Annotated in this window: 88 protein-coding genes and 3 tRNA genes; 37 read left to right on the forward strand and 54 right to left on the reverse strand. The window is 62.4% G+C overall.

Features of this window, described 5'->3' with window-relative positions; all coding sequences use genetic code 11:
* Positions 1-64: 64 nt before the first annotated feature.
* Together MU551_RS20060 and MU551_RS20065 are read right to left on the reverse strand one after the other, a co-directional pair.
* Complete coding sequence (locus MU551_RS20060; protein ID WP_372489904.1) at positions 65-739, reverse strand: TrmH family RNA methyltransferase; 675 nt, start codon at positions 737-739, stop codon at positions 65-67.
* Positions 740-808: 69 nt separating this feature from the next.
* Complete coding sequence (locus tag MU551_RS20065; RefSeq protein WP_247048320.1) at positions 809-1,855, reverse strand: hypothetical protein; 1,047 nt, start codon at positions 1,853-1,855, stop codon at positions 809-811.
* A gap of 270 nt (positions 1,856-2,125) precedes the next feature.
* Between MU551_RS20065 and MU551_RS20070 the strand changes: the two genes are divergently transcribed.
* Positions 2,126-2,956, forward strand: coding sequence for an HAD-IIA family hydrolase (locus MU551_RS20070; RefSeq protein ID WP_247048321.1), 831 nt, complete (start codon positions 2,126-2,128; stop codon positions 2,954-2,956).
* Between the two features lie 27 nt (positions 2,957-2,983).
* On the opposite strand, the gene MU551_RS20075 is transcribed toward MU551_RS20070, so the two are convergent.
* The 4 genes from MU551_RS20075 to pyrE all read right to left on the reverse strand — a co-directional run bounded on the left by MU551_RS20075 (position 2,984) and on the right by pyrE (position 6,175).
* Entirely contained in the window at positions 2,984-4,024 is a 1,041-nt protein-coding gene (locus tag MU551_RS20075) for a thioesterase domain-containing protein (protein ID WP_247048322.1), read from the reverse strand.
* A 77-nt stretch (positions 4,025-4,101) separates the two neighbouring features.
* A complete protein-coding gene (locus MU551_RS20080; protein ID WP_247048323.1) occupies positions 4,102-4,650 on the reverse strand; it encodes a hypothetical protein in 549 nt (182 codons plus the stop codon).
* A gap of 99 nt (positions 4,651-4,749) precedes the next feature.
* Positions 4,750-5,508: a GAF and ANTAR domain-containing protein gene (locus tag MU551_RS20085; RefSeq protein ID WP_247048324.1), complete on the reverse strand. Its 759-nt coding sequence runs from the start codon at positions 5,506-5,508 to the stop codon at positions 4,750-4,752.
* 82 nt (positions 5,509-5,590) lie between these two features.
* Positions 5,591-6,175: an orotate phosphoribosyltransferase gene (gene pyrE / locus MU551_RS20090; RefSeq protein WP_247048325.1), complete on the reverse strand. Its 585-nt coding sequence runs from the start codon at positions 6,173-6,175 to the stop codon at positions 5,591-5,593.
* A 113-nt stretch (positions 6,176-6,288) separates the two neighbouring features.
* Here pyrE and nadE point away from each other — a divergent pair, with 113 nt between their 5' ends.
* Positions 6,289-7,110, forward strand: coding sequence for an NAD(+) synthase (gene nadE / locus MU551_RS20095; RefSeq protein WP_247048326.1), 822 nt, complete (start codon positions 6,289-6,291; stop codon positions 7,108-7,110).
* A gap of 9 nt (positions 7,111-7,119) precedes the next feature.
* Here nadE and MU551_RS20100 read toward each other — a convergent pair whose 3' ends face one another.
* A complete protein-coding gene (locus MU551_RS20100) occupies positions 7,120-7,899 on the reverse strand; it encodes an IclR family transcriptional regulator (protein ID WP_247048327.1) in 780 nt (259 codons plus the stop codon).
* 191 nt (positions 7,900-8,090) lie between these two features.
* Here MU551_RS20100 and MU551_RS20105 point away from each other — a divergent pair, with 191 nt between their 5' ends.
* Genes MU551_RS20105 through MU551_RS20115 form a run of 3 tightly spaced genes read left to right on the forward strand, consistent with a single transcriptional unit; the run spans position 8,091 to position 10,715 of the window.
* A complete protein-coding gene (locus MU551_RS20105) occupies positions 8,091-8,807 on the forward strand; it encodes a CoA transferase subunit A (RefSeq protein WP_247048328.1) in 717 nt (238 codons plus the stop codon).
* A 28-nt stretch (positions 8,808-8,835) separates the two neighbouring features.
* On the forward strand, positions 8,836-9,504 hold the full coding sequence (locus tag MU551_RS20110) for a 3-oxoacid CoA-transferase subunit B (protein ID WP_308198329.1): 669 nt from the start codon (positions 8,836-8,838) through the stop codon (positions 9,502-9,504).
* A complete protein-coding gene (locus MU551_RS20115) occupies positions 9,501-10,715 on the forward strand; it encodes an acetyl-CoA acetyltransferase (protein WP_247048329.1) in 1,215 nt (404 codons plus the stop codon). The genes MU551_RS20110 and MU551_RS20115 overlap by 4 nt, the downstream gene beginning before the upstream one ends.
* Before the next feature lie 92 nt (positions 10,716-10,807).
* On the opposite strand, the gene MU551_RS20120 is transcribed toward MU551_RS20115, so the two are convergent.
* Entirely contained in the window at positions 10,808-11,422 is a 615-nt protein-coding gene (locus tag MU551_RS20120; RefSeq protein WP_247048330.1) for a DnaJ family domain-containing protein, read from the reverse strand.
* A 169-nt stretch (positions 11,423-11,591) separates the two neighbouring features.
* Between MU551_RS20120 and MU551_RS20125 the strand changes: the two genes are divergently transcribed.
* A complete protein-coding gene (locus tag MU551_RS20125; RefSeq protein WP_247048331.1) occupies positions 11,592-13,553 on the forward strand; it encodes an MFS transporter in 1,962 nt (653 codons plus the stop codon).
* 8 nt (positions 13,554-13,561) lie between these two features.
* On the opposite strand, the gene MU551_RS20130 is transcribed toward MU551_RS20125, so the two are convergent.
* Positions 13,562-14,476 (reverse strand): SRPBCC family protein, encoded by a 915-nt coding sequence (locus MU551_RS20130; RefSeq protein WP_247048332.1) that lies wholly within the window; start codon positions 14,474-14,476, stop codon positions 13,562-13,564.
* Positions 14,477-14,735: 259 nt separating this feature from the next.
* Between MU551_RS20130 and MU551_RS20135 the strand changes: the two genes are divergently transcribed.
* From MU551_RS20135 to MU551_RS20150, 4 genes are read left to right on the forward strand one after another with little or no spacing between them, the layout of a single operon-like run.
* Entirely contained in the window at positions 14,736-16,268 is a 1,533-nt protein-coding gene (locus MU551_RS20135; protein ID WP_247048401.1) for an ABC transporter substrate-binding protein, read from the forward strand.
* Between the two features lie 25 nt (positions 16,269-16,293).
* On the forward strand, positions 16,294-17,235 hold the full coding sequence (locus tag MU551_RS20140) for an ABC transporter permease (RefSeq protein ID WP_247048333.1): 942 nt from the start codon (positions 16,294-16,296) through the stop codon (positions 17,233-17,235).
* Positions 17,228-18,064 carry an ABC transporter permease gene (locus tag MU551_RS20145; protein ID WP_247048334.1) on the forward strand — a complete coding sequence of 279 codons (837 nt, stop codon included), beginning with the start codon at positions 17,228-17,230 and terminating at the stop codon, positions 18,062-18,064. Before MU551_RS20140 ends, MU551_RS20145 begins: the two co-directional genes overlap by 8 nt.
* A complete protein-coding gene (locus MU551_RS20150; protein WP_247048335.1) occupies positions 18,057-19,775 on the forward strand; it encodes an ATP-binding cassette domain-containing protein in 1,719 nt (572 codons plus the stop codon). Before MU551_RS20145 ends, MU551_RS20150 begins: the two co-directional genes overlap by 8 nt.
* Before the next feature lie 13 nt (positions 19,776-19,788).
* Here MU551_RS20150 and MU551_RS20155 read toward each other — a convergent pair whose 3' ends face one another.
* A complete protein-coding gene (locus MU551_RS20155) occupies positions 19,789-20,109 on the reverse strand; it encodes a DUF6221 family protein (RefSeq protein WP_247048336.1) in 321 nt (106 codons plus the stop codon).
* Between the two features lie 79 nt (positions 20,110-20,188).
* Positions 20,189-21,322 (reverse strand): acyl-CoA dehydrogenase family protein, encoded by a 1,134-nt coding sequence (locus tag MU551_RS20160; RefSeq protein ID WP_247048402.1) that lies wholly within the window; start codon positions 21,320-21,322, stop codon positions 20,189-20,191.
* Positions 21,323-21,528: 206 nt separating this feature from the next.
* Between MU551_RS20160 and MU551_RS20165 the strand changes: the two genes are divergently transcribed.
* Positions 21,529-22,032 (forward strand): MarR family winged helix-turn-helix transcriptional regulator, encoded by a 504-nt coding sequence (locus MU551_RS20165; protein WP_247048337.1) that lies wholly within the window; start codon positions 21,529-21,531, stop codon positions 22,030-22,032.
* A 61-nt stretch (positions 22,033-22,093) separates the two neighbouring features.
* On the opposite strand, the gene MU551_RS20170 is transcribed toward MU551_RS20165, so the two are convergent.
* Entirely contained in the window at positions 22,094-23,134 is a 1,041-nt protein-coding gene (locus tag MU551_RS20170) for a LacI family DNA-binding transcriptional regulator (protein ID WP_247048338.1), read from the reverse strand.
* A gap of 257 nt (positions 23,135-23,391) precedes the next feature.
* Here MU551_RS20170 and MU551_RS20175 point away from each other — a divergent pair, with 257 nt between their 5' ends.
* A complete protein-coding gene (locus tag MU551_RS20175) occupies positions 23,392-27,654 on the forward strand; it encodes a putative Ig domain-containing protein (protein ID WP_247048339.1) in 4,263 nt (1,420 codons plus the stop codon).
* Between the two features lie 55 nt (positions 27,655-27,709).
* Here MU551_RS20175 and MU551_RS20180 read toward each other — a convergent pair whose 3' ends face one another.
* From MU551_RS20180 to MU551_RS20195, 4 genes are all read right to left on the reverse strand, one after another.
* The gene (locus MU551_RS20180) at positions 27,710-28,816 is read right to left on the reverse strand and encodes an NAD(P)-dependent alcohol dehydrogenase (protein WP_247048340.1); all 1,107 of its coding nucleotides are present in this window, start codon (positions 28,814-28,816) and stop codon (positions 27,710-27,712) included.
* A 9-nt stretch (positions 28,817-28,825) separates the two neighbouring features.
* Positions 28,826-30,334, reverse strand: coding sequence for an aldehyde dehydrogenase family protein (locus MU551_RS20185; protein ID WP_247048341.1), 1,509 nt, complete (start codon positions 30,332-30,334; stop codon positions 28,826-28,828).
* Positions 30,335-30,424: 90 nt separating this feature from the next.
* Entirely contained in the window at positions 30,425-30,913 is a 489-nt protein-coding gene (locus MU551_RS20190) for a MarR family winged helix-turn-helix transcriptional regulator (protein ID WP_247048342.1), read from the reverse strand.
* 378 nt (positions 30,914-31,291) lie between these two features.
* A complete protein-coding gene (locus MU551_RS20195; RefSeq protein ID WP_247048343.1) occupies positions 31,292-32,884 on the reverse strand; it encodes a PucR family transcriptional regulator in 1,593 nt (530 codons plus the stop codon).
* A gap of 108 nt (positions 32,885-32,992) precedes the next feature.
* Between MU551_RS20195 and MU551_RS20200 the strand changes: the two genes are divergently transcribed.
* The 3 genes from MU551_RS20200 (at position 32,993) to MU551_RS20210 (ending at position 36,850) form a co-directional block, all read left to right on the forward strand.
* Positions 32,993-34,495 (forward strand): purine-cytosine permease family protein, encoded by a 1,503-nt coding sequence (locus MU551_RS20200; protein WP_247048344.1) that lies wholly within the window; start codon positions 32,993-32,995, stop codon positions 34,493-34,495.
* Positions 34,492-35,466 (forward strand): polysaccharide deacetylase family protein, encoded by a 975-nt coding sequence (locus tag MU551_RS20205; RefSeq protein WP_247048345.1) that lies wholly within the window; start codon positions 34,492-34,494, stop codon positions 35,464-35,466. Before MU551_RS20200 ends, MU551_RS20205 begins: the two co-directional genes overlap by 4 nt.
* A gap of 127 nt (positions 35,467-35,593) precedes the next feature.
* Positions 35,594-36,850 carry an aminopeptidase P family protein gene (locus MU551_RS20210; protein WP_247048346.1) on the forward strand — a complete coding sequence of 419 codons (1,257 nt, stop codon included), beginning with the start codon at positions 35,594-35,596 and terminating at the stop codon, positions 36,848-36,850.
* Between the two features lie 457 nt (positions 36,851-37,307).
* On the opposite strand, the gene MU551_RS20215 is transcribed toward MU551_RS20210, so the two are convergent.
* The gene (locus MU551_RS20215; protein WP_247048347.1) at positions 37,308-37,724 is read right to left on the reverse strand and encodes an ester cyclase; all 417 of its coding nucleotides are present in this window, start codon (positions 37,722-37,724) and stop codon (positions 37,308-37,310) included.
* Here MU551_RS20215 and MU551_RS23675 point away from each other — a divergent pair.
* From MU551_RS23675 to MU551_RS20225, 3 genes are all read left to right on the forward strand, one after another.
* Positions 37,723-38,106, forward strand: a complete 384-nt coding sequence (locus tag MU551_RS23675) for an ArsR/SmtB family transcription factor (protein ID WP_372489905.1) — start codon at positions 37,723-37,725, stop codon at positions 38,104-38,106. The two genes, MU551_RS20215 and MU551_RS23675, sit on opposite strands and share 2 nt — an antisense overlap.
* Complete coding sequence (locus MU551_RS20220) at positions 37,995-38,417, forward strand: rhodanese-like domain-containing protein (protein WP_247048348.1); 423 nt, start codon at positions 37,995-37,997, stop codon at positions 38,415-38,417. Before MU551_RS23675 ends, MU551_RS20220 begins: the two co-directional genes overlap by 112 nt.
* A 224-nt stretch (positions 38,418-38,641) precedes the next feature.
* The gene (locus MU551_RS20225) at positions 38,642-38,941 is read left to right on the forward strand and encodes an SRPBCC domain-containing protein (RefSeq protein WP_247048349.1); all 300 of its coding nucleotides are present in this window, start codon (positions 38,642-38,644) and stop codon (positions 38,939-38,941) included.
* Positions 38,942-39,201: 260 nt separating this feature from the next.
* Here the strand turns inward: MU551_RS20225 and rox are convergent, their stop codons facing one another.
* The gene (rox, locus tag MU551_RS20230; RefSeq protein WP_247048350.1) at positions 39,202-40,629 is read right to left on the reverse strand and encodes a rifampin monooxygenase; all 1,428 of its coding nucleotides are present in this window, start codon (positions 40,627-40,629) and stop codon (positions 39,202-39,204) included.
* A gap of 682 nt (positions 40,630-41,311) precedes the next feature.
* On the opposite strand from rox, the gene MU551_RS20235 reads away from it, so the two are divergent.
* Positions 41,312-41,929 carry a DinB family protein gene (locus MU551_RS20235; protein WP_247048351.1) on the forward strand — a complete coding sequence of 206 codons (618 nt, stop codon included), beginning with the start codon at positions 41,312-41,314 and terminating at the stop codon, positions 41,927-41,929.
* A gap of 139 nt (positions 41,930-42,068) precedes the next feature.
* On the opposite strand, the gene MU551_RS20240 is transcribed toward MU551_RS20235, so the two are convergent.
* Positions 42,069-42,650 (reverse strand): helix-turn-helix domain-containing protein, encoded by a 582-nt coding sequence (locus MU551_RS20240; RefSeq protein ID WP_247048352.1) that lies wholly within the window; start codon positions 42,648-42,650, stop codon positions 42,069-42,071.
* Between the two features lie 92 nt (positions 42,651-42,742).
* Here MU551_RS20240 and MU551_RS20245 point away from each other — a divergent pair, with 92 nt between their 5' ends.
* Positions 42,743-43,717, forward strand: coding sequence for an NAD(P)/FAD-dependent oxidoreductase (locus MU551_RS20245; protein WP_247048353.1), 975 nt, complete (start codon positions 42,743-42,745; stop codon positions 43,715-43,717).
* A 33-nt stretch (positions 43,718-43,750) separates the two neighbouring features.
* Here the strand turns inward: MU551_RS20245 and MU551_RS20250 are convergent, their stop codons facing one another.
* Genes MU551_RS20250 through MU551_RS20270 form a run of 5 tightly spaced genes read right to left on the reverse strand, consistent with a single transcriptional unit; the run spans position 43,751 to position 49,008 of the window.
* Entirely contained in the window at positions 43,751-44,596 is an 846-nt protein-coding gene (locus MU551_RS20250; RefSeq protein WP_247048354.1) for a CPBP family intramembrane glutamic endopeptidase, read from the reverse strand.
* A 6-nt stretch (positions 44,597-44,602) separates the two neighbouring features.
* A complete protein-coding gene (locus tag MU551_RS20255; protein ID WP_247048355.1) occupies positions 44,603-45,382 on the reverse strand; it encodes an enoyl-CoA hydratase in 780 nt (259 codons plus the stop codon).
* Positions 45,379-46,425, reverse strand: a complete 1,047-nt coding sequence (mmsB, locus tag MU551_RS20260; RefSeq protein ID WP_247048356.1) for a 3-hydroxyisobutyrate dehydrogenase — start codon at positions 46,423-46,425, stop codon at positions 45,379-45,381. Before mmsB ends, MU551_RS20255 begins: the two co-directional genes overlap by 4 nt.
* Positions 46,418-47,509, reverse strand: a complete 1,092-nt coding sequence (locus MU551_RS20265; RefSeq protein ID WP_247048357.1) for an enoyl-CoA hydratase/isomerase family protein — start codon at positions 47,507-47,509, stop codon at positions 46,418-46,420. The genes mmsB and MU551_RS20265 overlap by 8 nt, the downstream gene beginning before the upstream one ends.
* The gene (locus MU551_RS20270; RefSeq protein WP_247048358.1) at positions 47,509-49,008 is read right to left on the reverse strand and encodes a CoA-acylating methylmalonate-semialdehyde dehydrogenase; all 1,500 of its coding nucleotides are present in this window, start codon (positions 49,006-49,008) and stop codon (positions 47,509-47,511) included. Before MU551_RS20270 ends, MU551_RS20265 begins: the two co-directional genes overlap by 1 nt.
* Before the next feature lie 252 nt (positions 49,009-49,260).
* Between MU551_RS20270 and MU551_RS20275 the strand changes: the two genes are divergently transcribed.
* Together MU551_RS20275 and MU551_RS20280 are read left to right on the forward strand one after the other, a co-directional pair.
* Positions 49,261-50,067, forward strand: coding sequence for an exodeoxyribonuclease III (locus tag MU551_RS20275; protein ID WP_247048359.1), 807 nt, complete (start codon positions 49,261-49,263; stop codon positions 50,065-50,067).
* 37 nt (positions 50,068-50,104) lie between these two features.
* A complete protein-coding gene (locus tag MU551_RS20280; protein ID WP_247048360.1) occupies positions 50,105-50,986 on the forward strand; it encodes a DUF8083 family protein in 882 nt (293 codons plus the stop codon).
* On the opposite strand, the gene MU551_RS20285 is transcribed toward MU551_RS20280, so the two are convergent.
* The 13 genes from MU551_RS20285 to MU551_RS20345 form a co-directional block, all read right to left on the reverse strand.
* Positions 50,983-52,077 (reverse strand): LacI family DNA-binding transcriptional regulator, encoded by a 1,095-nt coding sequence (locus MU551_RS20285; RefSeq protein ID WP_247048361.1) that lies wholly within the window; start codon positions 52,075-52,077, stop codon positions 50,983-50,985. The genes MU551_RS20280 and MU551_RS20285 overlap by 4 nt on opposite strands.
* 144 nt (positions 52,078-52,221) lie before the next feature.
* Positions 52,222-53,190: a carbohydrate ABC transporter permease gene (locus MU551_RS20290; protein WP_247048362.1), complete on the reverse strand. Its 969-nt coding sequence runs from the start codon at positions 53,188-53,190 to the stop codon at positions 52,222-52,224.
* Positions 53,187-54,152: a carbohydrate ABC transporter permease gene (locus MU551_RS20295; protein WP_247048363.1), complete on the reverse strand. Its 966-nt coding sequence runs from the start codon at positions 54,150-54,152 to the stop codon at positions 53,187-53,189. The genes MU551_RS20290 and MU551_RS20295 overlap by 4 nt, the downstream gene beginning before the upstream one ends.
* Positions 54,153-54,248: 96 nt before the next feature.
* Positions 54,249-55,583, reverse strand: a complete 1,335-nt coding sequence (locus MU551_RS20300) for an ABC transporter substrate-binding protein (protein WP_247048364.1) — start codon at positions 55,581-55,583, stop codon at positions 54,249-54,251.
* A gap of 154 nt (positions 55,584-55,737) precedes the next feature.
* Positions 55,738-56,349, reverse strand: a complete 612-nt coding sequence (locus MU551_RS20305; RefSeq protein ID WP_247048365.1) for a hypothetical protein — start codon at positions 56,347-56,349, stop codon at positions 55,738-55,740.
* Entirely contained in the window at positions 56,346-56,909 is a 564-nt protein-coding gene (locus tag MU551_RS20310) for a hypothetical protein (protein ID WP_247048403.1), read from the reverse strand. The genes MU551_RS20305 and MU551_RS20310 overlap by 4 nt, the downstream gene beginning before the upstream one ends.
* Positions 56,910-57,037: 128 nt before the next feature.
* A complete protein-coding gene (locus MU551_RS20315; protein ID WP_247048366.1) occupies positions 57,038-57,421 on the reverse strand; it encodes a hypothetical protein in 384 nt (127 codons plus the stop codon).
* Positions 57,418-57,609, reverse strand: a complete 192-nt coding sequence (locus MU551_RS20320) for a hypothetical protein (RefSeq protein ID WP_247048367.1) — start codon at positions 57,607-57,609, stop codon at positions 57,418-57,420. The genes MU551_RS20315 and MU551_RS20320 overlap by 4 nt, the downstream gene beginning before the upstream one ends.
* Positions 57,606-58,100: an Asp23/Gls24 family envelope stress response protein gene (locus MU551_RS20325; protein WP_247048368.1), complete on the reverse strand. Its 495-nt coding sequence runs from the start codon at positions 58,098-58,100 to the stop codon at positions 57,606-57,608. The genes MU551_RS20320 and MU551_RS20325 overlap by 4 nt, the downstream gene beginning before the upstream one ends.
* Before the next feature lie 119 nt (positions 58,101-58,219).
* Positions 58,220-58,666: a hypothetical protein gene (locus MU551_RS20330; protein ID WP_247048369.1), complete on the reverse strand. Its 447-nt coding sequence runs from the start codon at positions 58,664-58,666 to the stop codon at positions 58,220-58,222.
* A gap of 546 nt (positions 58,667-59,212) precedes the next feature.
* Positions 59,213-59,288 (reverse strand) — tRNA-Phe (locus MU551_RS20335).
* A 48-nt stretch (positions 59,289-59,336) separates the two neighbouring features.
* Positions 59,337-59,410 (reverse strand) — tRNA-Asp (locus tag MU551_RS20340).
* A gap of 97 nt (positions 59,411-59,507) precedes the next feature.
* Positions 59,508-59,580, reverse strand: a tRNA-Glu gene (locus MU551_RS20345).
* Positions 59,581-59,819: 239 nt separating this feature from the next.
* Between MU551_RS20345 and MU551_RS20350 the strand changes: the two genes are divergently transcribed.
* The 5 genes from MU551_RS20350 (at position 59,820) to MU551_RS20370 (ending at position 64,849) form a co-directional block, all read left to right on the forward strand.
* Positions 59,820-60,797, forward strand: a complete 978-nt coding sequence (locus MU551_RS20350) for a DMT family transporter (RefSeq protein WP_247048370.1) — start codon at positions 59,820-59,822, stop codon at positions 60,795-60,797.
* Positions 60,798-60,807: 10 nt separating this feature from the next.
* Positions 60,808-61,233 (forward strand): metallopeptidase family protein, encoded by a 426-nt coding sequence (locus MU551_RS20355; protein ID WP_247048371.1) that lies wholly within the window; start codon positions 60,808-60,810, stop codon positions 61,231-61,233.
* Positions 61,234-61,293: 60 nt separating this feature from the next.
* Entirely contained in the window at positions 61,294-62,214 is a 921-nt protein-coding gene (locus MU551_RS20360; RefSeq protein ID WP_247048372.1) for a cation diffusion facilitator family transporter, read from the forward strand.
* Positions 62,215-62,400: 186 nt separating this feature from the next.
* Positions 62,401-63,831 (forward strand): C40 family peptidase, encoded by a 1,431-nt coding sequence (locus MU551_RS20365; protein ID WP_247048373.1) that lies wholly within the window; start codon positions 62,401-62,403, stop codon positions 63,829-63,831.
* A gap of 94 nt (positions 63,832-63,925) precedes the next feature.
* The gene (locus MU551_RS20370) at positions 63,926-64,849 is read left to right on the forward strand and encodes a phosphotransferase family protein (protein ID WP_247048374.1); all 924 of its coding nucleotides are present in this window, start codon (positions 63,926-63,928) and stop codon (positions 64,847-64,849) included.
* Between the two features lie 95 nt (positions 64,850-64,944).
* Here MU551_RS20370 and MU551_RS20375 read toward each other — a convergent pair whose 3' ends face one another.
* The 4 genes from MU551_RS20375 to MU551_RS20390 all read right to left on the reverse strand — a co-directional run bounded on the left by MU551_RS20375 (position 64,945) and on the right by MU551_RS20390 (position 69,133).
* On the reverse strand, positions 64,945-65,805 hold the full coding sequence (locus MU551_RS20375; RefSeq protein ID WP_308198330.1) for an ABC transporter permease: 861 nt from the start codon (positions 65,803-65,805) through the stop codon (positions 64,945-64,947).
* A gap of 31 nt (positions 65,806-65,836) precedes the next feature.
* Positions 65,837-66,829, reverse strand: coding sequence for an ABC transporter ATP-binding protein (locus MU551_RS20380; protein WP_247048375.1), 993 nt, complete (start codon positions 66,827-66,829; stop codon positions 65,837-65,839).
* Positions 66,826-68,028 carry a LolA family protein gene (locus tag MU551_RS20385; RefSeq protein ID WP_247048376.1) on the reverse strand — a complete coding sequence of 401 codons (1,203 nt, stop codon included), beginning with the start codon at positions 68,026-68,028 and terminating at the stop codon, positions 66,826-66,828. Before MU551_RS20385 ends, MU551_RS20380 begins: the two co-directional genes overlap by 4 nt.
* Positions 68,029-68,101: 73 nt before the next feature.
* Positions 68,102-69,133 (reverse strand): universal stress protein, encoded by a 1,032-nt coding sequence (locus MU551_RS20390; RefSeq protein WP_247048377.1) that lies wholly within the window; start codon positions 69,131-69,133, stop codon positions 68,102-68,104.
* 435 nt (positions 69,134-69,568) lie between these two features.
* On the opposite strand from MU551_RS20390, the gene MU551_RS20395 reads away from it, so the two are divergent.
* On the forward strand, positions 69,569-70,201 hold the full coding sequence (locus tag MU551_RS20395) for an FAD-dependent monooxygenase (RefSeq protein ID WP_247048378.1): 633 nt from the start codon (positions 69,569-69,571) through the stop codon (positions 70,199-70,201).
* 35 nt (positions 70,202-70,236) lie between these two features.
* On the opposite strand, the gene MU551_RS20400 is transcribed toward MU551_RS20395, so the two are convergent.
* Positions 70,237-70,902, reverse strand: a complete 666-nt coding sequence (locus MU551_RS20400) for a copper resistance CopC family protein (protein WP_247048379.1) — start codon at positions 70,900-70,902, stop codon at positions 70,237-70,239.
* A gap of 110 nt (positions 70,903-71,012) precedes the next feature.
* Between MU551_RS20400 and MU551_RS20405 the strand changes: the two genes are divergently transcribed.
* Together MU551_RS20405 and hutG are read left to right on the forward strand one after the other, a co-directional pair.
* Complete coding sequence (locus tag MU551_RS20405) at positions 71,013-72,455, forward strand: NCS2 family permease (RefSeq protein ID WP_247048405.1); 1,443 nt, start codon at positions 71,013-71,015, stop codon at positions 72,453-72,455.
* Between the two features lie 97 nt (positions 72,456-72,552).
* Positions 72,553-73,569 (forward strand): formimidoylglutamase, encoded by a 1,017-nt coding sequence (gene hutG / locus MU551_RS20410; protein ID WP_247048380.1) that lies wholly within the window; start codon positions 72,553-72,555, stop codon positions 73,567-73,569.
* Positions 73,570-73,572: 3 nt separating this feature from the next.
* Here the strand turns inward: hutG and MU551_RS20415 are convergent, their stop codons facing one another.
* Positions 73,573-75,441 carry a D-apionate lactonase family protein gene (locus MU551_RS20415; RefSeq protein ID WP_247048381.1) on the reverse strand — a complete coding sequence of 623 codons (1,869 nt, stop codon included), beginning with the start codon at positions 75,439-75,441 and terminating at the stop codon, positions 73,573-73,575.
* A 314-nt stretch (positions 75,442-75,755) separates the two neighbouring features.
* Here MU551_RS20415 and MU551_RS20420 point away from each other — a divergent pair, with 314 nt between their 5' ends.
* From MU551_RS20420 to MU551_RS20430, 3 genes are read left to right on the forward strand one after another with little or no spacing between them, the layout of a single operon-like run.
* The gene (locus MU551_RS20420; RefSeq protein WP_247048382.1) at positions 75,756-77,090 is read left to right on the forward strand and encodes an ABC transporter substrate-binding protein; all 1,335 of its coding nucleotides are present in this window, start codon (positions 75,756-75,758) and stop codon (positions 77,088-77,090) included.
* 45 nt (positions 77,091-77,135) lie between these two features.
* Positions 77,136-78,122, forward strand: coding sequence for a carbohydrate ABC transporter permease (locus MU551_RS20425; RefSeq protein WP_247048383.1), 987 nt, complete (start codon positions 77,136-77,138; stop codon positions 78,120-78,122).
* On the forward strand, positions 78,119-79,087 hold the full coding sequence (locus MU551_RS20430) for a carbohydrate ABC transporter permease (RefSeq protein WP_247048384.1): 969 nt from the start codon (positions 78,119-78,121) through the stop codon (positions 79,085-79,087). The genes MU551_RS20425 and MU551_RS20430 overlap by 4 nt, the downstream gene beginning before the upstream one ends.
* 47 nt (positions 79,088-79,134) lie before the next feature.
* Here MU551_RS20430 and MU551_RS20435 read toward each other — a convergent pair whose 3' ends face one another.
* Positions 79,135-80,439, reverse strand: coding sequence for a cation:proton antiporter (locus tag MU551_RS20435; RefSeq protein WP_247048385.1), 1,305 nt, complete (start codon positions 80,437-80,439; stop codon positions 79,135-79,137).
* A 105-nt stretch (positions 80,440-80,544) separates the two neighbouring features.
* Positions 80,545-81,345 carry a GDSL-type esterase/lipase family protein gene (locus MU551_RS20440; protein WP_247048386.1) on the reverse strand — a complete coding sequence of 267 codons (801 nt, stop codon included), beginning with the start codon at positions 81,343-81,345 and terminating at the stop codon, positions 80,545-80,547.
* Positions 81,346-81,501: 156 nt separating this feature from the next.
* Here MU551_RS20440 and MU551_RS20445 point away from each other — a divergent pair, with 156 nt between their 5' ends.
* From MU551_RS20445 to MU551_RS20455, 3 genes are all read left to right on the forward strand, one after another.
* Positions 81,502-81,987 carry a transporter substrate-binding domain-containing protein gene (locus MU551_RS20445; protein WP_247048387.1) on the forward strand — a complete coding sequence of 162 codons (486 nt, stop codon included), beginning with the start codon at positions 81,502-81,504 and terminating at the stop codon, positions 81,985-81,987.
* A complete protein-coding gene (locus MU551_RS20450; RefSeq protein WP_247048388.1) occupies positions 81,984-83,009 on the forward strand; it encodes a cation efflux transmembrane domain-containing protein in 1,026 nt (341 codons plus the stop codon). The genes MU551_RS20445 and MU551_RS20450 overlap by 4 nt, the downstream gene beginning before the upstream one ends.
* Positions 83,010-83,129: 120 nt before the next feature.
* Positions 83,130-83,363 carry a hypothetical protein gene (locus MU551_RS20455; RefSeq protein WP_247048389.1) on the forward strand — a complete coding sequence of 78 codons (234 nt, stop codon included), beginning with the start codon at positions 83,130-83,132 and terminating at the stop codon, positions 83,361-83,363.
* A 129-nt stretch (positions 83,364-83,492) separates the two neighbouring features.
* Here MU551_RS20455 and MU551_RS20460 read toward each other — a convergent pair whose 3' ends face one another.
* The 7 genes from MU551_RS20460 to MU551_RS20490 all read right to left on the reverse strand — a co-directional run bounded on the left by MU551_RS20460 (position 83,493) and on the right by MU551_RS20490 (position 89,346).
* The gene (locus tag MU551_RS20460; protein ID WP_247048390.1) at positions 83,493-83,729 is read right to left on the reverse strand and encodes a hypothetical protein; all 237 of its coding nucleotides are present in this window, start codon (positions 83,727-83,729) and stop codon (positions 83,493-83,495) included.
* Between the two features lie 161 nt (positions 83,730-83,890).
* Positions 83,891-85,483: a histidine ammonia-lyase gene (gene hutH / locus MU551_RS20465; RefSeq protein WP_247048391.1), complete on the reverse strand. Its 1,593-nt coding sequence runs from the start codon at positions 85,481-85,483 to the stop codon at positions 83,891-83,893.
* Positions 85,484-85,490: 7 nt separating this feature from the next.
* The gene (hutU, locus tag MU551_RS20470) at positions 85,491-87,200 is read right to left on the reverse strand and encodes a urocanate hydratase (protein WP_247048392.1); all 1,710 of its coding nucleotides are present in this window, start codon (positions 87,198-87,200) and stop codon (positions 85,491-85,493) included.
* A gap of 185 nt (positions 87,201-87,385) precedes the next feature.
* Complete coding sequence (locus MU551_RS20475) at positions 87,386-88,219, reverse strand: IclR family transcriptional regulator (protein WP_247048393.1); 834 nt, start codon at positions 88,217-88,219, stop codon at positions 87,386-87,388.
* A gap of 151 nt (positions 88,220-88,370) precedes the next feature.
* Positions 88,371-88,580 carry a hypothetical protein gene (locus MU551_RS20480; RefSeq protein WP_247048394.1) on the reverse strand — a complete coding sequence of 70 codons (210 nt, stop codon included), beginning with the start codon at positions 88,578-88,580 and terminating at the stop codon, positions 88,371-88,373.
* Between the two features lie 227 nt (positions 88,581-88,807).
* Entirely contained in the window at positions 88,808-89,053 is a 246-nt protein-coding gene (locus tag MU551_RS20485) for a hypothetical protein (protein ID WP_247048406.1), read from the reverse strand.
* A complete protein-coding gene (locus MU551_RS20490; RefSeq protein ID WP_247048395.1) occupies positions 89,053-89,346 on the reverse strand; it encodes a hypothetical protein in 294 nt (97 codons plus the stop codon). Before MU551_RS20490 ends, MU551_RS20485 begins: the two co-directional genes overlap by 1 nt.
* A 503-nt stretch (positions 89,347-89,849) precedes the next feature.
* On the opposite strand from MU551_RS20490, the gene MU551_RS20495 reads away from it, so the two are divergent.
* The gene (locus tag MU551_RS20495; RefSeq protein ID WP_247048396.1) at positions 89,850-92,006 is read left to right on the forward strand and encodes an amylo-alpha-1,6-glucosidase; all 2,157 of its coding nucleotides are present in this window, start codon (positions 89,850-89,852) and stop codon (positions 92,004-92,006) included.
* A gap of 19 nt (positions 92,007-92,025) precedes the next feature.
* On the opposite strand, the gene MU551_RS20500 is transcribed toward MU551_RS20495, so the two are convergent.
* A complete protein-coding gene (locus MU551_RS20500) occupies positions 92,026-93,009 on the reverse strand; it encodes a D-2-hydroxyacid dehydrogenase (RefSeq protein ID WP_247048397.1) in 984 nt (327 codons plus the stop codon).
* On the reverse strand, positions 93,006-93,268 hold a 263-nt coding region (locus MU551_RS20505), incomplete at its 5' end, for an isocitrate/isopropylmalate family dehydrogenase (protein ID WP_247048398.1). The genes MU551_RS20505 and MU551_RS20500, both read right to left, overlap by 4 nt.

Here is a 93,268-nt window from a genome sequence, read left to right on the forward strand (position 1 = left end):
GCTATCGGGGTGTGGGGGGGGTGGGGGGGCGTGTGGTGGCGGGGGGGGTTGGGTGTGGGGTGGGCTAGGGGTGCTGGTTGAAGACGTGGCGGCGAATCCACGCATGCATCGCCACAGCTGCTGCCGATCCTGCATTGATGGAACGGGTGGAGCCGAACTGTTCAATGGACAACGTGGCCTCTGCGGCCGCGTGGACCTCAGGAGTGAGGCCTGGCCCTTCCTGGCCGAAGACCAGCACACAGTTCCTGGGCAGCTCATAAGTCTCCAGCGGCACGGAATCGGGGAAGATGTCTATTCCGATGATCGCCAGGCCCTCCGCCTGCGCCCAGGCCACGAAGTCGTCAACTGTGGGGTGATAGCGGACATGCTGGTAGCGGTCGGTGACCATGGCGCCACGGCGGTTCCACCGGCGTCGGCCGATGATGTGGACCTCCTTGGCGAGGAACGCATTGGCCGTGCGCACAACAGTGCCGATGTTGAGGTCATGCTGCCAGTTCTCAATAGCCACATGGAATTCGTGGCGCTTGGAATCCAGGTCAGCAACGATCGCTTCATGTTTCCAGTAGCGGTACTTGTCCACGACATTCCGGCGGTCGCCGTCGGCGAGGAGGTCCGGATCCCAGTGGTCCCCTTCGGGCAGTTCGCCTTCCCAGGGGCCGACGCCGACCTCGGGCTTGGGCTCCGGCTCCTCCTCGGACGGGGGGACGGGCAGCGTAGGGGTCTGGGGGTGGTCAATCACCCCTCAACTCTAGCCGCGTCCGCCCCGCCATCCTGCGCCGTGCCTGCGTCCGGACGGATCCAATGAACGCTAGCCGGCCAGCTTCCAGCGGTTGGCACGGTAGGAGTTGCCGATCTTCTCCAGCAACTCCGGGTTGGCGCTCCAGTAGCTCTCGTGGCCGCTCACGCCCACCATCTGCGGGGTGCCCCACGGAGTCACTGTGAACAGGTTGACCGCCTGGATGGCGTCACCTCCGGCGTTGGTGCAAGTAAATTCCACCACGACGGCCTCAGAGCGGCGGAACTCCCGGATTTCCGGCGTCGACGACACAAAATCCGAGGCGCACTTGTGGCCGACAAGATGTTGCGGCAGGTCCCCCGCGGGGATGGCCTTGAGCTTTGCCTCAATCTCCTTGATGGCTGCCTGGACCTTTGCCGGCTCCTTTCCGAACTTGCCCTCCTCCGCTTCGGCGAAGAAAGCGAAGGCCGTGGAGATGCCGTCACCGTCGCGCTCTTCTGTGCCTTCCGCCTTTTGCTGCATCGGGGTTCCGGAGACGGGGTCCTTGGTGATCCCGAACGTGCCGTCACTGCTCCACGAAGCCAGGTAGGCGAAGGAGGATTCTCCAGTGACAAACCGGGTGAACAGCGTGTCGTCGGCTGCTGGAATGTTGGCGGGGCCCTGCAGTTGATCCCATCCCCCGGGGAGCGGTACAGATCCGGCAGGCATTTGGTCAGCGGAGTTTTCAGACGGTGCGGGGGATCCTTGGGGACTGCTGGTCTCGTCCGCCGGCTCTGGCGACGCCGTTCCGGACGTCGAGGCCAGCGGCACAGGATTGTCCTGCGCTTGCGGCTGGCTGAATCCCGGAATGACCCAAACGAACACAGCGATCAGCGCAACGATCACCGCGGCAGCGACGGCGCCCAGCACAATGATCAGGTTCTTATTGTTGTGCGGCTGCTGCGGCGGCTGTTGCTGCGGCTGCTGTTGGTGCGGCTGCACAGGAAAGTTCTGCGTAGGAAAGTCCTGGGCGGGGAGGTGCTGCGTCGGGAAGTTGGGCGGCGGGTACTGCTGCTGCCCGTACTGCTGCACTGGGTCTGAATCTCCGGGTGGCGGCGGTGCGCCGTGGCTGTTGCTCATTGCGAGCCCTTTCAGGTGCTTGCTGGCATCCTGCGGTTTCCGGATGCCAGGCGATGTCCGGCTGCGGGGACCTCCCGGCGCGGGCCGGACAACAAGCCACCGCAGACATCCCCCGATCCGCGGCCACTGGCACTGATGCCAGCTACGAGCCTAGTCGACTGAGCGGCATGGCCTGCTCCGTCATGATCCGGCGCCGGATGTTCGGCTACCCGAAGAATGAAAGACTGGGTCCGAAAACAGCGTCTCCCCCAACGAGTGCCGGAGGTCCCCATGGCAGAGTCAGACAAAGTGCGTGCATCGGCTGCGGTGTATCGGAACAACCAGGAAATTGAATGCTGGCTGACAGACATGGACGGCGTGCTGGTCCATGAAAACCAACCCATCCCAGGCGCTGCCGAGCTCATCCAGCGCTGGGTGGATACGTCCAAGCGATTCCTTGTCCTCACCAACAACTCCATCTTCACTCCCCGCGACCTCGCGGCCCGGCTCCGGTCCTCAGGGCTCGAGATTCCGGAGGAGAACATCTGGACTTCGGCGCTGGCCACGGCCCAATTCCTGAAGGATCAGGTTCACGGATCGGACTCCGGGAACCGCGCATACACCATCGGTGAGGCAGGACTCACGACGGCGCTGCATGAGGCGGGTTTTATCCTCACCGACCAAAACCCGGACTTTGTGGTGCTCGGCGAAACCCGGACCTACTCGTTCGAAGCCATCACCATGGCGATCCGCCTGATTCTTGCCGGGGCCAGGTTCATTGCGACCAACCCCGACGCCACGGGGCCGTCCAAGGACGGCCCGATGCCTGCCACCGGAGCCATTGCCGCCCTGATTACCAAGGCAACCGGCCGGGAACCCTACATCGTGGGAAAGCCAAACCCGATGATGTTCCGCTCTGCCATGAACCAGATCGACGCCCATTCCGAAACCACCGCGATGATCGGCGACAGGATGGACACCGACATCATTGCCGGCATGGAGGCCGGGTTGCACACCGTGCTGGTGCTGAGCGGAATCACCCAGAGGCAGGACATTGCAGCCTACCCCTTCCGCCCCAACCAGATTCTGGACTCCGTCGCTGACCTGAAAAACCAGATCTGACCGGCGCGTGGCTGGCTGGTGGGAGCGTTAGAACGCCGTGACGCGCCCGCCGCCGCCGGGCAGGGGGAAAAGCTGATCCTCGATGTCTGCCACCACACGGCTGTACAGGGAGGGATTCCATTGCGGGCTGGCGTGGGCCGGCACTGCGCCCTCCGTCAGCAGTTCGTTGGACGTCATGTACCGGGAATACGTGCGTGACCAGGACCTGCGGGCTGTTTCATAGTTGACGGTCTTGTCCCGCGGGTTTCCGATGAAAGCCATGCGCGCCTTACCGAGCTTGTCCACAAAGCGGGTGGCGTCATAGTGGTAGATGTAGGCGGATTCGGACTGGATCAGGATGCTCGACGGCGCCAGCGGTGACAGTTGCTCTAGCGTCTGGTCCATGATCTGGCGCCACGTGCGCTCATCCTTGTGCACGATCCGTTCGCCGAGCTCATATCCTCCGCGCAGCACCGTTGGGACCCGGAAGCCGCTCTCGTACAGCACCACCACTCCTTCGAACCAGCTCTGGTCCAGGACGTCGTATTTGCTGTAAGGGCTCGAGTCCAACAGAATCAGTTCCACCTCGACCCCATGAAGTTCCAGCAGCCTTGCCGCCACCTGGGTGGCCACCATGCCGCCAAAGCTATGGCCGTAGAAGTAGAGCTTTGTCAGCTGCTTTGCCCTGACATGTTCAATGATGGCGATGACCACCTGATCGATGTCCAGGCCTTCGTTGGAATATCCGACGGCGGCGAGCTGGCCTCGTTCGCGCAAGGCACCCCTGAGCGAGTTGAGGATCCACTGCGCCTCCTCCCAGCTGGTTTTGTAGCCCGGGAACAGGATCCAGCTCGAGTTCGGAAAGTACTTCTCGGCAAAGTCGTCGTTTACAGTGAGGATTTTGTTGACTTGGCGTTCCCGTTGCACACGGCGGGTGAACAACATGTCAGCGGCGAGGACCGAGGATGCTCCGGCGCCAATAAAGAAGCTTCGACGCGAGAAGGTTTTGAGTTCGGCGGCGTACCGGAGTAAGCGGACCCCGTCAGGGCTGGGGCCACTATTCGGGTCCACATCCTCCACACGCGGCATACTCCTACCGTATCCACACGTGGCCTGTCTGGTGCAATTCCCCGGGGGCGGGGGCGGCGGAACCCCGGAACCACGAACTACTCGACGACGGATTTACCTCGGGGTTCTCCCTCGGAGGTGGTGCTTTCGCGCCGTTCAAGCTCGATACCGATCGCTTCGTACTGCGCCAGCAGCTCGGATCCGGTCACAGCAGCGGGATCGTCCAGCATGCCGAACAAGGAATCACTGGCAGCGAGCAGTTCGTCATCCGAGTACTTATCGAGCGGATGGGAACCTGAGGGATCGATGGAAGCCAAGAATTCTCCTGTAATTTCGAGCGCCTGCACGTCATCGTTCGTGTCGTGATGGGAACCCGGTCCACGCTGGATCAATTCGAGGGACACACCAGTAGCGCCGCCATCAATGGCGTTGAGGTCGTTGCGGAGGCCTGCGAGCGCGGCGGATTCAACGTGCAGGGCGCGAAAAAGGTCAACACGAATGTGTGACTTGATGCCCATGCGGCGGATTCTACGGATGACGTGCACCAATGCTGGCCGGGAATCCTGTGTGAGGTTACCCCGGACGTCAATCCGGACAACGTCAGAAACGACGTCGAGTTTAACGAAGGCTTGCAGCTTGCGGTCCATAGGTACTCCAAAAATGGATTTCTATGGCCGACGGCTCAACCTTGGTCAGCTTATCCCGGCTGAAGGGTTACGACAAGCCCGGCAGGGTTCAAAGCGCCGTCAGCCCGCCTGGCTTTTTTCGGGCTCCTGGAAGTGGGTTCGCGTTGCCGCGCCGCCTACAGATTCCACGAGCGACTTGGCGATATCCCGTAATTTGACGTTGCTGTTGCTCGAGGCATCGGTAAGGATCCTGGCTGCCGCATCCTGGCTGCAGCGGTTCTGGGCCATGACGATTCCTATGGCGATGTCGATGGTGGTGCGTGACTCCAAAGTGGCGCGAAGGTTGGTGGCACTGTCCGCATGGAGGGAGAAACGCACGGCGAGCCGGAGGGCCTGGGAAATCTCCCGGGTGTAGCCGCGCGCCTTCGCTGCGGCCTTTTCATCGAACTTGTTGGGTGCGTCCGAGTACAAATTCAGGGCCGCCTTGGCATCACCCTGAAGATGGAAGGGGAGGGACAACACGGAGCGCAGACCATGAGCAGCTACGGCGCTCGCGTAGTCAGGGCCCCACCGGTCCTCTTCAAACAGATCCGGAACGTGGACTTCCCGTTCTTCCTCCGCAGCCGTCAGGCACGGCCCTTGGGACAGCGAGTACTGGATCTCGTCCACCTCACGGGCTGAGTCACTGCTCCAGCCTATGGTTGCGGCCTTACGGTCGCGCAGGAGGGTGATTCCGCAGAGTGCGTCGTCGCCGTCGCCCGCCATTTGGTGAGCGGAAAACCGTGCCAGTTCGTTCAGGAAATCCTCGAAGTCAGCGCTCTCCAGAATAAGGTTCTGGATCTGGTCAACGGTGGTCAAGGACTGTTCTGGCGGGAGCATGGCACGGTTCTCCATAGGCAGGTACTGATGTGTGAATAGGCAAATGATAGGTCACTGCCGCAGTGCCGTCCACACGAAAGCGCTAGCTCAGGCCGAGTTCATCCTTACCGAAGGCGAAGAGGTACGGGACTCCTGTTTCGGCTTCAATCTTCTCTTTGGCGCCGGTATCCCGGTCCACGATGACGGCTACGGCCACCACATTGCCGCCGGCTTTCCGGACACCCTCCACCGCGGTCAGGGCTGAGCCTCCGGTAGTGGACGTGTCCTCCAGTACAAGAACCTTGCGGCCTTCAACTGAGGGGCCTTCGACCTGGCGCCCCATTCCGTAGGACTTCTGTGCTTTCCGGACCACAAATGCATCGACCGTACGGCCGGCATCCGAAGCCGCATGCATCACTGCCGTACCTACGGGATCTGCCCCCATCGTGAGCCCACCCGCGCACTCAAAGTCGATTCCGACGTCGTCAACGAGGGAAAGCATGACCTGACCCACCAGCCTGGACGCTTCGTGATGCAATGTGATGCGCCGAAGGTCAATGTAGTAATCCGCCTCGGCACCGCTGGAGAGGATCACCTTGCCGCGGACTACGGCGAGTTCCTTGATCAGTTCCAGCAGGCGGGCGCGGGCAGCGGAAGCGTCAGCTGCAAAGTCAGGGGTGGAAGTCATGGGTTCCAGTTTAGTGGCTGCGCATAGGTGCCCCTGCCCTGGAAAGACCCACCAGTGTTGAACGGCGACGTCGCAGTTGAGGGTAGTTGACACTCCTGACTAGGCTGGGACACATGCGCGAACTCCAGGCCAAGATCATTGAAGAAATGGGCGTGCAGCCCCAGATCGATCCCGCAGGGGAGGTGCGTAAACGCGTCACTTTCCTGAAGGAGTACTTGAAGGCCACCCGCACCAAGGGCTTCGTTCTGGGGATCTCCGGAGGCATCGATTCCTCCCTCGCCGGCAGGCTCACCCAGCTTGCGGTGGAGGAACTCAACGCAGAAGGAGTGGACGCCGACTTTATTGCCGTCCGCCTGCCTTATGGTGTCCAGCATGACGAAGAGGATGCCCAGGCTGCCCTGGAGTTCATCCAGGCCAAGAGCGAAAGAACCTTTAACGTTTCGGCCGCCGTCAACGGCATCGAGGACGAGTTCGAAAAAAGCACCGGCTCCCCCATCTCCGACTTCCACAAGGGCAACACCAAAGCCCGCGCCCGTATGACCGCTCAGTACGCCCTGGCCGGTGAATTCAATTACCTCGTGGTCGGCACGGACCATGGTGCGGAGTCTGTCACCGGGTTCTTTACCAAGTACGGCGACGGCGGCGCTGACGTCCTGCCGCTGTTCGGCCTGAACAAGCGGCAAAACCGTGCCCTGCTCGGCGAGCTTGGCGCCCCCGCCCGGGTCTGGGAGAAGGTGCCTACGGCTGATCTTCTTGACGGCAGGCCCGGCCGCACTGACGAGGATGAACTCGGCGTCACCTATGACCAGATTGACGACTACCTCGAAGGCCGTGAGGTGTCCGAGGGCGTGGCGATGCTGATCGAGGAGAAGTACTTGCGGACCAGGCACAAGCGCACAGTTCCTGTCACCATCTTCGATACCTGGTGGAAATAGGGTTCCGGCCTACCTTTCAGCTGAGCGCAGTGCCATCGTGATCCGGTGCGCCTCCTCCATCAACAACCTGCCCAGGAATTCCTGCCTGTCTTCGCGGAACCGCGGCTCGATACCGGTTAGCGATAAGGCACATGTGGGGCGGCCCTTGGCGTCGAACACTGCCGCCCCCATCCCCCAACTGCCCTCCAGCACAAGCCCGGGATTCACTGCGTAACCGGTCTGGCGCGTCCGCTTGAGGTTCTCCCTCACCACATCTGCCGGATGCCCCTTGGCGAACGTTCCGGCGTGGCTATCCCAGCGAGCCAGCAGCTCCTCTTGTTCCGCTTCGGGCAGGAACGCCATGATGGCCGTGCCGGCTGAGGCGACACCAAGGGGGAAGCGGACGCCCTCATGGAGTACGAATGAACGGATCGGAAAGCTGCCCTCTTCCCGGAGCACACACACCGTTTCCAAACCACGCCGGATCGAGAAAAACGCGCTCTCCCCGGTTTCCTCGGCCAGCCTCCGCAGGCTGGGGCGGGCCACCTCCTCCAACGGGAACCGGGCGGAGGCCACGGAGGACATCAGCAGAATCTCCGGCCCCAGCACCCATTTGCCCGTCCCGGCATCCTGATCCAGCAGCCCCTCGGAAGCAAGGGACGTCAGCAGCCGGTGAACTGTGGGACGGGTCAGCCCTGATTCCCGGACGACGCCGACCAGCGGTATCCCTTCGGGCTTCCTCGCGACAATGCGCAGGAGAGCTGCCACCCTGCTCACTACCTGCGCCCCTTGAACTGGTACTGACGTCATCGATCCTCGCTTTTTCCGTCAAAGTATCCACAATATGGATAGTCTTCAAAGTACCGTCCACACTGTAATCACGCGAGTTCTAGGCCAACAGTTTTCCTTGACAGGCGACTTCCAGCCACCCTAGGCTGCGATGTCAGGACTCCCAGTCCACAACGTGGAGAGCGGGATACACCACTCAATGAGGAGATGCGATGTCAAAGGTTCGATCCAATGCGGCGGATGCACTGCAGGACCTGCTGCAGGACGGCATGACCTTGGCCGTGGGCGGCTTCGGCCTGAGCGGCATCCCCGCGGACCTCATTGAAGCGGTGCGCGATTCACAGGTCCGGGACCTGACCGTGGTGTCCAACAACATGGGCGTTGACGGGAAAGGGCTCGGCATACTCATCGAGGCCGGGCAGGTCCGCAAAGTCATCGCCTCCTACGTTGGTGAAAACAAGCTGTTCGCCGAGCAATACCTGGCCGGTCTCCTTGAAGTGGAGTTCACGCCCCAAGGCACTCTGGCCGAGCGGCTCCGGGCAGGCGGTGCCGGCATCCCAGCGTTTTACACCAAGACCGGCGTCGGAACACTGGTTGCCGAAGGCAAACCGCTGGCAGAGTTCGACGGCGAAACGTATGTGCAGGAGCGCGCCATCAGGGCCGACGTCGCCCTCGTCCATGCACACACCGCAGACACCGACGGAAACCTCATCTACCGCTTCACCGCCCGGAATTTCAACCCGGTGGTGGCAACCGCCGGAACAGCCACTGTCGCCGAGGCAGAGGTGATCGTTGAACCCGGGATGCTTGATCCCAATCACATCGTGACCCCCGGTGTCTATGTCCAGCATCTGGTCCAGTCCAGCGGCCGGATCAAGGACATCGAACAGCGGACTGTCCGGCATCGTAACGGGCTCGTCCCCGCCTGATCCGCTTCCGACTTCAAAGGAGAAACCCGTGGCCTGGACCAGGGATGAAATGGCTGCCATAGCAGCCGAAGAACTAAGCGACGGCGACTACGTCAACCTCGGCATCGGGATTCCAACCCTCGTGGCCAACAACCTTCCCGACGGCGTCCGCGTGGTCCTGCAGAGTGAGAACGGACTGCTCGGCATGGGCCCCTTCCCCTATGAGGGTGAGGAGGATGCAGACCTCATCAATGCAGGCAAACAAACAGTGACGGTCCTCCCGGGCGGCAGCATTTTTGATTCCGCCACATCGTTCGGCATGATCCGCGGCGGGCACGTCAAGGTGGCAATCCTCGGGGCTATGCAGGTCTCTGGCAGCGGCGACCTCGCCAACTGGACCATCCCCGGAAAGATGGTCAAGGGCATGGGCGGTGCCATGGACCTCGTGGCCGGCACGCCGCGCGTAGTGGTTCTTACCGAGCATGTTGCCAAGGACGGCACCCCAAAAATCGTTTCCGACTGCACCCTGCCGCTGACGGGGCTGGGCGTGGTTGACCGGATCATCAGCGACCTCGCGGTGTTTGACCTTATGAAGAACGACGGCGGGCGGAAACTCACGCTCGCCCGCCTCGCTCCCGGTGTGACCGAGCACGAGATCCGCGAAAAGACCGGTGCCGAATTCACGGTGGCCCTCGAGACTGAAGGAGCAGCAGCATGAGCCTGAAAGAACAATTCGGTAAGGACATCCTGCTGACGGGATGGGGCCACAGCCGCTTCGGGAAACTGACCGATGACACCCTGGAGTCACTCATCGTCCAGGTTTCCACCGAAGCGATTGAGAATGCAGGCATCGAGCCCGGCCAGATCGACGAGATCTACCTGGGACAGTTCAACTCCGGAATGATGCCCTTGGCCTTTCCATCTTCCCTGGCCCTTCAGGTTTCGGAAGAGCTCGCGCACGTTCCTGCGACGCGGGTGGAGAACGCCTGCGCCTCAGGTTCGGCCGCGCTTCAACAGGGGGCTAAGGCGCTGCTGGCAGGAACAGCCAAAACCGTTCTGGTGATCGGCGCGGAAAAGATGACCCACGCCGGCGCGGACATCGTCGGTGCCGGTTTACTGGGCGCGGATTACGACATGGCAGGCAAACCCTCCACCACTGGCTTCACGGGCCTCTTCGCGGACGTGGCAAAACATTACGACAAGCGCTTTGGAGAACGCGGCTACGGCTCATCCGGGAATCTGGGCGACGTCCTGGGCACCATCGCGGCCAAGAACCACAGGAACGGCGTTGACAACCCATACGCCCAGCTTCGTAAGGACCTCGGCGAGGAATTCTGCCGGACCGTCTCGGACAAGAACCCGATGGTGGCCGACCCATTGCGCCGTACCGACTGCTCCCCCGTCTCCGACGGCGCCGCCGCCGTCGTCCTTTCCACTGCCACAGCGCCACGGGGCACAGCCACCGCACCGGTCCGCCTTGCGGGCTTCGGCCACGCGAACGACTTCATGCCGGCCGAACGCCGGGATCCGACAGCATTCGCCGCAACCCGTGCCTCCTGGCAGCGGGCACTGGCCATGGCAGGCGTCGGGCTAACGGACCTGGACTTTGCCGAGGTTCATGACTGCTTCACGATTGCCGAGCTGCTCATGTACGAAGCCATGGGGCTGACGGAGCCGGGTCAGGGCGTTCGCGCCCTGGAGGAAGGCTGGGTGTTCAAGGATGGGAAACTGCCCATCAACATCTCCGGCGGACTCAAGGCCAAGGGCCATCCGGTTGGGGCCACCGGTGTGTCGCAGCACGTCGTCGCCGCCATGCAGCTCACCGGCACGGCAGGCGCCATGCAACTGGCCAATCCGCGTCGCGCCGCGGTGCAGAACATGGGCGGGGTAGGCATAGCCAACTACGTCAGCGTGCTGGAGGCTGTGTAGCAGACCTGGCCGTCCTGACCTTCTTGCTCCAGGAACAAGGGCCGACGCGCCGAACCAGCGGCGTGTCGGCCCTTCGTTTGGCGCAAAGAGGGTCAACTGGGGCCTCGCATCGACCAAAGCCGTCTCCACCACGGCCGGCCGGCTTCCGGTTCAGCCTCAGGAGGGCGCGCAGCCGCGGCGGCGGCCCGGCGTTGGCGCCAACGATCCACCTCATGGTCAACGTCCCGGGTTCTGGTTATCACCGGAGGGCCTCCCTGGAGCTGCCGGCGGGCCTCAACCACACGTTTGTTAAAGCTTTCCACCGCTTCGCGGACCTGCTGTTCGGAGTATCGGCCATCGAGCACCGAGTCCAGTTCCGCGTCTTCCTTGCGAAGCAGGATTGCAGGTGGTCCCAGGCCGGTGAGGTTCTCACGCCTGATCAGGCCCTTGATCCACCAATCGGGATCAGTGTTCTCACCCAGGCCAGGGATCGGTTTGCCGGCATATTTGAGGTTGTCAAACTCGCCCCTGGCCATGGCATCCCTGATCAGGTAGTCCGCCCGTTGAGCGTCACTGATTTTTCGCCTGCTCTGGCGTGCGTCGACATCAGCGGCTGCAGCACCGGGCTCGGCTTCCTCGTGGGGAGCCCTGTTGGAGGTTTGGGCGGCCCTGAGTTCGGCTGCGCGCTCGAGTCGCCGCTCGTTATGCTCTGTGGCCCAGTCATTCATCGCCTGCCTCCGCCCCGGCTGGTCAATAGCTCCTTCTATTTTCCCCGATGGGGTGAAGGGCAGCCAAGGCCCACTCCAGGTTTGCGACCCCTCGCAGCGGACGCGTCTCTGACTCTTCCCGCTGCCTCCGTGACTGTTCCAGCCTCCGTTGCTGTGCCATCCTCGACTCATGGCCAGCGGCGTTGAACCCGATGAAGTTGTTGAGAATGAAGCGGGCGACACCGTCGTAAAGCCAGGCGCCGGGCTCGGCTCCAGCTTCTGGTGGCTTTGGGGCTCGTCCAGCTTCTCCAACCTGGCTGACGGCATGGCCAAGATAGCTTTGCCCCTTATCGCCGTTGGCGTCACTGATTCTCCAGTGCTCATTGCAGGGTTGGGGGTCGCGTTGACCTCACCGTGGCTGCTTTTTGCCTTGCTGGCGGGGGCCGTCGTTGATCGCGTTGACCGTCGTCGGGCTATGTTCGTTGCCAACACCTTCAGGGCAACCCTCCTGCTGATCCTGGCGCTCCTTTTTCTTCTGGACCTTGGGTCGATCTGGGCGCTGTACGTCGTCGCGTTCGGGATCGGGACAGCGGAGACCCTGTACGACACCTCGGCGCAATCGATCCTGCCCCAAGTGGTGGGACGCCAGCTGTTATCGCGTGCGAACGCCCGGCTTCATGCGGCAGAGCTGACAGCCAACCAGTTCATCGGGCCACCTCTGGGCGGGCTCCTCGTCGCCGCCGGAGCAGCGGTATCCTTGGCGGCACCTGCTGCCCTCTGGGTGGTGGCAGTGGGCCTTTTGCTGCTGGTGTGTGGCAGCTTCCGCGTGAACCACAACAGTGGTTCCACCCTCCGTTCCGACATCGCCGAAGGCCTGCGATTCCTCTGGCGCAACCAGATTCTGCGGACCTTCGCCATTATGGTGGGCGTCTTCAACTTCGCCTCCAGCGCCACTTTCACCATCCTGGTGCTTCACGCCGTGGGACCGGGGTCCTCCCTGCAACTGTCGGAACCGGGCTACGCCTTACTCCTCACCTCCGTAGCTGCCGGCATGCTGGTCGGTTCCCTCGCCGCTGCCTGGGTGGAGAAACGGCTCGGGCGGTTCCTGTCATTGGCCGTGGCCTTGACTGGAAGTACCTTGATTTACGCCGTTCTCATTTTCAGCGCCAATCCGTTGCTCATCGGGGCGGGCTTCTTCGCGGGTGGTGTGGCCATTGCGCTGTGGAACGTCATCGCGGTCTCCCTTCGGCAACGCATTACCCCGGATCATCTGCTCGGGCGCATTAACAGCAGCAACCGGTTGCTCGCCTGGGGAACCTTGCCACTCGGAGCTGCGGCCGGTGGGGTGATCGCAGAATACTTTGGGTTCCAGGCCGTGTTCGTCACCATGGGCCTGCTGACGGTTGCGGTGCTCGCCGGCCTGGGTTCCATTACGAACAAGAAAATAGAAAACGCGGAAAGGGAGGCAGCCATGCCGGTACAGCAGCAGGGAGCATCATCCGGCCATGTGGTCCTGCTGGGGGATTCAATCTTCGATAATCAGGCGTATGTCGACGGCGGACCGGACGTTGCGCAGCAACTTCGGCAGGAACTGCCTGGGGACTGGAGTTGCACGCTCCTGGCCGTGGACGGGGACAGAATCGCCGACGTCGTCCGGCAGCTTCGTCTCCTGCCACCGGACACCACCCATCTTGTGGTGAGCGTGGGCGGGAATGACGCGCTGGGCTTCGCCCCCTTGCTCGAGGAGGACGCCGGAACTGTCACCGACGCCCTCCTCATCCTGGGCAAGGCACAAGACCGGTTCGCTGCCGACTATGACGCGATGATCGGGGCCATAGCGGTGAAGGGCCTGCCCACGGCGGTGGGCACTATCTACGACACTCCTCCGTCCGCCCCCGGCCAAAGAATCATCAGAACCGCCTTGGCCCTGTTCAACGACTCCATCACAAGGGCTGCGTTTCAGCGCGGCGTCTCCGTCATCGACCTCAGGCTGATTTGCAACGAGGATCGGGACTATGCCAACCCCATTGAGCCCTCAGTCCACGGAGGACAGAAAATTGCCCGGGCAATAGCCGCCTTTGTCCTGTCCAACGGCAAGGAGCAAAGGTCGATCGTCGTCGCAGCGGAACCTCAGGACCAAACCGCTCTATAGAGGCGTCCTCAGTAGCGGGTTGGGGCCGGCGGCACAATGGGAGGAACAGTACCGTCGTCGCCGTCTTCATTCTCGCGGTCGGCTGCACTCCTCGCCTCACTCCCTGCCATTTCGTCCGATTCTCCCAGCGTGTCCGCCAAGCCGCCGGTCTGGTCGAATGGACGGGAAATCCGTTCCGCTGATGGATCCGAAGAGGCATCAGCCATTGCACCCGCCGTTCCTGTGTCCATCCCGGAGCTGCCCGCCATGGATGCCCCGGTTGCAGGGGGCGCATCCGTCCGGGAAGCGTCAACCCGGGTGACGTCCTCCTCCATCCCCTTTTCCTTGCCTTGCGTTGCAGCAGCAACTCCCGCCGCAGCCGCTGCAGCTACCCCGACTCCGGCAGCAACCTTTCCGGATATTCCTGCCTTTCCGGAGTCGCCGCGTGATCCGGCGGCATCTTCAACGCCAGGAGTGCCAACTGTGGCACCTTCATTGACCGAGCCACGCCAGGCCCCGCTGGCATATCCTTCGGCCTCAATGAATTCCTTAAACCTCTTCAAATCGGCCTCGGCCTGGTTTTCAACCACATTTAGTTTGTCACCGACCTTTTCGACAAGGCCCTCGGGCTCGTACTCCAAGGTCAGCTGGATGGAGGTCTGCCCTCCGCCCACGTCTTCAAACATCACTGCCCCGGCATTGGTTGCTCCTTCGGTGGCAGCCCACGCCACTTTGCGGTCCGGTTCCTGCTCCAGGATTTTTGCTTCCCAGCGCCGCCGGACGCCTGCGATTTCCGCCACCCACTCGAGACGGTCGTCGCTTAGCTGGGTCACGCTCTTAACGCCTCCCATGAACCGGGGGAAATCCTCAAACTGGGTCCACTGGTTATAAGCGGTGCTTACCGGAACGTTGACCAGAATGCGCTTCTCAACCTTCGTGCTCACAGCGTCTCCTTCGACTAGAACGGGCCACGACGAATGCAAATCCATTTCGTCAGTATGCTTACTATATGCCCGCTGCAGGCCGTCGACCACCGCTGGAAGTGACCAAAATCGCACCTCCACGAAGAGTGAAAGCACCTTTATTACCCATACCAAATCGACAACTACGATAGGTAAGGCTACCCTCAGTAGGCGGCCCTTCGTTCCAGAAGTGTCTTGAGAATCCTATGAAGGTGGTTTTGTGCGTTTTCCTGTCCCGTCAATGGTGGCAACAGGCGCGGCAGCAGTCCTCGCGCTTTCCGCCTGTGGTTTCACGCCCGAGAACAACTCTTCAGCGCAGCCTGTAGATACGAACCAGCGCATTGTGGTGGACAACTTCCGCGCGCCGGTGGCCGGCTGGGAGCTGGAGACGGATTCCGCGTACATCCTTTCCTTGGCCGGGTGCCTTGAAACCCTCACGAAGTACGACCAAGCGCAGGGAAAAATCGTTCCCTCCCTCGCCACCGAGTGGAAGCAAGTCTCGCCGCTGGAATGGGATTTCACGCTGCGGGATGACGTGAAATTCCAGGATGGCACGGCTTTGACACCGGAAGCCGTGACGGCTTCGCTCCAGCACGTACTCAAGGCTCAGGTGCCCGCCCGCGCCTTCAATCCCAAGATGGTCAGTGAAATCAAAGCGCTGGACGCACACACCGTTCGCGTTACGACCCCCACTGAAAGTTCTCTGATCCCCTATCGGTTGGCCAGCGTGAACACCGGCATCCTTGCTCCGGCCGCTTATGCCAAGGACACCATCAATCCCTTCGGACACTGCACGGGCCCCTTCAAACCTGTCTCCGAAGTAACCAAACAGTCCCTGACACTGGACCGCAATGAGGATTACTGGGGAGGACCGGTCAAGCTGGCCGGTGCCGAAATACGCTTCATCACCAATGGCGCCACCCGAGCCGCCCAGGTTCAGACCGGTGAAGCCGATGTGGCTCTTTCTGTCCCTGTTTCCAGCCTGGCCACGCTGGAAACAGCCCCCGGTGTTGGCATTCTGAAGGCAGACTCCCCGCGGACTGCCACGCTTTACATGAACAACGGCCGTGCGCCGTTCAACAACCTCAACTTCCGGAAGGCCATCCGCACTGCGCTCGATCTGGATTCGCTGGCGGCCAGTGTCTACGAAGGCGGAGCGCTGCCGTCCACCGGCCCCTTCGCTCCCTCCGAGCCCTGGGCACCAGCCGGCGTCGCCTCTCCCCGCCAGAATCTCGAGGAGGCCAAGTCCCTGCTGGCATCAGCCGGTTACACAGCGGATCGACCCTTGGAGATCCTCGCAATCGCGGAGCGCCCGGAGTTCGCGGACGTTGCAACCGTGATCCAGGAAAACCTCAAGAACATCGGTATCCCCGTCAGCATCCAGACGAAAGAGTCCGCGGCAGTGGACCCGCTCCTGCTGGCAGGCAACTACGACATGGCACTCAGCCAGCGCAACCGCCTCATCGACATCGCTGATCCGATCGGCTTCCTCACTGCCGACTACACGTGTGACGGCACGTACAACCTGAGCCATTTCTGCGATCCGGAATACGACAAAACCATCGCCAAGGCGGCCCAGACCAACGACCAGGAAGAGCGCTACCGCCTCTATGCCGAGGCCGGGAGGATTCTGGACGCACAGGCAGTCAACGCATGGCTGGTGAACCAACAAGCGATCGACGCCGTCCGCACCGGAGTGCAGTCGTACGTTCAGGACCCCCTGTCCCGGTACGCCCTCACAGCCGAGACAGCGAAGTCGGGGTCCGGCTCATAGGAGCCAGACACCGTAGCAGAAACGCATGATCTCCTTTATCGCCAGGCGGACGGCGGCCCTTGTGGTCGCCGTCCTGGTGGCGTCCTTCGCGGTTTTCATGGTGCCGTATGTGACCCCCGGCGATCCTGTACGCAAGATTATCCGGTCACGGGTTGCAGGTGATGTGGTGGACGAATCGTCAGTCCAGGCTTTGAGCAACAGCCTTGGGCTGCAGGATCCTCTGCCCGTGCAGTACTTTCGCTGGCTGACCCGCTTCTTCACTGGTGACATGGGCTTGTCCCACATCAGCCGAACCCCGGTGGTGGAACAGGTACTGCCCGCCCTCGCTGTGACAGTAAGCCTGGTGGTCCTGGCCCTTGGCGCAGCAGTGTTGATCTCCTTGCCCTTGGGGATCTCCGCCGCCCTTCGCGAAGGAGGGCGGACTGACAAGATCATCACCACGATTACCCAATCCTTTATCGCCATGCCCGAATACTGGCTGGCTCCCCTGCTGGTCCTGGTCTTCGCACTCCGCTTGGCACTTCTGCCCTCGGCGGGGTGGACGGGTCCGGCCTCCATGGTCCTTCCCGTTACCACCCTGGCCCTGCGGCCGATCAGCTATTTCACCTCTGCCGCACGCTCAGGCATGATCGATGCCTTGGCGGCTGACCACGTCAACGCTGCCAGAAGCCGTGGATTGAGTTATCGCCAGGCCGTCCTCAGACACGTTGTTCCCAATGGACTGCTGCCGCTGACCACGTTATTTGCTGTGTGGTTTGCGGGGTTGCTGGGAGGATCGGTCATCGTTGAAGTGATCTTCGCAGTTCCCGGCATGGGCAGGCTCCTTTACGACGCAGTCCTCAACGGTGATATTCCCCTTGCCCAGGGAGGCGTTGTTGTGGTCGTTGCACTGGCTGTGCTGATAACAACAGTCGCCGACTTTGTGCACCAACTTCTGAACCCGAGGCTCGGTGGACGTCTTGGCTAGGAAACAAAGAGCAGGCTGGGCCGCCGTCGTGATTCTGGCCATTATTGTCCTGGCCGTGACCTTCTCCCCCTGGCTCATGCCGCATCCCCCTGCACAGCAGAATCTGGCGCTGCGACTGAGCCCGCCCAGCCTCAACAACTGGTTGGGGACTGACCACCTTGGCAGGGATACATTCAGCCGGCTGCTGGACGGTGGGCGGTTCTCCATGTCGATAGCGGGGTTGGCGACCCTTCTGACCTGCCTCCTGGGAACGGCAATCGGCGTGATCAGTGCTCGCCGCCGGGGGTGGTTCGATGAGTTCTTCACCCGCACCAATGACGTCCTCCTGGCGCTTCCCGAGATGGTGATAGCCCTGTTCATCGTCGCCGCGATGGGCACGGGTTTCCCTTCCCTCCTGCTTGCCCTGACGATAACCGGCTGGACTCCCTTCGCCCGGCTTGCCAGGACGCTCGCTTATGACGTCTCCGCGGAAGGTTTCGTGGAGGCAGCCAAGGTGGTGGGCTGTCCGCCGTCGTTCATTATTTTCCGCCACATTCTCCCGTATCTGGCCGGGCCGTTGCTGGGGCAGGCAACGCTGCGGTTCGGTCAACTGCTGATCAGCGTCGGCGCTCTTTCTTATCTGGGCCTCGGTGTCCAGCCGCCACAATCGGACTGGGGCTCCATGCTCGCTGCTGCACAGCCATATTCTGAGAGGGCGCCCCTGGCGATCCTGGCTCCGGGGCTGGCCATCTTCACTGTTGCATTGTGCGTAACGCTGACCGGTCAACGTATCTCCCAAATGGCAGGCAGCCGCCTGCTCATTCCCACCGGGACGGTGAAGGATGACTGAGCAACTGGTTATAGAAGATCTGCATACCGGCACAGAGGGAACGCGTTCAATCCTGGCCGGTGTCAGCCTGTCCGTAAATCCGGGCGAATTCGTGGCCCTGGTTGGCGGGTCCGGCTGTGGGAAGACGATGACGGCCATGTCCATCCTTCAGCTGTTGCCGCAGCACGTGCGCGTCCAATCGGGGAGTATCCGCCTCGGTTCCCATGAGCTGACGACGGCGGATGAGGGTGTATTGAACAGCGTTCGCGGTGGAGGCATCGGGATGTTGTATCAACAGCCCAAGCGTATGTTCAATCCACGCAAGTCAATAGCCAGCCATTTGAAGGAGCCGCTCAGGCGCCATTGCGGACTGCAGGGAAAAGCCGCCGACGCTAAAGTGCTGGAACTGCTTGCTGAGGTGGGCTTCGACGAACCCCATTTGGGTGCCGAGGCCAAAGCACATCAGCTCTCCGGTGGAATGGCTCAACGGGCCATGACCGCCCTTGCTTTGGCCGGCGCACCGGACATCCTGCTGGCGGATGAACCCACCTCGGCCCTGGACAAGATGCTTGAGGTCCAGGTCCTTGAGCTGCTTGACCGGGAACGCCGCGAACGGGGCCTTGGGATTCTTTACATCACCCATAACATCCGCACGGTGGCGCAGTTCGCCGACAAGGTCCTGGTGATGGAGGCCGGCACGATTGTTGAATCAGGCCCCGCGCAGGAGGTCCTGAATTACCCCCGCTCCCCCTACACCAAGCGCCTGCTGGAGGCTGCAAGCCTTGCCCCGGAAGGGAACCGCTCGCGGCAGGGCCAGCCGGTTCAGGAACACGGTGTTCCGGACCACGGGGTTCAAGAGCAGAGTGCTCAGAAGCGCCGTGAGGTGCTGAGCCTGGACCGCGTCAGCAAGGACTTCACGGCGAAGAAACGGGCGAACAAACGCGGAAACCGGCCGGCCTTAATTGATATTTCCCTTGGCCTTGGACAGGGAGAGATCCTGGGCGTCCTGGGGCAATCCGGTTCAGGGAAGAGCACCTTGGCCAGGTCAATCATCGGCCTGGAAAAGATCGACAGCGGAAGCATCAGCCTTGATCTCAAAAATCCCGGTCTCCACAATCCTGATCTCCGGGATGCCGGGAGAGCCGGTCAGCATTCCCCGGTTCAGCTCGTGTTCCAGGAACCGCATGATTCTTTTGATCCACGGATGCGGCTGCAGACCAGCATGGAGGCCCCGTTGCTCCGGCGCAAGGACCTGACCAAGGACGAGCGTTCCGCACTTATCCTTCAGGCCATTGAGGAGGTGGGGCTGGACCCGCAACTGCTGGACCGGCTCCCGGGCCAATGTTCGGGAGGTCAGCTCCAAAGACTCACCATTGCGAGGGCGCTTCTCCTGGAACCCTCAATCCTGATCTGTGATGAGGCGACGTCGGCACTGGACGCCCTGACCCAGCGGATGGTCCTGAACCTGCTCCTGCGCTTGCATCGGGACAAAGGCCTGTCCCTCGTCCTGATCAGCCATGACATGGATGTCATCCGCTATATGAGTGACAGGGTGGCCGTGCTGTTCAAAGGCCGGCTCGTGGAGGTCGCCGAAACGGTGGAGTTCTTTACGCGGCCTCAACACGAGCACAGCCAGGCCTTGGTTTCGGCTGCGCTCCCCGTCTGCGAACTATTGAGCCGGACGGTGCGCCCTTCACCCCTGGCCAAATTTTTCCCGGCTGAAGTAATCTGAGCAGCCCCGATACCTATTCCGTCAGCCGCCAGCCGTCCTGGAAATCAGGGTGGTCCGAATAGGGAAAGGCAAGGGCGTGGAGGGCAAGCGCAGTCCAGGCTATTGCTTCGCTCATTCCAACCGTCTCACCGGGCGTTGACGCTACAAGGCGGGTCAGGCTTGCCTGCCGGGCCGATTCGATGACGGCGATGAGACGCCGTTTTGCTTCGCATTCGAGCAGCAGCCGGTGCTCGTACCATCGCCCGGATTGGGAGACGGAGCGGTCTCCGAGGAGTTTTTGCGCGGCCTTCTCGTCTTCCTTGATTCGTTCGAGCAGGAACTCCACAACGTCCATAGGCAGAGCCTACCCGCGACCGGACAATGAGTAGGGGCAGGCAGGGCAGCAGTCTTTGGCTACGGCTGTCCGGCCAGGATCAGGTAAAGGCGGATTTCCCGGTGACGGCCCGCCCCACAATGAGCGAGTTGATTTCGTAGCTGCCTTCATAGGTGTAGAGGACCTCAGCGTCCCCGAACAACTTGGCCATTTCATAGTCACTGCTGATGCCGTTGCCACCCAGAATGGATCTCCCCATTGCTACTGTGGAGCGGGCCAGCCGGGTGGTGGTGGCTTTGGCCATTGCAGCCTGGGCCATCTCCAATTTGCCCTCGTCCTGGATCCGCGCAAGCTGGACCATCAGGGCAAGGGAAGCAGTGGCATTGCCCAGCATGTCGGCCAGCTGCTGCTGAATCAGCTGGAAGCGCGCAAGTTCCCTGCCGAACTGCTTGCGTTGCAATGAATAGGAACGCCCGACGTCGAACGCAGCCAACTGGATTCCGGCACCTTGCCAGCCCACCCAGGCGCGCGAATCCCGCAGGAGGCTGTTGGCCTTTGAAAAGTCTGTGGCGCCCGGCAGCAGGTTGGCCTCTGGGATCCGAACCTCCGAAAGCGTGATGTCCGCATTCTGCATGATCCGGAGGCCGATTTTGTTGCTGATTTTCGTGGCGGAGTAGCCTGGGCGGTCGGTTTCAACAATGAAGCCCTTGATCTGGCCATCGTCCAGGTCCCGGGCCCAGACCAGCGCGAAATCTGCGATGGTGCCGGCGCCGATCCATCGTTTAGCGCCGTTGATCACCCACTCCTCCCCTTCCCGCCGCGCAGTGGTTTCCAGTCCGCCTGCGATGTCCGAGCCATGATCCGGTTCGGTCAGGGCAAAGGCGCCCAGCTGGGTGAAGGCGGTGAGTCCCGGCAGCCATTGCCTCTTTTGCTCGGTGGAACCGAGCTGGTCGATCATCCCCACGATGAGCTCGTTGTGAATCCCCACCAGCGCCGAGAGCGACACGTCGGCACGGGCCACCTCGACGTACATCAGGCCCTTAAACAGCTGGGAGCTGCCGTCCGTCTGCAGGCCTCCCAACCCGTATTTCCCCATTTCCGCAACCAGTGCGAAAGGGAATTCCTCCCTGTTCCAGTAGTCGATGGATGCAGCGCGGATCCGGGACTGCAGGAATTCCCTCACCTCCAGATACCGGGAATGCTCGGCAGCGGGGAGGAGCTCGGCGATGTACATCAGATCGGCGTCAGCAAAGGGCAGAAGGGAAGGTATCCCGGCTGTTACCGGCGGGTCAGCGGCCGGCCCGTCATGACGTCCTGATGGCTGCACGCGTCCCCCGGCCCTTCGCTCTTCCAAACCCTTGGATGTCCTAGTATATTGCACAGTGATGTGGATCACTAGGCTGAGCAGACGTCCCGGCAGGGCAAGGCTAAGGAGGAACGGTGGGAACTCCCCTTCCCCGTGACCCCATCGCGGACGCCCAGCGCAACTGGGAAGGCCACGGTTGGGGAAACGTGGCAGCACCCATGGCGGCCGTCACGGCCATCATGCGCACCCAGCAGATTCTGCTCGGACGGATCGAGGCGGTCCTCAAACCCTTTGGCCTGACCTTTGCCCGCTATGAGCTCCTGGCGCTGCTCAGTTTCGCACGCAGCGGCGCACTTCCCATGAACAAAGCAAGTGCGCTCCTGCAGGTCCATCCGACGTCGGTGACAAACGCCGTCGACCGCCTGCAGGCCGCCGGCCTGGTGGTCCGGTCCGCCCACCCTACTGACGGCCGGACCACCTTGATAGAGCTCACCTCTGAGGGGCGGACGCTTGCAAAGAGCGCGACGGCGGCGCTGAACTCTGAGGTGTTCGCCCAGTCGGGATTCGCTGACCACGATGTGGACCAGCTGATCAGGATCCTCAGTGCGTTTCGGAAGAACGCAGGCGATTTCACCTAACAGGCTCCTGCAATCACAAGAGCATGCTCCTGCTTTTGCACAGCGCGAGCCGTCCTGTCCGCTAGCCGCGGCGCACCGGTTTGCCGTGCACAATGGGGGTCGCGCGCAAGGCGATATGGGTGCTCGCGCCGGGATCGTCGTCGTCCAGTGCTAACGAAAGCGCCGCTTCGCCAAATGCTTTGAGCGGCACCTCCACCGTGCTGAAGCCGGGAAGTACGTCCCCCAGCATCGGAATCTGGTCGAAGCCCGTGACCTCAACGTCCCGCGGGGACTCGAGGCCGAGTTCGCGGAGCCGTGCGATGGCACCAACGGCCATCGCGTCGCTCATGGCGGCGATGACGTCGAACTCCGCGACCCGGTTGGCGAGCTGATCGATCGCATCGTATCCACCGTCCCGCGAGAAGGTGCGAAAGACGATGTCTCCCTGCCCAACGGAGATTTCGTGAGACGAAAGCCCCTCGAGGAACCCCTTCACGCGGTCCCTCGAAGTGATCTGGATCGGCGGCGCAGAGAGGATTGCGAAGCGCTTCTTGCCGGACTTGGCCAGGGAATCTGCCAACAGGCGCGCTGCCTCGTGATTGTCGACTGTTACCGACGGAAAGTCCAGGGAGCTGTCACCGACGATTACCACCCGGGTACCGTGCTCAGCGAGGGTTCGCAGCCGCGCTTCCAGCGCCCGTTCACGATGCTCATCCGTCGTGCGTCCGGTGGCGATCACCAAGGCACGGTGCCGCTCCCCCCTAATGGCTGTGAGTAGTTCCAACTCGCGGAGTGGATCGTCCAGCGTCGTGCGGACGGCGACGGAGATGCCACGCTTCTCAGCGGCGTGCATGACTCCCGAAATGATTGTGGCGGAGCCGAAGTCCTCGATGTTGCCCACCAGCAAGGCCACGCTGCGTGCACGCCCACCCTTGGTCGCCTGGGCAGCCGGGTTCACCGAGTATCCCAGCGCCCGCGCAGCATCCTCTACCCGGCGCCGAAGCTCGGGGGAACCACTCTCCGCCCCACGCACTCCGCCGTTAAGCGCACGGGAGGCCGTGGGCACCGAGACGCCCGCGAGGCGTGCCACATCCGCCAGCGTAGGCGGTTTATCAGGGCGCAAGTTCGGACTCCTTCCCCATTGATTTTGTGCAAACGTTATCCAGGGAAGGGCATGATTGGCGACCCTGTGTGGGCTCTGCTTTCGTGCTGATGCCAACTCCCGACTCTAGACGGTGGCCTAAAGAATCTTTTGAACCCTTGATTCTCGGTCCTGCGACCGCTAGCCTCCCATACAGGATAACGTTATCCTAGTTCGGCGTGAGATGCGGCCTCCTTCAACCGTCGCCACCGCGCCAAGTTCCGGGAAGGAAAGATGCAATGACGCAAGCCCGCAAACGCAAACGATCACAGCTGCCTGCCTTGACCGCCATATTGGCGATCGTTGCAGGCATGTTCGTGATTGCGTCCCCAGCGAGGGCCGCCGAGTACGATGCCCTGCTCACCAACCACGTGGTCGCGATCAACGAGACGGTCAGCGACGCCGGATTCGTCCACCCCGGCGTGGGCCTGTCGGCCGATGACCTGCGGAACGCGCAGGCGATGGTTCGGTCCGGCCAGGAGCCGTGGGCCTCCTACTTCAAGGCCATGACGGCCACCGGTGCCGCATCCAAGACCTACCGGGCGGCAAACTCGAAGTCCGCCGCCCAACCCGATGTCGCGCTCGACCCTAACTTCAACCACGGGGGCCTGCGGGGCAGGGAGACCAACGACTCCTTCGGCACACTCACCCAATCTCTCATGTGGGTCATGACCGGCAACGAGGTCTACCGCAAGAACGCGATCCAGGCCCTGCGCACCTGGGCGAGCATGAACCCCGACGGCTTCGTGTACTTCCCCGACGCGCACATCCACACAGGCAAGCCGCTTTCGCAGTTCCTCATGGCCGCCGAGATCATCCGCGCCACCGAGCCGGTCGCCGACGACACCCCCGGTACACACGACGGGTACAACGTGGTCTGGAGTGCCGGGGACGACGAGCGCCTGCTCACCAACTTCGCGAACCCCGTGGTCGATAAGTTCCTCTACTCGCCCGAGCGGTGGATGAACCAGCACAACTTCGGGCTCTATGGCCGTATCGCCACCGCGATCTACGCGGACGACGCCGGCGCGTACGCCAAGGGCGTCGAATGGTTCACCGTGAACTCCGAGTTCGTGAACTACACCAGCGGCGGCCTCGCGCAGCAGATCCCGCTCATCGACGCAGATGACCCCGCCAACCCCTATGGCGAGGACTTCGTCCAGATGCGCGAGATGGGCCGCGACCAGGCCCACGGCGAATGCAACATCGACAACTTCGCCGCGATGGCGCGCTTCCTCCACGTCCAGGGCACCAAAGTGGACCCCAAAAACGGCACGGTCTCCACAGCCGACAACGCCGTCACCGCTTACAAGTTTCTCGACAACCGGCTCCTCGAAGGCGCGGACGTCTTCGACGGCTACATGATGGGCCAGCCGACGAAGTACATCGACGACCGCGGGACCGGCGGGACCATCTCACCGGCCTACCGCGGCCGGATGTTCAACGCCCTCAACGAGTTGTACTACCAGTACAAGTACGTCGAAGGCGTTGACGTCGACGCCGAGGCCCCGAACGTCGCCCTGCTCCACGAGCGCATGGACGGCCCCCTTTACAACTACGGCACCGGCGTCAACAACTTCTGGAGCGCAGGTGACAAGAGCATCGAGTACTGGGTGGCGTTCCCGCCCGAGATTGCCGGGACCAAGCCGACCCCTGTGGAGGACACCACAGTCACCTTCGGCCACTATGGCATCGCGCTCGATGAGGGCACCAAGATCGTCACCGAAGGTGACCGGACATTCGCCCGCGCTACCGCGGACGCGGACGGCACCGTGAGCGTTGTCAGCCGCGTGATGTACCCCGGAAACAGCAAGATGGGCGTCCTCGTGCGGACCGACGGCCCCGCCGTCGTTGAGGTGCTCGACAAGGAGGAGCGAGACCCCCGCAACACGCCCGAACCCGAGCCGGGCGTCATGGCGAGGATCGAAGTGCCTGACACCAAAGGCCAATGGCGGTACATCACCTATCCCGCGGGCGGCCCTCACACCCAGTTCTACCGGGTGACCGGCGATGGCACCAAGGTGGACATGGACAGCCTCATGTTCAACGCCCAGACCCAGCTCACCCCGCCCGCCTTTGAGCAGGCCAGGGGCCTGTACTACCTGTGGCCCGACGCGACCTCGGCCTTTGAACTCGGCGCGACCGATGCTGGCGGCGCCCCCGCCTACACCGCCGACGGTCTGCCCGAGGGCGCGGAGCTCGACGCCGCGACCGGCAAGGTCACCTGGAAGCCGACCGACCACGACCCTGGCCTACATAAGGTCCAGATCGTCGCCGACGACGGCCAAGCCATCACCGCACGGACCTTCGAGTTGGTCGTGGCCAAGAACCGTCCCAAGATGATTGAGGCCGCCGTCGCTGCCGGCACCGAGGAGGGTGCGGTCTACACCACGGTCTCCAACGAGCCCTACCAGGCCGCGTTGGCCGCCGCCAGACACGTGTCCGAAACCGGCACCGACGCTGAGTTCCGCACCGCCTTCGAGGCGCTGCTTGACGCCATCGAGGGCCTTGAGCTGCTCAACCCGCGCCTGACGGACGGGTCGCTCGACTACCGCGGCGCGGTCAAGCCCACCAGCATCACTGCGGACGCGGCCCGCGCCCTCGCCGACGGAAACAACAACAGCTTCACCGGCGACCTGCGCGTTGCATCGTTCACACTCGATTTCGGGACCCGGTACCGCGTAGCGGCCGAGAAGTTCGGCCTCCAGGCCCGCTTCTCGTTCCCAATGCGCTCGCAGGGCACCAACGTATACGGCTCGAACGACGGAATCACCTGGGCCCTCCTCACCGAGCGGCAGACCGGCGACACCAACGACATGGAAACCATCCCCGTCAAAGCCGAGCACCGCGGCAAGGAGTTCCGCTACCTGAAGCTCCAGATGGACGAACCGGCCCCGCCGATCGACCCGGCATACCCGGGCATCTGGTCCATCGGCGAGTTCCACGTCTTCGGCGACCGCTCGGAAGTCCCAGGGAACATCACCGACGTCTCGGTGGCCTCACCGGATGCACTGGCGAGCAGGGTGACCGCGGGTGGCAAGCTCAACGTGACCTTCACCAGCGCGAAGCCCGTAAGCAACGTCGCAGTCAGTGTCGGCGGACAGCAGCTTGCAGCTACCAGCGGGGACTCACTGTCGTGGACGGCCACGGGCACGCTCGGCGACCTCACGGGCGGCGGCCGCCTCGACCTCGTGATAGACCACACCACTAAGGACGGAAAGACGGCCGCGACGATCCACGGCTCCACGGACGGCACCGCCCTTTACGGCACGGACGAACGTAACCTGATTGATCTCGCCGATGCCCAAGTGGTCAAGGTGGACGGTTCGGCCGATTCGTCGAAGGCCACGCACTCGGCGAACATGCTCGACGGCAAACCCGCTACCTTCAGCGACGTGCCCGCCGTCGACGGCCAGTACTACCTCATCTGGGACTTCGGCGCTGGCAGGCAGGTCAGCGTGGATCGCTTCGACTACCTTGCACGCCAGGACCCTGAAGGCGTGCGCCGTATGAACGACCAGGTGCTGCAAGGTTCGAACGACCTGAACACGTGGACCACCGTAGCCGACGCGTCGTACAAGACGCTCTCATGGCAGAACCTCGACGCGACCGACGCCGGCAGCTACCGCTACCTGCGGGTCACGAACAAGGCGCCCATCTACGTCGCGGAGCTACGCCTCTTCGGTAAGTCCGTGTACGAGATCGATCCGCTCCTACAGCGTGCCGATGCCGTGGACCTGAGCACCTACACCCGCGGCTCGAAGCTCCTGTTTCCCCGCGAGGTCGCGGCGGTCCGCGAGGCACTCACCAAGCCGGACGCGGACGAGCAGGCGCTCGCGCAACGACTCGTCAACGCCTGGGAACTCCTGGTCCCGTTAGCGACCGAGGCGCCTGCGACGTTCGATCAGTCATGGGTTGCGGCGAACACCGCGACTGCTGACGGCGCGGCGAGCGCGGCGGCGAACGGCTGGCGTATGTTCGATGGGAACACCGGGACGTACACCGACACCACCACGAAGTCCTGCACAAACACCGTACTCCCCGCCGACGGGAGCGCGTACACGGTGGTCGGCGTGAAGTACTTCCCGCGGGACAGTGCGGTGGCACGGGCGACCGGCCTGGGAATCCAGGGCTCCAACGACGGCGGCGCCACTTGGACGCAGTTCGCGAGCACCGGGACCCCGGTCCGCGGCTGGAACACCGTCACCTTGGCGGAGCCTGTGCACTACGCGGCTCTGCGCATCAATGGCGGCAACGGCTTCTGCAATATGGCCGAGCTCCAGTTCATCGTCAAGTCCATCGACAAGTCGGGACTGGCTGTCTACCTCGATGACACGAAGGCGCTGAACGAAACAGGCTGGACTGCAGGCTCGTGGGCTGCCCTCGTCACCGCACGGGACGAGGCGACCGCTGTCAACGGGAACAAGGGAGCCACCCAAGAGGAAGTCGACCAAGCGGCAGACAAACTGGCCCAAGCGATCAAAGGACTGACTGCGGCCTAGCAACAGCCCTGGATCAAGACCCCCAAGCGCATTTGCGCTTGGGGGTCTTGAAGTTTCAGGTCAGCAGGACCGGTTTGATCACGGTTCCGGACTTAGTGTCTGCCACGGCCTGGTTGATCTCTTCAAGACGATAAGTCCGCACCAGCCGTTCCACGGGAAACCTCCCCGATTCCATCAGCGTGATGATGGACGGAATCAGGGTTTCGATCTCGCTGTCACCCAGGGTCACTCCCTCAATGCGGCGCCCGGGCATCATGAAGTTCACGTCCACGGCAACAGTGGCGCCGAACGCGGGAGCTCCGATCACCACAATGTGTCCCCTGGCCCGGGTGGCACCAATCGCCTGTTCAAGAACCTTGGTGTTTCCCGTGGCCTCAATTGCTGAGTGGGCGCCGCCACCGGTGATCTTGTGGATCTCCGCCGCCACGTCGGTGACCACGGAGGCGTCAATAGCGTGGGTGGCACCAAGTTCGAGCGCCAACTCCAAGCGGGAAGGAACACGGTCGACGGCGATGATGATTGTGGCAGGTGTCAGGGCCGCTGCCATAACGGCCGCCAGCCCAACAGTCCCGGCCCCAAAAACCACAAGACTGGAGCCGGGGGCCGGGCGGATGACGTTCCAGACAGCCCCGGCGCCGGTCTGCACGCCGCAGGCAAGAGGGGCGATCCGTTCCAGCGGAAGTGAGGTGTTGATTTTGACGACACTGCGCTCATCCGCGATGACAGCCCGGGCAAACGAGGATTGACCGAAGAAGCGCCCACCCAGCGGCTGCCCGCCGCGGGAAATAGTGGAGGAGCCATCGGTCCTCACTCCACCCAGCAGGTTATCCGGCAGCCACGTATCGCAGTATGCCGGATGGCCTCCCCTGCAGTTGCTGCATCGCCCGCAGGACGTGAAGGAAAGCACTGCTGTATCGCCGGGCTTTACCCTCGTGACGGCAGAGCCCACTTCTGTGACAATCCCTACCCCTTCATGCCCCAGGACACCGGGGAGCGGAAATGGTAAGCCTCCCCCTGCCACCGAAATGTCGGTGTGGCATAACCCTGCGGCCTTAATTTCCAGCCGGACTTCCTCAGGACGCAGTGAGTCAAGCTGTACGGACTGGAAAGTGAATTCGGCGTCAGCGGCTTCGATAACAGCGGCTTCAGTTGTGACGGTCATGCTGAACTCCTAGTCGGTTGCGATGACGACGGACTTGGTCCGGCAATAGGATTCGAGGGACTCCGGCCCGTATTCCCGGCCCCATCCGGAATTCTTGACGCCGCCGAAAGGCACGGCCGGATCCAGCAGGGCCCAGGCGTTCACCCAGACGATTCCCGCCTCGAGTTGAGCCGATACCCGGTGAGCCCGGGAAATACTTGAGGTCTGCAGACCCGCCGCCAGTCCGTAGGGCGTGCTGTTGGCCAACTGGATCGCCTCTTCTTCGGTGTCAAAAGGCTGGACGGTCAGGACAGGCCCGAACACTTCCTCCTGGACAGCGGCGGCGTCATTTCCAAGGCCGGCTATCACCGTGGGCTTGTAGAAGAAGCCTCCGTTCAGTTCCAGCGTTTCGCCGCCAACAACCACTTGGCCTCCGGCAGCCTTGGCACCCTCCACATACCCGGCCACCTTGTCCAGCTGTTTCTGACTCGCCAAGGGGCCCATTACTGTGGCGGGATCTGTCGGATCGCCCACCGGCACTCCGGCCACGGCTTCCTTGAGGATGCCCAGCACCGTTTCGTAAATGGGTCGCTCCACCAGCAGTCGGGGGCCGCCCATGCAGAACTGTCCCGAGTTGAAAACGAAGGCGCCAATCACTGTGCCGATCGCCTTCTCCAAGTCAGCATCGGCAAAGAGGATGTTTGCCGCGTTGCCGCCCAGTTCGGCGGTCACGGGCTTCAGGTTTGCCCCTGCCAGCGCAGCGACGTGGCTTCCGATCTCGGTAGAACCGGTGAAGGCGACCTTGTTGACATCAGGATGCGCCACCAAGTGGTCCCCCAAGGCACCGCCCGAGCCAGTGACCACGTTGAAGACACCGGCCGGGACGCCGGCCTCGGTCAGGATTTCAGCCATCAGGAGGGCGCTCAACGGTGTATCGCTGGCAGGTTTGTGGACCACGCTGTTACCGGCAGCCAATGCAGCCGCGATCTTCGTGCTGGAGAGGATCAGCGGGAAGTTGAAGGGCGTAATGGCTGCAACCACGCCCAAGGGCTCGCGCTTGGTGAAGGCGTGCGCGGCCAGCGGGGTTTCGCGAACGGAACCGTCCAGCTGCTGGGCCATTGCAGCCACATACTCGTACTGGTCCGCTGCCGTCGCGACGTCCACCACCCGGGCGAACGTGATCGGCTTTCCGACGTCGCTGCTTTCCACCAGGGCAAGCTCTTCGGCCCGCTCGCGGATAATTGCTGCGGCCTTGTTGAGAACGCGGGAGCGCTCGCGCCCACTCAGGCGGGACCATCTGCCGTCATTGACCGAAGCTTTGGCCGCCGCGACGGCTGCATCAACGTCGGCAGTAACCGCCGAGGAAACGGTGGCAACTTCCTGCCCGGTGGCGGGGTTCATAACGGAAGTCCGGGCGCCGCCAGCGGATTCCTGCCAAGCACCATTGATGAAGAGCCTGCCGTTGGCCACAATCCCCGGCAGGGAAACCGGTTCAACTGGTGCCGGAGCGGCGAGGGTTTGTGATTCCTGAACAGTCATTGCTGGGTCCTGTCTCTGTTTCGCGGTGGTGGGAGCAGCTTTGCTCCGCTTGCAAGAGGTTCGTGCTGAAAAGGGGTTTGAACGTTGCCGCTAATGCGCGTGGCCGCCGCCGAGCGCAAGCCGGCAGGATCGCAACGCGCGGCGCAAGGTGGAACGGTCGTCGTCGTCGAGATCGGCCACCATCTGGCGCTCAATTCCCGCCACGTCCTCACGAAGCGTGTCCAACGCACTTTGGCCTTCGGGAGTCAGCGAGAGCAGGTACTGCCGCTTGCTCTCGGGGTCGCGGTGGCGTGCAAGGAAGCCACGCTCGTCAAGGACTGTGATCATCTGCGCCATGGTCTGGGACCGCACAAAGGAATTCCGTGCCAGTTCCGCGGACGTCAGGCCGGGATGGCGCTCAAGCACAGTAAGGGCTGTGTACTGCTGGGTGGTCAGGCCATGGGCGGACACGACGTCGTCCAGCCGGGACCTGACGGCCAGCTCCAGTTGCTTGATGAGGTACAGCATGGTGATGTCCGAGGAGGCCGATGCCGCCGACGCATCGGATTCCGGTGCTGCACTGGAGGTGACTGCAGCCATTGGATCAGCCCCTGGCCTTGCCACATGGCACCAGCGACGGCCTGTTCCCCAATGGCGCCACAGTGCTGTGGTGCGTCTCCGGACTGGGCCGGCAATGACAGGGACGGAAGATCCGACGGCGGGAGCAGAACTTGCTGTTCATAGGAACACCCAGGTTTTCGACGTTGAAACGGAGGGAGGCAGCCGCAAAATTGCGTCACAACTGCCATGTGCTGAGGGTTGATTATCAGGATTACTGACAATCAGGAAACCTGTGCATGACAATACGGCCGACGCTCCCGTTACGTCAAGGGAAATCTGCCACTCCGTGCCAGAACGCGCGGCCCTGGGGGCAACCTGTCCCTGATTCTGTGTTGTGTGCCGGGCCGACGGGCACTGTTACTGTAGCCGTGCGAGGCGCGCCGCAAGGTGCAGTGCCCCAAGGCGGCCTGTTGTTCGAGGGTCACCACCGCACAACTCGAAGATGCGCTGCAGGCGGTGATGCATGGATTGCCGTTCGAGGTGCAGCTCCCTTGCTGCCTTGGCCGTATTGCACCCGGAGTCGAGCCACACTGTGAGCGTCCGGAGCAGCTGAGACGTCCGCTGCGCATCGTGGTCCAGCACGTTTCCCAGTTGCTGGCGGACGAACTCCCCACGAACGCCAGCTTCCAGCGCCGCGGTCGCTAGTCGTTCGACGGCGAACGCCTCCGCATCAACGACCGGTCCATGTTCCCTGCGGGCAAGGTCAAGGGTGTGGCGGGCTTCAATGAGACTCCACGGTGCCCGCCGAAGTTCCGTCACGAAAGGCCCGACGGCGACGCGTAGCTGCGCAAGGCCCGGCGCCGCCGTTCCGGAACGGCGTCCCCTTGCAGTATTCTGTCCGAGCATGGCTGGTGCCGTCCCGAGGCCAGCGAGTTCCTCGATCAATGCCGATCGGCCGGCAGCTTCCGAGCCGGATGCCAGTGAAGCAATGGCGATCACTTCCGAATCGTGGGAGTAGCTGGCGCTATGGCGGACCCGCCTGCGGAGGAGCTGGTCAAGGGCTATCCTCACTTCCTGGGGCGACTCCGTCCGCGCCGCGATCATTACGGCAGGGGTGGTGATTCCGAAGCCGGCCGCCGGCCCCAACTGCTCCAGCCGCCAAGTGGCCCCGCCCGCATTGATCGCCCGTAATAGCTCTGTCCGGGCTACTTCTCCCAGGCTGGGTGGCATGCGCTGTAGCAAGGCAAGGCCCAGAACGTCCGCACAGCGGGTCCCGACGATACGGGCAAGCACCGAGTCCCCGTCGTCGGGAATTCCCAGTTCAAGGCGGGCGGACACTATCCCCCTCACAGGAACATTAATGACGACGGCGGAATCGCCGGCCTCCCGGGGCATGGCGGCTTGTGCCGGGGTGTCGGCTTGCAAACGCGTACCCGTTTGCGCCGGCGTACCCGCTTGTGCGAGGACACTGCCGGCCACCGAAGCCAGCGTGGCGGTACCGCCGATGACTTCCGTCAAAACTTCGAGGATCCCGTCGAGGCTTCCTCCATGCGCCAATTCAAGGGACATGGAGTGGCTGGCTTCGTCAGCAAGTTGAAGTTGCTTCACTGATTCGCTGACCAACATCGAGTTGATGGCCTGTAGGACGCCGACAAACGGGACCACTTTGCGCAGTTCGACCAGGGGCAGGCCGCGATCTTCGGCTGTCCGAACCATGGATTGCGGGATGCCGGGTAGGACGCCACCTGTTTCAATGGCCACTGCCGTGATTCCCCTGTCGGCGAGTTCCTCGATGTACCTGATCCTTCGTTGCTCCGGTGCCGTGGCCAAGGCCTCGCCGCCGGTCAGCAGCAGTTCCCCTCCTCGAAGCAGCGGGGCGATATCCAGCACTTCGCTGGAGTGGATCCAGCGCACGTACTTGTCCTTAACAGCTTCTGTACCGGCACGGACCACGGGATCGGCTGCGGCCAGGGTCGGGTGACGCAAAGCGTCCAACAACAAAAGCGGCATGACACTCCGTCATAGGGGATGGCATTTCATTAGACACATCGTATCTTGTTGGTGGTGATGCGGCACACATAGCCTGAAGTTATCCCTTTCATCAAACGGAGGCTTCCCATGCAAGATCATCCTTCCACGGCCCCAGGCAGTTTCGCCCAGGGATCCGTGGACTCTGAGGCCTGGCTCCAGCCGATCCCCGAATCACAGCGGACTCGCAAAGTGTCGGGTCAGTTCTGGATCTGGGCCGGCGCCAATCTCGCTCCTATCAACTGGGTGCTCGGAGCCCTAGGCATCCACCTTGGGCTGGGCTTCGCCGATACGGTCGCGGTCTTGGTCCTTGGCAACCTGATCGGCATGCTGCTCTTTGGCTGCTTTGTGCTGTTGGGCCAGAAGACCGGGGCCACTGGCATGGTCCTGGCCCGGGCGGCTTTCGGCCGCCGTGGAAATTATCTGCCTGCTGCGATCCAGGCGCTGCTGGTCATCGGCTGGTGCGCTGTCAATACCTGGATCATCCTCGATCTGGTCATGGCACTTTTCGGAACGCTCGGCTGGGTTGATCCCAGTTCCGCCAACTACGGCTGGAAGATTGGCGTAGCCACCGGAATCATGGCCGCACAAGTGGCCATCGCGTGGTTCGGCTATAAGGCCATCGCGGCGTTTGAAAGATGGACCGTGCCGCCCACCATCGTCATCCTGGCGGTGATGTCCGCAGTCGCTTGGTTCGGCATGGACATTAACTGGTCCTACGCAGGTCCTGCCGGAAACGTTCTGGAAGGCTCGGAGCGGATTGCCGCCATGAGCGCGGTGATGACCGCGATTGGCATTGGCTGGGGAATCACCTGGTTCACCTATGCCGCGGACTACTCACGCTTCGTCAGTACTTCAGTACCCAAGAGAAAGGTCTACTTGGCTTCGGTGCTTGGGCAGTTTATTCCGGTGGTGTGGTTGGGGGTCCTCGGAGCGAGCTTGGCAACGAACAGTGGTGAAATCGACCCGGGCAAACTGATTGTCCAGAACTTCGGCGTCCTCGCATTGCCGGTTCTCCTCATGGTGCTGCACGGCCCCATCGCCACGAACATCCTGAACATCTATACCTTCTCGGTCGCCACCCAGGCGCTTGATGTCTCGATCAGTCGCCGAAAGCTGAACCTGTTCGTCGGCGTTTTCTCGCTGGCCGCCGTGGTCTTCTTCATCTTCCAGGAGGATTTCGCAGCCGTACTCGACGCCTGGCTGATCGGGCTCGTGGCCTGGGTGGCCGCGTGGGGCGGCATCATGCTGGTGCACTACTTCTGGATTGAAAAGCGCTGGCCGGGCAATGCGGACCGATTGTTCGATCCGGTCGGCACCAAGCGTTTGCCTGGTATCAACTGGGCAGGGGTGGTTTCGCTCCTGGTAGGCATCTTCGCCACGTGGTTCTTCATGTACGGACTCGTGCCGGCCATGCAGGGTCCGGCTGCGGTGGCCTTGGGCGGCTGGGACTTCTCCTGGCTGGCAGGTGGCCTGGCAAGCGGGGCGACTTATGCGGTACTTGGTCCGCGGGCCCATGTCCGGTATCTGGAAACAGCACCCGTGGAAACGACTATAGACAGCCAGGTCCCCGTAGAGAGGATCACGCAGTGAACGCGGGATTCGGGAACAACAAGGCATTTGGCGATGTCCTGCACGTGATTACCTGGCCCGAAGGCTTCCGGGCTGCGGCTTCGTTCACCTTCGACGTCGACGCGGAATCGTGCACGATTGCCCACGATCCCGGCAGCACCCGCAGGATGTCGCTTATGTCCCACCAGTCCTATGGTCCGAAGGTCGCGGTGCCCAGACTCCTGCAGATCCTGAAGCGCCAGCAGGTACAGGCAACCTTCTTCGTGCCGGGCTTCACCGCTGAGTGCTATCCGGACATTGTGAAGCAGATCGTCGCCGGAGGACATGAAGTAGCGCATCATGGCTACCTGCACGAACCGATGCAGGGTATCGATGCCGCCACTGAAGGACGGTATCTGGACAGGGGGTTGGAGGCTCTCGACAAAGCTGCCGGGGTTCGCCCCGTGGGCTACCGCGCTCCCTGGTGGGAACTGAATTGGCACTCCGCGGGACTCCTGGCCGATCGCGGCTTCCTCTATGACTCGAGCCTCCTGGACGGCGACGCTCCATATCGATTCACCGTTGGTGACGATGAGAGGGACCTTGTCGAGATCCCCGTTGACTGGGCCCTGGACGACTGGGAGCAATACGCTTTCTACCCGGGAGTGACAGGCAGCGGAGTGATCGAGAGTCCGGCCAAAGTCCTGGAAATGTGGACCCTCGAGGCAGAGGCACACCACTCGGCCGGCAGCTGCTTCGTGCTGACCAACCACCCCTTCATCTCCGGCCGTCCATCCAAAGCTGTAGCCCTGGAGCGGCTTATCGAGACGGTCAAGGACCTTGATGGCATGTGGGTGACCACCCTGGAGCAGATCGCCGAACACACCAAGGCAACGGTCAACGAAATCCACACGCATGCCCGGATCGATGTGCCAGCCTTCCCGGATACCGGTGCCCGTTTCCACCCCGCCGGCCGTGCGCCGGCACCAATCAGGCAGGGAATTACCGGCTAGGTCATTGCCGGCCTACCTCACTGCTGCCTCCGTAGTTTCACTTATCGCGGTCCTGTTCGCCATGGTGACTTCCAAGAAGCCCTACGGCAGGACTGAAAACCAACCCCCAGGAAAGGAACCACACCTCATGACCGTCACCCAGACTGAAGCTGTCAACGACGTCGCCAAGCTCGAACGCCTCAAGGTGCTCAACAACGGAGAGAAGGTCCGCCTGACGTTCTCGGACGCCGAGTTCGAACGCCGTTTGGCCGGCCTTCGCCGGATCATGGCCGAGAAGGAACTGGACGCCGTCGTCCTCACCAGCTACCACTCGATCAAGTACTACTCCGACTTCCTATTCACCTACTTCGGCCGTTCCTACGCCATGGTGATCACCAAAGATGACACCGTCACCGTCACCGCAAACATCGACGCCGGAATGCCTTGGCGCCGCAGTTACGGCGAGAACCTCGTCTACACCGACTGGCGCCGGGACAACTACATTCACGCTATCCAGGAAGTCCTGCGCACCCGAGGGATCAACGTCCGCAGGCTCGGCGTCGAAGACGACAGCCTGCCGCTGGATAACCGCAACAAAATCCAGGCAGCCTTCGAGTCAGCCACCCTGGTGGACGTTGCCCAGGCCGCGATGCGACAGCGCATGATCAAATCTGCCGAAGAGATCGAAGTCATCAAGCACGGCGCCCGGATCGGAGACCTGGGTGGCGAAGCAATCCGCAACGCCATCACGGCCGGGATCACCGAATACGAGGTCGCACTGATCGGCACCGAGGCCATGGTGCACGAGATCGCCAGGACGTTCCCCGACTCCGAAATCCGCGACACCTGGGTCTGGTTCCAGTCCGGCATCAACACCGACGGGGCCCACAACTGGGCAACGACCCGGAAGATCCAGGAACACGACATCCTCTCGCTCAACTGCTTCCCCATGACCTCGGGCTACTACACCGCCCTGGAACGCACACTGTTTTACGGGGAACCGGATGCCCGCTCCCTGGAGTTGTGGAACATCAACGTCGAGGTCCACAAACGCGGACTGGAGCTCATCAAACCAGGCGCTATCTGCAAGGACATCGCAGCTGAACTCAACGAGATCTACATCGGGCACGGGCTGCTCGCGAACCGCACCTTCGGCTACGGGCACTCCTTCGGCGTCCTCAGCCACTACTACGGCCGCGAGGCCGGGCTGGAACTGCGCGAGGACATCGAAACGGTTCTGGAACCCGGAATGGTGGTCTCCATGGAACCCATGATCACCGTCCTCGACGGACAGCCCGGCGCCGGCGGCTACCGCGAACACGACATCCTGGTCATCGGTGAAGACGGAGCTGAAAACATCACCAAGTTCCCCTTCGGTCCCGAATACAACATCATCGGGGCCTAGCGGCCATCGCCATTCACAAGCGGCGCAGCGATTTCGTTGCGCCGCTCTGGCCATCCCCCTTCTGGGGGTAATCAGCTAGCAATCACACCTGCGTCAGCAGCATGCGCACAGGGCTGTCCCACTTCCATGGTTGTGGGACACCTCCGATGGGGCAGTCCCCCACCGATGTCGATGTAGTTTCCAGAAGTAGCGTGCGCCACGTCATGCGGAAGTATCGGGAACACTCGGTCCCAGCGAAGCGGAAAACTGCCGATTTCGTTTTCACCGCACGAGTATGGCGGCGCGGTAACGCTGGTCAGGTCGGCGGTCCCTGTACTAGGCGCAGCCTATCCGGTCAGTGTGCGTCGAGCAGCTGGTTCAGAGCGTGGCTCCGATCCATTCTGGCGGGTATGGGTTGGGGTGGAACGAGACGAAGACTAGATTGTCGTCATCGACCCACACCGGCGTTGGAGTGAACCTATTCCGGCACAGCCCCGAGTTGCTGCATCAGCTTCAGAGTGTCGGTGACTCCCCAGTGTTCAGCGGCCTTTCCATCCTCGAAGCGGATGATGTCGATCCCTCCGAATTCAATGCTCCGGCCGGTTGCAGGAATTCCGGCAAAGTCGCCTTGGTGGGTTCCCGTGCAGACTACGTAGACGGCCTCCAGATTTCCGTCGATCAGCGCTGGTGGTTCGAGCTTTGTCTTGATGTCTGGAAATGCCGCTCGGAGTGCTTTGACGAAGAACGCTACGCCTTCCTTGCCGGGCGGCTGACCGGGTAGAGGCTCCTCGTGATCGACAAAGTCATCCGCTACCAATTCATCGATGAGAGCGAGGTTTCCCCCTTCAAAAATTTCTTTGTAAAAGCGTTGCATTATCGGACTAGTCTCAGACATTTCAGTCTCCTTTGCATGGAACTCTACAGCTGTATGGTCCCACTCCCACCCTGCCCCCACAACGGTTCGTTGCCATGGATCTTCAGGCTTTCCGGGCACCCAGGGAGAACGTAGCGTCGAGTCCCTCACCGCTGCCGCCGGGCTCGGATTAAGTACCGCCTCGGCCCACCTGCAGGCACTGAAGCAGGCAGGACTCGTAACCACCCGCAGGGATGGTTCCAGGATTTATTACGACCTGGCCGGACCGGATGTTGCTGCCTTTACAGCCTGGTGCGCAGCGTTGCCCGTTCCCGGGTCCCCGACATCGAACAGAAACGCGCCGAATACCTCGGCATCACGGGCGACGAAGCGCTGGACGCTTCGGGGAAACCTACGGAAATGACCAGGGAGGAACTCCTGGAACAGGCCCGGGCGGGAACCATCACCGTGCTCGATGTCCGCCCACCGGAGGAATACGGCGCCGCTCACATTCCCGGCGCCATGTCGATCCCGCTCGATGAACTCCCTACCCGCCTGGGCGAACTCCCGGCCGACCGGGAAATCATCGCGTACTGCCGGGGAGCATACTGCGTGCTCGCCTACGAAGCAGTGGACCTTCTGCACTCCACCGGTCATCCTGCCCGGCGGCTGAACGACGGGATGCTCGAATGGCGCCTCCACGGGCTGCCCGTGGAAGCTGGCCACGCCGCCTAAGACCCTTTGTGCCCAGTGCTGCGCCCAAGGCAGGCACGCCGCATTGCCCCGGTCCAAAGAAACAGCAGCCAGGGAAAGCATCAAATGCGGGAAGCAACTGCGGTGACTCCGTTGCCTAGAGACAGTGGCCACTAGGGCGCGCTTCGAGGACAGAGAGTTGACTGACATGAGTGAGCTGAATGATGCGCACCCTACGCACGCTGTAAGCGATGAGGAGTTTTCGGATGTCCGGCACGAGACGTTCAGCAATCACGCGCGATCTTGAGGCCAATCGGGCGGAAGTGTTCGCAGCGTTCGCGGACGATCGAGTGCGCCGGCTGTGGTTTCGGATACCAGGAAAGGGAGCGATTTACGATCACGACTTCCGCATCGGCGGAGGTGAGGATGCGAGCAGCACCTTCGTGATGCCCGAGGAGCCTGTCCATAAGCTGCGCAATCGATCCCGCTACCTCGACATCGCTCCCGACTGCCGAATCGTATTCGTCTATGAAGCGATCGTGGACGACGTAACCCGGTGGGCATAGCTCGTGACAGTGACCCTCGCGGATGCGGAAAGAGGGAGAAGCACACTTACCTGGACGGAGCAGGTCACGTTCCTCACTCGCACCGGGGACGGCAGTGCCGACCTTCCTCACCTACGCGGCGGGACCGTCCTTCGCCTCAACGGGCTACCGGCGGCCCTCAATAAGGACGGGTCGTGAACCCGCCCCAGCGGCCCCTGGCCCACACGTTGCCGGCCGGGCTAATAATTGCCGGATCGCTACGCGCCTCCCCTCCCCCGCGCCTAGCTGACCGGGTTGCCGAACCAACGCCTCAGCTGCGCATCGAGTTCCGCCTGTTCCGTGCCGGCCCAGGCCACATGGCCGTCAGGTCGCAGCATCAGGGCCTGCACGCCGAGTTCCTTGCTGCCGTCAACGACCTGATCGACCCGCTCCGCCCAGCCATCCGTCGAGAGCCGGCCGGTGGAGTCGAGCAGCAGGCCCCGGCCCCGCCGCATCAGCGCATAGAGACGTCCATGTTTGAGATCGACATCGGGGAGCCGTTTGCCGAGCAGGTCGTGTCCGACTCCGAAGTCGTAGCTGACCCCGAGCGCAGTGATCTTTTCGATCAGGTATCTGCTCACATCCTCAAAATCCATGAGTTCTGTCAACAGCCGGCGAACGGCCTGGGCTCCCGGTTCGGTGGTCATCAGTTCACTCTGGGCGCGGGTGTTGTTGAGGACTTCTGCCCCCACCGGATGCCGTTCGGTGTGGTAGGTGTCCAGAAGCCCGTCCGGCGCCCAACCGCTGATCTCTGCGGCCAGTTTCCAGCCGAGGTTGAAGGCATCCTGGATGCCAAGGTTCAATCCCTGTCCTCCTAGCGGTGGGTGAACATGCGCGGCGTCACCGGCGAGGAACACTCGTCCGACCCGGTAGCGTTCGGCCTGGCGGGTGGCGTCATTGAAGCGCGAGAGCCATCGTGGCGAGTGGACACCGAAATCGGTGCCCGCGAAGGCCTGCAACTGGCGTTTGATTTGTTCGAGCGTCGGCAGGAGGGTACGGTCTTCGGTGATTTCCCGGTTGGGTACCACGACCCCGTACAGGCCGTTTCCTGCCGGACCGACGCCGAACGCCTTTTGGGCTTGCCGGACCTCGGCGACGATGGCTGCCACTTCCTCCGGCGGCATGGACAGTTCCATTTCACCCCTTAGCCATTCCGTTCTGGCCGACTCACCCGGGAATCCGACGCCAAGCAGCTTTCGGACCCGGCTGCGGCCGCCGTCGCAGCCAACGAGGTAACCCGAACGCTCACGCGTGCCGTCGGCCAGCTGAACGGTCACGCCGCCAGGGCCTTGGCTAAAGCCGACCAGTTCGCTGCCGCGCCGGATATCGGCCCCCAGTTCTGCCGCGTGTTCGCTTAGCAAACGATCTGTGACCGGCTGCGGGATGCCGAGAACGTAGGCGTGCGCGCTGTCCAAGTGCTGAGGCCACGATTTATCGATGCCTGCGAAGTGACCGGCACCTGGATACTTTCGGCCGTGTATGAGGAATCGTTCAAGCAACCCTCGCTGGTCGAGGATCTCGATGCTGCGCGCATGCAGGCCAAGCGAACGAACCTGCTTGGTCGGCTCGGGCTCCTTCTCCAGCACCAGCACCCCTGCACCCTGGAGCCGCAACTCGGCTGCCAACATCATCCCTGTTGGCCCACCACCGGCAATGATCACGTCCGTCATCAAAATCCCATCCACAAAGAGTCCATGCGGCCACCCTCGCACCGCCGGCCGAGCGCAATTTCCCTCGCTTCTGGCCGCAGTTGACAATTTTGCCTCTACAGGGGGGCCTTGCGGCAAGGTCCCCCCGGAGCTATATCCTGAAAATGGCAAGGAGTAGCTTCATTCCTTGCCTTTCTCTGGAGTCACGAACGGCTTTCCTCAACCCAAAGAAATGCAGCAATATAGGGATCTTTTTATACTGGCCCATATTTTCTTATGGCTCGAAAGGAAGCGAGGCGTGCCCGGGCGGCGGCATGCCGTGAGTTTTCTGTGGACGACACCGGCCGCGCATCCACAGCGAGCAGCTGCTGCGGCATGGCCTGTGTGAGGATCCTGTACATAGTCGGATCCGGGGCTATAGTCACTCCCCCTGTCGTCAGGCCCTGACCCATACAATTGTTCTCCCCACGGAAGCGGAGGACGCGATATGGAGCTACATCTCTTTCTTCCCCCGAGGTCGCCATGGACCCGATCCCAACGACGACAGTGTCAAGAGAAACGGTTCCGTATACCTCGACGCACGCTCGGCAGGGGGCCGGAACGGTGACCAGCTTTTTAGTCCATGTGCTGGCCCTTCCCGCATAAGGAACGTCAACCGTGCGTAGGCACCAAACGGCCTCTGGCGGAGGCTAGGCTCTATGCCATGATGACCAATCAGCGACTTGAGCCCCTGCTCGAGCAGTACGACTGGGCGACGGAACGACTCCTCACTCGCCTTGCCGGGCCCACCAGCAACTCTGGTGATGGCAGCGACGTCGACGTACCGGTACTGACGGACGCCGAGTACCTCTGGGAACCGGTCGACGCGTGCTGGTCGGTGCGGAGGCGCGCCGATGGGCCCGGACCGGGCGCCATCAAGCTTATCGGCGCGGGTGAGTGGGGGCGAGACGGCGCCCCCGAAAGTCCGTGGCCTCCGCCTTTCACAACGATCGCCTGGCGGCTTGACCACATCTCCGAGACCCTGTTGGGTCGAGCCAATCACCTCGGTGGTGACCGAACGTTCGATAGAGCGACGTACGAATCACGACCAGATGCAGCCGGCGCCATCGAGAGGTTCCGTCACGCCGCAGCCGACTGGCGCCGGGTACTACTCAGTGTCGATGTGTCCGACTATGACCGGACAGGGCTCAGCAGCTACCCGTACGGCAGCGATGCCGAGGAGACCTTTCCGACGATCGTGTGGTGGGAGAACCAGGAGATCTTGCACCACGGAGCCGAGATCGCGCTGCTCCGCGACCTCTACATTCACCACTTTCAGTAGCGACGAGCACGCACCGCAGACAGCTCAGCCGACGGAGTCCCTACGAGACGTCGAGTGGATACAGAGGATTACGTCCGCGTCGGTGGATAGGTGCCCGTAAGCCGGTCCCCCACCGCGACCACTTTTAGGCTTCTGCCCGCTACCGCCCGGCCGGCTTGGCCCGGACATGCATCCGCTCTCCCTGCCGGCCGAACAGGCTCAGGAACTCCACAGCCTGGGTGTCAGCCCGCCCGAACCAATGCGGCACCCTGGTGTCGAATTCAGCGGCTTCACCGGCGGGAAGAATCAGATCCCTCTCACCCAGCACCATCCGCAGGTTCCCGTTGAGAACATATAGCCATTCATAGCCCTCGTGGACCTGCGGGTCGGGTTGCTCGGGCCCGCCCGCGTGCAGGATGTGCTTATACGCCTGGACTCCGCCGGGCCGGCGCGTCAACGGGATGATGGTCATTCGCTTCTTCACGATAGGGCGCAGATGGACTCTGGGATCTCCGGTGGAAGGAGCGCCCACCAGTTCATCGAGCGGCACCTGATGGGCCTTGGCGAGGGGCAGCAGCAGCTCCAGGTTGGGACGCCGCTGCCCCGATTCCAACCTAGACAACGTGCTCACGGAAATGCCGGTCGCCTCCGAAAGGGACGCAAGGGTGGTCTCCCTGGTCAGTCGGAGGGCCCGGAGGCGTGGCCCCACCGCCGAAAGTACGTCGTCGATCATTTCATCCATTCCCACAGTTTGCCATTTCAGCAACATCCTTTGCCACTCTTTGCGGGGATCGAGAAGGATTAGGAGAACGATAAATTCTGAAAGGAAACGCTATGTATGACGTGGTAATAGTCGGTGGCGGCGCGGCTGGTCTGAATGCAGCCCAGATGCTCGGCCGTGCCCGGCGGTCGGTGATGGTGATCGACGGCGGTGAGCCGCGGAACGCTCCTGCCGAGGCGGTCCATGGCTTCTTGTCCCGCGACGGCATCAGCCCCGTCGCATTGCTAAAAGCGGGCCGGGCTGAGGTGGAGTCCTACGGCGGCCAGGTCCTGGATGGCCAAGTGACCGCCATCGAACGTACGGACGGGGAACGCGGGGAATCAGGCGCCTTCAAGGTAATGCTCCAGGACGGAACGGGTCAGGAAAGTACCGTTCACGGCAGGCGCCTGTTGATCACTACGGGCCTGGTGGACGGGTTGCCCGAAGTTCCTGGCATCCAGGAACTCTGGGGCAAGGACGTTCTGCATTGCCCCTACTGCCACGGCTGGGAGGTCAGAGACCGGGAAATCGGCATCCTGGGAACCGGACCGATGGCGGTCTTTCAGGCACTCCTGTTCCGGCAGTGGAGCAGCAACATCACTTTGTTCCTTAATGGATCCATCGAACCCGATGAAGCTGAGCTGGAGCAGTTGGCGGCACGGAATATCACGGTGGTGCATGGCGCAGTGGAGCGGCTGCAACTGGAACAGGGACGGCTCAGCGGGCTGCAACTTGCCACAGGCGGCGTGGTTTCAATTGATGCTCTGGCTGTGGCACCCGTTTTCACGGCCCGTACTCAGTACTTTTCCGGACTTGGCCTAAGAATCCAGCAACATCCCAGCGGAATGGGGGAATACGTTGAGACCGACGCCGATGGCGCCACCGCTGTTCCTGGGGTGTGGGCCGCCGGGAACGTGGCGGATCTTCGCGCCCAGGTTCTGTCGTCGGCAGCAGCAGGCGCCGCAGCCGCCGTCGCGATTAATTCCGATTTGATGGCGGAAGAACTGCAGGCGGCGGTGGCCGCTTACCGGCAACGCGTCTCCGTATAAGCCCCTCTGCTTGACGTCGGACAACGCGGAGCCTCAGTAGAGGAAGATATCGATCCACTCGCGGTTGTGGGCGTGGACCAGCACCAGGAACAGGACAAAGTCGAACAGCAGGTGGACGCACACGATGTACAGCAGGGATTTGGTAATCGTGAAGAGGCGGGCCTGGAGCAGCGCAAACGGAAAGATGAAAAACGGGGCGTAGGCGTGGAATCCCAATTCCCAGAGGAAGGAGGTGAAAAGGACCGCCTGGAGCAGGTTGGCCTGCCAATCCGGAAGGTGACGCCGCAGAAGGGTGAACGCGGTGCAGACGAAGAAGAGTTCGTCCCAGATTCCCAAGCCGTTGGTTCCCACGAATAGGCGGGCAATGCCCTCAGGGTCGCTGACCGCAGGCCAGTTGTTGTAGACGCCCGTCTGGATCATATAGACCGGAATCAAGGCATAACCGATCACGACGACGGCGGGCAGGTACCATTTCTCCGCCCGGGTCCATGGCTGCCCGGTTCGGATAGGGAAACGGACAGCATAGTCCTTGGTGACAAACCGTGAGACAGCATAGGGAATCCCCACTGCCAGAATCATGGCCGTTCCCATGACCAGCATGTGCTCCGTGCTGATGTCGGTGGTGATGGGAACGGCGCTCATTGCAATCAGGCCGACGGCAATGAGCGCAAGGTCCGTGAAAAGCGCCCGTTTGATGACGGCAGCAAGCACCAGGGCTGCTCCCAGCACGATGTATCCAACGGTGCGGTCCTCCAGAACAAAGAGGACAAAACCTGACAAGGACAGCAGCGCTGCAGGGACCAGGCTCAAGGAGGTCCTGTCCGGCCTGCCGGGGCCGGGGGTCCGGGCCGCCGCCGGCGCCTTGGGTTGTTGACTCATGGTGGCCTACCTGTGCTTAAACTCCGGCGTGCGCTTCTCGCTGAACGCCGCCATGCCTTCTTTCTGGTCCTCAGTGGCGAAGAGGGAATGGAAGATCCTGCGCTCGAAAAGGACACCTTGGGCCAGCCCGGTTTCAAAGGCTGCGTTGACGGCCTCCTTGGCGATCATTGCCGCCGGCTTGGACTTGGAGGCAATGACTTCGGCGGCCCGCAGCGCTTCCTCAACGACGTCTGCGGCGGGAACCACCCGGGATACCAGTCCGGAGCGCTCAGCCTCCTGGGCGTCCATGAACCGTCCGGTGAGGATCATATCCATCGCTTTGGCCTTGCCCACGGCCCGGGTAAGCCGCTGTGAGCCACCCATTCCGGGCAGGACGCCGAGATTGATTTCGGGCTGGCCGAACTTCGCATTGTCGCCGGCAATGATGAAATCGCACATCATGGCCAGCTCGCAGCCCCCGCCCAAAGCAAAGCCGGAAACAGCCGCCACCACCGGGATGCGGAGCCTGGTGAAATCCTCCCACCCGCGGAACCAGTCCGCGGAGTACATGTCGACATAGCCTTTGGCGGCCATTTCCTTGATATCCGCTCCCGCGGCAAAGGCTTTGGCTGAACCAGTGAGAACAACGGCACCCACCTCGGGATCGGTGTCCATGGCGCTCACGGCTGAAACGAGTTCATCCATGGTGGTTTTGTCGAGAGCGTTCAAGGCTTGGGGTCGGTTCAGTGTCACCAGTCCCACACGTCCACGGCGCTCCACCAGGATGTTTGAGTACTGTTCCGTCATCCTTGGCCCCTTGCCGGTCGCTGCTCCTGGTCCCGTTCCGCCGCCCCTTCAGGCTCTTGAGCCTGACCGGACCTGTCCCGGATGGCCGTGATGATCGCCGAGAAGTCCTTTCCCGCACCGCCTTCCGCCGCAAACCTATCGTAAATTTCGGACGCCAGTGGACCCACGCGCGCTGCGACCCCGGTGCTTTCCAGCGCGTTCAGTGCAAGCCTGAGGTCCTTGGCCATCAGTGACCCGGCGAACCCCGGCTCGTAGTCACGGTTGGCGGGGCTGGTGGGCACAGGGCCGGGAACGGGGCAATTGGTGGTCAGAGCCCAGCACTGTCCCGACGCGGCCGATGCAACATCGAAGAGAGCCTGGTGGGTGAGACCCAGTTTCTCCCCCAAAACAAACGCCTCACTCACGGCGATCATGGAAACGCCGAGGATCAGGTTGTTGCAGATTTTGGCGGCCTGACCAGCCCCGTGATCGCCGCAGTGGACAACCCGCTTGCCCATGACTTCCAGTAGCGGGCGGACCGCTTCGAAATCTTCCGGGAGAGCACCCACCATAAATGTCAGGGTTCCGGCCTCAGCCCCCACAACACCCCCGGACACCGGCGCGTCCACCGAGCGGTGTCCCGCGTCCACCGCCAAAACCGCCGCCTCCCTGGCCTCATCCACATTGATGGTGGAGCAGTCCAGGAACATGGTGCCGGGTGCTGCCACGGCCAGTAGCCCGGGTTCCCAGCCGCCTCCGGAGGAGAAGTCGCTCCCGGCGGAGAAGTCGCTGCCCGTTGCGGAGTCCCTTCCCCTGTACGCATCCAGGAGATGCTTGCCGCTGGGAAGCATGGTCAGCACCACAGCCGCTCCTTCGACGGCGGCAGCAGCCGTGTCCGCCGTCGGAATTCCGTGACTGCGGGCGGATTCCAGGGCTGCTGGCATCACGTCGTAGCCCACTACCCGGTATCCGGCATTGACGAGGTTCAGGGCCATGGGAGCGCCCATGTGTCCGAGGCCCAGGAAAGCAATGGTTCCCGCTCCGTTGGGTGATACCTCAGGCATTGTCCGTCTCCTTTACTGAAAGATTCAGCTCGCGATCCCCATGCGGCTCAAAATACCTCGCGACGTCGGCGTCCCGCACTTCTGCCAGTGTGGCCGGCAGCCAGTGCGGGTTCCTGTCCTTGTCTACTACCTGGGCCCGGATTCCCTCGCGAAAGTCAGGACCGGCCAGGAAATGCAGGCCCACCGTGAACTCCTGTGTCAGTGCCTGCTCAAGAGTCATTCCCCGTGCTCTTCGCAACGACTCCAGCGCAACCTTCACGGCGGTGGGCGACTTCGACCCTATGGTCTCAGCGGCCTTGGCGGCTTCGCCACCGAAGACCAACAGCCGGCGGAGGATTCCTTCCACGTTGTTGCCTGCGTAGCATTCATCAATCCAGGTCCGCTGACCCGCCAGGACCGAGTCCGGGGCCCGTTCCGCAAAATGGCCGACGGCGTCTTCCGCTCTTTCGCTTTCCAGGGCGGCGGCCAGCGCCGGCAGGTTTTCCGAGCGGATAAAGTGGTCGGCCAGCCCAAGGAACAAGGCATCGGCACCGTCCAGGTGAGCCCCGGTCAGGGCAGCATGGGCGCCCGTCTCGCCCGGCGAGCGCGAGAGCAGCAGAGTACCGCCGACGTCGGGCACAAAACCGATGGTTGTCTCCGGCATACCTGTCCGCGTGCGCTCCGTGACTATCCGGACAGAGCCATGCGCCGAGATCCCCACGCCTCCGCCCAACACCAATCCGTCCATGAACGCGACATACGGCTTGGCGTACCGGGCAATCATGGCGTTCAGCCGATACTCCGCTTCCCAGAAGTCAGCCGTCGCGGATCCTCCCGTGAGCATGTCACGGTAAATGGCCACGATATCCCCGCCGGCGCACAGACCCCGGTCACCGGAACCCCGGACCAACACGGTGGAAACGGTGTCGTCGTCGGCCCAGTCAGCAAGCTGTCCCAGCATGGCGTGAACCATGCTTGCCGTGAGTGCATTGACGGCCTTGGGACGGTTCAGGGTGATGATGCCAAGGTGCCCCCGTTTTTCAGCGAGCACCTCCTCCAGCGTGCTGCTTCCCGGGCCGTTGCCTGCCGGGCCACTGCCGGGCATCAGCTTCCTTCCGGCATGATGAAGCTGGCACCCTGCCGGACGCCCGAAGGCCAGCGCGTGGTCACGGTCTTGGTCTTGGTGTAGAAACGGAACGCGTCAGCGCCGTGCTGGTTGAGGTCCCCGAACCCGGAGGCTTTCCAGCCGCCGAAGGTGTAGTAAGCGATCGGCACGGGGATCGGCACGTTGATTCCTACCATTCCCACCTGAACACGGCTCGCGAAATCCCTGGCTGCATCTCCATCCCGCGTGAAGATGGCCACGCCATTGCCGAATTCGTGCTCGCTGCAGAGCCGTAGTGCCTCCTCGTAATCCCCGGCGCGGACCACGCTGAGCACCGGGCCGAAAATCTCTTCCTGGTAGATTTTCATGTCCTTGGTGACGTTATCGAAGAGGGTCGGACCCACCCAGAAGCCGTTTTCGTACCCTTCGACTGTGAGCCCCCGGCCGTCCGCAAGGAGGGTGGCTCCCTGATCGACGCCGGACTGGATGTAGCCCTCGATCCGCTCTTTGGCGGAGGCTGCAACAACAGGGCCGAAGTCCGAGTCCTTGTCCAGGCTGTGGCCTACCCTGAGGGCCTTGACGCGTTCCTCGAGCTTCGCCACGAGGGCATCGGCTGTCTCCTGCCCGACAGGCACCGCCACAGAAACGGCCATACAGCGTTCGCCCGCGGAGCCGTAGCCGGCCCCGATCAGGGCATCGGCGGCCATCTCCAGATCCGCGTCGGGCAGGATCACCATGTGGTTCTTGGCCCCGCCGAAGCACTGTGCCCGTTTGCCGTGAGCGGCAGCCGTTGCGTAGATATATTGGGCAATCGGAGTTGAACCAACAAAACCGATCGCTTTCACCCGCTGATCCTCCAGCAGCGAATCCACCGCTTCCTTGTCCCCGTTGACCACGTTGAAGACGCCGTCAGGAACCCCTGCCTCGCTGTACAGTTCGGCGAGCCGCAGCGGGACCGAGGGATCACGCTCGGAGGGCTTGAGGATAAAGGCGTTTCCCGCGGCGAGGGCCGGGCCGGACTTCCACAGCGGAATCATTGCAGGGAAGTTGAAAGGTGTTATGCCGGCGACCACACCCAGCGGCTGCCGCAGTGAGTGGACATCGATGCCTGCACCGGCGTCGTCGGAAAATTCGCCCTTAAGCAGATGCGGGGCTCCGGCGGCGAACTCCACCACCTCCACGCCGCGCTGAATGTCCCCTCTGGCATCGGGGAGGGTCTTGCCGTGTTCGGAGGCCAGCAATCTGGCCAGTTCGTCCATGTTCCGGTTGACGAGTTCCACGAACCGGAGCAATATCCGTCCGCGCCGCTGCGGGTTCATCGCCGCCCACTCAGGCTGTGCCTTTTCCGCGCTCGCTATGGCCCGGCTGACTTCATCCCGCGCAGCCAGTGCCAGCCGGGCTTGCACTTCGCCCGTGCAGGGATCGTAGACCTCTCCCCAGCGTCCTGAGGTACCTTCCACCCGTTGCCCGTCAATGTAATGGCCTAGCTCGCGAACCATGATCGATGCTCCCTTGCATGTGGGTCCTGGAATGCCGGTCCGGCAACAGATGCGCGGTGATCCCTGCCACCGGCACATTGTGAGCCCGGTGCACGTGTGACCCACGCCATCTGCTGCCGAATATACTCGGACTTCCTACTAAATTCCAGAGCGGTTACCGGTAGCTCGCTACCCTGCCTTGCCTGCCGGGGCAGCTGCCTGTGGGGCCCGCCGAGGGGGATCATGGGAGCCAAGTTCGGTAAGTTAGGAACTGTGAAGATTGCTACCTGGAATGTGAACTCCCTCCGTGCCCGAGCCGACCGCGTTGAGGCGTGGCTTCGCCGCAGTGACTGCGATGTACTGGCTATCCAGGAGACCAAGTGCTCCGACGAGAACTTTCCCTGGGAGCTTTTCGAGCGGGACGGCTACGAAGTAGCCCACTTCGGGCTCAACCAGTGGAACGGCGTCGCTATCGCTTCCCGCGTAGGGATCGACGACGTCGAGCGCACCTTTTTGGACCAGCCGGTATTTGGCAAAGCCGGGAAAGATCCGGTGGCTGAGGCGCGTGCCATCGGCGCCACCTGCGGCGGCATCAAAATCTGGAGCCTTTATGTTCCCAACGGACGGTCGCTCGACGACGAACATATGCCCTACAAGCTCAACTGGCTCAACACTCTCAAAACCCACGCCGAGGGCTGGGTGACAGCAAACCCGGAGTCCCAGATTGCCCTCATGGGCGACTGGAACATCGCACCGCAGGATGAAGACGTCTGGGACATCGACCTTTTCCTTTCGCAGGGTTACACCCACGTGAGCCCGCCCGAACGTGCTGCATTCCACGCCTTTGAAGCTGCCGGATACACCGACGTGGTCCGGCCCCACACTCCCGGACCCGGCGTTTACACCTACTGGGACTACACCCAGCTCCGCTTCCCCAAGAAGGAAGGCATGCGGATCGACTTCGTCCTGGCCTCTCCTGCCCTGGCTGCAAGGGTCACGGGGGCTTCGATCGACAGGGAAGAACGCAAGGGCAAGGGTGCTTCGGACCATGCGCCGGTTATTGTTGAGTTGACCGACTGATGAGCCGCACGCAGGGGATGATGGGGAGGTGGCTGCAATGACCGGCAACCTTTACCGGGGACAGGCCGGCCTGCCCTTCTCCTCAACCCTGCGTATCTACGAGCCGCTGACTGCTTTTCCGGAAGAGCAGCGCGCCGCGATCAGGGCATCCGCCGCCCGTGCCAAATCACGGGCCGCTGTGGAAAACGCCGAACTCCTCGCATCGTTGGGACGCATCACCAGGCCAGGCGGGGATCCGTTCCCCACCGGGCGCACCGACCTTGTTCGGGTGATGCCCCTTGCCGGAAAGCCCGACGGCGATACCCCCGAGGGGAAGCCCTCCGTCACGCTGTTGTACTGCCCCAGCCAGTTGGTTCTCCGGGCAGGCCTGGCGGCGAATGCGCTGATGGAAGGCATCCACGGCCCGCTGGCTGAACTGCTGATCGCGGAGGAACAGCGGGACCGCCATCAGGAACGGATAGACCTGGTGAAGGCCAAGGAAGGCGTAGGCAAGGTTCACACCCGCGCATCCACCTGGGGAATCCCGTTCAGCTGGTTCTCGCTTTTTCAGGAGTCCGACCACAAGGATGTGGTGGAATCAGGCGGCCGCATCCTCACCGTTCGTGTGCGGGCCAATATCGCTGACGCCCTCGAACGTGTCCGATACGCGGTGGCAAACCTTGCATTGGCGGCGCCGGACCTGGATATGCTCGATGATCTTGCCCAGCTGACTGAATGGCTGGAACTTTTCCACGCCGACTCCTGGGTGGAACTCGATTACGGAGCGGTAGCGGACAAGGTGTACCCCGACGACTCCCCCATGGATGTCCGCCTTGGCATTGAATGCCTGGCCGAGGGTGACATGACCGGCGCTGCCGCAGCCTACCGCCGGCTGGCTTCCCGCTGGATCCCCATCCGGCAGCTGGCGCGTGCGTCCTAGGCAGAGACCGGCCGGGGCTCCCGGCGTGGGGTTGCCCCGTGAGCCGGCGGGGGCGCCGTCGTCGAACGAACAATAAGCTGGTGCGGCGCAACCATGGAGTGAACGGATCCCGTGCGGCCATCGAGTTCATCCAGCAGCATCTTGGTTGCCAGTTCGGCCTGCACATCCGGGCGTTGGCCAACGGTGGTCAAGCCCAATGTGACAGAGAAATCGTGATCGTCAATGCCGATCACGGAAAGATCCTCAGGGACCCGCACTCCCCGGCGGTTGGCCTCAAAAATAACTCCCATGGCCATTTCATCGGATGCGCAGAAAATGGCTGTCGGCTTGGGACCGGCAGTGTCCCATAGCTTGATGAACGCCTGCTGCCCGCTCCTGACGGTGAAGTCGCCCACCTCGTCCCACTCCGGACGCAGGTCAAGGCCGGATGCGGTCATCACGTCCTGGAAGGCCTTGATGCGGACTCTGGGGACGTCGAAATTCAGGTCCGTCTCGTCGTCGCCATGGAGCAGGGCGATGTCCTTGTGGCCCAGGCTGATGAGGTGACGGACAGCGGTGGAGGCGGCGGCATAGTCATCAATGCCGATATATGCGCACTCCTCCACATGGCCGCCGACCACTACCAAGGGAATATCGATTTTCTGAAGATGGCTGAGTTCTTCGTGGGTCAGCGCCATACACAGGACCAGCAAGGCATCAATTTGCTTGTAAACCATGGTCCTGCTGAAGAGACGCTCACGGTTGCTGCCGTGCCCGCCCAGGTTGAACAGGGACAGGTTGTACTGCCTGGCATGCAGCTCCCGGTCAGCTCCCTCAATGGCTTTGGAGAAGAACCAGCGGCTCACGAACGGCGCGAGCACACCAATGGTCTTGGTGCGGCCGGTGGCGAGTCCGGAGGCCGAGGAGGAGGCAACGTAGCCAAGCTCCGCGGCAACGCGCAGGATCTTCTCCCGCGTGGTGGGCGACACCCTGGGCAGTCCCCGGACCGCCCGTGACACAGTGGCCGTGGACACTCCTGCGGCAGCTGCCACGTCCTCAATGCTGACACCGGAATGGCCGCCCCGTTGAGCCCTCTCAGATGTCCGTGCCACGATCTCCCCTTATTCGGCTATGCCGCGGAAGTCGCTGCTGTGCTCCCTGTCCGCAACAAATGAGTCTAGTGCCCGCGCTCCAGCTGGGCCGCCTGAGGTCCGTAAGTTACAGACGGCACAGCCGGAAGCGGGTCATACAGAGGATCAGCCCTTGAGGCCACCGGCAAGCAGACCTCGTACGAAGTAGCGCTGGAGGGCGAAGAAGACGCCCAACGGAATAATGATGGACACGAAGGCAGCTGCGGGGTTCAGGTAGTCCCTCGCGCCGCGTGTGCCGGAAATTTCCGCAAGCCGCTGGGTAATAGGAGCAACGTCCGGAGTTCCGCCGGAGAAGACCAAAGCCACCAGCAAGTCATTCCACACCCACAGGAACTGGAAAATCGCCAGGGAAGCCAGAGCCGGAACAGACAGTGGCAGGATGATTCGCCAGAAGATTGTAGTGTGCCCCGCCCCATCGACCCTTGCTGCCTCAATCACTTCCCCGGGGATCTCGGAAATGAAGTTGTGCAACAGGAAGATGCCCAACGGCAAACCAAAGATCGTGTGGGCAATCCACAGCTGGGTATAGGACCCGGCTGGCAGTTGCAGGACTTGGGTAAAGAGCTGCAGCAGAGGAATCAGCGCCATCTGCAGGGGGACAATCTGCAACGCGAAAACGAAGATAAACATCGCGTGGCGCCCCCTGAAATTACCCCAGGCGAAGATGTAAGCCGCCATCGATGCCAGCACCAGGACGAACAACGTGACGGGGATGACGATGGCGGTTGAGTTGATCAAGTACTGGGACAGATTGGGTGACTGCGACCCTGCAGCGGCGGTCGCATCGACATAGTTCTTGAAAGTGAACTGCCCGTCAAAAAAGGCATTCCACCAGCCGTCGGAGCGGGGGCCCACCTGTTTTGCGGCCGGACGGAACGATTGAACGAAAAGGCCGAAAGTGGGCACAGTCCAGATTGCGGCAATGATGAGGGCGGCAGCGGTGGCAAAAGGCGAGGTGAGCTTGGTTTTCACACGGCGCATGATGGGCTCATCGGCGGCGTGGATGCCCTTCTCGCCAAGAGGAAGACCAACCAGGGCCTTATCTGCCTCGTCCCGTGCTGGCGTGGCGGTCATCGGATCTCCCTTTGCTGACGAAGTACGCGTGCGTTGTAAACGACGATGGGTAGGACCAAAAGGAAAAGTACAAGGGCCAAGGCGGCACCACGGCCGGGTTCGTCGGCGCGGAAAGCCTGTGTGTACATTTCATTGGCCACCACAGAGGTCTCGAAGTTACCGGCCGTCATGGTGCGGACAATATCGAACACCTTGAGGGTGGCAATGGTGATGGTGGTCAGCACCACAACCAAAGATCCACGGATCCCCGGGATGGTGACGTTACGGAACTGCTGCCACGGGTTGGCTCCATCAAGCCTTGCCGCCTCAACAAGTTCCACGGGGACACCCTTAATAGCGGCTGACAGGATCACCATGGCGAAACCTGTCTGGATCCAAACCATGACGATGATCAGGAAGATGGTGTTTTCCGGAGCATCGAGGAGGAACTGTTTGGGATCCATCCCAACTGCCACACGCAGTGCGTTCAGCACGCCCGTTTGTTCGATGCCGGCGCCGCGGAAGTCGTAGACCAGCTTCCAGATAACGCCTGCACCCACGAATGAGATGGCCATGGGCATGAATACCAGGGCCTTCAGGATCCTCTCGCCCCGCGCTTTGTCGATGAAGACCGCATAGGCGAGGCCGAAGACTGTTGATAGCAGGGGGACGAGTACGGTCCAGATAACGGTGTTCCGCAGCGTGATGACCGCCTCAGGCTGGGTAAACATCCAGACGAAGTTGTCCACTCCGTTCGGCGTCCCCTTGGCGTCTGTAAATGCCAGGTACGACGTCTGGACCGCAGGATAGACCAGCCCGACGATCATCAGGATGGCCGCCGGCGCTAGAAAGCCGATGACTGTAACTTTATCTCTTGTTGATTTTGGTGCCCTGTCCACAAGCAGCATGATGAGCCCGATGACGGCTGCGAAAGCCGCGATCGCGATCCCTACTTGGAGAAGTTTCCCTCCGACGAATTCCATGGCCAACCTCCGGGGTGTGCGTGGATGAGTTGATTGAAGGCAAAATGCTGCGTTCCCCCACGGGTGCTTGAGCAGGGGAACGCAGCATCGCAGCTGTTAGCTCTTGGGCCAGCTGCCTTCAATACTGTCGGCGACCTGCTTGGACGGAGTGCCGTTGATCCACGCCACAATTCCCTTCCAGAAGGAGTTGGAACCGACGGCTGCGGGCATCAGGTCAGAACCGTCGAAGCGGAATACCGTCGCGGGATCCTGAAGGAGCTCAACGGAAAGCTTGTCCAGCTCCGACTGGGCGTTCGCAGGATCGAGGCCCTTGTTGGCGCTGACTACACCACCGAGCTTGACCCTGTTGTTCGCGAATTCCGCGCTCGCCATGTACTGCAGGAAGGACTGAACCTCGGGGGTGTCCTTGTAGGCGCCTACCATCTCGCCGCCGCCGGTGATCGCCTTGCCCTTGCTCTCGTCGATCGCAGGGGTCATGAAGGCCCAAACGTCACCATCGGGAGCCACAACCGTACCTTCGGGCCAGTTAGCGGCCTGGAAGTTGGCCTGGTGGTGCATGGCGCACTGACCGTCAAGAACCGGCTGGCCAGCCTGTGCGAACCCGGTTGTCAGGATGGAACGGACGTCGCCGAAGCCACCATTGACGTAGGCCGGGTTAAGCAGGATCTCGCCGGTCTTGTCCATAGCGGAAACAATGCGGGGATCGTTGAACGGGATCTGGTGGGCGATCCACTGGTCGTACACCTCAGGGCCTGCCTCACGAAGGACGACGTCCTCGATCCAGTCGGTACCCGGCCAACCTGTGGCCTCACCGGACTCGAAGCCCGCACACCACGGCTTCATGGCACCGTCGTCCGCGATCGTCTTTGTCAGGGCCATCATTTCGTCAAAGGTCTTGGGAACTTCCCAGCCCTTTTCCTCGAATGTCTTGGGCGCGTACCACACGAAGCCCTTAACGTTGGCAAGCATTGGGGCCGCATAGAACGTTCCGTTGACGGTTCCGTACTTCTTCCAGTCGGCCGACCAGTTTTCGTCCACGAGGTCTGAGACGGCCTTCGGAGCCGGCTTCAGGTTGCTGGCCTGAGCGGCCAACAAACCGGGCTGCGGGAAGATCGCAACGTCCGGCGGGTTTCCGGCCTGGGCGCGCACACCGATCTGCGTTTCGAATTCCTTGCTGCCTTCGTATTTGACCGTGATGCCGGTGCATTCTTCGAAGTCCGACCAGGCTGTCTCTAGGTTCGTGGCTTCAATGTCAACGATGGTCGAGTAAACCGAAACGGTCTTGCCTTCGTGCTTGCCGTAATCGGAGTAGGCGGAGCAATCAGCAGCCTCGCCACCCCCGCCGCCACCAGTTTCAGGACTACATGCCGTAACGGTTAGGGCCAGGACACCGACCGCTGCGGCCGGAATTAGGAACTTTGGGCTTTTCATTACTGGAGACTCCTCGCTGAGTGACAAGAGAAAATCGCGGTGCAGACTTTGTGACCTCAATCACCCTAGTAAGCCTACGTATCGAAATGCAAGCGTTTACACAAAGCTTTATCGAAAGGAGACCTGATCATCAGAATCCCAACAGGAAGCTCGGCTAGCGGACGCGTTCGGCCCTGCTGAAACGGGCACGAGTGCCTGCCCCAAGGTGAAGCAACACGGGGGTATGTTTGCCGATAACAAGGTCCAGGGCCTCGACGAGCGCCGAAACCTCGGCCGCCAAGACGTTCGGAGCCACGCCCAGGCGCGGCTGCAACCTGATTCTTAAGGCAGGTTCCCCGCGGATCTGGTACGTCGCTACAGATACACCGGCGAGATCCGGACGGTCGGCAAGGGCTGCCTTCAGCGCCTGCTCCGCAACGCCGCCCCCGATCCTAAGATCACCGGGCACATCGCCGGGATCCTCCTCAAACAGGATGAGATCCGCCCGGCCCTTACCCTGTTGGGCAATCCACGCCACCATGGCACCGATCAGCAGCACCAACAGAAGCACCAGCAGGATCCACACCCAGCTCTCCTGACGGCCGGGAAACCTGGTCTGGTCAAATAACTGCTGGGCTCCGGACCACAATCCTGCCGACCACGACTGCCACCACGAGGCCACGGCAGGCACGCTTGCCAGCAGAGCCAGGAGGGCGCCGATAACCAACAAAATCAGACCCAGTAAGCCGATCAGGATCCGGTTGAGAAGCCGGGGAGTGCTGTTCATGCTCCCACCACCCCGGACGTCGCCAGGTTCACCCGAACCTCGGGCATGGGCGACGGCGCCATGCGAGTGAGTTCATCCTGCACAGCCGCCAAAACGTCGTCGTGCCTGACGGGCACGCCGGACGTCGGGCGGACATTTACCACTGCCTGATGCCTGGACACGACCACCATCACCTGTTCCGGAGTCACGTTGGCGGCGAGCCGGGCGCGTCTGGCCAGCGCGGCGGCAATGATTTCATCGTCCACCAGCACGCCCGCGCGGGGATCCTGGAGGATATGCCGGGCTTTGCGCCCCGGCAGCACTGCGCTGAGGAAGAAAAACAGTCCAGCCATGAACACCACGCCTCCTGTCACTCCCAGCAGGAGTGGCGGGATGCCTTCAGGGAGGGCGACTATCCGGTGGGCGGCGGTCTGCGGATCGATAAGCCAGGGAGGCTGCCCGATGGCCCGCACAGCCGCCTCCAAGAGCGCATAAGCGCAAAGAATGATCACCAGCACGCCGGCAACAACCGCAACACCGGCCCTTGACGACTGTGTTTCGCGCTGGAGGATCCATGGCATCAAGGAACCAGGGACGCCGTTTGTCCCACCTGCCTCCTGCCACTCCCCCTCATGCGTCGCCATGACTTCGGTGTCTTGCGCCCCTGCCGCAGTTTGGGCTTCGCCCGGGTTGTTTCCGTAGGCATGGCTCACAGCACCCGCCCCCTTTCGGAAACAGCTGTTCCGCTGATTCTGATATCCACGCGGCTCAGCTGAGCTCCGCTGAGTTCCATCACGCGATCCAGGATGACCGACTTGGCAGCCACAGCCCTGTCCCGGATGGAACCGCCAGAGACGGCCACGCGTTCCGGATTCCGCAGCACCGAAGCCAACGGCGGGATCCTGATGGGGGAAACCAGCGACAGCGCAAGCAGGCCGTCGTCGTCGGACCAGTCAGCCCGGACATCGTGGGCCTCGACCCCCAGGGCCTCGGCGGCCGCTGCACGGGCCAGACTGGTGAGCGCTTGGGTGCTGATCCTGTTGTGCCCCTCCAGTATCCGGCCCTGCTCTGTCATCGGGGCCGTACTGCTCATGATGAAGAGCGCCGGCCCGTAATGGCGTCCATGACGCTGCGCAGATCGAGTTTCCCTTCAGCCGCGCGGCCCAGCAGGGCCCCGATGCCCATAAAAAGGAGGGAACCCAGGAAGCCCCAGACTCCGAACTCGAAAGACATGAAGGCGACGAAGGCGCCCATTGCAATTCCGGCAACTGTCAGGCTCATGGGATTGCCTCTCTCTCCGGACGGCTTCCCGGAGCTGCCGGGGCGTTGAGTACTGGACGTGGCTCCGGGGTTGTTCCAGGCTTCACCGGTCCCGGTACATAAATGTCATTGATCTCGACGTTGACTTCGATGACCTGCAGCCCCACAAGCTCTTCCACCGCTGAATAGACGGCGGAACGCACCTGATTGGCAAGGGAATGAAGCGGGGTGCCATAGACCGCCACCAGGTTGAGGTCCACGGCGACCTGGGTCTCACCTACTTCAGCATGGACACCTGCGGCGTGGTCCGAACTGCCTACAGCGTCTCGGATAGCACCCAAGGCACGCGAGGGTCCCGTCCCCAGGGAATAGACCCCGGGCACCGCCCGTGCGGCGATGCCGGCAACTTTTGCCACTGCGGTCTCGGAAATGACGGTACGTCCACCACCCGGTACTGCAGCGGCGGCGTCCGCGCGGACCCCCTGGCCGGGTTGTGGGTTCTGGTATTCCATCGAGCACTCCCCTTCTCTTGGAACAACCCTATCCCTTGGCCCCGACAACCGCGCGGACCCCGGCCGATGTGCCTGCGGGCCCATGCCCCTGGAGGAAGATCGCCGGCAGCTACCGCCCCCTATTTACAATTCGCGGCCAGCCAGGTTGTGACCGGCCCCATAGCATCGTTGAACTTCCCGCTGGAGAAGACGGTCTGGTCAGTGAGGCCTGCAACAGCCACTTCATTGAGGTGTTCGAAATCGGCCCTAACGCTGTCCGGCGCCTTCTCTGCGGTTTCCGCCAGTTCGGCCTTGAGCTGATCAAGTTCCTGGGTCTTGCCCTGCGCTGCCGACATCGGCAACAGGGATGCTCCCGTGGCCTGCTGGGAGATGGTGGTGCAGGCTTCAGCAGCGCTGGCGAAACCTCCGAAAGGACCGGAGGACTTGGTGGCGCTGGGTGTCGCGGAAGGAGCTGCAGCCTCGGACACGGGCGCATTGCCGGTACTGCTGGCTTGCGGTGCCGAGCAGGCCGACAGCGCGAGGACGGTGAACAGGGCGGCGGCAAGAGGGCGTGCAGAGATTTTCACAAGTCACATTTCTGTTGAGGATAGTTTTCTGTTGAAAGTGCACCACCGGCCGTTTACGACGCTGGCGGCAGCATATGTCCCCGGCGTGCGAGTCTAGCCCGGAATGCCGTCCGGTTTCCAAGCGGCCTGACTTGTGGAAGGCCTCTGATGCTGGAAACACGGGCATTCAGCCGTAAGAAATGGGGGCACAGGGAAGGGCCGACGACGGCTGGGGGGGAGCCTCGGTCTCAGAAGGCTCTGCCATCGTCGGCCCCGTCAATCTCCCGGCCGTAACCTGGGAAACCCTTGCGAGACCTAAGCACCTGGCCGAAACGTCCCGGTTTTTTCGGGGTCGCCACCAGTTGCCGTTCTCATTTAATCTCGCAGGGGTACCCGTCCACACGCGTAGTGTGTACTCGTTTTTTTGGCCAGATAGAGGCCGCACCACTTGCTTTTTTCCAGTGGTCCGAACGGCTTGGGCAACTGCGCTGATCCAGGCCTTTCTCCAACCTTGGACCGGCGCTTAAAGAAGAAAAGCACCAGTTCCGAAGAACTGATGCTTCCCAGTGGTGGCTCCGACCGGCGTCGATCCGGTGACCTTTCGATTTTCAGTCGAACGCTCTACCAACTGAGCTACAGAGCCTAGGTGACATGTCACCATGACAGCCGGAATTTCTTCTGGCAATCAGAGCGACCCTGACGGGACTTGAACCCGCGACCTCCGCCGTGACAGGGCGGCGCGCTAACCAACTGCGCTACAGGGCCTTGCTTTTTTCTTGCTTTTCTGCAGTATCACTACCGCAAATTTTCAAGGCTTTTAGCCTACCAGACTTTCACATCCGGTTTGACCGCGTTCCTTGCGTACCCCCAACGGGATTCGAACCCGTGCCGCCGCCGTGAAAGGGCGGTGTCCTAGGCCGCTAGACGATGGGGGCCAGAACTCAATCCGCCTGAACGAGGGCAAAAATTAAGGGCCGAAGCCTTCCGTTTTTGTCCTTTCGTTTCCGTCGAACTGGACCTATAAAACTATAGGGGCAACCCCGGGATTATCCAAAATTGGCGAGATGGGGCCTTTGTCACAGGAGCTAACAGCTCTTGGAAGTTGGCAGTTTTTCGGGTAGACATGGCCGATTTCCGCCAGCCGTTCTGTCCCTGCGGCGGTTAGATTAGCCTCATGGCAAGCACAGCCGAAACGAATCCCGCGCAACCGCCCCGCTCCCAAGAGGTGCCCGCGGCCGCGTCCACCCAGCAGGACATACCCACAGGCGCCATTCCCGCCGGCAAGGAGCCCATCAACAAGCGGGGCGTGGCCGCCGTCGTCATCACCGTAGTCCTCTGGGCGTCCGCCTTCGTGGGCATCAGGGCCATAGGCCCCAGTTTCTCCCCCGGGCCGCTGACCCTTGGCAGGCTGGCGGTTGCCGCCGTCGTCCTGGGCCTGTTTGTGCTCCCCACGCTTCGCCGGCTGCCCCGTGGCCGCGAATGGTGGCCGATCCTTGCCTACGGCGTGATGTGGTTCGGCGGCTACAACGTGGCCCTTAACGCCGCGGAGCACCTCCTGGACGCCGGTACCAGCGCGATGCTGATCAACGTCTCCCCCATCATCGTGGCGGTTCTGGCCGGCTTCATCCTGAAGGAAGGGTTTCCCCGCTGGCTGATCATTGGCAGCACCCTGGCGTTCGGCGGTGTGGCCATGATTGCCATTGGCTCGGGTCAAAGGTCGACGGCGGACGTGGTGGGTGTACTGCTCTGCCTCCTCGCCGCGGTGCTTGCGGCCGTCAGCGTCATCATCCAGAAACCAGTTCTGAGGAAGTTCCCTGCCGCCCAGGCAACGTGGTTCGGGATTATGGTCGGAACGGTGTGCTGCCTGCCTTTCACCGGGCAACTCATCACGGAGGTTCAGCAGGCGCCCATCCCGGCAACACTGGGCTTGCTTTATCTGGGGATCTTTCCCACAGCCATCGCGTTCACCACTTGGGCCTATGCACTGTCCCTGATCGACGCCGGCAAGATGGCCGCCACAACCTACCTCGTTCCCGGCACCACGATCCTGATCTCGTGGCTGATCCTGAGCGAAGTCCCCACCATTTGGGGTCTCATCGGCGGCATCATCTGCCTTGTGGGCGTGGGCCTGACGAGGCGCAGGTCCCGCTAGAGTTCTGGGTATGCAAGCAAACCTGCCGCCGGGCCTCCCGATCATCCCGGATGGCGGCGATTCCTCACCCTTTCCAATGTCCGCTGAGGATTTCGAGGCCGCCGTCAGCGCCGCCTTGGAGCGGATACCCGCTGATATTGCAAAGGCAATGGACAACGTGGCGGTGTTCATCGACGACGATTACCTACCTCAACCCGGGGAAGACCCGGACACTGTGCTGTTGGGACTCTACGAAGGGGTACCCCTGACTGAACGGGACGGGTGGTGGGACGCAGGATCACTACCTGACCGCATCACCATCTACCGGCAGCCCATCCTGGACATCTGCAGCTCGCGTGAAGAGGTGATCCAGGAGGTTGCCATCACTGTCACCCACGAGGTTGCCCATCACTTTGGCATCAGCGACGAACGGCTCCACGAGCTGGGTTGGGGCTGATCAGCGGACGCGGTATTTCACCGCTCCGTCACCTGCGCCGTTAGGACTAGCCTTGTAGGCATGGGACATGACCACGGCCACACACACGGAATGACGGCGACCGGGCGCCACCGAAACAGGCTGATAGCCGTCCTGGGCATCACCCTGGCAGTGGTCCTGATCCAGATAGCGGGCGGAATCGTTTCAGGTTCGCTGGCTCTGCTTGCTGACGCCGGCCACATGCTGTCCGACGCGGCCGGGGTTTTCATTGCGCTGTTGGCCGCCTGGATCGCCTCCCGTCCGGCGAGTGACCTCAGGACCTACGGCTACCAGCGGGCTGAAGTCCTTGCGGCCCTGGCCAACGCCTTGGTGCTGATAGTCATTTCCGTGGTCATTTTCATCGAAGCAATCCGCCGGTGGGGCTCCGAGCCCGAAGTCCAGACGGACATCATGCTCTACGCAGCCATCGTGGGCGCCGTTGCAAACCTGATCTCCCTCCTGATCCTGCGCAGCGCGCAGAAGGAAAGCCTCAACGTCCGCGGAGCGTACCTTGAAGTGCTGGGCGACCTGCTGGGGTCGTTCGCAGTTATCGCGGCGGCCCTTACCATCATGTTCACCGGGCTCCATGCTGCCGACACCATCGCCTCAATCATCATCGCAATCATGATCCTGCCGCGCGCCTGGCACCTGCTGCGGGACGTGGTGGATGTCCTGCTGGAAGCAAGCCCGAAGGGCGTGGAGGTCCAGATGATCCGGGAGCACATCCTTTCTGTCTCAGGGGTGGTGGCTGTCCACGACATCCACATCTGGACCATCACTTCAGGCGTGCCCGTGTTCTCCGCCCATGTAGTGGTGGAGGACGAGTTGTTGAGCGCGGCAGGCGCCGACCAAGTCCTGGACAAACTGACCACCTGCCTTGGCTCCCACTTCGATACAGAGCACTGCACGTTCCAGTTGGAGCCTGCAAGCCATGCCGAACATGAGTCCCACCAGCATGCTTAAGTCCGACACGCCGACGCCGCCTACGCACGTTCGCCACTGCGATTCTTTATGTTAAAGATGAGGCTCTTGTTGCCAAAGTGGTTTTAGAGCACGTACCCTCGGGTTTGCTGCACCATTCGCCGAGGGACTTTCTGCGCGCAGAACCTGCACCTCGTTCGCTGAAGCCCGACACGACGAGGTTTGCCCATGGCTTGGACCGGTTCCGCCCGAAGATCCGCCGTGCTGTGCAGCGCTGTCACACTCCTCTTTTCGGCCACGCTGCCTGCAGCTGCAGCCCCGACAGCAGCCGCGTTATCTGCGAGCCAGGCAGCGGCAGCAAGGTTCCCGTCGGCACCCTTCCCGGCGAAGCCTGAGATCCCGTCGCCCGAAGACATCGCGTCCGCCAAGGCCAGTGAAAGCGCGACGGCGGATGAGGTCGCCAGAATCGACCGGATCCTTGCAGCGACCGCAGCTGAGCAGAATGTGACGGCCGCGGCTTCAATGCGCGCCAACAACGCCTATGGTGACGCGCTCGTAGAGCTCCGCGCACGCCAGGAAACCGCAAGCCTTGCCTCTGCCAAAGCCAGGGCCGCCGGCACGGAACAGCAGAACACCCGTAAGCAGGTTGGCCAGATTGCGGCGGATCTTTACCGGAATGGCGGGCTTAGTCCGGCCCTCAGCACGGTGCTCTCGGGGAGCGGCGAGAGCCTGCAACAAGCTGCCACCCTCGAAGCAATCTCAGCCGACCGCAGCCGTGCCTTCGAATCAGCGGAAACAGCCGCAGCGGCAGCGGAGTCTTTGACCGCAGCAGCCGAGGAAGCGAACAAGGCGGCGGAAGATGCAGCCCGAGCTGCTGAGGACCGGAAGTCAGAAGCCGACCACGCCAACGCTGCGCTGTTGAAGAGCATCGCCGGCGCCAAGGATCAGCGCACCGTACTGGTCAGCCAGCTCGCGTCGCTGAAGAACACCACCGAAGCGCTCGAGTCCGCCCGGGTTGAGGCGATGGAGCGGCAACGCCAGCAGGAGCTATTGGCTGCCATCACCACCGCGAGCCAACGGCACGCCGCAGGGTCCCCGACGGAGGAGGCGCCTCCTCCGGCCGCTCCCCCGGGTCCGAACCCCGGGCCTGCACCCGTCCCCACCCCTGGAAACCCGCCGTCTGCCGCGCCGGTGCCGGCCCCTGCGCCTCCTCCTGCACCCGCTCCTCCGCCCGCACCGGCTCCACCTGCACCCGCCCCTGCTCCTCCGCCCGCACCAGTACCAGGCGGATCCAACCAGGCTGCGATCTCCGCAGCCCTCGGCAAAGTCGGTGCACCGTACTTCTACGAGTACGGCGGCACGGGGCCGTACGGGTTCGATTGTTCAGGATTTGTGCAGAACTCCTTCGCGGCGGCTGGAAAGTATCTGCCCCGTACCGCAACCCAACAGTTCGCCCAGGCACCGGGCCGTGTTCCTCTCGCCCAGGCACAACCCGGCGATCTGCTGGTGTGGGGTTCACCGTCGGACTTCAGCCACGTAGCGATTTACCTGGGCAACGGCCAAGTGGTGCAGGCCTTGAACCCGCAGGCCGGGATCGAGGTCACCCCGCTGAGCTGGATGGCCGGAATGCAGTTGTACCCCTACGCTGCCCGGTACTAATTCACATCCTGTACTGGCACGCTCCTTACACGTCCCGCGTGTTCCTTGCAGGAGATGCGGCCATAAGGCGTGAACTGCCATCTAGAATGCGTGGGTGGACCTTTCACATCTCGGCGCGCCGATCGGGCCGAAGGTCCGTGTCCACGGCGGGTTCGCCAACCGGATGTACCGGCTCGACACCGACCAGGGGTCGTTCGCGGTGAAGGAGTTGAACCTCGTCGACCGCCGCTGGACCTATCGCGTCGAGGACGTGTTCAGGTTTGAGCGGGCGGCCTTCGCTGCCGGCATTCCGATGCCAGAGCCGATCTCGGCCAGCCACTACACGCTTGTTCACCGATGGGTCGAGGGCGAGAAGGTGCCCGAAGCGCCAGTGTCGGCGGCGTACGCGTTTGAGATCGGTGAGATCCTCGCGCGCATCCACGCCCTCAACGTCGCGTGGACCCCTGTGTCGATCGAGGACCCGACGCCATGGGACTGGCCCGAGCTCGCCGCGCGTGCGGCGGCGACCGGACAGCCGTGGGCCGACTACCTCGCCTCTCACGTCGATACGTTCCTCGCGATTGCCCACTTCGTCGACACCTGCGAACGGCCAGGCCCCGTCGTGCTGACGCACAGGGACATCCAACCGTGGAACCTGCTCGCTCGAGAGGGCCGGCCGGTGGTGCTCGACTGGGAGCTCTCGGGGATGCTCGACCTGTCCAGTGAGCTCGGCTCGACCGCGCTGAGCCTCGCGAAGGGACCTGGCTTCGACGACATCAAGCCGGCCATTTTCCGCTCGGTTCTCGACGGCTATGTCGCGGGGGGCGGAGCGCTGCCGCCGTCAGGTCCAAGCTGGTTTGTGTTCATGATCGACGGCTGGCTGGGGCACACGAGGTGGAACATCCTCCGGTGCCTCGCCGGTGTCGAGGCGAGCACCGGCCCTGACCTCGCGCTGTCGCACGAGTCCGTGCGCAACGGCGTGCGTGGCCTCCCCGACCTGTTCAGCCGGCTTCCGGAGCTCGAGGCGCTGCTCGTGTGACAGTGACCTGCGTCGGTGCTTGGTACGCGGCGTAAGCCTGCCCTCAATTGTGCGCTTGGATGCGGCTACGCTTGTGGTGCACCGGCAGCCGCGGCCTACGACAGGATGTCCTTCGTAACGAACCTGCTGTAGGCGAGGGCTCCGAAGACGGCCACGTAGCCGGCCTGCAGCCAGGCGTTGCTGGCGAAGGAGTCCCATCCGATGGGTTGGCGAAGCAATTCAGAAAAACCCAGCCAGTAGTGGCTGAACAACCATGGATGCAGCCACTCCAGCTGGGGCAATGCGTCCAGCACCTGAGACACCACAGACAGCACCACGGTGGCGGCCATTGCTCCGACCGGGACATCGGTCAAGGTAGACATGAAAAGGCCAATGGCAGACAAGCCCAGCAAAGAAACGGCAATGTAGGCCGCAATCAGGATCAGCCTCAGCACCGCCTCGGCCGGAGCGATGGTATCGCCGGACAGCAGAGTCACCCGGCCCACCGGGAAAAGAGCCGCACCGATTGCCGCACCGGTGAGGGCAATCACCAAGGGCGCGACGATGCAGAAAACCAATGCGCCGGCGTACTTGACAAGCAGGAGCTTGACCCGTCCCGCCGGTGCCACCAAGAGGTAGCGCAGCGTGCCGAGTCCCGCTTCGCCGGCTACGGTATCGCCCGCCACCACCCCAACAGTAAGGGGCAGGAAGAGCGGGATGGACACCAGCATTCCCGTAACCCCGACAAAGAGACCGTTCTGCGTAATCCTGTCCAGGAATGCGGGGCCACGGCCCGGCGGCACAGCTGAAGAAAGCCGCACCGCGACGGCAATCAGAATCGGGATAGCTGCAAGCGCCGCCAGCATGGCCCACGTCCGCCGACGACGGAACAGGACCGACAATTCAGATCCAAGGAGAGACCAGGCCGACGAGCCCCTCCCTCGTTCTAATGCAGCACTGCCGGACTCCCCGGTCACTCCACCAGCCAGGCTCTCACTGGGCAGCTTGTCACTGGGCAATGTCGAACCCCTCCCCCGTCAGCGCCACAAAGCGGTCTTCGAGGCTTCCTTGCTCTACAGCAAAACCCCTGACCCGCACTCCGGCATCAACCAGGGCGGCCACAATGTCCTCCGGTGCCACTACACCGTCAGCAGCCACCGCGCCGTCCGGATCCGGAAGCGACGCCGTCAACACACCGGTTGTCGGGGCGGCGCCGTCCGTAACCGGGGTGAGGCCCAACCGCACGAGCACGGCAGAGGCGGTTCCGGCGTCGGGCGTTAACAAGCGAAGCGTTCGGCCGCCGGACTGGCGCAGGGAGGCCAGGGTCCCCTGCGCCACCAGGCTGCCAGCGCTCATCACCGCCGCGTGTGTACAGATCTGCTCCACTTCGGCGAGGAGGTGGCTGGAGACGAATACGGTGGCGCCATCGGCCGCCAGTGAGCGGACGAGGTGCCTCACCTCCCTTGTGCCCTGGGGATCCAGGCCATTGGTGGGTTCATCGAGCACCAGGAGTTCACGGGGAGACAGCAACGCGTTGGCGATGCCGAGGCGCTGCTTCATCCCCAGGGAATAGGCCCGCACTTTCTTACCAGCAGCATGGGTCAGCCCCACCCGCTCCAGCGCCCTTTGCACACGCGCTGCCCGGGTTCCGCGGACAGAATGGGGATCGGCCGCATCGAAGCGGTGCAGATTAGCTGTGCCGGACAGAAAAGGGTAGAAAGCGGGCCCCTCCACCAGGGCACCAACACGTGGCAGCACATCCTGAAGTTGCCGCGGCATCTCCTGGCCCAGCACACTGATGGTCCCCTCGGAGGCGGCGGCGAGACCGAGCATCATGCGGATGGTAGTGGTCTTTCCGGAACCGTTCGGGCCGAGGAATCCGAAGACCGATCCCCGGGGCACGGCAAGATCAATATTATTCACTGCCAGCTGGCGGCCGAACCGTTTGCTCAGCCCCTTCGCCTCGATGGCAAGGTCATCAGCCGTACTGGCACCCGTCACCTTGGCGTGGCTGCAGACTGCAGCATCTCCACGGGAACTGCACCAACGAAGATCCGGCCGTCATCGGTAAACAGGACGTTCAGCAAGGACGTCGACAGGACCTTTCCGCCCGGAACACTGACCATGGCTTCCTGCAGCAACGGCTCCCTGGCCAGGAGCCCTTCGGCGTCAAGGGCATCCCCGCCCACACGGAATCCGACTATTGTCTCCCATCCGCTGCCGGTCACCTGGGGACGTCCAACGTCGGTGAACCCACCGCTGTGGCCATCCGACCCGGGCATGCCATCCCGCCCTGGCAACACGTCACGTCCGGGATAAGCCCCGAGAGGACGCGGGGGCGGCTGCAGTTCCTTCACGGTGGTGCCCGAAGGCGGTGAGAACTCAAAGAGCGCGGAATCAGGGGCACCAAGGGACAGGCTGGTGTAGGCAAGCGAGAATGCCGGCTCAGCTTGTCCGCGGGCCATCACCTGAAGGGACAGGGGCAACCCGTTCTCGCCGTCCACAGCTATGGACACAGAACCCACCAAGGTCTGCTGCGAGCGCGGTGTGAGCACCAGGTTATACGCAGTACGGCCAGCCACCTGAACATCGGGTCCTACCGAGATGTCCGTACTGGGGTCCAGCTTGGCCAGCAGTTTGTCGGTCAACTCGGCGGGCGTAGGCATGCTGGAGGAGTCCGGGAAACCAGGCTTTACCGGCGTTTCCAAAGGCTCGTGCCCTGGGAGCCTTGTCGCGGAGAGTTCCGGCAGCGTGATGTGGACGGCGGACTGGTCCTTCGAGCTGTACCACCACAGTTCCCGACCGTTCCTTACGACGTCCCGCTCGGCCATCGGGTCTAAGATTTGGATCCTCATTTTGGTGGGACCGTCTTTGTAAACCCGTGCTGTGTGCGGCCCGGAAAGGAGCTCAAGCCAGGACGTCTGGGCGGACGCTGCTGACGGGCCCGTCTGAGGAAGTTCGGGCAGACCAAGGCTGGAATTCTGCTGCACGGTCCCGGAGAGTGCGTCCACCTTGTGCTCGGCCACAAGCGCCAAAACCTGCTCAGGACTCTTGGCTGGGAGGGGATCCACGGCACTCGCCGGCAACGAACCCACCGCAACACCGGCCGCGATTACTGCTGGAACCACTGCAGCAGGCATCCACCGCAGCAACCGGCGGTTCATGTCAGTTCCGATCCAACGTCGCAACTCATGGTTCAAGATTACGCCTCGAAGGTCAGGCACGCCCGGGGTCAGTCCCCGTTGTTTCAGGCACCTTGTTCAGGCTGCTGGTTCAGGCAGCGCCGAGCATCGGGCCGAACTTGGGCCTGTCTGCCAGCCGCGGGTCGTCCTTGTCCGGAACTACCAAAACCGGACCCTTCGCGTGATGCAGGATGCCGTCAGAAGTAGAGCCAAGGAGCATTCCGGCAAAGCCGCCCCTGCCCCGGGTTCCCACCACCACAAGCTCCACGTGCCTGCTCGCCTCCACCAAAACATCAACCGGAGTTCCATCCACAAGCTGGGTCTCAATGGTCAGGTTGGGATAATGACTCTGCAGCCAGGCCACACCGGCGTCCAGCTGGACCCGGATATCGGCGAACAAGGCCTCCCGGTCCATCGGTGCCGGCACCCATGCCAGGGAGCCGCTGTATTGCGGAACGGCGCATACGCCCCGCAGCTTGGCCCCCATCCGCTCTGCCTGCGCAGCCGCTTCGAGAACAGCCACGCGGGCCTGCTCAGAGCCGTCGACTCCCACCACAACCACGTTCTCCACAGGCTGACTGCCGGATTTCTCCTGCTCAGCGCGGACGCGTTTGTCCGTAGTGGTTTCGCCCAGGCGTGCAGCGCAGACAAGAGGCACGGTCACAGTCGGGCACTTGGCGTGGGCGGGAAGCGCGCTGCTGACCGATCCCAGGAGCCGTCCTACAAACCCGCCCCGGCCGCGGGTGCCGAACACCAGGAGCTCGGCTGTCTCTGACATCTCCAGGAGGACACCCGAGGCGTCACCGTTCTCTACGGAAGCGTCAACATCGATGTCGTAGGGGGCCACCTTGTCCACAGCCTGCTTCAGGATGGCCTCGGCACCTTCCCGAATGACCGAATCATCGACAGTGGCGTAACCGCCGTCCAGCCCTGAAGCGGCGAAGATCGGCACTGAGTATGCCGTCACAATATGCAAAGGACGACGGCGGCGTTCTGCTTCGCGTGCGGCCCACACGAGTGCGCACTGGCTATGCTCGGATCCGTCGACACCCACAACAATTCCCTGCGGGGAGACGACGTCGTCATCTCCCTCTGATTCCGGGTGCATCTGTTGTCGGGCCATGGGGTCCGCCTCCTCGCGATACTGCCTGATGTTCCGGCTATTCTGCCAGAAGATCCCGCCCTCGGATGACACTTGGGGCGCGGACCTGCAGCTACTCGGAAAAGCCGTTCCTGAAACTCACTATTCTCGTTTCCCAGACACTTGGCAAGTGCCTGTAACGGCAGGTTAGCGGGAAGGAAATTCGGCGGAAACAATGGGGTTGGAGCGCGCGCATCCTCCCAGGGTGCTCGCCGCACTCAGATCAGCCAATCTTGGGCGAACCCTTTCCAGAGCCGGAAAAGTTCTGTAGTCTTCGAGGCGTTGTTGGAGCGGTTGCGTGTTCAGAACATGCTTCCAATTCAGTGAGGCGGCCGCACTTTGGGGGTAACGGAGCGCGTGCGGAACAGCAACGCTCCGCATTTCGAACCATCAAGGAGGATCCCGGTAGTGTCAAGCATGCCTATATACGACGGGGCCGAGAAGACCACCACGGTGATCATCGGCACGGGTCTCTCCGGACTGGCCGTTGCCAGTGAACTTCGCCGCCATGGGGTGGCCTCCATCCTTGTCGAAGGACTCGACGCCGCGGGTGGCTCCCCTGCACCTCTTACCGCTTCCCTCCCCCGCTGCGACGCCGGAGATGCCGGGAGCCGGCAGGAAAGAAACGAGATCCTCCGGCATCTGCGTAACTACGCAGCCAGCCATCACCTGGACATCCGGAATCAGACCTTCGCCGTGCAGCTGGACAGGATTGCACCCGGGACCACGGGCGGCTCCGTTCATCAATGGGCGGTCCACACCGCAGAAGGTGTGCTCTTTGCAGACCACATTGTGTTGACCCGGTGCGGGCAAAGCCAACTCCGCCGGATGTTGTCCGAATTGGGAATGACAGTGGGCCAGAACTTTGCGGCCGCCATGCGTGCGGTAGGCATATACCTCGTGGGAGTGGGCGAGCTGGTGGCTCCGACCCCGAAGGACGTCCTCAGGCAGGCAAAAGTTGTAGGCCAGGCCATCGCTGCAAAAGTTCACCCGGACCGGGTTCCGTCCATACTTACCGGCAGCTTCGCCGCTTTGCCTTCTCCGGCCTAGAAGTGTTATCGCTCACTTGAACGGGGCAGGAGCCGTTAGGCCCGTGAAGACGGCAACTGGTCATCCTGCTCGAGCTCCTCGTCCCGGGACGGAGCGAGCCGCCGCTTTGCCATGACACCAAGGGCCACCAGGAGGCCCAAGGCTACCCCGGCAAAAATCACCAGGCTCCAGGGAAACGGCTCTGAAGAATCTGCCGCAATTTCCGGCGGTGAAGTAACGCCGGGCTGGGCTGTTCCAAGGGTAGGCACGGCACCCTGAGTGGCGGACGGTGACGATGCTGCCGGCGTCGAACCTGCTCCCGGAGTTTCGGTGCCAGTAGCCCCGGACGTGGCCGTGAAAGTGAAGCTTCCCTCGATTGGATGCGAATCCGAGCTGACAACCCGCCAGACAACCGTGAAGATCCCTGCCGGTGCCCCCTCTTTGAGTTTCTGGGACGCCACGTTGTCCACGATCTCAACGTCGCCTTCAGCCCAATTCGTTCCGGCGCCGTCATTGACCCGGATCTGCGAGCCGAGGGCCAACGGATTGTTGTTGAACGTGATGGATACCTGCTCGGGCGGTGTTGGGACTGTGGCACCTTGCGCCGGGCTGCTGGACTCGGCCACGTCATGGGCTGATGCCGGAATGGCCCCTGACAGCATGGTGGCGGCGAGAAGACAAAGGCCGATGAGAATTCGCAGCGGCTGGCGGATGGAACGCATGAGGGGACAACTCCTGTGTGTTGGCTTCCTTACAGACTAGGCGAATTTGTGCGTCGGTCCCGGGGAGCCCTAATAGGATTCAATGCATGACTTCAACGCGCGGTGGTCTCATGCTCAAGCAGGGCTCGGCCCTGGACCGGTACTTTATGATCTCGGAGCGGGGATCCAACGTCTCCCGTGAGATCCGTGGCGGCTTTGCCACGTTCTTCGCCATGAGCTACATCGTGGTGCTCAACCCGCTGATTCTCTCCGGAGCAGATTCCAGCGGCGCCACCCTGGGTTTCCCTGCGGTGGCCGCCGTCACCGCTTTCGTGGCCGGCATCCTGACCATCCTCATGGGTGCCTGGGCCAAACATCCCTTCGCCATGGCCACCGGCCTTGGAGTCAATGCCTTCGTGGCGGTCACGGTGTCCACCAACCCCGGCCTGACCTGGCCGGATGTGATGGGCCTCGTGGTCATCTCGGGCATCACCATGCTCATCCTCGTGCTGACCGGATTCCGCACAGCTGTCTTCAAAGCAGTGCCCGACGGATTGAAGACGGCCATCGTCGTCGGAATCGGCCTGTTCATCGCCCTGATCGGATTGGTGAACGCAGGCTTCGTGCGGCGGATCCCTGACGTCGCCGGCACCACCGTACCGGTGGGTCTGGGCTTCGACGGCAAGCTCCTGGGCTGGCCGACTCTGGTGTTCGTTTTCGGCCTGATCCTGACCATCGCGCTTGTGGTCCGCAAGGTCAAGGGTGCCATCCTCATCGGCATCATCAGTTCCACCGTGCTCGCCGTGATTCTCGAATTCACCCTCCACATCGGCCCAAGTTTCGACGGCAAGAACGTCAACCCGCAGGGCTGGTCTTTGGTAGCCCCCACCTTTACGGAGTGGGCGGCACCTGATCTGTCCCTGATCGGCAAGGCCAACCCGCTTGGCGCCTTTGACCATCTGGGCTTCGTGGCCGCAAGCCTGCTGGCCTTCGTGATCCTGCTGAGCATTTTCTTCGATGCCATGGGCACCATGGTTGGCCTGGCGAATGAGGCCGGCACTGTGGACGATAAGGGCAACATTCCGGATGTGGACCGCGTGCTGATGGTCGACGCCGTTGGTGCCATTGCCGGCGGCGGTGCGTCCGTCTCGTCCAACCAGATCTATGTGGAGTCCGGCGCTGGAATCGGTGAAGGTGCGCGGACCGGCCTGGCCTCGATCGTCACTGGCCTGCTGTTCCTGGTGGCGATGTTCTTCACGCCACTCATCAACCTGGTTCCATTCGAAGCCGTAGCCCCTGCCCTCGTTGTGGTGGGGTTCATGATGGTGTCCCAGGTCGGCAGGATTGACTGGCAGGACTGGGGCATCGCCATCCCCGCCTTCCTGACCTTCACGCTGATGCCGTTCACCTACTCCATCGCGAACGGCCTCGGCGCAGGATTCATCGCATTTGTCCTCATCCGCACCTTCCAGGGCCGCAGCAAGGACGTTCACCCCCTGATGTGGGCTGTGGCGGCGGCCTTCCTGCTCTTCTTCGCTATCGGCCCCATCGAGCAGGCTCTCGGGATTCATTAACGATCCTCTTCGGATCCCGCGGGCACATTCCGGTATTCCGGACACGGCGACGGCGGCACGGCTGGTTTTGGTGCCACCCGTGAGGTGAGCTTGGAGTATGGATTTCACTGCTCTCGTTGTGGACGTACCGCCGCAGCCCTGGACCGGCCGTTTCGACGGCGAAGAAGAGGAACACCGCCGCTGGTGGCAGGCCGTCAAGCCCTACCCGGGGACCCCTCTGGTTCCGGCTGCGGCGGGGACAGGCACGGGCCCACAAGACGCCTCCCAGGCGCTTTTGCCGGCCAGCCCGGACAGCCGCCCGGCAGTGTTCCTCGGTTTTTGCAGCGATGAAGGCGTCCGGCGGAACAATGGCCGTGTCGGTGCTGCCGCCGCTCCGGCTGCCCTCCGGAGTTCCTTAGGTTCACTCGCCTTTCATCTGAACCGCCGTGTCTTCGACGCCGGGGACGTTGCGGTGGCCGGCACCCTGCTGGAGGCCGGGCAGGCTCGCGCAGGATTGGCAGTGTCTGCAATGCTCGACGCCGGAAACCTCACCGTGGTGCTCGGCGGCGGGCACGAAACAGCGTTCGCCAGCTACCTTGGCATTGCGCATTCGGCGGCGCTACTCCAGGGCAAACGGCTCGGAATCCTCAACCTGGACGCCCACTTCGACCTCAGGGACCATCCCGAACCGACCTCGGGCACCCCGTTCCTCCAGATGGCCCAGGCCGAAGCCGCCGCTGAGCGCGAACTCAACTACGCCGTCGTCGGGATCTCTGAACCGAACAACACGGGGGCCCTGTTCAACACCGCCAGGCGGCTGGGAGTGAAGTACCTGCTGGATGAAGATTGCTCTGTGGAGCGGACCCGGGACTTCGTAGCGGAGTTCCTGGACGGTGTGGACATCGTGTATCTCACCATCGACCTGGATGTTCTGCCTGCCGCAGTGGCCCCCGGTGTCAGCGCGCCCGCGGCCTACGGCGTTCCACTACCCGTCATCACCGCCATCTGCCGGCAGGTGGCTGCCAGCGGCAAGCTTTTCCACCTTGACGTGGCTGAGCTGAATCCGGCTGTGGACATCGATCAGCGGACCGCGAGGGTGGCGGCACGACTCATCAACACTCTGCTGTCGAACTAAGGCTCAAGAGAATTCAAGGACCGCAGTGGACCATGGACCCAGCTCGAAGGTGAGTCCGCCGTCTTGGTCCGGTTCGATGTTTGCGCCAGAACCTGCTGGTTCCCCGATCACGGTGAGCCGGGCGGAAGCAGCGCTCGCTCCACCTGGCATCCCTTCCCCGAAGGATACGTGTACCGTCTCGTTCTCCGGCCCCAGATTCCCTGCGAACAACCGCAAGCCGGTGGCATCGGAAACAGGATAAAGAGTTACCGGGCTGTCCTCTGAGGGGTCCTGCCCGACTGAGTGCACAGTCTCGCCTTTCAACCTTGCCAGCTGCCTCAGAAGCTCGCCGGCAGGCGTCAGTTTGCCATCGTCCGCGCGGATTCCCCTGGGAGTCCCGGCTTCGAAATAGGTAATGGATGCCACTCCGTCCACGGTCAGGCTGCTGATGCTGGCCAGCGTCCACGCCGCGGTGAAGACGTGGTCCTGCAGCTCGTCGGATTCGGGTGCCTGGCCGGGAGCATGAATCCGGGGCTTCAGGGTAATGGGGCCGACGTGAACCGGCTTCCCGCCCCCTAGGCGCAGTGCATTCAAGGCCGTGACCCGCTGAATGGGGATGGTTTCCACGATGTGGGCAATCTCAGTGCTGTGGGCCTGCGGTGTGAGGCTGTATGTCAGTGCATCGGCATCGCGGAACGCCGCCGCGTCCTTGGCCCACTTGTTCAGGTCAGTGAAGTGGGAACGCGTTCCGGCGAGTATTTCGCCGCTGAAGCCCGTGGCCTCAAGAGTTCTCTTGAAGTCGGGGAGCAAAGCCTGGTCGGTGCAATTCGTGTCCGGGCTGAAGATCCCCAGCCGCCGGACCGGCCTCAGCTTTTCGGCTTCAGCAAACAGCTCGGGCAGCCCTCCCAGATCCTCAGCCGCGATCCGCACATCCAAGGCGGCGCCGTGAATCGCAGCCTCGGAGGCGGCCGCCTGGAGCCGCGCGGTCCGGACCTCAGAAGGCCCGTACAGTTCGACGACGACGGCGTCCAGGCCTTCCAGAGCCGGCACCCGTTCGCCGTGGCTCCCCGCCACCTCCCCCTGGTTTCCTGTTGGGTCAACGGATATGCCGAGGGGAGGGACAACGCCAGCCGGTGCCCCTAAGGTGAACACCGAAACGGCAGGGCGAAGGGATGCAGCCGTCATGTCCGGGGACTCGATGCTTGCAGCTTCCAGGCTTACCGACTGGCGGACAATATCGCCTGCACCAACGTCAACCGGGATGGGGTCTGCCGACGGCGTGCTGTAGGTCTTGAAGGAGGCATCGGACCAGTTCCGCTGATCCTCGGTCTCGAAAACATCCCCGGCGAAGGAGAGGTCAAAGGCCGTTCCAGCGTCCGCCCACTCGAGGGAGGCGATGTCAGTGAAGATAAGCTCCGGGCTGATGTCCTCGGGAAAACGTCTGGTGGCGACATTGCCCGCCGGCGAAACAGCAGTGATTTCCCGCCCCGATTCGCTCGCAGGGTGCAGCACCACCAGACCGATCCGGTTCCGCCGGAAAGCCGTCTTGGCCCTGCCGTTGAACTCCACATCCACTGTGAGCGGGGTCAGGCGCACTTTGAGCATCGCCTCGTAACGGGCTTCCCCACCGGTATAGTCCACATGGAGCCTGACGGTGACGCCGTCGTCGTCCTCCAAAAACGCCAGGTCGCGGACTGCCGGCTGAAGCGTCCGCCACTGATCGTCCCGGATCACTCCTTTGATGGCGCGAAGTACCGGGCGGCCGGCATACGTGATGTTGGCCAGTTCGTCTCCCACGAGCTCAGCCGTCCAGTTGCCGACGGCGAATGTCCTCGCTTCCGGAGCCAAGCGGTTCTGCAGTGCCGTGGCGTGTTTCAGGTCCAGGAGGCTCATGGCTTTGACCCTATCCGAAGGTGGCTGGGCCCTCAACGGAGCGTGGGAAGATTCGTGGGGGAAAATGGCCACGCGGCGCACCGGGAGCCGAAGGCAGAAACATGCTGGCAAAAAAGGAAACTTTTGGCCACGTCTTGAATGTGGGCCCCGACACATGACATCATCAGGCCACAGGATAACGATTTCCTCAAAGCTATTGGGAGCGATCCTCGAGGTTGAGGTTCCTGATTGACAGGATCTGGGAAATTTCCTTGTCCTCAGCTTTTTCCATCCCCTTAGCGTAAGTAAGACCTGCATCCCAAGGAAGTGAACAGATGAGAACAGCACACAAGAAGGTGCTTTCAGTAGCTGCGGCAATCGCCGCGATCGGTCTTGTCAGCGGTTGTGGCAGCGCCACCGCCCCAACAGCCCCTGCCGCGGACGCGGGCCCGGTAACCATCGACGTGTGGGGGTGGGACGCAGAATCCACGCCCAACGTTGTGGCCGCGTTCAACGCCAGCCAGGACAAGATCAAGGTCAACTACGTTCTTCAGGCCAGCCTCAAGGCCACTCAGACAAACTTCAGGAACGTCATGGAGTCGAAGAAGGACATCCCCTGCTACATCCCGGGCATCGGACCCATGGCTACCACCCTTGTCAACGGCTGGGCCCAGGACGTCACCCAGTATGTAGAGCCCATTAAGGACACTTACAGCAAGGGCGCGCAGGCGACCGCACAGGTTGACGGTAAGTTCTTCGGCTTCCCGGCGGGACCCTCGGCAACGTTCATGATGGCCAACAAGGCTGTTTATGAGAAGCACGGACTGGCCGTTCCAAAAACGTGGGAAGAGTTTGTCACCACCGGCAAGGAGCTGAAGAAGCACGGCGTCACGGTGATGAACCTCGCCGGAGAAGACCCCTCAACACTCCTGCAGATGTCCCAGCAGGCCGGGGCCAGCTGGTTCGAGATCGATGGGGACAAGTGGAAAGTCAACCTCCAGGACGACTCCACGATGAAGGCTGTGGACATCATCCAGCAGATGGTGGACAACGACCTGGTAGCCCACCAGACCTACCAGGACAGGCCCGCCCTGTACTCCTATTTTGACAGTGGCCAGCTTGCCACGGTTCCTCTCGCATGGTGGTCCATGGCCGGATACCAGACCAACTTCAAAGCCTCCCTCGGACAGTGGGAAGCAGTCGACGTTCCTCAGTTCAAGGACGCCAAGGAGTTTGTGAGCTCCGGCATGGCAGATCCCGGCTTCGTTCCGGTGGGCTGCGAAAACCCCGCCGCCGCCATCGAATACGTCCACTGGACGGCCAGCTCCAAGGAAGCCATAGAAGCAGGCAGAAACAAGAAAACCGGGGCGATTGGAGTTCCCGCCCACCTGGCTGACGTTTCTTCCTACACGAATGATGTAGTCCCGGACAAGATCTTCGGTGCCCAGCCCGCCGCCGAGGTTGGCAAGGTCATCGCCAAGGCCCAAAATGCGGCCGTCGGCAAGTTCGAGCGCGGCCCGAACTACGACGCCTGGTTCCCCGAGATGCAGGACCAGTGGGGCAAGGCCATGGCCAAGCAGATCACCCTGAAGGAGGCCATGGCCAACGTCCAGACCTTCATCACCAAGGACCTTGACAGCAAGGGCATCAAGTACGAGGTCAGCAAGTAACTACCCCGGTTCTCCTCGGAGATCCGCTACAGAGAGGAGACGCGGATGTCTTCCAGTTTAGAAGTCCGTAATACCCTAGACGGCAAAAAGCAGGAGCCTTCAAGGCCGGGACGGACACAAGGAAGCTCCGCGTCTCCCCGCTTGTCGTGGCGCAGCATTCAACGGATAAAGGGCGCGTCGTTCACCTGGCCATTCGTTGTTGGTTTCGTGGTTTTCACCATCCTGCCGGTCATCGTCGGACTCGCCCAGAGCCTGTACGCCTCAAAGACCAGCGGGCTCGGATTCGGCGCCCCAACCATTAGTTTCGCCGGCTTTGACAACTTTGCCCGCGGGCTCGTGGACGTGGTTTTTTGGGAGTCCATGCTTCGGGTAAGCATCTACGCCGTGGTAATCGTCCCCGTGATCCAGGTGGTCAGCCTGGTACTGGCGCTCCTCATCGATGCCGTTCAGCGCCGCATAGCCAACAGGTTCCGCCTGATCCTGCTGGTCCCATACATGATTCCGGGCATCGTGGCCACCATGATCTGGATCTATCTCTACAGCCCGGTGGTGGGGCCGTTGACTCCCGTCCTGAGTTTCTTCGGGCTTGACGTCGACTTCTTCAGCGGTGAGATGATCTGGGTGTCCATTGGAAACCTCGCACTCTGGGGTGCCATTGGTTTCAACATGCTGATCCTCTACGGTGCGCTGCAGGCTGTCCCCCGGGAAATCTTTGACGCCGCCAGAGTGGATGGTGCGTCCGAGTTTCGGATCGCGATGTCCATCAAGGTGCCTTATGTCCAGACGTCCCTGGTGTTGACGGGACTCCTGTCCATCATCGGAACGCTGCAGATCTTCGCTGAACCGACGCTGTTCCGGTCCATCTCACCGGAGACCATCACTAAGGACTTCACGCCCAGCATGGTGATCTACAACCAGGCATTCCAGGTGGGAAACCTTAACTATGCCGCAGCCCAGTCCATCATCCTCGCCGCCGTGGTGGGGGTAGCTTCGGTGATCATTTACCGACTGACAAAAAAGGTCGACTCATGACCCTCACTTCCGTCACTGCCGACTCACCTCGAACCGACGAAGAGGTGCAGAAATCCGTCCTCAAGTCCCGCCGTCGCCCCCGTCCGAAGAAATTCCGGGAGGCCGATGACTCATCCGAACTGAGCGGTAAGCGTGGCGGTTCCCGGGTAGTGGTCATCATCGGGCTGGTGCTGTTCGCCCTGTATTCCATAGGTCCTGCATGGTGGTTGATCGTTTCGTCAACGAAAACCAAGGAAGACCTTTACACCACCGACGCCATGTGGTTCGCCAACTTCAGCCTGTTCGACAACCTGTCCTCGCTTTTCACCTACCAGGACGGCATCTTCGGACTCTGGATGTGGAACTCCACCCTCTATGCCTTTGCCGGTTCCATCGGCCATACCCTGATCTCCCTGGCGGCGGGGTATGGGCTGGCCATGTACTCCTTCCGTGGCAAGGGAACCACCATGGGCTTTATCATCGGCTCGTTCCTGATTCCGGGGGCCCTGCTGACCATTCCGTCCTACCTGCTCTTTGTGCAGCTGGGCATGTACGACACCATCTGGGCCATGATTATCCCTGCCTTCTTCAGCCCTTTCGCGGTTTATCTGGCAAAGATTTACACCGAGGGGGCGGTGCCCAGCGAATTGCTGGAGGCTGCAAGGATCGACGGTGCAGGTGAATACCGGATCTTCTTCCAGATCGCGTTCCGGCTCCTGACCACCGCTGGTGCCACCATTTTCCTCCTGCACTTCGTGGGCTCCTGGAATGCCTTCTTCGGCCCGATGGTGTTTCTGCGCGGAGCTGACAAATGGCCAGTGATGCTGGGCCTGTACTCGTGGCTGCAGCGTGGCACGGATTCCACGGTGGACCTCACCGGAATGGTGATTACCGGATCGTTGGTGGCCACCATCCCCATGGTGATCCTGATGATCGCGATGCAACGCTACTGGCGCTCCGGAGTGGCCATGGGAAGCCTCAAGTAGGGACTTCATTCCCCGTTCGACGGCGGCCGCCTTCAACGGCGGTCGCCTTAGACTGCGGTGCGGGGCGCTTCGCCCTCGTCGCCAAACTTCTCCACGGCCTTCTCAACGCGAAGGCGGTCAAGCCAGTTCATCACCGGAGCTGTGGTGGCCCCGTGAAGGACCACGGACGTCGCCACTACCAGGCCCACAAGGGCCCACAGCTGGCTGGCCAGGCCGCCAAATTCTCCCTGGCCCAGGGCATAGGCGAGGTAGTAGAGGGAGCCGATCCCCCGAATCCCGAAGAAGGAAATCGCGATGCGTTCCCTGGGGCCGGTTGATCCTCCCAAGAGGCTGATCCAGCCTGCAAGAGGGCGCACCAGCAACAGGAACATCGCGGCCACGGCCACTTCGGGCCACCCGATTCCGGCAAGGAGGCCCCTGGCGATGGCGCCGCCTAACAGGACCAGGATGACCACCGTCAGCAACCGCTCCAGCTGTTCAACATAAGCGTGCAGTATCCGGTGGTACCCGTGCGTGTGTTCAGCGGCCCTGATGGTCACGGCGCAGACGAACACAGCGATAAACCCGTAGCCTTCCACCATTTCGGCAGCCCCGTACGCGAGGAACGTAGCCGCCAACGCCACAAATCCCTCTGAGTGATTCGACAGCCGGACGCTTTCGTGGCGGGCGGAAAAGAAGATCCTGGCGAGGACTTTCCCTGCGAAGAATCCCAGGACAAGGCCGACGCCGATGCGCCACAGCACATCCATGCCGAACCACTGCGGGAACCAGGCACCCGGTGACGTGCCCACGACGCTGAGGGAGATGGCCAGATACACGAACGGAAAAGCAAGGCCGTCATTAAGGCCTGCCTCCGATGTCAGGCCGAACCGGACCTCATCCTCCTTGTCAGCATCCTCTTTCTGGTCCGCAGGCTCCCCCACCTGCACTTCCGAGGCCAGTACAGGATCCGTGGGGGCGAGAATCGCCGCAATCAAGACGGCGGCGGCCAGGCTTAGCCCCAGAAGCCACAGACCTAACAGCGTTAGCGCAAGGATGGACAGGGGCATGGCAATCCCCAACATGCGCCAGGTGGTGGCCCACCTCAACCTCCCGAACGGCCTGTCCAGCGCAAGCCCGGCCCCCATCAGCGAAATGATGACGCAGACTTCAGTCAGGTGCGTTACGAGTTCCCCATGGGCTGCAGGGTCAGGGTTGGGCAACTCCGGGATGATGCTGAACGCCAGGAATCCCGAACCAAGAAACACCATGGGCATGGAGAGCGGGGCATTCTGCAGCAGCTTTGGAGCAATGGCAGCGACGAAAACGGCGATTCCCGCTGCGGCAAAAATGATGCTGGGACCCTCAAACACCCTCCACCTCCCGTCCCGCCTAGAACCAGCACATCAATGACTCGGGCATCCGTGAATCCTGTACTTGCACGGGATCCGGCGTTTGCTCAGGGATCCACCGCATGCTCAGGGACCCCAGTATGAAGCCATCCAGGTCAGCTCGGCCAGAGCCTCCTGGCCCCGCAGCCCCGGATGGAAGTAGTCAAGCGTGCTCACGTCCTCTTGCGTGAATCTGTAGGCATAGACAGCTCCGCGGTCCCACCTGCAGTTCCGGAACCGGGAGCATGACCTGGCGAGAACCGAGTTGAAAGCCTGCTGACGTTGAACCACCGTTTGGCGGTCGGCTTCCGTATTGGACCCGCTGAGCATTGACTGGCATATGTTCGAGCCCGCCCACATCGCGCTGGCCGAAGGGTTTCCATGCAGCACCGCCCACAATTGATACAGGTCCGGAATGCTGCTAATGAATACGCGCGAATGCGGAAGCCTCTCGTCAAGGATGGCAAGAGCAGTCATAACGTGCCCTTCGAACTCTTCGACCGACGTCATGCTTGCCGGAGACGAAGCACAAAGATCATTCGCTCCAATCAATATGGTGACGTATTCGGCGCGTTGGGATGCGGCAGCAGCAGCCTGGGCCGGCAGGTCAGCCGCCGTGGCTCCGCTGACTGCGCTGTTGTTCCGCGAGATCCCGGGTTCCAGTTTGAGCAGACGCCGGTAGTGGCTGTAGATGCCATCAGGAGCGCTGGAGCCAGTAGACCAGGAGAGTTCCGGCTGGTCCCCCGGATGGCAGCAGGCTGAGTGCGCACGCGTGATGGAATCCCCCAGCGCGGCCATGCTCCGCGGAAACGAAGACCCTGGCGGCTGAATTCCGACGGCCAGCAGCACCAAGAGCAGGACCACCAGTACTTTGGTGACATTGCGCATGGGACCGCCTCGAAAGTGTCGGTACTGCCTCGTCGGTCTTCGATGAGGGCTACACCAGAGACGGTACGCGCACCGGCCGGACGGCGTCGATGGTTGAAGAAAAGAATAGTAAGTATGCTGTCAAGTAGTTGGCAGCCGAGAATTAGGGGGCTGAGGATGGCGAAGTGGGCCGGCGCAAGGGTATTGGTGCTTCTCTGCACGCTCTTCCTCCTGCCCGCCTGTGCCCAGAGCATGCCTGCGGACCCCGAGGGAACCCTGGAACGCGTGACCGGCGGGACACTCAGGGTGGGCGCTTCGGACAATGGCGACTGGGTGTCCGTGGATCCAACAAGGGAACCGGAAGGAAGCGAAGCCGAGCTGCTCCGTGAGTTCGCCGGGAGACTCGGCGCCTCAATCGAATGGACGACCGGAAGTGAGCAGGTCCTCGCGGAAGAGCTGAAGCACGGGGAGCTGGACGTCGTGATCGGCGGCTTGGATGACAAAACTCCGTGGGAGAAGCACGCCGGCCTCACGCTGCCTTACACGGAATCCAAGGATGAGCGTGGGGAGACCCACAAGCACGTGATGCTGGTCCGTAAGGGCGAGAACGCCTTCCTGCTGGAGCTGGACAGGTTCCTGGCCGAAGCGGAGCAATCCCCATGAAAAGGAGCCAGCAAGAGCAAATCCGGAATGCTGTGAAATTCGGCCATACGGAACTTCCGGATGAACAGCAGGGGGCCCTTCGCAAGGCCATCAAGATCGAGTGGATCACCATAGCTTTCCTCACGGCCTCAACCCTTCTGGTCTACCTGGTCCTTGGAAATTCGCAGGCGATGAAGGCCGCCTGGGTCGAGGACATGCTGTCCCTATTGCCGCCGATCTCATTCCTGATCGCTGCGCGTGCCATCCGAAAACAGCCCAGCGAGGAGCACCCCTATGGCTTCCACCGTGCTGTTGGAGTCGCCCATGTAGTTGCGGCGGTGGCCCTTACTGTGATGGGCGCCTATCTGATTGTGGATTCCGCTATTGTCCTCGTGACGGTTGAGCACCCCACCATTGGCGGTTTCGACTTCTTCGGGCAGACCATCTGGCTGGGCTGGGTGATGATCGGGGCCATGGTCCTCACGGCCCTGCCTCCCGTTTACCTGGGCCGCGTCAAGCTGAAGCTCGCCGAGCAACTCCACGACAAGGTCCTCTACGCAGATGCGGACATGAACAAAGCGGACTGGATGACAGCCTTGGCAGCCGCAGTAGGCGTAGCCGGGATCGGAATCGGCTGGTGGTGGGCTGATGCTGTTGCCGCCCTTGGCATTTCCGCCAGCATCCTGCACGACGGCGTCAGGAACACCAAGGCATCAGTATCGGCACTGATGGACAGACGAGCCCGGACGTACGACGATACAGCCCCGCACCCTGTTGCGAAGCGGCTGGACGAATATCTCAAAGGCCTGGACTGGGCCACGGATGCCAGATCCCGCATTCGCGATGAGGGTCATGTGTTTCACGTGGAATCGTTCATTGTCCCTGTGGAGGGCAGGATGCCATCCTTGGACCAGCTCGAAAGGGCCCGCCTGGCCTGCGTTGAACTGGATTGGAAGATCCAGGACATGGTGCTTGTTCCGGTGTCCGCCCTGCCTCCTGAGTTGCTTCCGGGTGTTCCCGCACCTGGCGGCGAAAGGGCGTAGCCCGGGGCTGATCAGAAGGCTGTTAGCGCAGGTGATATGCCAGACGTCTTACCTTAAGCACGCGCAGGGTCTAAAATTACCTAGTCCCCCAACGGCATGCCCTACAAGAAAGCCGACACCATGAGCTCTGCAGCCATCGACCCCCTGGCCTTCCCGCCACGGTCAATCAGCCTCAACTTTGCCGCCGCAGAGGAAATCCACGTCGGAATCGAAGACGCCGTCAAGACACTCATCATCGCAGCCAGCCAGGACGGCACGTGCGGCATCCGGGTTACCCGCCACGAGCCCGGGGCCTTCACCGTGGCTTTGGATGAAACCGTGCCTTTCGGCGAGACATATGAGGATCTGGCCTGATTTTCGGCCTGACACATTTTGGCTTGAGAATTTTCGTACTAGAATCAAAAATCCCCGCCCTTTAAGCATCACCCCTACTAGGGATATTGCTTAAAGGGTGGGGACTTTCAAGCGCCTGGTTATTCGAGGTTAGCTCCTACGCACCCTGACGCCGTCGGACTTCATAAACAGCTGAGTCTCTGAGGGCCCCGTTGGCACCAGCCACAAGACCTGCCCGCTGAGCGAGACTTCCTCGACTTCGCCTGCGGCAATGACATGTGCGTGCTTGAGAATTTCCACCCGCTCCCCCGGCTTCAATGTTCCCCAATCGGAAACCGTGCCGGCGTGCGCGATGCGCCTGGACAGAACTGTCCCCCGTGCTTTCATTGAACTTCTACCCCTTTGTGGATGTTCGCTGCCACAACATCTTTGGTGCGGCCTTTGTTACACCTTTATTTTTACTACAGATTCCGGGCCCCCGTTGACCGTGTTGCCTCTTGTTTCGGGGGCGCCGGTGGATCTGCAGCTTCTCTGAATTACCTTCGGCTTCAGGCAAGATTTCCGACGGCGGATTCGGCAGCCTCGAGAATCGCTCCTGAAGCCACCAGCCGGTCAGCCGCCTCCAGTTCCGGTGAGAGGAACCTGTCGGTGCCGGGGCCGTCGACGACGGCGCGCAAAGCCTCAATGACCGCGGACCCTGCCGGTCCCGGCGTGAGTTCCCCGCCGGAGTCCTGGGTGCGGATGTCGAGGGCGCGGGCAGAGGTAACCAGCTCGATTGCCAGCACGCGGCGAAGGTTCTCCACGGCCCGGCGAAGCTTGCGTGCTGCATGCCAGCCCATGGACACATGGTCCTCCTGCATGGCAGAGCTGGGGATGGAATCGACCGACGCCGGTACAGCCAGCCGCTTGTTGTCTGAGACGAGCCCGGCCTGCGTGTACTGCGCGATCATCATTCCGGAATCGACACCGGGATCGCTCGCCAGGAACGCGGGCAAGCCATGGGAGCGTGCCGGGTCCAGCATGCGGTCGGTGCGGCGTTCGGCAATGGAACTCAGGTCTGCCACCGCGATGGCGAGGAAGTCCAGCACGTAGCCTACGGGGGCGCCATGGAAGTTCCCGTTGGAGCTGACGCGTCCGTCCGGCAGGACCACGGGGTTATCGATAGCTGCGGCCAGTTCACGCGAGGCCACCAGTGCAGCGTGATCAACGGTGTCGCGGACCGCCCCGGCCACCTGTGGTGCGCATCTGAGTGAGTACGCGTCCTGGACCTTGGTGTCGTTGATCCGGTGCGAGGCCACGATCGGTGAATTGGAGAGAACCTTCAGCATATTGTCCGCACTGGCCGCCTGGCCTGGGTGCGGCCGGAGCGCGCCGTGGAGTTCGGGAAGGAACACCTGGTCCGTTCCGAGCAGGGCCTCTACGCTGAGCGCTGCGGTGATATCCGCCGTCGTCAGCAGGTGCCGGATGTCCGCTATAGCCATGAGGAGCATTCCGAGCATGCCCTCGGTTCCGTTGACCAGCGCCAAGCCCTCTTTTTCGGCGAGGGTTACGGGGGCGATGCCGTGCGCGGCGAGCAGTTCCGCAACCGGGCTTTCGTCCCGCCCGCCATACGTCACGCCGTCGGGTCCTGCCGCTTCGCCTTCGCCCATGAGTACCAGGGCACAGTGCGAAAGCGGAGCAAGGTCGCCCGAGCAGCCCAGCGAACCGAATTCGCGGACCACCGGGGTGATCCCGGCGTTCAGCACATCAACCATGGTCTGCAGGACCACAGGGCGGACGCCTGTACGGCCGGAAGCAAGCGTCTTGGCGCGCAAGAACATGATGCCCCGGACCACTTCGCGCTCCACTGCCGGACCCATTCCGGCTGCGTGGCTGCGGATCAGCGACTTCTGCAGCTGCGTGCGAAGCTCGTTGGGGATGTGCCGGTTCGCGAGGGCCCCAAAGCCGGTGGAGATGCCGTAGGCGGGCACTTCGCTGTGAGCCAAGCCGTCTATGTGGGCGCGGACTTTAGCCACCTTGTCCAGGGCTTCCTGGGAAATGGTCACTTTTGCGTTGTGGCGTGCGACGGCGAGGACGTCTTCCGGCGTGATCCCGCTTGAGCCGAGGGTAACGGTCAGCGGTTCGTGGGTAATCGTAGTCATGGTGTTCCTACTTCTTTGCTTCTGGGGTTTCGGCCATGGGGATGCGGACGCCGCGTTCCTTGGCGACATCGAGGGCACGGTCGTAACCGGCGTCTGCGTGGCGGATGACGCCCATGCCGGGGTCGTTGGTGAGGAGCCGTTCAAGCTTTTGGGCTGCGAGGTCGGTGCCGTCGGCCACGGAGACCTGCCCGGCGTGGATGGACCGGCCGATCCCCACGCCGCCGCCGTGGTGCAGCGAGACCCATGTAGCGCCGGAGGCGGTGTTGAGCAGGGCGTTGAGCATGGGCCAGTCAGCGATCGCGTCCGAGCCGTCGGCCATGGCCTCGGTCTCGCGGTACGGGGAAGCAACCGAGCCGGAGTCCAGGTGGTCGCGGCCGATCACAATGGGCGCCTTGACCTTCCCGTCTTTGACGAGCTGGTTGAACAGCAGCCCGGCCTTGGCCCGGTCGCCGTAGCCGAGCCAGCAGATCCGGGCGGGCAGGCCTTCGAACTCGACCCTTTCCTGCGCGGCGTCGATCCAGCGGTGCAGGTGCTTGTTCTCCGGGAAGAGCTCCTTGATCGCCTCATCGGTGACCCGGATGTCCTCCGGATCGCCGGAGAGCGCGACCCAGCGGAACGGGCCCAGGCCCTCGCAGAACAGGGGGCGGATGTAGGCGGGGACGAAGCCGGGGAATTCGAACGCCCGGGAGTAGCCGCCCTTGCGGGCCTCGTCCCGGATGGAGTTGCCGTAGTCGAACACTTCGGCGCCGGCGTCCTGGAATTCCACCATCGCCTGCACGTGGCGGGCCATGGAGGCCTGGGCCTTCTTGGTGAAACCCTCCGGGTCCGCCTCGGCCTCGCGGTGCCACTCCGCAACGGAGATGCCTTCCGGGAGGTAGGACAGCGGATCGTGGGCGGAGGTCTGGTCCGTGACAATATCCACGGTCAGTTCCCCGGCGTTGTGGCGGCGGAGGATCTCCGGGAACACCTCGGCGGCGTTGCCCACGTATCCCACCGACCAGCCGCGACGCTCTTTCTTGGCGGCAAGGACCTTGGCGATGGCGGCGTCGAGATCTGTTTCCACTTCATCGAGGTAGCGTTTGCCGGCCCGGCGGCGCAAGCGGGTCTCGTCGACGTCGACAATCAGGCACGCGCCGTCGTTCAAGGTGACGGCGAGAGGCTGGGCGCCGCCCATGCCTCCGCAGCCGCCGGTCAGCGTCAGGGTGCCCGCGAGGGTGCCGTTCTCGTCCCCGGTCAGCTTCCGGGCGATCGCGGCGAAGGTCTCGAACGTGCCCTGCAGGATGCCCTGCGTTCCGATGTAAATCCAGGAACCCGCAGTCATCTGGCCGTACATCATCAGGCCCTCGGCCTCGAGCCGGCGGAACTCGGGCCAGTTCGCCCAGTCACCCACGAGGTTGGAGTTCGCCAGCAGCACCCGCGGCGCCCACTCGTTAGTGCGGAACACACCCACCGGTTTGCCCGACTGGACCAGCAGCGTCTCATCCGCCTCCATGGTCTCCAACGTGCGGGTGATCGCATCAAACGCAGCCCAGGACCGGACCGCCCGGCCCGTGCCGCCATAGACCACCAGATCATCCGGGCGCTCGGCCACCTCGGGGTCCAAATTGTTCATCAGCATGCGCAGCGGGGCTTCCGTCTGCCAGCTCTTGGCGGTGAGCTCGGTGCCGCGGGCAGCTTTGACCGGGCGGGCACCGGTGGTGAAATCGGCGGTTGCCATGGTGGCTCCTTCAGATGTCAGGTGTGGTTCAACGGATAAGTTCTCCTGTATCTACTAAAGCCTGTCCGCAAGAGGGTTGACAGGGGTTCCAGGCGGGTGGTGTCCGGTATTTCAGACGTCCCCCATTTCCCAACTAGGTAGCAGTAGATGCGGTTTTGAGCGCCCAAAACAGCATGTGCTGCTACCTAGTTGGGTTGAGGGCGTCCGTGGATGCGGATTGAGAGATCGTCCGCCACCTTCTGCACCCGGGCCGCGAGCTCAGGCCACTGATCAGCCGGCAGTTTGTCCTCCAGGAACGTCACAGCCACGGCCGCTGTCGGCCACCCCACATGGTCAGTCACGGCGGCAGCGATGGAACCGAAGCCGGGCGTAACTTCACCGTGTTCGGTGGCATAGCCTCGTTGCCGGACCTGGTCCAGATGCGAGGACAGGGCGGAATACTTCATGATGGCGCCCTCCACCTCGTGGCGCGCAGTGAAGGCGGCAGCGTTCGGGTACAGCGCACGGACCTGCGACTTCGGCAAGGCAGCAAGGATGGCGCGGCCGCTGGCGGTGAGGTGGCTGGGCAGGCGGACGCCAACGTCGGTCACCAGGGAGGGCCTGTTTTTGGCACGCTCCTCCACGATGTACAGCACGTCGCGGCCGTGGAGCACCGCCAGGTGGGCACTCTCCCCCAGTACGTCAACGAGGGATGCCAACATGGGCCGGCCGAGGCGGGAGAGCGGTTCCTGCCGTGAATAGGCCGAGCTCAACTCGAAGGCGCTGATGCCCAGGCCGTAGCGTTGCTCCTCGTGCAGGTGGAGGACGAAACCGTTAGCTTCCATCACACCCAGGAGGTGGTAGACGCTGGAACGTGGCAGTCCCAGTGCGGTGGCAATGTTCGACGCCGCCATCGGCCCACGCTTGGACGCCAACAGTTTGAGGATCCTGAGCGTGTTTTCAGCAGCGGGGACTTTGGAGGCGGCCTTACGCCGGGAGGCCTTGGGGCTGGCTTGAGTGGTGGCGCTGCTCGCTTGCATGGTCCTCTTTGCTCCTGTGTCCGGTATCCCGTACTCAAGGATGCACTAGGGCGAACGTATCGCCAAGGCGGATCAGCACCGTCCGCCCATTGGCGGCTTCGGTCAGCCCCCAGGAAGTTTCAAGCTGCCGGACAACCCTGCAGAGCCTGGTTCACCATGAGAGCCGGCGCTCTTCTGTAGCGTGGAAATCCTCAGAATCCTCGGGGAACAGTCCAATGATGAAATCGGCCGCCGAGCCGACGGGCCATCCGAAGGCAGTGTGCCGTTCGCCGATTCCCCCGCTCATTTTCGGGTGGGGGAACTTCATTGCAGGAACTGGCAGATGGTTCCTGGCCATTGAGACTAATTCTCGCTTCTTCATGATGAGGTCCTTATGCGTTTCAAAGCTTTGCGGACGGGGTGGTGGGAGAGGTGAGCTGTGCAACCACGATCTGAAGCTCTGATATTGTTCAACAATCTGTATTGTTGAACAATCTACTCTCCTTGGTTCTTCGTGACAAGGGCAATTGCCCAGGATGTTTCAGCGCGGAAAGAGTTAAGGAGCGGGGCTCGGGGCCCGGCAAGTGCGGGCAAGGCTGACGGACGGCGTCAGTCTGCAGCGACCTCGCGGGTCTCCCCAAAGGGAACTGAGTCGCAAAGCGCCACGGTGTAGCGGTGAGGGCTGTGCCGCGTGACCAGTACACCTGCCGTGCCTGCAACGACGGCGCTCGGCAGAAGCGCGGCTTCCGCGTCTGAAAGAAGGTTGTGAAGCTGTTCTGCGTCGCCGACGAGCACCTCAACACGGTTGCTCGCCCGGCGGGAAACGCGAGGCTTCATTCGGCCGGTTGAATGCATCACGATCCCGGCTCCTCACGGGTGATCACGACGGCATCAGCCACGCACAACATTTTGCGGCCCATGCCATCGTCGGGCCAGATCCAAACAATCGAGCCGTCATGCATGACGTCGTCGATTATGCCGGCGCCCTTGAAGCCATCTGCTTCAAACAGCACCTTGGTACCAACGGAAAAGCCGTGCGGCTGATCTTTCCTTGCTGCAGCATTGGCAGCTGGGGCTTCATCAAGCTTTCTGACTTCCGGAACCGGCCGTACCTCATCTTTTATCGGCTTGGGCGGCGTCGTCCGCACCAGGCCTCGCCTGACGCGCTTGGTCTTTGAGAGGGAGGAATGAATTGACATTGAATTACCTCGTGTACTGGGGAGTCGGGGAGAGCTGGGGTAAAGGGGGTGCGCCAACCGGCGGATAACCGGCTGCGACAGGACGCGGGACTCGCTCTTCGCACCAGGACTGGGGTCTCCAGCCGGAGCAACTTCTTGACTCCATCGTATCAATTGTCAACAATCTACGATAGACCGGAGCGGTGGTTATTTGGTAGCGCCCCTTCTGAACGAACACTGCAGCCTCAGGCCCACCCGTCATCAGGCCCGGGAATCACGCGCCACAGCCAGCTCAACCGGCCATTGAAGCCGCCATGGGAAGCAGCCATTTTGGAGCAACCAGCGAGGGTCTGGCATCAAAGCCCAAGCGGGAGTAGCGTCGGTTGAAGAATGCGTCGAGCAGGTCCAGCAGCAGGATCCCCGGCAGGTGGGGGCGAAAGTTCGCTGGTGCCAGTCTGTTGAAGGAGCCTGGGATGGCTGGATGGAATGCTGACACGGCGGCTGGCCCACTGGGGGCCACGGTCACTTTGGTAGAGGGATCTTCCTTCTGCATCTCGCTGCCAAACGGAGACATTTTTCCGGAGCATCCCCATGGCGCGTTCTTCCTCGACACCCGTATCCTGTCCGGCTGGCGCCTCACAGTAAACGGCCAGGCCATTGAACCTTTGGCTGCGGAGACGAAGGAGCCATACCGGGCGCTGCTTGCCGGCCGGATTCCCCGCGCGGACGGGTACGCCGACAGCCCGCTCATTGTGGAGCGGCTGCGCGAAGTGGGCGCCGGCATCCAGGAGCAGGTCACAGTTCGCAACTACTCGGTGGAACCCGCTGAATGCCTGATGAGGGTTGAGGTTGAGGCAGATTTTGCCGACCTTTTTGAGGTGAAAGAGGCGCGGATCCAGCGGCGTTGGAAAGAAACCCGGGAGGTCGAGGGAGATACTCTGTCTATCCGCTCTGTCTGGCAGGACATCCGGAAGGGCATTCTGGTCCAGGCTCCTGGAGCCGAGGTCACTCCGGAAGGTTTGGCCTACCGGGTAACCGTGGCACCGCACGGGCAGTGGAGCACAGTCCTCACAGTGGTACCCAGCAGCGAGGCAGCGAGCCCTCCCCCGCCGTCGTTCGTTCATACCGACTCCGAAGGGCTGTCCCCCCGGGACCTGAGGCGGAAGGAGTGGGTGGAGAAGATCCCCGAACTTCACATGACCAACCGCTCTATTGAACGGACCCTGCGGCGCAGCTACGACGATCTGGGCGCCCTCCGCATCGAGGATCCGAACCATCCCGAGCGTGTAGTGGTGGCAGCCGGCGCCCCCTGGTTCATGACGCTGTTTGGCCGTGACTCCCTTTGGGCCTCGATTATGGCCACGGCCGTTGATCCCTCCCTGGCCCTGGGCACGCTGCAAACGCTGGCAGACCGGCAGGGCAGCGTGGTGGATCCCATGAGCGAGGAAGAGCCGGGGAAGATCCTTCACGAGGTCCGGCTCGATGTCTCCAGCGGTTTGTCCCTGGGTGGCAAGTCCGTCTACTACGGAAGTGTGGACGCCACGCCACTGTTCGTCATTGTGATCGGAGTGATCAGCCGGTGGGGATTCGCCCCCGACACCATCGCCGCCCTTCTGCCTCACGCCGACCGTGCGCTCGAGTGGATGGCTGACTACGGGGACAAGGACGGCGACGGCTTCGTCGAGTACCAGCGCCTCAACCCCCAGGGGCTGATCAACCAGGGGTGGAAGGACTCCTGGGACGGCATCAACTTTGCCAACGGCAAGATGGCCGAGGGGCCAATCGCGCTCTGTGAGGTGCAGGCCTATGTCTACGACGCTTATATGGCGCGTTCGTGGCTGGCGTACGACGCCGGCGACGTGACCTTCGCGGCCGAACTCGCCGAAAAGGCGGCACAGTTCAAAAAGCGGTTCAACGAGCAATTCTGGATGCCGGACCGGGGATACTACGCCGTCGCCCTCGATGGCAAGAAGCGCCAGGTCGATGCCTGCGCTTCCAATATGGGGCACTGCCTCTGGCACGGCATCGTGGATGAGGACAAGGCGCCGCTCGTGGTGGAGCGGCTGATGTCCCCGGAAATGTTCAGCGGCTGGGGCATCCGGACATTGGCGAGCGACATGGGCGCTTACAACCCGGCGAGCTACCATAACGGCTCTGTCTGGCCGCACGACAACGCCATCATCCAGGCGGGCCTGTTGCGGTACGGTTTTGTGGCAGAGGCACAGCGGATCTCCACTGCCCTGCTGGAGGCCGCCGACTATTCAGACGGCCGCTTGCCTGAGCTGTTCTGTGGCTTCAGCCGGGAGCAGTTCGCCGAACCCGTGCCCTATCCTACTGCCTGCTCCCCTCAAGCCTGGGCAGCTACAACACCGATTCAACTGGTGACGAGCCTGATGGGATACGACGCCCACGTTTCCCGCGGCGGAGTGTGGCTGGATCCTGTAATTCCGGAATCCTATGGCGACCTCCACATCACCAATGCGCCCATGGCCGGTGGCCGCATCACCATCGACATCGCCAATTCCGTGCCAATAGTCCAGAACCTGCCGGACGGAATGGTGTTCCACCAAGGGCACCGGCCTTGGATGGCCGAACTTGTGGAGCAGGAAGGGCTGCGCCGAAAGGCTTGACTTCCTGCAGGAGCTCAAGTCAGGGTGCGGGGACGAATCCGAGTTGTTTGTCGACGATGTTTTCGAGTGGTTCGCCGTTGCAGAAGCGTTTGAGGTTGTCGACGAAGAGTTGGCCGAGGTCGTCGAGGTAGTCTTCGGTGTCGCCGCTCATGTGTGGGGTGATGATGGTGTTGTCCATGGCCCAGAGCGGGTGTCCGGCGGGGAGTGGTTCGGGGTCGACGACGTCGAGTGCGGCGCCGGCGATCGAGCCGGTGGCCAGTGCGTGGGTGAGGGCGTTGGTGTCTACGAGTTGGCCGCGGCCTACGTTGATGAGCCGGGCTGATGGTTTCATGGCTGCGAGTACTCCGGCGTTTATGAGGCCTGTGGTGTCGGCGGTCAGGGGCGCGGCGAGGACGAGGTAGTCGTAGTCTCCTGCGACGTTGGCGAGGTCCCGGGAGGAGTGGATGACGTCGAAGTCCGCGTCTCCGGGTCGGGTTGTCCGGCCGGCGCCGCTGACGTTCATGCCGACGGCGTGGAACAGGCGGGCGATTTCGCGGCCGATGGAGCCGGTGCCGACCACGAGGGCGCTCTGGCCGTGGATTTTGCGGGTGATGCGGTGCTGCCAGCGTTGTTCCTGCTGGAGCCGGAAGGATCCGTGGGAGTCTTTGGCCATGTCCAGGACGAAGCCGAGGGCGAATTCGGCGATGGCACGGCTGAGCACGCCGCGGGAGTTGGTGTAGATAACGTTGCTGTGGATGAGGTCGTCGAAGAGGAGCTGGCTGACGCCGGCGGCGGAGACGTGGATCCATTCCAGGGTGGACGCGGCGGCCCAGTTCTCCTTGAGCGCGGGTGAGAAGGAGTGCCACTGGTAGAGCACGTCCGCGCCGTCCATGGCCTCGGCGAGTCCGTCGGCTTTGGTGAGCCGGACCTCTGCGAGTTCCTGGACCTCGGCGATGCGTGGCGGGAGCGCTTCGCGGTAGAGGGCGGCGACGACGGGCCGCCTGGCCCCGGTTCCGGGTGTCATGCTGTGGCCGGGGTGAGGGCGTCGATGGCGGTCAGGATGGCTTGGGTGAATTCTGTGGTGGTCGCGGTCCCGCCGATATCGCGGGTGCCGTGGCCTTCGCGCAGGGCTGATTCGAACGCTTTTTGGAGGTGTGCTGCGGCGTCGGGGTGGCCGAGGTGTTCGAGCATCATCGCCCCTGACCAGATCTGCCCGACCGGGTTGGCGAGGTTCTTGCCGGCGATGTCGGGGGCGGAGCCGTGGACTGGTTCGAACAGGGAGG

It is taken from the genome of Arthrobacter rhizosphaerae (assembly GCF_023062595.1).
Classification (GTDB): Bacteria; Actinomycetota; Actinomycetes; order Actinomycetales; family Micrococcaceae; genus Arthrobacter; species Arthrobacter rhizosphaerae.

Excerpts from the sequence above, each read along its gene's own strand:
- MU551_RS20390 (WP_247048377.1), bottom strand. The coding sequence starts at position 69,133 with ATGGCCCGACAACAGATGCACCCGGAATCAGAGGGAGATGACGACGTC.
- MU551_RS20225 (WP_247048349.1), top strand. The coding sequence starts at position 38,642 with ATGTCCGGCACGAGACGTTCAGCAATCACGCGCGATCTTGAGGCCAAT.
- MU551_RS20100 (WP_247048327.1), bottom strand. The coding sequence starts at position 7,899 with ATGACGTCAGTACCAGTTCAAGGGGCGCAGGTAGTGAGCAGGGTGGCA.
- MU551_RS20140 (WP_247048333.1), top strand. The coding sequence starts at position 16,294 with ATGATCTCCTTTATCGCCAGGCGGACGGCGGCCCTTGTGGTCGCCGTC.
- MU551_RS20425 (WP_247048383.1), top strand. The coding sequence starts at position 77,136 with ATGTCTTCCAGTTTAGAAGTCCGTAATACCCTAGACGGCAAAAAGCAG.
- MU551_RS20395 (WP_247048378.1), top strand. The coding sequence starts at position 69,569 with ATGCCTATATACGACGGGGCCGAGAAGACCACCACGGTGATCATCGGC.
- hutG (WP_247048380.1), top strand. The coding sequence starts at position 72,553 with ATGGATTTCACTGCTCTCGTTGTGGACGTACCGCCGCAGCCCTGGACC.
- MU551_RS20240 (WP_247048352.1), bottom strand. The coding sequence starts at position 42,650 with ATGGATGAAATGATCGACGACGTACTTTCGGCGGTGGGGCCACGCCTC.
- hutH (WP_247048391.1), bottom strand. The coding sequence starts at position 85,483 with ATGACTACGATTACCCACGAACCGCTGACCGTTACCCTCGGCTCAAGC.
- MU551_RS20450 (WP_247048388.1), top strand. The coding sequence starts at position 81,984 with ATGAAAAGGAGCCAGCAAGAGCAAATCCGGAATGCTGTGAAATTCGGC.
- MU551_RS20175 (WP_247048339.1), top strand. The coding sequence starts at position 23,392 with ATGACGCAAGCCCGCAAACGCAAACGATCACAGCTGCCTGCCTTGACC.
- MU551_RS20215 (WP_247048347.1), bottom strand. The coding sequence starts at position 37,724 with ATGTCTGAGACTAGTCCGATAATGCAACGCTTTTACAAAGAAATTTTT.
- MU551_RS20365 (WP_247048373.1), top strand. The coding sequence starts at position 62,401 with ATGGCTTGGACCGGTTCCGCCCGAAGATCCGCCGTGCTGTGCAGCGCT.
- MU551_RS20185 (WP_247048341.1), bottom strand. The coding sequence starts at position 30,334 with ATGACTGTTCAGGAATCACAAACCCTCGCCGCTCCGGCACCAGTTGAA.
- MU551_RS20065 (WP_247048320.1), bottom strand. The coding sequence starts at position 1,855 with ATGAGCAACAGCCACGGCGCACCGCCGCCACCCGGAGATTCAGACCCA.
- rox (WP_247048350.1), bottom strand. The coding sequence starts at position 40,629 with ATGACGGACGTGATCATTGCCGGTGGTGGGCCAACAGGGATGATGTTG.
- MU551_RS20085 (WP_247048324.1), bottom strand. The coding sequence starts at position 5,508 with ATGCTCCCGCCAGAACAGTCCTTGACCACCGTTGACCAGATCCAGAAC.
- MU551_RS20420 (WP_247048382.1), top strand. The coding sequence starts at position 75,756 with ATGAGAACAGCACACAAGAAGGTGCTTTCAGTAGCTGCGGCAATCGCC.
- MU551_RS20305 (WP_247048365.1), bottom strand. The coding sequence starts at position 56,349 with ATGAACAGCACTCCCCGGCTTCTCAACCGGATCCTGATCGGCTTACTG.
- MU551_RS20460 (WP_247048390.1), bottom strand. The coding sequence starts at position 83,729 with ATGAAAGCACGGGGGACAGTTCTGTCCAGGCGCATCGCGCACGCCGGC.
- nadE (WP_247048326.1), top strand. The coding sequence starts at position 6,289 with ATGCGCGAACTCCAGGCCAAGATCATTGAAGAAATGGGCGTGCAGCCC.
- MU551_RS20500 (WP_247048397.1), bottom strand. The coding sequence starts at position 93,009 with ATGACACCCGGAACCGGGGCCAGGCGGCCCGTCGTCGCCGCCCTCTAC.
- MU551_RS20280 (WP_247048360.1), top strand. The coding sequence starts at position 50,105 with ATGACCGGCAACCTTTACCGGGGACAGGCCGGCCTGCCCTTCTCCTCA.
- MU551_RS20355 (WP_247048371.1), top strand. The coding sequence starts at position 60,808 with ATGCAAGCAAACCTGCCGCCGGGCCTCCCGATCATCCCGGATGGCGGC.
- pyrE (WP_247048325.1), bottom strand. The coding sequence starts at position 6,175 with ATGACTTCCACCCCTGACTTTGCAGCTGACGCTTCCGCTGCCCGCGCC.
- MU551_RS20250 (WP_247048354.1), bottom strand. The coding sequence starts at position 44,596 with ATGAGTCAACAACCCAAGGCGCCGGCGGCGGCCCGGACCCCCGGCCCC.
- MU551_RS20255 (WP_247048355.1), bottom strand. The coding sequence starts at position 45,382 with ATGACGGAACAGTACTCAAACATCCTGGTGGAGCGCCGTGGACGTGTG.
- MU551_RS20120 (WP_247048330.1), bottom strand. The coding sequence starts at position 11,422 with ATGAATGACTGGGCCACAGAGCATAACGAGCGGCGACTCGAGCGCGCA.
- MU551_RS20235 (WP_247048351.1), top strand. The coding sequence starts at position 41,312 with ATGATGACCAATCAGCGACTTGAGCCCCTGCTCGAGCAGTACGACTGG.
- MU551_RS20315 (WP_247048366.1), bottom strand. The coding sequence starts at position 57,421 with ATGAGCAGTACGGCCCCGATGACAGAGCAGGGCCGGATACTGGAGGGG.
- MU551_RS20270 (WP_247048358.1), bottom strand. The coding sequence starts at position 49,008 with ATGGTTCGCGAGCTAGGCCATTACATTGACGGGCAACGGGTGGAAGGT.
- MU551_RS20135 (WP_247048401.1), top strand. The coding sequence starts at position 14,736 with ATGGTGGCAACAGGCGCGGCAGCAGTCCTCGCGCTTTCCGCCTGTGGT.
- MU551_RS20350 (WP_247048370.1), top strand. The coding sequence starts at position 59,820 with ATGGCAAGCACAGCCGAAACGAATCCCGCGCAACCGCCCCGCTCCCAA.
- MU551_RS20200 (WP_247048344.1), top strand. The coding sequence starts at position 32,993 with ATGCAAGATCATCCTTCCACGGCCCCAGGCAGTTTCGCCCAGGGATCC.
- MU551_RS20265 (WP_247048357.1), bottom strand. The coding sequence starts at position 47,509 with ATGCCCGGCAGTGGCCCGGCAGGCAACGGCCCGGGAAGCAGCACGCTG.
- MU551_RS20445 (WP_247048387.1), top strand. The coding sequence starts at position 81,502 with ATGGCGAAGTGGGCCGGCGCAAGGGTATTGGTGCTTCTCTGCACGCTC.
- MU551_RS20070 (WP_247048321.1), top strand. The coding sequence starts at position 2,126 with ATGGCAGAGTCAGACAAAGTGCGTGCATCGGCTGCGGTGTATCGGAAC.
- MU551_RS20195 (WP_247048343.1), bottom strand. The coding sequence starts at position 32,884 with ATGCCGCTTTTGTTGTTGGACGCTTTGCGTCACCCGACCCTGGCCGCA.
- MU551_RS20360 (WP_247048372.1), top strand. The coding sequence starts at position 61,294 with ATGGGACATGACCACGGCCACACACACGGAATGACGGCGACCGGGCGC.
- MU551_RS20245 (WP_247048353.1), top strand. The coding sequence starts at position 42,743 with ATGTATGACGTGGTAATAGTCGGTGGCGGCGCGGCTGGTCTGAATGCA.
- hutU (WP_247048392.1), bottom strand. The coding sequence starts at position 87,200 with ATGGCAACCGCCGATTTCACCACCGGTGCCCGCCCGGTCAAAGCTGCC.
- mmsB (WP_247048356.1), bottom strand. The coding sequence starts at position 46,425 with ATGCCTGAGGTATCACCCAACGGAGCGGGAACCATTGCTTTCCTGGGC.
- MU551_RS20300 (WP_247048364.1), bottom strand. The coding sequence starts at position 55,583 with ATGAAAAGCCCAAAGTTCCTAATTCCGGCCGCAGCGGTCGGTGTCCTG.
- MU551_RS20180 (WP_247048340.1), bottom strand. The coding sequence starts at position 28,816 with ATGACCGTCACAACTGAAGCCGCTGTTATCGAAGCCGCTGACGCCGAA.
- MU551_RS20125 (WP_247048331.1), top strand. The coding sequence starts at position 11,592 with ATGGCCAGCGGCGTTGAACCCGATGAAGTTGTTGAGAATGAAGCGGGC.
- MU551_RS20075 (WP_247048322.1), bottom strand. The coding sequence starts at position 4,024 with ATGCCGCGTGTGGAGGATGTGGACCCGAATAGTGGCCCCAGCCCTGAC.
- MU551_RS20455 (WP_247048389.1), top strand. The coding sequence starts at position 83,130 with ATGAGCTCTGCAGCCATCGACCCCCTGGCCTTCCCGCCACGGTCAATC.
- MU551_RS20080 (WP_247048323.1), bottom strand. The coding sequence starts at position 4,650 with ATGGACCGCAAGCTGCAAGCCTTCGTTAAACTCGACGTCGTTTCTGAC.
- MU551_RS20325 (WP_247048368.1), bottom strand. The coding sequence starts at position 58,100 with ATGGAATACCAGAACCCACAACCCGGCCAGGGGGTCCGCGCGGACGCC.
- MU551_RS20440 (WP_247048386.1), bottom strand. The coding sequence starts at position 81,345 with ATGCGCAATGTCACCAAAGTACTGGTGGTCCTGCTCTTGGTGCTGCTG.
- MU551_RS20415 (WP_247048381.1), bottom strand. The coding sequence starts at position 75,441 with ATGAGCCTCCTGGACCTGAAACACGCCACGGCACTGCAGAACCGCTTG.
- MU551_RS20290 (WP_247048362.1), bottom strand. The coding sequence starts at position 53,190 with ATGACCGCCACGCCAGCACGGGACGAGGCAGATAAGGCCCTGGTTGGT.
- MU551_RS20105 (WP_247048328.1), top strand. The coding sequence starts at position 8,091 with ATGTCAAAGGTTCGATCCAATGCGGCGGATGCACTGCAGGACCTGCTG.
- MU551_RS20310 (WP_247048403.1), bottom strand. The coding sequence starts at position 56,909 with ATGCCATGGATCCTCCAGCGCGAAACACAGTCGTCAAGGGCCGGTGTT.
- MU551_RS20475 (WP_247048393.1), bottom strand. The coding sequence starts at position 88,219 with ATGCAAGCGAGCAGCGCCACCACTCAAGCCAGCCCCAAGGCCTCCCGG.
- MU551_RS20155 (WP_247048336.1), bottom strand. The coding sequence starts at position 20,109 with ATGGACGTTGTGGAGTTCCTGCTCGAACGAATCAAGGAAGACGAGAAG.
- MU551_RS20405 (WP_247048405.1), top strand. The coding sequence starts at position 71,013 with ATGCTCAAGCAGGGCTCGGCCCTGGACCGGTACTTTATGATCTCGGAG.
- MU551_RS20400 (WP_247048379.1), bottom strand. The coding sequence starts at position 70,902 with ATGCGTTCCATCCGCCAGCCGCTGCGAATTCTCATCGGCCTTTGTCTT.
- MU551_RS20320 (WP_247048367.1), bottom strand. The coding sequence starts at position 57,609 with ATGAGCCTGACAGTTGCCGGAATTGCAATGGGCGCCTTCGTCGCCTTC.
- MU551_RS20430 (WP_247048384.1), top strand. The coding sequence starts at position 78,119 with ATGACCCTCACTTCCGTCACTGCCGACTCACCTCGAACCGACGAAGAG.
- MU551_RS20210 (WP_247048346.1), top strand. The coding sequence starts at position 35,594 with ATGACCGTCACCCAGACTGAAGCTGTCAACGACGTCGCCAAGCTCGAA.
- MU551_RS20480 (WP_247048394.1), bottom strand. The coding sequence starts at position 88,580 with ATGAAGAAGCGAGAATTAGTCTCAATGGCCAGGAACCATCTGCCAGTT.
- MU551_RS20190 (WP_247048342.1), bottom strand. The coding sequence starts at position 30,913 with ATGGCTGCAGTCACCTCCAGTGCAGCACCGGAATCCGATGCGTCGGCG.
- MU551_RS20495 (WP_247048396.1), top strand. The coding sequence starts at position 89,850 with ATGGCTGGATGGAATGCTGACACGGCGGCTGGCCCACTGGGGGCCACG.
- MU551_RS20115 (WP_247048329.1), top strand. The coding sequence starts at position 9,501 with ATGAGCCTGAAAGAACAATTCGGTAAGGACATCCTGCTGACGGGATGG.
- MU551_RS20295 (WP_247048363.1), bottom strand. The coding sequence starts at position 54,152 with ATGGAATTCGTCGGAGGGAAACTTCTCCAAGTAGGGATCGCGATCGCG.
- MU551_RS20485 (WP_247048406.1), bottom strand. The coding sequence starts at position 89,053 with ATGCATTCAACCGGCCGAATGAAGCCTCGCGTTTCCCGCCGGGCGAGC.
- MU551_RS20160 (WP_247048402.1), bottom strand. The coding sequence starts at position 21,322 with ATGTACATCGCCGAGCTCCTCCCCGCTGCCGAGCATTCCCGGTATCTG.
- MU551_RS20150 (WP_247048335.1), top strand. The coding sequence starts at position 18,057 with ATGACTGAGCAACTGGTTATAGAAGATCTGCATACCGGCACAGAGGGA.